This is a genomic window from Pseudomonas sp. GW821-FHT02C04, assembly GCF_059421845.1.
This window is the reverse complement of sequence record NZ_JBWKVT010000008.1, coordinates 1-115,343: the sequence shown is the minus strand read 5'-3', so window position 1 is coordinate 115,343 and position 115,343 is coordinate 1. Positions and strand designations below refer to the sequence as shown.

The following is a 115,343-nucleotide window of genomic DNA, read 5'->3' as shown; positions in this document are numbered from 1 at the left end:
GTGCGATGGCCACGCCTTTCGGTTTTCCGGTGGAGCCCGAGGTGTAGATCACGTAGGCGAGGTTGTCCGGCGTCACCGCCGTGACGGGCGCACTGGACGGATACGCCGCCAGTTCTGCGGCGATCCGGTCCAGCAACAGCACCTGGGTGTCGGCGCTGACGGAGAGCGTCTCGGCCACGGCGTGCTCGGTCAGCAGCACCAGCGCGCGGCTGTCTTCAAGCATGTAGGCAACACGATCCGCCGGATAATCCGGGTCCAGCGGCACATAAGCGCCACCGGCCTTGAGCACCGCCAGCAACGCCACCAGCAAACTGTCGGAACGCTGCATGGCAACGCCGACCCGGACTTCCGGGCCGACGCCGCATTCGATCAGTTTGTGCGCCAGCGCATTGGCCCGCGCATCGATCTCGGCGTAGGTGAAGGCTTGCTCGCCAAAGGTCACGGCCAGCGCGTCCGGCTGGGCAGCAACCTGTTGTTCGATCAAGCGATGGATGCTCGACACCTCGGCAGTGCCGGCCTCCACGCTGTTCCAGTCGAACACCATGCGTTGGTATTCGGCCGCTTCCAGCAGCGGCAGATCGCTGATGCGCTGGTTGCTGTTCTGCACCATGCCGCGCAACAGATTCAGCCAGTGCTGCGCCATGCGCGTGATGGTCTGCGGGTCGAACAGATCATTGGCGTAGGTCAGCGCGGCGTGCAGCCTGCCGCCCTTCTCGTAGGTGTCCAGGGTCAGATCGAACTGGGTGGTGCGACCCTGCCATTCGATGACGCCCAGCTCCAGCCCGGAAGCGGTGCTCACCGTGCTGATGTCGGCGACTTGCGGCTGATGGTTGTACATCACCTGAAACAGCGGCGTGTGGCTGAGGCTGCGTTCCAGTTTCAGCGCTTCGACCAGCCGTTCGAATGGCAAGTCCTGATGAGCCTGGGCACCGAGCGCGGTCTCTTTGACGGCGCGCAACAGATCGCCGACGCGGGTCTGTCCGTCCAGTTCGGTACGCAAAACCTGGGTGTTGACGAAGAAGCCGATCAGGCCTTCGATTTCACCCCGGTTGCGGTTGGCGATCGGCACGCCGACGCGGATGTCCGACTGCCCGGTGTAGCGATGCAGCAACGCGTTGAAAGCGCCGAGCAGCAACATGAACAAGGTGATGTTGTGCTGCTGGGCGCTGCTGCGCAGTTGTTCCGCCAGCGCGCCATCAATGGTGAATTCGTAGCGCGTGCCGCGATAGCTCGGCATCGCCGGGCGCGGGTGATCGGTTGGCAGTTCCAGCACCGGGTGCTCATTGCCCAGTTGCGCCTGCCAGTATTCCAGCTGCCGCGCCTGCTCGCCCGCTTCCAGCCAGCGGCGCTGCCACAGTGCGTAGTCGCTGTACTGGATCGGCAACGGCGCCAGTTGCGGCGACTGCCCGGCCTCATGGGCGTCATAGCAACGGATGAATTCGTCGATCAGCACGTTCATCGACCAGCCATCGGAAACGATGTGGTGCAGGGTCAGCAGCAGCACATGTTCCTGCTCATCAAGCTTGAGCAACTTGACCCGCAGCAGCGGGCCGACAGCCAGATCGAACGGCTGCAAGGATTGTTGCTGAGCGGCGTCGGCTACCGCGGCTTCGCGCTCGGGCGCGGCGAGACCGCTGAAATCTACGTGTTCGATCACCAGCGGCGCTTCGGCCGGCACTTGCAGCAGACTGTCGTCGGCCTGTCGCTGGAACACCGTGCGCAGGGTTTCGTGACGCGCCACCAGGCTGGCGAACGCCGCCTCGAGCGCAGCCAGGCTCAAGCGCCCCGTCAGGCGCACCGCGCCCGGCAAGTTGTAGGCGCCGCTGTGCGGGTCCAACTGCCAGAGAAACCACATGCGCTGCTGCGCGTAGGACAGCGCCTGCCGATCATCGGCCTCGACCCCTTGGGGAATCGGAAAACGGGCGAAATCCACGCCCTCCTTGTGCAGGGCCGCGAGGAACATCTGGCGCTTTTCCAGGGGCAACCCGATAAACCGGCGAGCAAGTTTCAAGGAGTCTTCAGCATTCATTTCTTGGTATCCGAATCAGTAGGCTGGCAGCACAAAGGCACGTCGTCCCTATAAAACGAATGCAAAGCGGAAAAATTAGCGATTGAGAAGAACTATCAGAAGGGAGGTGCAGCGGGGATTTGCGGGCGATAAAAAACCCTGCGGGAGCAAGCCTGCTCGCTCCTCACAGGGTTCCGGACAGCAATGAATTCGGGTTAAACGGCAGCCATCAAGCCGTGCCGACGATGATGCACGTCGAGCTGATCCTTGATCACCCGCAGCACCTTGGCTTCGTGTTCATGAATGAAGAAGTGCCCACCGGCCAGCATGTCCACCGAGAAGCTGCCACGGGTTTCCTTGCTCCAGCCGATCAACTGCTCGGTGGTCGCCTTGTCGGCCTTGCCGCCGAGCACATGCACCGGGCAGTTGAGCAGCGGCCGCTGCAATGGCTGGAACTTGCCGCAGAGCAGGAAATCGGCGCGCAGGATCGGCAGCGTCAGGCTCATCAACTCTGCATTGGCCAGCACTTCCTCGCTGGTACCGTTGAGCGTGCGCAGCTGATCGATCAGCTCGGCGTCGGTCTTCGGCTCGGCAAAGCCGCGGTCGTAGTCGGCGCGCAACGTCGGCGCCGCGGTGCCCGAGGCGAACAGCGCCACCGGTTCCGGGCAGCCCAGTGCGCGCAAGGCGTGGGCGATCTCGCAGGCCAGCAAGGCGCCCAGGCTATGGCCGAACAGTGCGTAAGGGGCCTTGAGTGTCGGGCGCAGTTCCCTCGCCAGTTGCATGGCCAGCGCCCGCATGTCGGTGTGCAGCGGTTCGCCGAACCGGGCGCCGCGCCCCGGCAATTCCACCGGTTGCAATTGCAGCCACTGCGGCAACTTCGGCCGCCAGCGGCTGTAGACCATGGCACTGGCGCCGGAATACGGCAGGCACAGCAGGGTCAACTTGGTCACCACGCATCCCTCGGAAAAATGTCTCTTCAAAGGGTACGGATCACCGGCCGGGCAAATTAGTCGGTGGCGTTAAATTTCCCCACCCGGCTCACGCCCACGGGCACATTTCATTTCAGGTGGCGGAAGCTCTGCACCGCCGAACACAGCACCACCGCACCCGCTGCAATCGCCAGCCAGAAGCCGCTACGGGCGCCGAACGCATCCACCAATGCACCGGAACCGGCGGCGCCGATGGCCACGCCGATGCTCAGGCCGGTCACCAGCCAGGTCAGGCCTTCGGTGAGTTTGGCCGGCGGCACGATGCGTTCGATCAACGCCATCGCCACAATCAAGGTTGGCGAGAAGAACAGCCCCGCAATGAACACCGCCACGGACAACCCGAAAATATTGGTCGCGAGTAACAGCGGCAGCGTGGTCACCGCGGTCGCCAATCCGCCGTAGAGAAACAGGCGCGGCAACGGCAGTTTCGAGCGCATCGCACCAAACGCAATACCCGCCAGACAGGAACCGATGGCGTACACCGACAACACGATGCTCGCCGCTGCCGGTTGCCCTTGCTGCTGGGCGAACGCGACGCTGACCACATCGACCACGCCGACGATCATGCCCATGGCGACCATCAACAGCAGCAGCCATTGCACATCGGTCGAACGAATGATCGAGCCTTGATGCTCTGATTCGTGGGGATGCACTGGCGGCTCGGTGCTGCGCTGGGCAACAAACGCCGTCACGCCGATCGCCAGCATCAACAGCGCCGCCAGCGGCCCGGCCTCGGGAAACACGCCGACGCACAGCCCCACCGACAGCGGCGGGCCAACGATAAAGCAGACCTCATCGAGCACTGACTCCAGCGCGTAAGCGGTCTGCAATTGCGGCTGGCCGCGATAGATTTCCGTCCAGCGCGCCCGCACCATCGCCGACATGCTCGGCATGCAACCGGCCAGCGCGGCGCAGATGAACAGCGTCCAGGTCGGCGCCTGCAAACGGGTGCACAGCAGCAACATCAGCAACGCCCCGCCACCGATCAGCGCCGACACCGGCAAGATCCGCCCCTGACCGTAACGGTCCACCAGCCGCGAGACCTGCGGCGCGCAGAACGCCGTAGCCAAAGCAAACGTTGCCGCCACCCCGCCCGCCAGCGCATAGCCGCCAGTCAATTGCGAAAGCATGGTGATCACGCCGATGCCGGTCATGGAAATCGGCATTCGCGCGATCATCCCGGCCATCACAAAGGCCCGGGCGCCGGGGGCGTTGAACAGTTCGCGGTAAGGGTTTGCCATCGGATACAGCCTCATCAGGGGCGGCCAACTTGCCACAAAGCCTGACGGGCGGGAAAGCGAGGAATTGTTGGTGGAATGTGAAGTCCCTGTGGCGTGCAAGGCCAATCGCTGCCGCGTGATGATCGCTCCCACGCCGAGGCGTTGATCGTTCCCACGCTCTGCGTGGGAATGCAGCCCGGGACGCTCCGCGTCCCATACGGATGTCGGAGCCCAACAAGAGAAACCTGTCGATCTTTTCATGAACCCCGATGAACTCTCGCCGCCGCCCATCAGTCAGCTAAATAAGCCCTCAACCCAAGGCGCGACCCTGCATGCAGATTTCCCTCGCCCGTCAGGTGGCACTGGTCACCGGCGCCAGTTCCGGCATCGGCCACGGCGCCGCCAAAGCCCTGGCCGCTGCCGGCGCGGCTGTGGTCATCAATTACAACCGTCAGGCCGAGCCGGCCGAAGCACTGGCCCGGCAGATCGTCGCCGATGGCGGCCAGGCCATCGCCATCGGTGCGGATGTCTCGAAGGAAGAAGACGTGGAGCGGCTGTTCCAACAGACCCTGGACGCCTTCGGAACGCTGGACATTCTGGTGGCCAATTCCGGCCTGCAAAAAGACGCGGCGGCTGTGGATATGTCGTTGGCCGACTGGAACGCGGTGATCGGCGTCAACCTCACCGGCCAGTTCCTCTGCGCCCGCGCCGCGTTGCGAATCTTCAATCGCCAGGGCGTGCGCGAAGGCGTGTCGCGAGCCGCCGGCAAGATCATCCATATGAGCTCGGTGCACCAGCGCATTCCCTGGGCCGGGCACGTGAACTACGCGGCGTCCAAGGGCGGCGTTGATCAGTTGATGCAGACCCTGGCCCAGGAAGTCAGCCATCAGCGCATCCGCATCAACGGCATCGCACCGGGGGCGATCCGCACGGCCATCAATAAGGACGCCACCGAAGGCGAGGCCGGGAAAGCCCTGCTCAAGCTCATCCCTTACGGGCGCATCGGCGATGTCGAGGATGTGGCCAACGCCGTGGTGTTCCTCGCCTCCGATGCCTCCGACTACATCGTCGGCACCACCCTGTTCATCGACGGCGGCATGAGCCTCTATCCGGAGTTCCGTGGCAATGGCTGAGCATCCTTCCGAACGACAAAGCCCCATCGACGCCCACGGCATCATTGGCGACATGCGCAGCGCGGCGCTGGTCAATGACAAGGGCAGCGTGGATTTTTTCTGCTGGCCGGAGTTCGACAGTCCGTCGATCTTCTGTTCGCTGCTGGACACCCCCGACGCCGGAATTTTCCAGTTGGCCCCGGACCTGCCCGATGCCCGGCGCGAGCAGATTTACCTGCCGGACACCAACGTCCTGCAAACCCGCTGGCTCAGCGACCATGCTGTGGTGGAAATCACCGACCTGCTGCCCATTGGCGACAACGATGAGGCGTTGCCGTTGTTGATCCGCCGGGTGCGAGTGGTCAGCGGGCAGGCAACGTTTCATCTGCGCTGCGCCGTTCGGCATGATTACGCTCGTGCTGAAACTCGCGCCGCCGTCGACAAGAAGGATGTGCTGTTCAGCGCCAGCGGGCAGCCGACACTGCGGCTGGCCTCGGATCAAACCTTGAGCGTCGATAACGATGCAGCGGTCGGGCAATTCACCCTCAAGCAGGATCAGACCGCCGCGTTCATGCTCGGCGCCAGCGACGATCCGCGCTTCGTCGAAGGGGCCGCCAAGCTGTGCATCGAGCGCACGCTGAAGTTCTGGCGCGACTGGATCGGCCAGTCCAACTATCGCGGTCGCTGGCGGGAAATGGTCAACCGCTCGGCCCTGGCCCTGAAGCTACTCACCTCACGCCAGCACGGCGCAATCCTCGCCGCTGCCACGTTCGGCCTGCCGGAAACACCCGGCGGCGAACGCAACTGGGACTATCGCTACACCTGGATCCGCGACGCCTCCTTCACCGTCTACGCCTTCATGCGCCTGGGCTTTGTCGACGAAGCCAACGGCTACATGCGCTGGCTGCGCGGGCGGGTCAGCGATTGCAGCGGCCAGTCGATGAAACTCAACATCCTCTACGCCATCGACGGCCGTCAGGAACTGCCGGAAACCGAACTCACGCATTTGTCCGGTCATGGCGGCGCAAAACCGGTGCGCATCGGCAATGGCGCGTACGACCAGATTCAACTGGATATCTTCGGCGAACTGATGGACGCCGTTTATCTGGTCAACAAATACGGCGACGCGATTTCCCACGAAGGCTGGAAACATGTGATGGAAGTGGTCGATCAGGTCTGTGAGACCTGGCAGACCAAGGACGTAGGCATCTGGGAAATGCGCGGTGAGCAACATCACTTTCTGCATTCACGACTGATGTGCTGGGTGGCGCTGGACCGGGCGATCCGCCTGGCTTCGAAACGCTCGCTGCCGGCGCCCTTCGCTCGTTGGGACCAGACCCGTCAGGCGATTCATGCCGACATCTGGGACAACTTCTGGAACGAAGAGCGCGGGCATTTCGTGCAATACCAGGGCGGCACCGCGCTGGACGGTTCGATGCTGCTGATGCCGCTGGTGCGTTTCGTCAGTGCCAAGGATCCGAAATGGCTGGAAACGCTGGAAGCTATCGAGAAGCATCTGGTACGTGACGGCATGGTTTATCGCTATCGCAATGACGATGCGGGGATCGATGGGTTATCCGGCACTGAAGGCGCTTTCGCTGCATGCTCGTTCTGGTACGTCGAATGCCTCGCCCGGGCCGGGCAAGTGGAAAAGGCCCATCTGGAATTCGAGCAACTGCTGCGTTATGCCAATCCGTTGGGGTTGTACGCGGAGGAATTCGACAACCGTGGCCGGCATCTGGGCAACACGCCCCAGGCGTTGACCCATCTGGCACTGATCAGCGCGGCGAGTTTTCTGGATCGCAAGTTGAGTGGGGAGAAGAGTGAATGGCAGCCGTAAAGCCATCAGAGTTTGTAGGAAATATGCCCCGCTCTCGCTCTGATCGGGGCTAATCCCTACACGTAAATAAACAGAATCACAGCGCCCGTGGCGAGGGAGCTTGCTCCCGCAGGGTCGTGCAACGGCCCCAGGCCCTGCCCCTACATTTCTCCTGAGAGACTTCATAGCCCGGCTTTGCGACTGCTACGCAGCCGAGCGGGAGCAAGCTCCCTCGCCACAACTCGCAAAACCTGACGCCTACATCCACTAAACAAATCCCAAACATCTCTCCCCCGTAACTCGCACTTACACCCCGAAATACCTTGTTGCCAGCTGTTACATCCCCCCCTACCATCCACCGCAACGGGCACAGCGGAGCTGTCCAATAAAAACCCGATTCAAGGAACCAGAATGAGCCAACGCATCCACCGCCCCATCGATTCCCCTCTGCGCACGGGCCTGACCCGCGACGAACTGTGGGAAGCCGCCGACAAGGGCCTGATCAAATGCTGGGAAATCGGCCGCCAGCGCGCCACCCGCTTCCCCGACCTCGCTCAACGCTGCAGTGCCGATGAACTGCCGGTACTGGGCTGGAAAGGCGGGGTCAGTCGCAGCCTGAAGAAGAATGAAAAATACGGATCGCTGAAATACCTGGCTCAGTGGCAGGGTTTGCGTGGGGAGGATCTGGATATTGATCTGGGTTCCGAACGAGTCATGACCTGCTCGCGGACGAAAATGGTGGTGACGTTTACGCCGGATCGCAGCAAGTATTTCAATCAGGTGGCGGAAGCCGAGGCTTAAAACCTGATAAACCAGACGGTTTTCCTCAGTAGCAAACTCACCTACCCGTACCCTCTGAAAATCGAGAATCAAATTGAACAACGTATTGGCAAATGTCTGTGCCGTAATGGATTTCTACAAAAAGTATCGGCTTTTGGTTTTATGGGTGTGCTCTGTCGCAGGAGGTGTCGTCGGCTACATTTTGATTGGGCCCTTTATCGTATCCGACGCTTATCAATGGATTGCCGAGCTCGTCAATACCAACAAGCTTGTAGCAGACCTTATCGATATCAATGGCATGGTGCGCGACAAGTTGCTTGCCAGTACTTTGCCGTTCTTTATCGTGTGGTCTTGCATGCTCGCCATCTACGTGTTTGATAAAGGCTCCGTGGACACCATCAATCGGGTTTCGAAAAACTTGACGTTTCTTACCGGTGGGACCGCTTTTTTTACGATAGTACTGGGGTTCACTTTATTCGGTACGTTCAGCTCCGCCCTACAAAAGGTCGCGTTCTCGGAATACACCATCCCCCTGATCGTGCTTCCGATTCTCATCATAATATTGGGGTTCTTCCTTCGGCACGTCATGAAGCCCACCATCGACCCTGCCTCTCTTATTAACCGATTTGCCCCTTGTTTACTGGCAGTGTGCATGACGATCAGCCTCGTTCTATACGTCTACGGAATCCTTAACGATCCGATCAAGTTGTATGGAACCATTCTGAAACATCATGCCCTTCTCAAACCCATTTAATGACCATGCAGCAAACGCTTAAAGCATGGCTGGATCTGTTGCAGCACTAACCGAAAACCGCTCCCGATAAGCCTGCGGCGTCACCCCCATGGCCCGCAGGAAACTGCGCCTTAAGGTTTCCTCGCTACCGAAGCCGCAGTTGGCAGCAACCCGTTTGATCGGCAACCCGGTATCGCTCAACAACCGGCGGGCGGTTTCGACGCGGATCAGTTCGATGGCGCGGGCCGGGGTCTGGCCGGTGTCGGCGCGGTAGTGGCGCACGAAACTGCGTTCGCTCATGCCGGCCTGTTCGGCGAGAGTGGGGATGCCCAGGTCGCAGGTCAGGTGTTCGGCAATCCACGCGTGTAAATCATCGAAGCGGTTGCCCTGTTTTTGCAGTGACAGCGTCACGCTGAATTGCGACTGCCCGCCCGGGCGCTTGAGGAACACCACCAGTTGCCGGGCGACGTCCAGGGCCATGTCGCGCCCCAGGTCGTCTTCGACCATGGCCAGCGCCAGGTCGATGCCGGCGGTGACGCCCGCCGAGGTCCAGACCGGGCCGTCGTTGATGAAAATGGGATTGGGCTCAACCTGCAAGCGCGGGTGTTGCTGCGCCAGTTGCTCGCAGCGGGTCCAGTGGGTGACAACCCGGCGACCGTCGAGCCAGCCGCTGGCGGCCAGCAGAAAGGCGCCCGTGCAGACCGAAGCCACGCGCCGGCAGCCGCTCGCATGTTCACGCACCCAACTCACCAGCCCGGCGTTTTCGGCAGCGGCGTAGACGCCCCAGCCGCCGGCGATGATCAGCGTATCGCTGGGTTGCTCCGGCAGCGATTCGGCCAGCATCGCCAACCCGGCAGAAGAGTTCACCGCCCCACCGCCGCTGGCGATAACCGTTGGTGCGTACGGCGCAGGCAGACCCTGCTGGCGGGCAATGTCGTTGGCCGAGGCGAAGACCTGCAACGGCCCGGTGACGTCGAGCAATTGCACATTGGCGAACGCAAGTACGTGGATGGTTTTCGGCATTTGGCGTAATTCGTGGGCTGATTGGCGTATGCGCCAAAACCTACGCGCCTACAGTGAAGCCGTCCACCCCTTTTCACGGAGAAGAATCATGGCGTTGCAGATCGGTTTTCTGTTGTTTCCCCAGGTGCAGCAACTCGACCTGACCGGCCCGTATGACGTACTGGCCTCGTTGCCGGACGTGCAGGTGCACCTGATCTGGAAGGATCTGGTGCCGGTCACCGCCAGCACCGGGCTGGTGCTGAAACCGACCACCACGTTCGAGGACTGCCCGGATCTGGACGTGATCTGCGTTCCCGGCGGCGCGGGCGTTGGGCCGTTGATGGAGGATGAGCAGACGCTGGCCTTCATCAAATCGCAAGCGGCGCAGGCGCGTTATGTGACGTCGGTGTGCACCGGTTCGCTGGTACTTGGGGCGGCGGGTCTGTTGCAGGGCAAACGGGCGACCACGCACTGGGCTTATCACGATCTGCTGCCGACACTGGGCGCAATTGCGGTAAAGGATCGGGTGGTGCGTGACGGCAATCTGTTTACCGGGGGCGGCATCACGGCCGGGATCGATTTTGCCCTGACCCTGGCGCAGGAACTGGTCGGCGTCGACACTGCGCAACTGGTGCAGTTGCAGCTGGAATATGCGCCGGCGCCGCCGTTTGATTCGGGTAGCCCGGAGACGGCGCCGAGCGGGATTGTCGATGAGGCGCGCAAGCGTGCGGCGCCGTCGTTGAAGCTGCGCAGGGAAATCACCGAACGCGCGGCGGCGAAGCTCAACCTGCGCTGATTCGTGCGCAGCACAGGCCCTGTGGGGACCAACCTACAGGGCTTGCGTCCCGTTTTTCCCCTACACCTTCACTTGTCCCCTCGCCCCCACCCGTGTAGAAAGCCTGTCCACAAATCGTGCACAAGGACTTTCCATGACAGCTCTGCCATGGCTCTATCTCGGGCTTCTCAGCCTTGGTTACGGATTGGCGCTGAGCTTCGGCCAGCTCGGCTGGCTGGCGCTGATCTCCATAGCACTGTTGCTGTTCGCCGGTTACGCCGTGCGCCAGCAAACCGTGCCTGTCGGGCGTTTTCTCGGCCATGGCCTGTTTGTCGTGCTGGCCTTGGCGCTGGCCATGCACTGGCTGCCGGGCTTCTACAATGGCCGGGCCATTCCGGCGCAGCGCTTCACCGACAACGCCGTGCCGTTCTCGATGTTCGTGAATCTCGACAAACCGCTGATTGGTTTCTGGTTGCTACTGGCCTGCCCATGGATCGTCGCGCGGCGCTCGTTGCGCCTGACGGTGTATGCCACCGCGCTGGCACTGACGTTGAGCGTGATTCTGGCGCTCGGCGGCGCGGTGTTGCTGGGCATGATCACCTGGGCGCCGAAATGGCCGGATCAGGCGTGGCTGTGGGTGCTGAACAACCTGCTGCTGGTGACACTGGTCGAAGAAGCGCTGTTTCGCGGCTATATACAGGGCGGACTCAGCCGGTATTTCAAACACCTGCCCTACGGTGAAAACCTTGCGCTGCTGCTCGCGTCCCTGCTGTTCGGCCTGGTGCATGTGGGCGCCGGCTGGCAATGGGTGTTGCTGGCGGGCCTGGCGGGTGTCGGCTATGGTCTGGCCTACCGTTTTGGCGGGCTCGGCGCGGCGATCATGACGCACTTTGGTCTGAACCTGCTGCACTTCGGCCTGTTCACCTATCCGATGCTCGCGGGTTGAAGCAAGCCCCGTTTTGCGACGCCGTACTTATAAATGAAAAAAAACTTCAACAAATCGCCGACCCCGCCGACAACCTTTCAAAGCCTTGCGGATTGAAAAACCATGCGTAATAACCAGCCCATTACACAACGCGAACGGACTTTCCCGGCTCAGCAACGGTTGATTTCCACAACCGACGCCAAAGGCGTGATCACCTACTGCAACGACGCTTTCGTCGAAATCAGCGGGTTTTCGCGTGAGGAACTGATCCGTGCGCCGCACAACCTGGTTCGTCACCCCGACGTCCCGGCCGCGGTGTTTTCGCACATGTGGGGCACACTGAAACAAGGCTTGCCATGGATGGGCATTGTCAAGAATCGCTGCAAGACCGGTGATCATTACTGGGTGAACGCCTATGTAACGCCGGTGTTCGATGGCAGTCAGGTGGTCGGTTACGAGTCGGTGCGGGTCAAACCGTCCGCCGAACAGATCCGCCGTGCCGAAGCGCTCTACCAACGCATCAACCAGGGCAAGTCGGCGATTCCTTCGAGCGACAAATGGCTGCCGATCGTGCAGGACTGGCTGCCGTTCATTCTGGTCAGCCAGTTGAGCTTCATGATCGGCGCCACCCTGAACTCGCAGTGGGGCTTCGCCCTCGCCGCCGGTCTGTCGGTGCCGCTGGGCCTGCTGGGCCTGCAATGGCAACAACGCGGGCTCAAGCGTCTGCTGCGCCTGGCCGAGCAGACCACCTCCGACCCGTTGATCGCGCAGATGTACACCGACAGCCGTGGCGCCCAGGCGCGTCTGGAGATGTCGATCCTCAGCCAGGAAGCGCGCCTGAAAACCTGCCTGACCCGTCTGCAGGACACCGCCGAGCACCTGACCGATCAGGCCAAACAGTCCGACAGTCTGGCGCACAACAGCTCCATCGGCCTGGAACGCCAGCGCGTGGAAACCGAACAGGTCGCCACCGCCGTCAACCAGATGGCCGCCACCACGCAAGAAGTGGCGAGCCACGTCCAGCGCACTGCCGACGCCACCCAGGAAGCCAATCGCCTGACCGGCCGCGGCCGCGACATCGCCGGCGAAACCCGCGAAGCCATCCAGCGTCTGTCCGTAGTCGTGGGTGAAACCGGCCTGACCGTCACCCAACTGGCCAAGGACAGCGACGAAATCGGCGGCGTGGTCGACGTGATCAAAGGCATCGCCGACCAGACCAACCTGCTCGCGCTCAACGCTGCGATTGAAGCAGCGCGTGCCGGCGAGATGGGCCGTGGTTTTGCCGTAGTCGCTGACGAAGTTCGCCAACTGGCGCAACGCACCAGCGAATCCACCGGCCAGATCCACGCCCTGATCGCCAAGCTGCAACAGACTGCGTCCAGCGCCGTACAAACCATGGAAGCCGGCCATCGCCAGGCGGAAGAAGGTGTGGCACGGGTTCTGGAAGCAGACCAGGCACTGGTCGGCATCAGCGAAGCGGTGGCCAACATCACCGACATGACCACCCAGATCGCCGCCGCGACCGAAGAGCAAAGTGCCGTGGCTGAAGAAATCAGCCGCAACATCAGCAACATCTCGGAACTGGCAGACCAGACCTCGGAACAGGCGCATAACTCGGCGTTGCTGAGTGAAGAGCTGACCAAGACTGCCAACACGCAATACTCGTTGGTGGAGCGGTTTAACCGCTGATTGTTCTGCAATACAAAAAACCCGGATAGCGAGAGCTTCCGGGTTTTTTATTGTGTCAGTGCCCCCCCCCCTCACCCCAGCCCTCTCCCCCAAGGGGGCGAGGGGGAAAGGGAGCTGATCTCTATGTTGTTCAAGATTAGAGTTCAGCTCGCTATCACAGGTAAGTGTCACTCGTTCATTCACTACTGAGGCAAACGAAGCCTGTCCAGCAGCCGATTTACCAGCAGCTCGTTCAACATGATCAGCTGTTGCAGCGCCAGCAGCGGTTTGCGCTCAGGACCTTTTACCGAGTTGGCGATATTGCCGGCCATGGCGTTGGCTGATGACAGCGATTCGCAGGCTTCGACGAGGAGCGTTTCGTCATCAAGCGTGGGATCGACCATGTAGATGGGGCGGGCCTTGGGTGGGAAGTACTTCGGGATTTCAGGGCCGAGGTAAAAGTCGAGTGCGCGGTCGGCGGCTTCTTTTGTCTTTTGGGATTCGAGCGCGGGGTCGTTGGAGGTTGGATCGGTTTCTGGCGGGTTTGGTGTGGCTTTGAACATATATGAAGCTCCGTATCGAAAAATAGGAGCCATCACCCACGCTACCAAACGATGGGTGGCGGCCATGCGCGGGTTGGTAGACCGGTCGAGTACGGAACCCGGCGCTCACGAATGAGCCCCACGCATGTCCACCATATAAAACTGAGCCGCAAAAAAGAGGCTGCATAGGGTGATGCCATACGACCGTAAACGAAGCGGGCTACCAAACCCGATCACTGTTTTTCAGTGACAGAGAAACGATATATCCCATCCCATAGCCGCGTAAGCCGGCGGATTCTGGCGTACGCGTAGGCAACGACGCAAGGTGTTGTAGCCCTTATGGCGTAACGGTTCGTGTACTTTATACGTGGTCACGCGATCGTGTTTATGTGCTGGAAATGCTGGGATTGGGGGAGCTTTCAGTTTTTGTGGTGTGGCAGTGAAACCTTCCCCCTCACCCTAGCGCTCTCCCCGAGGGAGAGGGAACTGACGGAGGTGTTTGGGCGAGGTACGCCGACGTGGGGTACCGAGTTGAACTTGCGCTTGAAAGCTCCCCATTCAGCCCTCTCCTTCGGGCGGTCCGACGTTTCGGGAGGGCTGGGGTGAGGGCTCGACACTGAAACCAAACCGTCCGCCAAACCACTCAAAACGATGAGCGTTAGCTCGAGTAGCGCTTTTGATCTTCGAGCGGCGTCGGAAGGCTGAGAGGAAGGAATCATCCGGGAACGGGTGAACTGTACCTATTACAGCCGACCGGGGAGTACCTCATTCGCCCACGCCAATGAACCGTAAGGGTGCTTACTCGGCGGCGGCGGTTCGTTTGTTACGACTGGCGCGCTAATTTGCCACACATCTTCCGTAGGTCTGCTTAGGACTATCTCAATCTGGGCAATCAGCTCGGCTATTTCGTCCTTGCGCCTCGAGGTTGATGTACTTCTCGACAACGGCCCGGCTATATACACTTCCTCTCTTACGAGCCCTTCCGCAATCTTGATTAGCAAGTCTGCGTCCGTCTGCTCATTTCTGTACGAAGCACCGCCCCCGTCGTCAAGTTCGCATCTAATTACCTCGTACTCTCCCTCCCTAGAAATGCTCATTCCAATACACGCTAATCCCTGCGCGTTCAATCCGTGGAAGATTTTTTCACCGGACACTTCGTCCCTGAGAACGCTTAGCTCTATATAGGACATTTGGACCTCTCCTGATTTGTCTAATGAACGTGCGTCAGTAACGAGGGGTACAAGTCCCAGTAATCCGACTGAGCACGCAGAGCCAATAGAACACTGGCCCGCGTCACTTCTGCCGTCAGTAAGCTTGTGTCTTAATCCGCCGTCGCTAATACACTCGTCCGTTTTCCTGTATCTGCTGGCCTTATACGAGCAGAACTGCCTGTGAAGCTTATTATTCTTCCATGCTGAACTTCGAGACCACTGTCAGAAGTAACAGTCTTTTAGATCATTAAGCTATCGAAATCAGAAGAAAAAGTTCAAGCCTATCACCGTCGCCATATAGGTAAACAAAGTAAATTTCAAATTTTTCACGGCGAAGAACTTTCAAGAAAACCCATTACATACAATGGAATATCCCTCTCTTATACACCCCATAACTTTATTCGCCCTCACGACCTGCGCTTTACTGCTTCTACCACTCAACAGGATGAGCGTTAGCTCGGCTGCAGCTTTTGATCTTGATCCACAGGCGACGTCGGAAGGCTGAGTGGAGGGATTTATCCGGAGGTGGGAGCGCAGCGACCGTTTGGCGCAGCCAAACACATCGAGAGGAGGTGCAGCGAAGCAAACCGTAGGCGATGCCCCCCCGGATGAATCCCGGAGCGAAGGAACCCCGAGCCTTAGCGAGCGGGCCGAACGTAGGAGCAAGCCTTTTTTTGCTTACTTTTTTGAGGCGTTTGTCAAAAAAGTGAGTCGCCGTAAGGGCGAAACCCTAGGTGGCCGTTACCGCAGCAACGGATATGCATACAGATCGAAAAATGTGCAACGTTCAAGATCTACCCCCTCACCCCAGCCCTCTCCCCCAAGGGGGCGAGGGGGAAAGGGAGCCGATCTTCATGAGTTTCAAAATTTCGGCTCGGCTCAATCAACACTAAAGAAACTCGGCTACCTTCTGCGCGGCGCTAGCCAAATGCTGCTCATGCGTAAACCCGGAAACCTTGAGCGGCTTCAAATCATGATCCCCAGAGGCCAGCCAAAACACCTCAATACTCGGCGATAGATCGTAAGCCCCGACAGCGTCCCGATTGCCAAGCGCATCCCGCTCACCCTGAACAATCAACGTCCGAGTCTTCAACCCAGCCAGATGTTCGACCCGTGGTTTCTCCGGTTTCCCCACCGCATAAAACGGATACCCCAGACAAACCAACGCATCAGCCCCCAACTCATCGGCCAAGAGACTAGCCATCCGCCCCCCCATCGACTTCCCGCCAACCGCCAAAACTCCAGCGACATGAAGTCGCACCAAGCCATAAACCTCACGCCAGCACTCCTGCAATTTCCCCGCAGGATTCGGCGGTCGCTTGACCCCATCAACCCGCCGCTGCGCCATATAAGGAAACTCAAACCGCAACACGTTGATACCAAGCCCAGCAAGGCGCCCAGCCACATCCGTCATCCAATCACTGTCCATCGGCGCCCCCGCACCATGCGCGAGAATGAGCGTCGCCGAAGCCTCCCCAACAGCCGCATCCCAAAGCCACCCGTGATCCCGCAGGCACTGCGCCCATTGATCCCCGTCAATACTGGCCTTGTGCTGTTTGTCCATGCTTGCCTCGCTTTTAGTCTGCCTATAACTCCAGGCGAAGGATTCGCGGCGTTTTCTGCGCGCGCTCACTTCGGCTGAACCGTGGATGGGGAACCATGAACACTTCTATCAGTACCGCCTACAACTACAAGGTGGTCCGCCAATTCGCCATTATGACGGTGGTGTGGGGCATCGTCGGCATGGGGCTCGGGGTTTTTCTCGCGGCTCAATTGGTCTGGCCCGAACTCAACTTCAACCTGCCGTGGACCAGCTTCGGACGCCTGCGCCCGCTGCACACCAACGCGGTGATCTTCGCGTTCGGCGGCTGTGCCTTGTTCGCCAGTTCGTTCTACTCGGTGCAGCGCACCTGCCAGACCCAACTGTTCGCGCCGAAAATCGCCGCCTTCTGCTTCTGGGGCTGGCAACTGGTGATCCTGCTGGCGGCCATCAGCCTGCCGCTGGGTTACACCAGCTCCAAGGAATACGCCGAGCTGGAATGGCCGATCGACATCCTGATCACCATCGTCTGGGTCGCCTACGCCATCGTGTTCTTCGGCACGATCATGCAGCGCAAGACCAAGCACATTTATGTGGGCAACTGGTTCTTCGGCGCGTTCATCATCACCGTGGCGATCCTGCACATCGTCAACAACCTTGAGTTGCCGGTGAGCTTCACCAAGTCCTACTCGGTGTACGCCGGTGCGACCGACGCGATGGTGCAATGGTGGTACGGCCACAACGCCGTAGGCTTTTTCCTCACCGCCGGTTTCCTCGGGATGATGTACTACTTCGTGCCGAAACAGGCTGAACGCCCGGTGTATTCGTATCGCCTGTCGATCGTGCACTTCTGGGCGCTGATCACCCTGTACATCTGGGCCGGCCCGCACCACTTGCACTACACCGCGCTGCCGGACTGGGCGCAGTCGCTGGGCATGGTGATGTCGCTGGTACTGCTGGCACCGAGCTGGGGCGGCATGATCAACGGCATGATGACGCTCTCGGGCGCCTGGCATAAGTTGCGCAGCGACCCGATCCTGCGCTTCCTCGTGGTCTCGCTGGCGTTCTACGGCATGTCGACCTTCGAAGGTCCGATGATGGCGATCAAGACAGTGAACGCCCTCTCCCACTACACCGACTGGACCATCGGCCACGTACACGCCGGCGCGCTCGGCTGGGTGGCGATGATTTCCATCGGCGCGCTGTACCACATGATCCCGAAAATCTTCGGCAAAGAGCAGATGCACAGCATCGGCCTGATCAACGCGCACTTCTGGCTCGCGACCATCGGCACCGTGCTCTACATCGCTTCGATGTGGGTCAACGGCATCGCCCAGGGCCTGATGTGGCGTGCGGTGAATGAGGACGGCACGCTGACCTACTCCTTCGTCGAAACCCTGGTGGCCAGCCACCCGGGCTTTGTCGTGCGGCTGATTGGCGGGGCGATCTTCCTCAGCGGCATGTTCCTGATGGCTTACAACACCTGGCGCACCGTGCGGGCCTCGCAGCCTGCTGACGTCGTTGCTGCCGCGCAGATGGCCTGAGGAGTCCGCCATGAAACACGAAACGATTGAAAAGAACGTCGGCCTGTTGATGCTGCTGATGGTGTTCGCCGTGAGCATCGGCGGCCTGACCCAGATCGTCCCGCTGTTCTTCCAGGACGTGACCAACAAACCGGTGGAAGGCATGAAGCCCTACACCGCGCTGCAACTGGAAGGCCGTGACATCTACATCCGCGAAGGCTGCGTCGGCTGCCACTCGCAGATGATCCGTCCGTTCCGCGCCGAAACCGAACGCTACGGGCACTACTCGGTGGCCGGTGAGAGCGTGTGGGATCACCCGTTCCTGTGGGGCTCGAAGCGTACCGGCCCGGATCTGGCCCGGGTCGGCGCGCGCTACTCGGATGACTGGCACCGTGCGCACTTGTACAACCCGCGCAACGTCGTACCGGAATCGAAAATGCCGGCCTATCCATGGCTGGTCACCCAACCGGTCGACAGCAGCCACACCGAAACCAAGCTCAAGGTCATGCGCACCCTCGGTGTGCCGTACACCGACGACGACATCAGCGGCGCGGTGGCCAGCCTCAAGGGCAAGACCGAAATGGACGCCCTCGTCTCCTACCTGCAAGTGCTTGGCACTGCGATCAAGAGCAAGAGGTGAGCCATGGTCTTTGAAATGAGCGCGGGCCTCATACGAGGCCTCGGCACGGTCGTGGTGTTCGTGGCTTTCGTCGGCCTGACCCTCTGGGTGTTCAACCGCAAGCGCACGCCGGAATTCGCCGAAGCGCGCCTGCTGCCGTTTGCCGACGAGCCGCAACCCGACACTACCCAAGCTAATGAGACAAGGAGTACCCGGCCATGACCACCTTCTGGAGTACGTGGATCTGCGTACTGACCATCGGCAGCCTGATCGGCCTGACCTGGCTGCTGGTCGGCACCCGTCGGGGCGAAACCAAGGGCAGCGTCGACCAGACCATGGGCCACAGCTTCGACGGCATCGAGGAGTACGACAACCCGCTGCCGCAGTGGTGGTTCATGCTGTTCGCCGGCACGCTGGTGTTTTCCGTGGGCTATCTGATCCTTTACCCGGGCCTGGGCAACTGGAAAGGCATCCTGCCCGGCTACGAGGACGGCTGGACCGGCGTCCACGAGTGGGAAAAGGAAATGAGCAAGGCTGACGCCAAGTTCGGGCCGATCTTCGCCAAGTTCGCCGCGATGCCGGTGGAAGAAGTGGCGAAGGATCCGCAGGCGCTGAAAATGGGCGGCCGTCTGTTCGCGTCCAACTGCTCGGTGTGCCACGGCTCGGATGCCAAGGGCGCCTTCGGCTTCCCTAACCTCGCCGACCAGGACTGGCGTTGGGGCGGCAGTGCCGAGACGATCAAGACCACCATCATGGGTGGCCGGATCGCGGCGATGCCGGCCTGGGGCGAGTCGCTCGGTGAGGCGGGTGTGAAAAACGTCGCGGCGTACGTGCGTCACGAGCTGGCCGGGCTGCCACTGCCGGCGGACAACAAAGCCGACCTGCAAGCAGGACAGCAAACGTTCAGCACCATGTGCGTAGCCTGTCATGGGGCAACCGGCCAGGGCACTGAAGCCATGGGTGCGCCGAACCTGACGCACCCGGCCGGATTCATCTATGGCACCAGCCTGACCCAGCTTGAACAGACCATTCGCCATGGTCGTCAGGGCCACATGCCGGCTCAGAACGAGCTGCTGGGCAACGATAAAGTGCAATTGCTGGCCGCTTATGTGTACAGCCTGAGCCATGGATTGAATACAGAAAAACTGATTACTGAAGACAACAAACAGTAATCATTGAGTACAACACTGCCGCACGTTTCCAGTGCGGCAGTTTCCAGTCCCTTTGCGACGCATTGTCGCACCCCTTCACACCCTCTCCTTTCGGTTACCCGGATTCGGGTCTACGCTTGCTCGATGCGGACTGGCCCGTGCCGGTTCCAGGTCGACCCTGAGCGAGGCGTTGAACGAATCGGCTGACTGACATGGCCGCAAAGGCCGGTAGATACCGGCTGTCGTGCCGATTACCGTCCGTCACCCGAACCGAGCGTTCGAACACACCCCGTTACATCCGACCGGGACCCCTCGCTTTTTTCGTCCGCTGCGACATTTTGCCCGAGGGCAATTTTGTCCTTACGCGGCGCATGGAAAGGCCGCAGAATCAGCGTTGGAAAGCATTGACCCAGGTCATGGCGCGTTGCATTGACCCCCTGCTTTCTACATACTTGCGGCCGATTTTAATCCTAATAAAACACCCAAACCGTGGAACCTTAGAATGAGCACAGCAATCAGTCCGACTGCTTATAACTATAAGGTAGTCCGCCAGTTCGCCATCATGACGGTGGTCTGGGGGATCCTTGGCATGGGGCTCGGTGTCTTCATTGCCTCGCAACTGGTCTGGCCGGAGTTGAACTTCGGTCTGCCGTGGACGAGCTTTGGACGCCTGCGCCCGTTGCACACAAACCTGGTGATTTTCGCCTTCGGTGGTTGTGCACTGTTTGCCACTTCCTACTATGTCGTGCAGCGAACCTGCCAGACGCGACTGATTTCCGACAGCCTCGCAGCCTTCACCTTCTGGGGATGGCAAGCGGTCATCGTCGGCGCGATCATTACCTTGCCGCTGGGTTACACCACCACCAAGGAATACGCGGAACTGGAATGGCCCCTCGCCATTTTGCTGGCCATTGTCTGGGTCACCTACGGTCTGGTGTTCTTCGGCACCATCACCAAGCGCAAGACCAAGCACATCTACGTGGGTAACTGGTTCTACGGCGCGTTCATCGTCGTGACGGCGATGCTGCACATCGTCAACCACGCCTCGCTGCCGGTCAGCTTCTTCAAGTCCTACTCGGCCTACGCCGGTGCGACCGACGCGATGATCCAGTGGTGGTACGGCCACAACGCCGTGGGTTTCTTCCTGACCACCGGCTTCCTGGGGATGATGTACTACTTCGTGCCGAAACAGGCCGAGCGTCCGATCTACTCCTATCGCCTGTCGATCGTGCACTTCTGGGCGCTGATCACCCTGTACATCTGGGCCGGTCCGCACCACCTGCACTACACCGCGCTGCCGGACTGGGCGCAATCGCTGGGCATGGCGATGTCGATCATCCTGCTGGCACCAAGCTGGGGCGGCATGATCAACGGCATGATGACCCTCTCGGGCGCCTGGCATAAGCTGCGCACCGACCCGATCCTGCGTTTCCTCGTGGTTTCGCTGGCGTTCTACGGCATGTCGACCTTCGAAGGTCCGATGATGGCGATCAAGACCGTCAACTCGCTCTCGCACTACACCGACTGGACCATCGGCCACGTACACGCCGGCGCTCTGGGCTGGGTGGCGATGATCTCGATCGGCGCGATCTACCACATGATCCCGAAACTGTTCGGCCGCGCGCAGATGCACAGCGTCGGTCTGATCAACGCGCACTTCTGGCTCGCGACCATCGGTACCGTGCTGTACATCGCTTCGATGTGGGTCAACGGCATCACTCAAGGCCTGATGTGGCGTGCAATCAACGACGACGGCACCCTCACCTACTCGTTCGTTGAAGCGCTGCAGGCCAGCCACCCTGGCTACATCGTTCGTGCCCTGGGCGGTGCGTTCTTCGCCAGCGGCATGTTCCTGATGGCCTACAACGTGTGGCGCACCGTTCGCGCCTCGGACCCGGCTGAAGCTGAAGCCGCCGCCAAGATCGCCGTAGTTGGAGCTCACTGATGAAGCATGAAGCTGTCGAGAAGAATATTGGCCTGCTGGCCTTCTTCATGGTCATCGCCGTCAGCGTCGGTGGCCTGACCCAAATCGTTCCGCTGTTCTTCCAGGACGTCACCAACAAGCCGGTCGAAGGCATGAAGCCGCGCACCGCCCTTGAACTGGAAGGCCGCGACGTTTACATCGCCAACGGCTGTGTCGGCTGCCACTCGCAGATGATCCGTCCGTTCCGTGCCGAAACCGAACGCTACGGGCACTACTCAGTCGCCGGTGAAAGCGTCTGGGATCACCCGTTCCTGTGGGGTTCCAAGCGTACCGGCCCGGACCTGGCCCGTGTCGGCGGTCGTTACTCCGATGACTGGCAGCGTGCGCACTTGTACAACCCGCGCAACGTCGTGCCTGAGTCGAAAATGCCGGCTTACCCGTTCCTCGTGGAAAACAAGCTCGACGGCAAAGACACAGCCAAGAAAATGGAAGTGTTGCGCACGCTCGGCGTCCCTTACACCGACGAAGACATTGCCGGTGCAAAAGACGCTGTGAAGGGTAAAACCGAAATGGACGCGCTGGTGGCCTATCTGCAAGGCCTGGGCACCATCATCAAAAGCAAACGGTGATCTGGATGGATATCGGGATGATTCGAGGCCTGGGCACCGTTGTCGTGATGGTTGCCTTCATCGGTCTGGCGTTGTGGGTGTTCAGCCCCAAGCGCAAGTCGGAGTTTGAAGACGCGACCTTGCTGCCCTTCGCGGATGATCCCGAAGCCATCAAGCACGTCGAGCAAGCTTCTAGGAGTAACAAAGAATGACTACATTCTGGAGTCTGTACGTCACAGTCCTCAGTCTCGGTACGATCTTTTCCCTGACCTGGCTGTTGCTGTCGACCCGCAAGGGTCAGCGCGCCGAGCAGACCGACGAGACGGTCGGCCACTCTTTCGACGGGATCGAGGAGTACGACAACCCGCTGCCGAAATGGTGGTTCATGCTGTTCGTGGGCACCATCGTCTTCGCTCTGGGTTATCTGGTGCTGTACCCGGGCCTGGGCAACTGGAAAGGTCTGCTGCCGGGCTACAACTACCTCGATAACGACAAGCAGACCGCGTTCGCCAACGGCCAGACCGGCTGGACCGGCGTTCACGAGTGGGAAAAGGAAATGGCTCGTTCGGACGCCAAGTTCGGTCCGATCTTCGCCAAGTTCGCCGCCATGCCGATCGAAGAAGTCGCGAAGGATCCACAAGCCCTGAAGATGGGTGGCCGTCTGTTCGCCTCCAACTGCTCGGTCTGCCACGGTTCCGACGCCAAGGGTGCTTATGGTTTCCCTAACCTGACCGACGCCGACTGGCGCTGGGGCGGCGAGCCGGAAACCATCAAGACCACCATCATGGGCGGTCGTCACGCCGTGATGCCGGCCTGGGCTGAAGTGATCGGTGAGCAAGGCGTAGCCGACGTGGCGGCATTCGTGCTGACCAACCTCGATGGCCGCAAGCTGCCGGAAGGCACCAAGGCTGACCCGGTTGCCGGCCAGAAACTGTTCGCGGCCAACTGCGTGGCCTGCCACGGTCCGGAAGGCAAAGGCACGCCAGCAATGGGCGCCCCTAACCTGACTCACCCGGCCGCATTCATCTACGGTTCGAGCTTCGCGCAACTGCAGCAGACCATCCGTTACGGCCGTCAGGGCCAGATGCCTGCCCAGGAACAACTGCAAGGCAACGACAAGGTTCACCTGTTGGCGGCTTATGTTTACAGCCTGTCCCACGGTGAAAAACCAGCGGAAGCCGAGGCGCAGTAAGGCCAACGCTTGAAGCAAAGAAAGGCCCCGCCAATGAGAATTGGCGGGGCCTTTTTGTTTCCAGCCCTTGATTGACCGACCAGTGGTTCTGCTCGACAGGCCTTCCAGGTTGTGGGGCATCGCACACGGTAGTAACGTTGCTACATATCTTCTTCAGGAGAGGTCGCAATGATGGCCATCACCACCATTTCCAGCCGCGAATTCAATCAGGACACAAGCAGTGCCAAAAAAGCCACGCGCAACGGGCCGGTCATCATCACCGACCGTGGCAGGCCCGCCCACGTACTGCTAAGCATTGAGGAGTACGAAAAACTCACCGGCCTCAACGCGAGCATCGTCGATCTGCTGGTCATGCCTGAAGCGGCAGACATCGAGTTCGAAACCGAGCGTGCCGTGATCACTCACCGCCCCGTGGATCTGTCCTGAATGTATTTGCTCGACACCAATGTGATTTCTGAACTGCGCAAACCCCAGGCCGACAAGAACGTTGTCGCCTGGGCCAGATCTGTCATTGCCCCTCGCATGTTTATCTCGGCCATTACCTTGAAGGAACTGGAGACCGGCGTCCTTCGCATGGAGCGACGCGACCCGGCTCAGGGCAAGGTTCTGCGCACCTGGCTCAAGCGGCACGTGATGCCGGCCTTCGATGCGCGAATCCTGCCGGTCGATGCTGCTGTCGCTCTACGCTGTGCCCGCCTTCATGTGCCGGATCAGGCCAATGAAAGCGATGCGCTGATCGCAGCGACGGCGTTGGTTTATGGGTTGACCGTAGTCACTCGCAATGTAGGTGACTTTGCATCGAGCGGTGTGGCGCTGATCAACCCATGGGACTGAAAGACCCGCATCGCAGCTTCACATCTCGCAACTGAAACTCGATAGGCACATTGGCTGGCAAGCGATAACGTCCTCCTGCAGCCGATGTGCTGCCTACTTCACGACTCATATTGCAAGGAAGCTATACGATGAACGAACAACATCAGAATCAGGATACTGATCAGCCGATTCAAACGGGTGAAAGGGCGCCACAAAATGATGCGGCCAACAGCGACATCCTGAAACGACAAACTCGATCCGTCGCGAGCGAAGTCGCTACCGACAGAAAACGCAGCACCGGCGGGATCGACAGCCTTGGCGGGGGCCGGTTGCCTTGACCGACTGATGAAAGCGGCGGCAATGCCTGCACTTTTGCAGCGGAGCCGTCGCAATGTCAGCAGCACCTATCGTCTATAGTCAATTGATCTGCATCATGCTTTGTTACATTCGCTACACCATTCAAGATTTTTCCCCAACGCGACCAAAGGTCGCACCCGTTCGTCGGCATGACAGGCGTATCATTGCGCCACCGCAACACCCCTTTTTGACCCCGGCCGGCACGTATCGACCGAGGCATTTTTCCACTGCCGTGGGATGCAATGATGAGTAATCAGATTCCGGTACACGACGTCACGCCCCCCAACAAGAACGCGAACAACAGCGTCGACCTTTACGCCTCTCGAGAAAAAATCTACACCCGTGCTTTCACCGGCCTGTTCCGCAATCTGCGGATGATGGGCGGCGCTGCCTTGTTCCTGTTGTATTTCGGAACGGTCTGGCTGAACTGGGGCGGCCATCAGGCCGTGTGGTGGAACCTGCCGGAACGCAAGTTCTTCATCTTCGGTGCGACCTTCTGGCCGCAGGACTTCATTCTGCTCTCGGGCCTGCTGATCATTGCCGCGTTCGGCCTGTTCTTCATCACGGTGTATGCCGGCCGGGTCTGGTGTGGCTATACCTGTCCGCAAAGCGTGTGGACATGGATTTTCATGTGGTGCGAAAAGGTCACCGAAGGCGACCGCAACCAGCGCATCAAGCTCGACAAGGCGCCGATGAGCGCCAACAAGTTCCTGCGTAAATGCTCCAAGCACGCGCTGTGGCTGTTGATAGGTTTCGTCACCGGCATGACCTTCGTCGGCTACTTTTCGCCGATCCGCGAGCTGGTGTTCGAGTTCTTCACCGGGCAGGCCGATGGCTGGTCGTATTTCTGGGTCGGTTTCTTCACCCTCGCCACCTACGGCAACGCCGGCTGGCTGCGTGAGCAGGTGTGCATCTACATGTGTCCGTATGCGCGCTTCCAGAGCGTGATGTTCGACAAGGACACCCTGATCGTCTCCTACGATCCGCGTCGCGGCGAAAGCCGTGGCCCGCGCAAGAAAGGTGTCGATTACAAGGCTCAGGGCCTGGGCGACTGCATCGACTGCACCATGTGCGTTCAGGTCTGCCCGACCGGCATCGACATCCGCGACGGCCTGCAGATCGAGTGCATCGGTTGCGCCGCGTGCATCGACGCCTGTGACAGCATCATGGACAAGATGGATTACCCGCGCGGGCTGATCAGCTACACCACCGAACACAACCTCTCCGGCCAGAAGACCCATAAACTGCGTCCACGCCTGATCGGTTATGCCGTGGTGCTGCTGGCGATGATCAGTCTGCTGGTGACGGCCTTCTTCATGCGCTCGCTGGTAGGTTTCGACGTCAGCAAGGACCGCGTGCTGTACCGTGAAAACGCGGAAGGCCGGATCGAAAACGTCTACAGCCTGAAGATCATGAACAAGGATCAGCGCGACCACACGTACCTGCTGGAAGCCGCCGGCCTGCCGGATCTGCGCCTGCAAGGCAAACGCGAGATCAAGGTGCCCGCCGGGGAAATCTTCAGCATGCCGGTCGAACTGTCGAGCGCACCCGAACAACTGCCGTCGAGTACCAACGAGGTGAAATTCATCCTCAAGGATGCCGATGACGACAGCGTCCACGTAGAAGCCAAGAGCCGGTTCATCGGCCCACAAAATCGTTGAGAGAACTGAACATGCCCGCAGCAAACGCCGCAAGCCCTTGGTACAAGCATCTCTGGCCATGGATCATCATCGGGATTCTGGCCTGTTCGGTGACCCTGACGCTGTCCATGGTGACCATTGCGGTAAACAACCCGGACAACCTGGTCAACGACAACTATTACGAGGCGGGCAAAGGCATCAACCGTTCGCTGGATCGTGAAATGCTCGCGCAGAACCTGAAGATGCGCGCCAACGTGCATCTGGATGACGTGACCGGCGAAGTTGATCTGCGCCTGAGCGGCAACAGCCAGCCGAAGACGCTGGAGCTGAACCTGATTTCACCGACCCAGCCGGACAAGGATCGCAAGATTGTCCTGACTCGCAGTGAGACCGAAACCGGCCGCTACATTGGCCAGTTGAGCGACAAGGTCGAAGGTCGTCGGTTTGTTGAACTGCTGGGCTCGCAGGACGATCACGTGTGGCGGATGTTTGAAGAAGAAGTGGTCAGCCATGACAAGGATTTGTTGTTGGGTGATGAACCGCTTCAGGGTGCTGAAGACCTGAAGAAATAAGCCTTACTCTGATCGGTCCCACGCTCTGCGTGGGCACGCAGCCAGGGACGCGCCGCGTCCCAGCCGAAGCGGACGCGGAGCGTCCAGGGAGGCATTCCCACGCGGAGCGTGGGAACGATCATCGGAACGCCTCATGACCATTCCAACCCCCTGCTACCACTGCGCCCTGCCCGTTCCGACGGGCAGCCGCTTCACCGCCGTCGTCCTTGGGGAGTCCCGCGAGTTCTGCTGCCCCGGCTGTCAGGCCGTGGCCGAAGCCATCGTCGCCGGTGGGCTGGAAAGCTATTACCAGCACCGCAGCGAAGCCTCGGCCAACCCCGAAGCACTGCCGGTGCAACTGGTGGATGAGCTGGCGCTGTACGACCGCGCCGACGTGCAACAACCCTTCGTCCGCCACGAAGGCGAACTGGCCGAAACCACGCTGTTGATGGAAGGCATCAGTTGCGCCGCGTGCGGCTGGCTGATCGAGAAACACCTGCGCACCCTGCCCGCCGTGGCCGAGGCGCGGCTGAATCTGTCCAACCATCGCCTTCATGTGCGCTGGGCTGACGCCCAATTGCCGCTGAGCCAGATCCTCGGCGAACTGCGCCACATCGGTTACGCCGCGCACCCGTATCAGGCCGACCGCGCCAGCGAACAACTGGCCAGCGAAAATCGACTCGCCCTGCGTCAGCTCGGCGTCGCCGGACTGCTGTGGTTCCAGGCCATGATGGCGACCATGGCGACCTGGCCGGAATTCAACATCGACCTCAGCCCCGAGCTGCACACCATCCTGCGCTGGGTCGCGCTGTTCCTCACCACGCCGATCGTGTTCTACAGCTGCGCACCGTTTTTCAAAGGTGCCATGCGCGACTTGCGCACCCGCCACCTGACCATGGACGTCTCGGTATCGCTGGCCATCGGTGCGGCATATGTCGCCGGGATCTGGACCTCGATCACCGGGGTCGGCGAGCTGTATTTCGACGCGGTGGGCATGTTCGCGCTGTTCCTGTTGGCCGGGCGCTACCTGGAACGCCGCGCCCGGGAACGCACCGCCGCCGCCACTGCGCAACTGGTCAATCTGTTGCCCGCCTCGTGCCTGCGTCTCGACAACGTCGGTCAGAGCGAACGCATCCTGCTCAGCGAACTGCGCCTCGGTGACCGGGTGCTGGTTCAGCCTGGCTCGGTGCTGCCGGCGGACGGCAAGATCCTCGACGGCCAGTCGAGTATTGATGAATCGCTGCTGACCGGCGAATACCTGCCACAGCCGCGCACATTGGGCGATGCAGTCACCGCCGGCACGCTGAATGTGGAAGGTGCGCTGACCGTCGAAGTGCAGGCGTTGGGTCAGGACACGCGGTTATCGGCCATCGTCCGCCTGCTGGATCGCGCCCAGGCGGAAAAACCTCGGCTGGCGGAAATCGCCGACCGCGCCGCGCAGTGGTTCCTGCTGCTGTCGCTGATTGCGGCCGCCGCCATCGGTCTACTGTGGTGGGAGCTGGATTCGTCGCGAGCGTTCTGGATCGTCCTCGCGATGCTGGTCGCCACTTGCCCATGCGCGCTGTCGCTGGCAACCCCGACCGCGCTCACCGCCGCCACCGGCACCCTGCACAAACTCGGCCTGCTGCTGACGCGCGGCCATGTATTGGAAGGCCTGAATCAGATCGACACAGTGATTTTCGACAAGACCGGCACCCTCACCGAAGGGCGTCTGGTATTGCGTTCGATCCGCCCGCTCGGCGCCCTCGACAGCGATCAGTGCCTGAGCCTGGCCGCCGCGCTGGAAAACCGCTCCGAACACCCGATTGCCCGGGCCTTTGGTCGGGCGCCGCTGGCAGCCGAAGAGGTGCACAGCACGCCGGGACTGGGGCTTGAGGGATTGGTCGGCGAACAGCGCTTGCGCATCGGTCAGGCTGATTTTGTCTGCGACCTCAGCCACGCGCCTGTGCCGAAGATGCCCGATGAACCGGGCCAATGGTTGTTGCTCGGCGACGCTCAGGGACCGCTGGCCTGGTTTGTCCTCGATGATCGCCTGCGCACCGACGCCCCGGCCCTGCTCGCTGCGTGCAAGTCCCGCGGCTGGCACACGCTGCTGTTGTCGGGCGACAGTTCGCCGATGGTCGCCAGTGTCGCCGCCGAACTGGGCATCGACGAGGCCCGGGGCGGTCTGCGTCCGGACGACAAGCTGCAAGTGCTGCAACAATTGCACAAGGACGGCCGCAAGGTGTTGATGCTTGGCGACGGGGTCAACGACGTGCCGGTATTGGCTGCCGCGGACATCAGCGTGGCGATGGGCTCGGCCACTGATCTTGCGAAAACCAGTGCCGACGCAGTGCTGCTGTCCAACCGTCTCGACGCCCTCGTACAAGCCTTTTCGCTCGCCCGCCGCACACGCCGGGTGATCATCGAGAACCTGTTGTGGGCCGCGCTGTACAATGGCCTCATGTTGCCGTTCGCCGCCCTCGGCTGGATCACTCCGGTGTGGGCCGCCGTCGGCATGTCGATCAGTTCGCTGACCGTGGTGCTCAACGCCCTGCGCCTGACTCGCCTTCCGAGTGCGCCGGCCGTCAACGCTTCGTCAGAAACCCGCCCGCTGCCGGCCTGAGCCGCGCGGGCATGGAGTACAGATGCCAGCTCTCTACGTGATGATTCCGGCCGCGCTGCTGATCGTGGCCATCGCCGTGTACATCTTTTTCTGGGCGGTGGACAGCGGCCAGTACGACGACCTCGACGGCCCCGCCCACAGCATCCTGTTCGACGATCAGGACCCGAATCACACCGCCGCGGTAGACGAAGCCAACCCGACCAAGCCGGACGACAAGGCGCCGCCCCATGCTTGAACTGGCGCCGCTGTTGGTGTCTGCGTTGATTCTCGGGCTGCTCGGCGGCGGGCATTGCCTGGGCATGTGCGGCGGCTTGATGGGCGCGCTGACCCTGGCGATTCCCAAGGAACAACGCAGCCGACGCTTTCGATTACTGCTGGCTTACAACCTTGGACGAATCCTCAGCTATGCCACGGCCGGATTGCTGATCGGACTGGCGGGATGGGCGGTGGCCAACAGTCCTGCTGCGCTGTTCATGCGGGTTCTGGCCGGGTTGCTGCTGATCGCCATGGGCTTGTACCTGGCCGGCTGGTGGAGCGGCCTGACCCGCATCGAAAGCCTCGGTCGCGGACTGTGGCGTTACATTCAGCCTGTCGCCAATCGCCTGCTGCCGGTGTCGAGCCTGCCCCGGGCCTTGCTGCTCGGCGCACTGTGGGGCTGGCTGCCGTGCGGGCTGGTTTACAGCACGCTGCTGTGGTCGGCCAGCCAGGGCAATGCGCTGGACAGCGCCTTGCTGATGCTCGCCTTCGGGCTCGGCACCTGGCCGGTGTTACTGGCGACCGGCCTCGCGGCCGAACGGGTCACGGCGCTGTTGCGCAAGCGCAGCGTGCGCATGGCCGGCGGTCTGCTGGTGATCCTGTTCGGTATCTGGACCCTGCCGGGGCCGCACCAGCACTGGCTGATGGGGCACTGATCCAGGCTTGATGCAAATCAAGATGCCCCGCCGCGCCCTCCCCTAGACTCGCCACACTGCCAGCCTATCCGGGGGAATGCCCGCATGCTCGACGCCATTCGTTGGGACACCGATTTGATCCGCCGCTACGACCTGGCGGGGCCGCGCTACACCTCGTACCCGACGGCCGTGCAATTCAACAGTCAGGTCGGCACCTTCGACCTGTTCCACGCCCTGCGCGACAGCCGCAAGGCCCTGCGCCCATTGTCGCTGTACGTGCACGTGCCGTTCTGCGCGAACATTTGCTACTACTGCGCCTGCAACAAAGTCATCACCAAGGATCGCGGCCGCGCCCTGCCTTATCTGCAACGGCTCGAGCAGGAAATCCAGCTGATCGCCTGCCACCTCGACCCGGCGCAGAAAGTCGAGCAACTGCACTTCGGCGGCGGCACCCCGACCTTTCTCAGCCACGACGAATTGCGGCAACTGATGGCGCACCTGCGCAAGCATTTCAATTTGCTGGACGATGACTCCGGCGATTACGGTATCGAGATCGACCCACGCGAAGCCGACTGGTCGACCATGGGCCTGCTGCGGGAACTGGGCTTCAACCGGGTCAGCATCGGTCTGCAGGACCTCGACCCGGCGGTGCAACGCGCAGTCAATCGCCTGCAAAGCCTGGAAGAAACCCGCGCCGTGATCGACGCGGCACGCACCCTGCAATTTCGCTCGATCAACGTCGACCTGATCTACGGCCTGCCCAAACAGACTCCGGACAACTTCGCCCGCACCGTCGAGGAAGTTATCAGCCTGCAACCGGACCGGCTGTCGGTGTTCAACTACGCGCACCTGCCGGAACGCTTCATGCCGCAACGGCGGATCAACGGCAACGAACTGCCGAGCCCGACGCAAAAACTGGAAATGCTGCAACGCACCATCGAACAACTGACTGCCGCCGGCTACCGCTACATCGGCATGGACCACTTCGCCCTGCCCGACGATGAGCTGGCGATTGCCCAAGAAGAGTCGACGCTACAACGCAACTTCCAGGGCTACACCACTCACGGGCACTGCGACCTGATCGGCCTGGGCGTATCGGCCATCAGCCAGATCGGCGATCTGTACTGCCAGAACAGCAGCGACCTCAATCAATACCAGAACACCCTGGCCGGCGCGCAACTGGCCACCAGCCGTGGCCTGGTGTGCAACGCTGACGATCGCCTGCGTCGCGCAGTGATTCAGCAACTGATCTGCAATTTCAGCCTGGATTTCGCCGAGATCGAGCGCAGTTTCAACATCGATTTCCAGGGCTACTTCGGCGCGCTCTGGCCGCAGTTGCAAGGCATGGCAAAGGACGGGTTGATCGAACTGGATCGCGAACGAATCAGCGTGCTGCCGGCCGGGCGCCTGCTGGTGCGTTCGGTGTGCATGGTGTTCGACGCGTATCTGGAACAGCAGAACCGCCAGCGTTTCTCGCGGGTGATCTAGCTTTTCATCAGCAAGGTATTGGTTTTCAGGTTCTGGTCCGCGGTCAGGCCCGATTGATCGATGACCTTGGCCAGGGACAGATTGGCGGTAATGAGACCGTTGTTGAGGGCAGAAATGGCGCCTTTGAGGGCAGCGATCTTGGCGAATCGCTCTTCGTTGGAGAGGGTCTTGTTGGCCATCAGCGCGTTGATCTGGGCGTTCTTTTCGGCGATCTGCTGGCGCAACTTGCGAATCATCTTCAGCAATTGCTGGACGTTTTCCGGCAAGCCGCTTTCATCGATATCGCTGTTTTTCCCGCCGACACCGGCGGATTTTGCAATGGCGGCACCGGACAGCGACACTTTGACGCCCTCGACCAAGGTCGGGGTTCCCAACAATGCCGCGTCTGTGCCGGACTCATCGTCAACGGAGGTTTCAGCACTTTCCAGCAACGACGCAACGCCACTGTTACCGGGGGTCAGCGTGCCAATAGCAGTCATCGAAGCGGTTCCTTGCATGCCGTCAGATACCTGTTTATCGGCCGTCATCCCTGCGGCTTTATGCCGTGGAGGCAATCTCGCCACAGACTGGCCTGAATGTCCTCCCCTGGGTTACCCTTACGCCTTATGTGTGTTTTCCCACAAGGATTTAAGAAATGTCCGAGCCAGTTAAACTGCGCGCTCACAACCAGGCTAATTGCAAGGATTGCAGCCTGGCCCCTCTCTGCCTGCCACTTTCGCTGAATCTGGAAGACATGGATGCGCTGGACGAAATCGTTAAACGTGGCCGCCCGTTGAAAAAGGGTGAGTTCCTGTTCCGCCAGGGCGACACCTTCGATTCCGTTTATGCAGTACGCTCCGGCGCCCTGAAGACCTTCAGCCTGAGCGACACCGGCGAAGAACAACTCACGGGTTTCCACCTGCCGAGCGAACTGGTCGGGCTGTCCGGCATGGACACCGAGAAACACCCGGTCTCCGCCCAGGCTCTGGAAACCACCTCGGTCTGCGAGATTCCGTTCGAGCGTCTCGACGAACTGGCCCTGCAACTGCCGCAGTTGCGTCGTCAGTTGATGCGCGTGATGAGCCGCGAAATTCGCGACGACCAGCAAATGATGTTGCTGCTGTCGAAGAAAACCGCCGACGAGCGCATCGCCACATTCCTGGTCAACCTGTCGGCCCGTTTCCGCGCGCGCGGGTTCTCGGCCAACCAGTTCCGCTTGAGCATGTCGCGCAATGAAATCGGCAACTACCTGGGGCTGGCGGTGGAAACCGTGTCCCGGGTCTTCACCCGCTTCCAGCAGAACGAGCTGATCGCCGCCGAAGGCAAGGAAATCCATATCCTCGACCCGATCCAGCTCTGTGCCCTGGCCGGCGGCTCGCTCGAAGTCTGATCTCGACCCGCGGCCGAGCGTATCGTTTCAGCCGCGGGTATACTGCGCCGTTTGCAGCCCTGCCAGGACACCTCGACGATGGTCTTCGACTCCTTCGACATCAAATCCCTGATCCGCCCCGTGATCGATTTCCCGAAACCGGGCGTGATCTTTCGCGACATCACCCCGCTGTTCCAGTCGCCCAAGGCCCTGCGCCTGGTGATGGACAGCTTCGCCCACCGCTATGTGGAAGCCGACTTCACCCACATCGGCGCGATGGATGCCCGGGGCTTTCTGATCGGTTCGGTGCTGGCCTATCAGCTGAACAAGCCACTGGTGCTGTTCCGCAAGCAAGGCAAACTGCCGGCGGACGTGCTGGCTGAAGGCTACGCGACCGAGTACGGCGAAGCGTTCCTCGAAGTGCACGCCGACAGCCTGTGTGAAGGCGATTCGGTGGTGATGTTCGATGACCTGATCGCCACCGGTGGCACGCTGATCGCAGCGGCCAACCTGATCCGCCGCATGGGCGCCCGCGTTCATGAAGCGGCGGCGATCATTGATCTGCCGGAGCTGGGTGGCTCGCAGCGTCTCGAGGACATGGGCATTCCTACGTTCTGCCTGACGCAGTTTGCGTTGACCGACAAGTAAGCAACCCCGCTCCGCGACTCCCGATCGTTCCCACGCTCCGCGTGGGAATGCCTCAACGGATGCTCCGCGTTCGGCTTTGGAAGGGACGCGGAGCGTCCCGGGCTGCATTCCCACGCAGAGCGTGGGAACGATCAGTCACAAAATCTAAAGCCCCATCTGTTTGCTGATGATCTCGTTCATCACTTCCCGCGTCCCGCCGCCAATCGACAAGATGCGGTTATCCCGATACAGCCGCTCCACCAGGCTTTCGCGCATATAACCCAGCCCGCCGAGAATCTGCACCGCTTCGTTGGTGATGCGGTCCGAGGTGTCCGTGGCAAAGTTCTTGGCCATGGAAATCTCCTTGATCACACTCTGCCCCGCCGCCATTTTCGCCGCCTGCCGGTAGGTGAACTCCCGTGAGACTTCCAGCGCCGTGGCCATTTCGGCGAAGCGATGCTTGATCACCTGGAACTTGCCGATGGGTTTGCCGAACGCCTGACGCTCCCGCGCCCACTTCAGACTCTCTTCCAGCGCCAGTTGCGCGGTCATGTTGGCCATTAACGCCAGAGCCAGCCGCTCGCTCTGGAAGTTGCCCATGATGCAGGCGAACCCCATATTCTCCGCACCGATCAGGTTTCCCACAGGCACCCGGCAATCATCGAAGAACAACTCAGCCGTGTCCGACGCCCACCAACCCATTTTCTTCAGCTGCCGGCCAACGGTAAAACCGGGCGTGCCCTTCTCGATCAACAGCAGGCTGATGCCGCCAAAACCCGGCGCACCGGTACGCACCGCAACGGTGTAGTAGTCGGCGCGTACGCCACTGGTGATAAAGGTTTTGCTGCCGCTGACCCGGTAATGATCGCCGTCGCGGATGGCGCGGGTCTGCAGGTTGGCGACATCGGAGCCACCGCCCGGCTCGGTGACGGCTAATGCGCTGATTTTCTCGCCGCTGAGCACTTGGGGGACGACGCGATCGCGCACTTCAGGCCTGGCCCATTTGACGATCGGCGGCAAACCGATATCGAGCGAACCGAGCCCGGCCACCAAACCGCCGGAGCCGCAGCGCATGAGTTCTTCACTGGCGGCGATCTTGGCGAACAGATCACCTTCGTGACTGCCGCCCAGCGCTTCGGGATAACCAATACCGAGGATGCCGGCCGCACCGGCCTTGAGGTACAGCTCACGAGGGAAGCTTTCGGCTTCTTCCCACGCATCGATGTCCGGCAGGATCTCGCGCTCGACGAAACGTCTGACGCTGTCGCGGACCATTTGGTGGCTGGGGTCGAAGTATTCCTGGAAGGCGGGCATCGGCGAACTCCATGGAAGGGTTCGCCGAACTTAACCGAGCGCTTGCTTGGTTTTCAACAGGATTGTGTGGCTCAGAGGGAAATCGGCTTGCGCCCGGCAAACGAGTGAGCCAGCGTGCCGCCGTCCACCAGTTCCAGTTCGCCGCCCAACGGCACGCCGTGAGCGATACGCGAGGCGATCAGGCCTTTGTTGCTCAGCAATTGCGCGATGTAGTGCGCCGTCGCTTCACCTTCCACCGTTGGGTTGGTGGCGAGGATAACCTCGGTGAAGGTGCCCGCCTCTTCGATCCGCGTCATCAACTGCGGAATGCCGATGGCTTCCGGGCCGAGCCCGTCCAGCGGCGAGAGATGCCCCTTGAGCACGAAATAGCGACCCCGGAATCCGGTCTGCTCGACCGCGTAGACATCCATCGGCCCTTCCACCACGCACAGCAATGTGTCGTCACGGCGCGTGTCGGCGCATTGCGGGCACAGGTCGTCTTCGGTCAGCGTGCGGCACTGACGGCAGTGTCCGACCCCTTCCATGGCCTGGCTCAAGGCCTGGGCCAGGCGCGTGCCGCCGCTGCGGTCACGTTCGAGCAACTGCAACGCCATACGCTGGGCAGTTTTCTGACCCACGCCCGGCAGAATTCGCAGGGCGTCGATCAGTTGGCGAATCAAAGGGCTGAAGCTCATGGGGAAAAAGTCCGACAAAACAACGAGACGCGGTTTATACCCGCGCCTCCGGCCAGCGTCAAATCCTCAGTCCTGGGCGACCCGCACCACCAGTTTGCCGAAGTTGCGCCCCTCCAGCAGCCCGATAAACGCTTGCGGCGCCTGCTCCAGGCCATCGACCACGTCTTCGCGGAATTTCACCTTGCCCTCGCGCACCCACGGCACCATGGCGCTGATGAATTCCGGCTGACGGTCGCCGTAGTCGTCGAACACGATGAAGCCCTGAATGCGTACGCGTTTGGTCAGCAGGGTACGCTGCAACATCGGCAAGCGATCCGGGCCTTTTGGTACTTCCGTTGCGTTGTAACCGGCAATCAGGCCACACAGCGGGATCCGTGCCTTGGGATTGAGCAGCGGGACGACCGCATCGAAGACATGGCCGCCGACGTTTTCGTAATAGACGTCGATGCCTTTCGGGCAGGCCTTGGCCAGTTGTTCGGCAAAGTCAGGCGCCTTGTGATCGATACAGGCGTCGAAGCCCAGCTCCTCGACCACGTACTTGCACTTGTCTACGCCGCCAGCCACACCGACGGCACGCAGGCCTTTGATCTTGGCGACCTGGCCCACCACCGACCCCACCGCGCCCGACGCAGCAGCGACGACAAGGGTCTCCCCTGCTTTCGGCTGGCCAATGTCCATCAGCCCCATGTATGCGGTCATGCCCGGCATGCCCAGCACACCAAGGGCCATCGACGGGCTCGGCAGCCCCGACGGGATCGGGATGATGTTGCGCCCGTCGCTGATGCTGTGGCTTTGCCAACCCGTGGCGCCGACCACCAGATCGCCGACCTGGAATTTCGGATGACGCGATTGCTCGACCCGGCTGACAGCCCCGCCGGTCATCACCTCGCCGATTTGTACCGGCGCAGCGTAGGACGGTGCGTCACTCATGCGGCCGCGCATGTAGGGATCGAGCGACAGGTAAAGGGTCTTGAGCAGCAACTGGCCGTCTTCAAGCGCCGGCAGCGCCTCGCGCTCCAGACGGAAATTCTCCGGTGTCGGCGCGCCCACCGGCCGTGAGGCCAGCACGATGCGTTGATTGAGAGTCAGGGGGTCGGACATGTCAGCGTCTCCTGTGAATGTTGAATTCGGCGGTATAGGGAGCAGACCTTGGTGGCTTTTGCGCGTTCGATGTTTCTTCAGCCGGAAACAAAAATGCCAGGCGCAATGCCTGGCATTTTTTGTAGCTCATCTGCCACCCGAAGGCGAATCAGAACGGCAGTTTCATACCGGCCGGCAGGTTCATGCCAGCGGTCATGCTGCCCATTTTCGACTGGCTGTTGGCTTCGATCTGACGCACGGCGGCGTTGACGGCAGCGGCCACCAGATCTTCGACCACTTCACGGTCGTCTTCGTCCAGGCCCGGCAGTACGCTAGGATCGATGCTGACTTTTTTCACGTCGTGACGACCGGTCATCACCACGGTGACCAGATCGCCGCCGGCCTTGCCGGTGACTTCTGCGTTGGCCAGCTCTTCCTGCATCTTGGCCATCTTTTCCTGCATCTGCTGTGCCTGCTTCATCAGGCCGGCCATGCCACCTTTCATCATGGTAATCACCTCAAAAGTACTTGGATCAATACAGCGTCCGGCGATTTGCACCGAACGCCTTCAGTTATTAGCCCTGACTGACCAGGGCGTCGACAGGTTCAATAGTATCGTGTCGCACGACCGCACCGAACTGCTGCACCATCTGCTGGATGAACGGATCGCCGTGGATCGACTCCTCCGCCTCGCGCTGACGGTTGGCACGGCGCCGGGACGCAGCCTGGGCCGGGGTTTCCTGCTCGGGCTTGATCAGCTCCATGCTCAGGTTCAGCGTGCGACCGTGGTACTGGTTCAACGCATCGTTCAGACGACGTTGCTGAGTGGCGTTGAACAAGGCGCTGTGGGCCGGGTCCAGGTGCATCAGCCAGTTGTCGCCGTCGACCGCGATCAGCGTGCAGTTGGCGGCGATGCTGCCGGTCATGCCGGAAATCGGCAGTTTCGGGAACAGCTCCAGCCATTGCAGGGCCAGACCGGTGGCCGGCGCGGCGGCGGGTTCCGGCTCGGGCTCCGGGACCGGATCGGCCGCGTGTTCGCTGGCCAGATCGTCGAGGTAACTGTAGGCCGAATCCATGTCCGGCTCGATGTAGTCTTCGTCGAGCGGCGGCTCGTCGTCCATGTCCATGTCCGGCGTGGCGGCATCGACGTCGGCCACTGACGGCTCGGGGATCGGTGCGGCGGCCCACTCCGGTGCGTCCGGCACGACGCTGTCCGGGGTCGGCAGTGGCATCGGCGGCAGGTCAGGCTGCTCGGCGGTGGTTTCCAGCACCGGCTCAACCGCTGGCTGCTGCACAGGAGCCGGTTCTACCGGGTCATTCCACGGCAGATCGACGACTTCCTCAACGGCGACCGGCTCTGGTTCCGGCTCAGGCACGGGTTCAGGCGCAACCACCGGGGCAACCGGTGCGGGCTCGGGGACCGGCGCTGGCGCAGGTGCAACCACCGGAGCCGGCGCAACAGCCGCAGCAACTACCGGCGCAGGTTTCGGCGCGGCAGCCACTGAGTTTGCGGAATCAACTGTGGCCTGGCTGATCCCCACTGGCTTTAGCGGTTGCCTCGGGGCGTCCGCCGTGTCTGCCGGTCGGAAGGCCAGCATCCGCAGCAGGACCATTTCGAAACCGCCTCGCGGGTCCGGCGCCAGCGGCAAGTCGCGGCGGCCGATCAGACCCATCTGGTAATAGAACTGCACGTCTTCGGCCGGCAAGGCCTGGGCCAACGCCAACACCCGGTCACGGTCGCCGTGGCCGTTGTCGACACCTTCCGGCAGCGCCTGAGCGATGGCGACGCGGTGCAGCACGTTGAGAATTTCCGAGAGCACGCCGTTCCAGTCCGGCCCTTGTTCGGCCAGATGACGCACGGCTTCAAGCAACGCCTTGGCGTCGCCCTCGATCAGCGCGTGCAACACGTCATAGACCTGGCCGTGATCCAGCGTGCCGAGCATCGCTCGCACATCGGCGGCCAACACCTTGCCCTCACCGAAGGCGATGGCCTGGTCGGTCAGGCTCATGGCGTCACGCATCGAACCGTCGGCCGCGCGACCGAGCAGCCACAGGGCGTCGTCTTCGAACGGCACGTTTTCCGCACCGAGAACGTGGGTCAAATGCTCGACCACCCGCTCGGGGGTCATGTTCTTCAGCGAGAACTGCAGGCATCGCGACAAAATCGTTGCCGGAAGTTTCTGCGGGTCGGTGGTCGCCAGGATGAACTTGACGTAGGGCGGCGGCTCTTCGAGGGTTTTCAGCAGCGCATTGAAGGAATGGCTGGAGAGCATGTGCACTTCGTCGATCAGGTAGACCTTGAAGCGCCCGCGGCTCGGGGCGTACTGCACGTTGTCGAGCAGCTCGCGGGTGTCCTCGACCTTGGTCCGGCTCGCGGCGTCGATCTCGATCAGGTCGACGAAACGGCCTTCATCGATCTCGCGGCACACCGAACACTCGCCGCACGGGCTTGAAGTGATACCTGTTTCACAGTTCAGGCATTTGGCGATGATCCGCGCAATCGTCGTCTTACCGACGCCCCGCGTACCGGTGAACAGGTAGGCGTGGTGCAGGCGCTGGCTGTCCAAGGCATTGATCAGAGCCTTGAGCACATGGGTCTGGCCGACCATTTCGCGGAACGAGCGCGGACGCCATTTACGTGCAAGAACCTGATAACTCATCGAAAACCGTCGCGGCAAAGGAAGCAGAAGCGGCTAATGCTAGCGGAGCAAGGGCAAAATTGCATCCGGCGCGCTCTTCTATTCTGGCTAAGCTGCATGAGCGGGGGCTTTTGTCGGCTCGGGATCAGGAATTACCGGAGCGTTTATGCGGTGGGCCTTGGGGGCAATACTGGGAATCAGCCTGAACGTGATGGCCGCGGAGCCGCCGCTACGCTTCGTCGTTGCCGACAGCTGGGCGATGCCGATGGTGCAGATCGAACGCGGCCGCCCGACCCAGGGCATCCTCTACGACGTGATGCTCAGCCTGGCGACCCAGGTCGGCGTGCCGGCACAATTTCACGTCCTGCCCCGCGCCCGGGTGCAGAACGCCATGGAACACGGCGAAGTCGACGTGCGCTGCTATGCCGCGCAATCGTGGCTGCCGAACCTGTCCGGTGATTACATCTGGAGCATCCCGCTGTTCTTCCAGCGCGACCTTCTGATCAGCCGTCAGGACCAACCGCCCAACGCCGATCCGGCCCACCTGCCCCGCCAGTCGATCGGCACCGTGCTCGGCTACAGCTACCCGACGCTGCAGCCAATATTTGACGCTGATCGACTATGGCGCGAAGACGCGCGCAACCAGGAACAAGTGCTGGAAAAGCTGCTGGCTGGCCGTTACCGCTATGCCGTGAGCAATCAATGGACCCTGGACTGGTTCAACCAGCGCCTGTTGCCGGGGCAGCAACTGCAAGCCGTGGCGGTGCTGCAGGAGCAGCAGGTCGGCTGCTACGTCCGCAACGACCCGAACGTGCCGGTGCAGCGGATATTGAGGACGTTGCTGCGGATGAAAATGTCGGGGGAGATTGATGACATTATTCGGTTGTATACCGGTGCCCCTGAAAACGCTCCATAACCCGTGAATCGCTGATCAATGTCCCGCCGTATCGCGAAACTTTTGATATTCGTGATACTCGACCCACGCGACCACATCGTACGGCACGTAAAGCTTCAGCCTGGCACGGGAGATGGCGATGTACACGGCGCAGATCCGCTGATCGAACGCGTAGGCATCCTTGAATTTTTCGTTGGTCAGCAGCCCGGGGGTCAGCAGCACCTTGTCGAACTCCATGCCCCCCGCCTCTTCCGCCAGCATCAGCATGCAGCAGTTGTCGGCGTTGTCGATCATTCGGTTGAGTCGTGTCAGATCGGCAATCATGAAGCCGTTTTCCAGTTTGGCCCTGACCCGCAAAAATGACTCGTCGAACTGATTGGCGTCGCACACGGCCTGCCAGTCGGCCAAGTCGCTGAAGTACGGATGCACGCCGTTTTCGCTGAATTCGGAACGGTAGAAGTCCGGCTTGAACAGTTCAATGGCGGTGGCCATGAAATGCTTGAGTTCATCCTGCGTTCGTTTGTCCGGGAATCTGAACTTGCAGTTGGAATCGTGCAGGTGGATGGCCCAGATCATGGTGTCCCACGGCGATGCCGTCAGCACCACGCAACCTTCGGACGGTACGAAACCTTCCGGGTACTCCTTGATGACGACGTCAGCATCGCTGGCGCCTTCGAACGGAATCTTGCCCTTCTGCGAGTGCCGGGCGATCAGCGGGTTGACCAGCCTTTCGACGTTGCGGCCCGAGCGCACGGAATAGCTGATATCACTTTGGCGAACCTCTCGGTGGCGCTTGACCGGCACGCCGCTGGCCTGTTGGTACTCGTCGCCGAGGGTGATCAACACCTGGCGGCCACGTTCGATGATCTGCAACAGCGAGCCGGGAATGTCCTGGCTCTCGTCGATCAGCACGTGGGTGTAGCGCGCCGGCACCACGCAACCGGCAATGCAGGCCCGCTTGATCATCAGTAGCGCTTCGAACCCAGTCTGGCTGCCCCACGCCGGATTGAGCTCAAGGTAGCCCCACACCCGGCTCGAATACTCCAGCAACACCTGAGCGTCCACGCTGGAGAGCGGATGGTTGAAGTGCGGCAGATGCTTCGCGGAAAAAGTGTGATCGCGGAAGCGACAGTAGCGCTCGATCACCTTGAGACAGAGCTCAAGGGTCGCCTGCCCGTCGTGGTGGCGAAAACCGAAGATATTCAGTTCCTGCGCCAGCGCCTGCCGGGTCGGGATTCGCCCTCCCTCCGCCTGAGGCCTGCGACCGAGCATCAGCGACTGTGCAAACGCCAGGAAGGTCTTGCCGGCTTTCTTCTCGCTCGGCCCCACCATGCGCTGACGAAGAACTTCGAGCTTGGCCGGGGTGCGCGCCAGCAACAGAGTCTTTTCCGGGCGTAGATGTTCCAGCAACGCCACCAGCAGATGGCTTTTGCCGATCCCCGCGTAACCTTGAACGTGCAGGTCTTCATCCAGGTTGGCGCGGAAGGTTCTGACCAGTTTGTCCTGTGCCGGGCTCAACCAGCGCTCGCGCTGCCGGGGCGTCACTATCGGTTGGCTGAACGGGTCATGGCTGCGATGGCGCCGAACCTTGTATTCGAAATCCCACTGACCATCGGGCAACAAATAGTCGCGTGCGGACACTTCTTCGGTCAGCAGAAAACGCAGGTTCAGTGGTTTGAGAACTTTCAGGCCGAAATACAGTTTGCGCGGATCGAACAGTCGCTGTGCTTCCGACAGCAGGCCCGCCGTTGTTGACTGCCGCTTTTCGGCAGCCCAAGACAAGAGCTTGGCCAGAATCTTCTCTGCTGCCACGGCGCCGAGATCCTGCTCTGTCGTTTGCACCAGATTCTGGATGACCAGCACTGCCGCCAACTCCGGATCGGTCAGGGCTTCGAGGGCTTTGGCGCCACTCGCCTGCAGCAGGTTCGCGCAGGTTTCATCCGTGACGGGCAAAAACACGGGGCTGGATAAATCGGAATGTTCCGGGAGCATAAAACCTCGCGGCCAGGGTGCAGACCTTACAAGGTCGATCCCGGCCAGACTCTTCATTTATTTCGGTGGCTGCGAGTATGCGGGATTGAAGAGCAAATGATTACCCCGTGTCGGCGCCCTCGCGAGCAGGGAGTTTGGGGACGAACCGCCAAATCGCAGGCATAAAAAAACCGCAGTGGGCGAAACCCATGCAGTTCGGTGTTGAATCGTTCGATGTTCGTTAAGGTGGTAACCCTACCAGCCACACCCCGGCACACAATGTTCCCGCTGTGGCTGCTGCCTTCCGGCTCTGACCAGGTTCACGGGTAATCGTTGCGGGGGGACCGATAGGGTCACCATAACGACGCTCACCTGTCGGCGAGCCGCGCCATTGTACCTATCTGAGACGAAGTTACAACCGCTGGTTGAAGATTAAAAATATGAAGGGCTTCAAGCACTTGCTATTGCGCTTGAAGCACCTCGTCCGCCCGGCCGCCCTCTTGCTGGATCACCAGATGAATGAAGTGCAGCTTGGCGATCGCCGCCGGCGGCAGTACGAAGGGATAGAAATCCGGCTGGCCCATGCTGCGCGACAGTTCGTTGAGCATGCCGGCCAGTTCGATCCACGCGTTGACGAACGACAGGAACGCTGCGCCGCCGGGATGTTCGGGGTCGTACAGCGTGCTTGACGGAAACGGCTGGTAATCGAGGTCCATTTCCCGGGCGCTCATGCCGAAACCCAGCGCGGTGTCCACCGCGTCCATCATGTGCAGGTAATGCGCCCAGGTTTCCGCCCAGTCTTCCCACGGGTGCATGGTGGCGTATGCGCTGACGTAATGTTGCGACCAGTCGGCCGGCGCGCCGTGTTGATAATGCCGCTCCAGCGCCTCGGCATAACTGGCGCGTTCATCGCCGAACAGGTTGCGGAACGAACCCAGCCAAGGGCCGTTGTCGATCAGTCGATCCCAGTAGTAATGCCCGACCTCATGGCGAAAATGCCCGAGCAATGTGCGATAGGGTTCGTGCATCTGCGCCCGCACCTGTTCGCGGTGGGCGTCGTCGGCTTCTGCGATGTCGAGGGTGATCAGGCCGTTGGCGTGGCCGGTCATGGGTGCATTGCCTTCCAGATCGACGCCGATGAAATCGAACGCCAGGCCGGTGTCTTCGTCGACGGTTTTCGGGATGACCGGCAAGCCGAGACTGATCAGTTGTGCGACCAGTCGGCGCTTGGCGATTTCCACCTTGCGCCAGCGCTCGGGGTTTTCCGGGACGGACAGATCGGGGATGGTGCGATTCAGATCGCAGGCAGCGCACAGGGTGTCGTGATCATTGGCGGGCAGCAGCCAGTTGCAGGCCGCCGGGGTATCGAGGTTGGCGCAGCGCTGGAACAGTCCGGCTTCGGGGTCGGCGTCCAGCGTCCAGGTGCCCTCTTGCGGCCCCGGTTGCAGCGAAGTCAGGCGACTGTGTTCCGGTTGATAACCCAGCGCCGCGTTGCAAGCCAGGCACTGACTGTTGCGAAAAAACAGCGACTGGCCGCAGCGGCACGGCCAGACTTTGCTGTTGCGCGAGGATTCGCCCATGAACGGCGCGACGATGCGGGAACTGAGCTGCTCGAAAAAACGGTACATGGCGATCTCTCCCTTGGGCTTGCCAAGACTAGATCATTCCCGCGAACAGATCGTTCCCACGCTCCGCGTGGTAACGCATACCGTGACGCTCTGCGTCACAGCGGACGCGGAGCGTCCGGGGCGGCATTCCCACGCGGAGCGTGGGAACGATCATCTGTCGATCAGTCAGGCGCTGATACCGTGTCCTTTCAGGAACGCGATAAACGCCTCTTCATCCATCACCTTCACGCCCAGTTCGTTGGCCTTGGTCAGTTTCGACCCGGCGCCAGGCCCCGCGACCACGCAATGAGTCTTGGCCGACACGGATCCGGCGACCTTGGCACCGAGGCTTTCCAGGTGTTCCTTGGCGACGTCGCGGCTCATCAGCTCGACCTTGCCGGTCAGCACCCAGGTCTCCCCGGCCAGCGGCAGGCCTTCGACGACTTTCTTTTCACTCTGCCAGTGCATGCCGAAATCGCGCAGTTGCTGCTCGGCGCTTTCCGCCAGTTGACGATGCTCGGGCAAGGCGAAAAACTCGCGAACCGAGTTGGCCTGCTTCTCCGGCAATGCCTGGCGCATATCCAGCCAGTCAGCGTTCATCACCCCTTCCAGCGATTCGAACTTGTCCGCCAGCTTCTGCGCCCCGCCCGGCCCGACCGAAGGAATGTGCAACTTGTCGAGGAAGCCACCCAACGTGGTGCTCGCGGCAAACTCGGCGCCCAACTCGCCCTGATCCTGAATCTGCAAGCCGTGGCCCAGCAACTCGGTAATCACCTGCTGGTTGTGCGCATCCTCAAAGAAGCTGTGAATCTCGTGCGCCACTTCCAGGCCGATATCCGGCAGATACGTCAGCACTTGCGGCAAGGCTTGCTGGACGCGCTCCAGTGATCCCAGCGAACGCGCCAGCACCTTGGCCGTCTCCTCGCCGACATCCGGGATACCCAGCGCATAGATGAACCGCGCGAGACCCGGCTTCTTGCTGTCTTCGATGGCGGCCAGCAACTTGTTGCTCGACACCTCGGCAAAGCCTTCGAGGTCGACGATGTCGTCGAACTTCAGCGCGTAAAGATCGGCCGGCGAACTGACCAGACCTTCGTCCACCAGTTGCTCGACGCTCTTGTCGCCGAGACCTTCAATGTCCATTGCGCGACGCGATACGAAGTGAATGATCGCCTGCTTGAGTTGCGCACCGCAGGCCAGTCGACCGACGCAGCGATACACCGCACCTTCGCTGATGGTTTCCTTGCCTTTGCTGCGTTTGACCAGTTGCGTGCGCTCGACGTGGGAGCCGCAGACCGGGCAGCTCTCAGGGATTTGCACGGGCCGCGCGTCTTCAGGGCGGCGCTCCATGACCACTTGCACCACTTGCGGAATCACATCGCCGGCGCGGCGAATGATCACCGTGTCACCGATCATCAGGCCCAGCCGTGCGACTTCGTCCATGTTGTGCAACGTAGCGTTGGCCACGGTGACGCCGGCAACCTTGACCGGTTTCAACCGCGCCACGGGCGTGACGGCGCCGGTGCGGCCGACCTGGAATTCCACGTCGAGCAGCTCGGTGAGTTCTTCCATCGCCGGGAATTTGTGGGCGATGGCCCAGCGCGGTTCACGGGCGCGGAAGCCCAGCTCGCGCTGGTCGGCAATGCTGTTGACCTTGAATACCACGCCGTCGATTTCATAGGCCAGCGAGTTACGGCGTTCGCCGATATCGCGGTAGTAATCCAGGCACTCGCCAATGCCTTTGGCCAGTTTCAATTCATGGCTGATCGGCATGCCCCAGGCTTGCAGTTGCTTGAGGTTGCCGATGTGGGTGTCGGCGATGTCGTTGGACACCTGACCTATGCCATAGCAGCAGAATTCCAGCGGACGATTGGCGGTGATCTTCGAATCCAGCTGGCGCAGGCTGCCGGCGGCGGCGTTGCGCGGGTTGGCGAAAGTCTTGCCGCCGACTTCCAGTTGCGAGGCGTTGAGGCGCTCGAAACCGGCCTTGGACATGAACACTTCGCCGCGCACTTCCAGCGTCGCCGGCCAGCCTTCGCCATGCAGCTTCAGCGGGATGTTGCGCACCGTGCGCACGTTGACGCTGATGTCTTCGCCGGTGGTGCCGTCGCCGCGTGTGGCGCCGCGCACCAGCACGCCGTCCTGATACAACAGGCTGACCGCCAGGCCATCGAGTTTCGGCTCGCAGCTGTATTCCACCGCCGCGCCACCACCGAACAGATCACCGGCCGGCAGGTCCAGACCTTCGGTGACCCGACGATCGAACTCACGCATGTCGGTTTCTTCGAAGGCGTTGCCGAGGCTGAGCATCGGCACTTCGTGACGCACCTGGGTGAACGCGGTCAGCGCCACGCTGCCGACGCGCTGGGTCGGCGAGTCGCTGGTGATCAGTTCCGGGTTGGCCGCTTCCAGCGCCTTGAGCTCATGGAACAACCGGTCGTACTCGGCATCCGGAATGCTCGGCTCATCGAGAACGTGGTAACGGTAGTTGTGCTGATCGAGTTCAGCACGCAGCTCTAGAATGCGGGTTTCGGCGGCAGTCATGGGTGTTCTCTCATAAAGCAAAAGAGCAGCCGAGGCTGCTCAATCTATTTGCCGATTGCCTCTTTATCGCGAGGCAACCTTTTCAATCAACGCTTCTGGGTCAGGGCGCGACGTTCGAATTCGACGATGCGCTGACGGTAGTGCTCGATGGTCTGCGCGGTCAGGACGCTGCGCTGGTCATCTTTCAATTCGCCGTTCAGTTCCTGGGACAGCTTGCGTGCTGCCGCGACCATCACGTCGAAGGCCTGCTTCGGATGACGCGGGCCTGGCAGGCCAAGGAAGAAGCTCACCGCCGGGGTGCTGAAATGGTCGATATCGTCCAGATCGAAAATGCCCGGCTTGACCGCGTTGGCCATGGAGAACAGCACTTCGCCATTGCCGGCCATGCTTTCGTGACGGTGGAAAATGTCCATCTCGCCGAAACGCAGACCGCTTTCCAGAATGTTCTGCAACAGTGCCGGGCCTTTGAAGCCGGCCGGATCGCGGCAGATCACGCTGATGACCAATACTTCTTCAGCTTGCGGCTGATCTTTATCGGCCACTGCCGGCGACGACTTGGCGACCGGCTCGATGAAATCATCGTCACGGCTGCTGAAGCTCGGACCGCCGTCCAGGTCCAGATCGAGGTTCAGGTCACCCTGGGCCGGGCCGTTGCTGCCACGCTTGCCGCGCTTGGAACCGGATTCGCGAGGCTCGCGTGCTTCGCGGGCCGGCATGCTCACCGATGGCAGATCGTGTTCGTCCAGTTGCGGCTCTTTATGGTTGTCCAGTACACGGGCCGGGCCCAAAAGCTCGGCGCTGGTGTCCTCGTCCGGCAGGTTGGACAGACTTCGGTCAAGACGGAATTTCAGTTTTCCCTTGCCGCCGCGCATACGGCGCCAGCCATCGAAAAGAATACCGGCTATCACAATGATGCCGATGACGATCAGCCACTCGCGCAGACCGATTTCCATGTAATCCCGTGCCTCTATAAAAAATGCTGAAAAATAAGGGGTTTACACTGTGCAAACCGCTTTAAAACGTGGCGCCAACTCTATGTTCTGACAGGCGTTTTGCCCACGTATACGAAAAATTGACATTAAACTAGCACGACCAAAGACAACTTTACACCGTCTGTCTCATTGGCTTGCGCGAATATGTCGATTGGCCAGCAAGTCGGAGCTGGTAAAAAAGTCCTACAACCTTCAAATACCCTTCCGACACTGCGCCGGCTCAGGCATCCACCATCGCCATCGCCTCCTCGACATCCACGGCTACCAGTCGCGAACAACCCGGCTCGTGCATCGTCACGCCCATCAACTGCTCGGCCATTTCCATGGCGATCTTGTTGTGGGTGATATAGATGAACTGCACGGTCTGCGACATCTCTTTGACCAATCGTGCGTAGCGTCCAACGTTAGCGTCATCCAGTGGCGCGTCAACCTCATCGAGCATGCAGAACGGCGCCGGGTTCAACTTGAAGATCGCAAAAACCAGTGCCAGTGCGGTCAGGGCTTTTTCGCCGCCGGAGAGCAAATGGATGGTGCTGTTCTTCTTTCCGGGCGGCTGCGCCATGATCGTCACCCCTGTATCGAGTAGATCTTCGCCCGTCAGTTCCAAATACGCGCGTCCGCCACCGAAAACTTTCGGGAAAAGCGCCTGTAAACCGCCATTGATCTGATCAAAGGTATCTTTGAAACGGTTACGGGTTTCCTTGTCGATCTTGCGGATGACGTTTTCCAGCGTCTCCAGCGCTTCGACCAGATCGGCGTCCTGGGCATCCAGATAACGTTTACGCTCGGATTGTTGCGTGTATTCGTCGATCGCCGCGAGGTTGATCGCGCCCAGGCGCTGAATGCGCGCGGCGATGCGTTCAAGTTCTTCTTCGGCCTCCTTCTCGCTGGCCTCGGCGGTCAGGGTATTGAGCACGCCGTGCAGATCGTAGCCGTCTTCCAGCAGTTGATCCTGCAGGGCCTTGCGGCGCACGGTCAGGGCTTGCCATTCCATGCGTTGCTGTTCGAGCTGGCCACGGATCAATTGCGATTGCTGCTCGGCCTGGGTCCGGCGTTTTTCCGCGTCGCGCAATTCGCGGTCGGCGTCTTCCAGGGCGATCTGGGCGGTCTTGAGCTCGTCGTCGACACTCATGCGCTTGTCGAGCAATTCTTCAAGCTTGAGGCGTAGCTCTTCCAGCGGCGCCTCGCCCTCCTCCAGGTTCAGGCTGAGTTGTTCACGTTTTTCGGTGAGGCGCTCGGCCTGCATTTCCAGACGCTCAAGGGCCTGGCGGGTCGAATCATGTTGTGCGCGTAGCGAGCCCAGGCGAACGGCCAATTGATGCGCGTGATCCTTGTGCTGACGGGCTTCCTGACGCACCCGATCGAGGCGTTCGCGCAGGCTGTCACGCTGGGCCAGCAGCAGTTCGCGCTGCTCGGTGTCGAGAGCCATGGCGTCGAGGGCGTCCTGCAACTGGATCCGCGCTTCGCCGATGTTTTCGTGTTCCAGCTCGCGCTGCTCGGCGAGCTCGACCAACTCGTCATCTAGACGGGTGCGACGCAGGGTCAACTGCTCGGCCTTGGCTTTGCCGGCGGACAGTTGAGCTTTCAATTCGCCCTGCTGGCGGGCTTCGTCCTGCAGCAAACGACGCAAATGTTCGCGGCCGTTTTCCTGCTGACGCTGTTGCGCACGCAGGGTCTGCAAACGGGTTTCCATGGCCTCGACCGTGGCTTCACGCTCTTCGCGTTCCGCATGCAACGATTCGATTTCCTGCCCGCGTGCGAGCATGCCGCTTTCGGCTTCGCTGGCGCGGCGTACCCGCAGAAAATGCCGGCCGACCCAGTAACCGTCGCGGCTGATAAGACTCTGCCCCGCAGCCAGCTGGCCGCGCAAGGCCAGCGCCTGTTCAAGGCTGTCGACCGGTTTGACCTGAGCGAGCCAGGGCGACAAATCCACCTGTGCCTCGACCTTGTCCAGCAGGCTGCCGGGCACGCGCACGCCGTCACTGCCGGGGCTGAGCAAACGCAGATCGCCCTGAGCAAAACCGGACAGATCGAAACCGTCGAAATCATCCACCAGCACCGCTTGCAGGTCGGCACCCAGCACGGTTTCCACCGCCAGTTCCCAACCGGCCTCAACCTTCAAGCCTTCGGCCAGACGCGGACGTTCGGCGAGGTTGTGTTCTTTCAGCCATTCGGCGGTGCCGGTGCCCGGATCGAGCGCGGCCTGCTGCAAGGCTTCGAGGGAGGCGAGGCGACCGTTGAGGCGCTGCAAATCGCCCTGCGCCTGTTGTTGCGCCGTCAGCGCCTGCTGCAATTCCTGGCGCAGTTGCTCGAGTTTTTCGACCTGGGCTTCTTCGCTGGTCTGCAAATCTTCAAGGGTGGCTTCGGACTCGGCGAGCTGTTCGCTGAGTTCCATGATCGCCGCGTCTTCCGGATCGGCCGACAGCAGCGCCCGTTCTTCGCCCAGACGCTTTTGCCGATCGGCCAAACGCTCCATGCTGGTTTCCAGCTGCTGGATGCGCGACTGTTGCACTTCGGCCTGACGACGCGGTTCGGCGGCGGTCAGGTTGAAGGTGTCCCACTGTTCCTGCCAGCCGTGCATCACGGTTTCGGAATCTTCCAGCGCAGCGGCGGCTTCTTCGGCGGCGGCGTTGGTGATTTCCTGCTCGGGAGTCAGTTGATCAAGTTCTTCGCCGAGGGTCAGCAGCAAGGTGCGGTCGTGGCCCAGGTGCGATTCGGTTTCGAGGCGCGCGCGCTCGGCTTCTTTCAGGTCGTCCTGCAACTGACGCAAGCGCTGTTGGCCGTGCTGGATACTCTGCTCGACCCGGGCGATGTCGCCGCCGACCGAATAGAAGCGCCCCTGCACCAGATTGAAGCGCTCGGACAGGTCATGGTGACCGTCGCGCAGGCGCTCAATCGCCGCATCGGCGTTGCGCTGTTCGGCGACCAGCGCTTCGAAGCTGATTTCCTGGTTGCCGATGATCGACTCGCGCTGGCCGACCTGATCGTTCAGATCCTGCCAGCGCAGGGCCGACAGTTGCGCCTTGAGCTGGCGTTCTTCGGCCTTGAATTCCTGATACTTCTTGGCGGCCTCGGCCTGGCGGTGCAAGCGTTCGAGCTGACGCTCGAGTTCTTCACGCAGGTCGGTCAGACGGGCAAGGTTTTCGTGGGTGCGACGGATACGGTTTTCGGTCTCGCGCCGGCGCTCTTTGTACTTGGAGATGCCGGCGGCTTCTTCGATGAAGTTACGCAGATCTTCCGGCTTGGACTCGATCAGCTTGGAGATCATCCCCTGCTCGATGATCGAGTAGCTGCGCGGGCCGAGGCCGGTGCCGAGGAAGATGTCGGTGATGTCACGACGACGGCATTTGGCGCCGTTGAGGTAATAAGTCGTCTGGCTGTCGCGGGTCACTTTACGGCGGATCGAAATTTCCGCGTACGCCGCCCACTCGCCCAGCAGCGTGCCGTCGGAGTTGTCGAACACCAGCTCGATGCTCGCCTGGCTCACCGGTTTGCGGCTGGTCGAGCCGTTGAAGATGACGTCGGTCATCGACTCGCCACGCAGGTTCTTCGCCGAGCTTTCGCCCATCACCCAGCGCACGGCGTCGATGATGTTCGACTTGCCGCAACCGTTCGGCCCGACGACCGCCGCCATGTTGCTGGGGAAGTTCACCGTGGTCGGGTCGACGAAGGATTTGAATCCCGCCAGTTTGATGCACTTGAGGCGCAAGGTCAGGCAACCGTCAGGGCGGACACCACCAGATCGCAGCTGCGCTGGGCGTAAGCCGTCAGCACGATGCGGATCTGCGGCAGGTCACGGGCGAGGACGGCGGCCAGCAAGCGTTCGAACAGTTCGAGGAACTCGCTCATCTCGGCCTTGCGCTGTTCCAGCGCGAGGAAGTACGCACGGCTCATGGCCGGTTGCAGGTTCTCGACGGTTTCCTGCAGGTACGGGTTGTTGGCGAATGGATACGCGGCGCGCATCACGTTGAAGCTGTCGTCGACGAAGGTGCGGATGTCCTGACGCTCGAAGCTGGCACTCAGGCGCTGCTGGATCTGCACGAACGGCGCCATGTCGGCCTGGACTTGCCAGCCGTTGGCCACTGCGTTGCCGAGCAGGATGTACAGCTCGCTCATCAGCGTGCACAGGCTCTGCACCTTGTGCGCCGTAAGCTCGGTGACGTGGGCGCCGCGACGCGGCAGGATCGCGATCAGATGACGGCGCTCGAGGATCAGCAAGGCTTCGCGGACCGAGCCGCGGCTGACGTTCAGCGCCAGCGTGACCTTCTGTTCCTGGATACGCTCTCCCGGCTTCATTTCGCCGCGAATGATCCGTTCGGCGAGGTGGTGAGCGATTTGCTCGGCGAGGCTGTCCGGCGCCTTGAACGTCATGGTTGTCCTTCAAACTCTTCGATCTGCACAAGCGGCGCAGTGTAGCGCAATGCGCGTTCATGGCGGAGTGCCCGCACAGCGGTTTTTGGCACGAATCCCGCAAAAAAGCGCTTGATCCAATGAGGGTCAATACTGAATAGACACGTTGTCGAGCGACAAAATGGCTTTTCCTGACCTTTAAGTCAGAAAACCATTGACCGAAAAGTCAGACCTGCTAAATTCGGCTCAAGTCGCTTAACAACAATAATGAGTCTGCGAGGCCTTCCGTGATCCAGTTTTTACTCAACCAGGAACTCCGTAGCGAGCACGCCCTGGACCCGAACCTGACTGTGCTCAACTACCTGCGTGAACACGTGGGCAAATCCGGCACCAAAGAAGGCTGCGCCAGCGGTGACTGCGGCGCCTGTACGGTGGTGGTCGGCGAGTTGCAGACGGATGACGATGGCCGCGAACACATTCGCTATCGCAGCCTCAACTCGTGCCTGACGTTCGTTTCGTCGCTGCACGGCAAGCAATTGATCAGCGTCGAAGACCTCAAGCACAAGGGCGAACTGCACAGCGTGCAGAAAGCCATGGTCGAGTGCCACGGTTCGCAGTGCGGTTTCTGCACCCCCGGTTTCGTGATGTCGCTGTTCGCCCTGCAAAAGAACAGCGATGCACCGGATCATGCCAAGGCCCACGAAGCGCTGGCCGGCAACCTCTGCCGCTGCACCGGTTACCGGCCGATCCTGGCCGCCGCCGAGCAATCCTGCTGCGGCAAGCAACCGGACCAGTTCGACGCCCGGGAAGCGGAAACCATCGCTCGCCTCAAAGCCATTGCCCCGACATCGATCGGCGAACTCAACAGCGGTGACAAACGCTGCCTGGTGCCGCTGACCGTAGCCGATCTGGCCGATCTCTACGACGCTTATCCACAGGCCCGGCTATTGGCCGGCGGCACCGATCTGGCGCTGGAAGTCACGCAGTTCCACCGCACCCTGCCGGTGATGATCTACGTCGGCAACGTCGCTGAAATGAAGCGCATCGAAACCTTCGAAGACCGCATCGAAATCGGCGCCGCCACTGCCCTCTCCGACTGCTACGAAGCGTTGAACGCCGAATACCCGGACTTCGGCGAACTGCTGCACCGTTTCGCCTCTCTGCAGATCCGTAATCAGGGCACCCTGGGCGGCAACATCGGCAACGCCTCGCCCATCGGTGACTCGCCACCGCTGCTGATCGCCCTCGGCGCGCAGATCGTGCTGTGCAAGGGCGAAACCCGGCGCACGCTGAACCTGGAAGATTACTTCATCGATTACCGGGTCACCGCGCGTCAGGAAAGCGAGTTCATCGAGAAAATCATCGTCCCTCGCGCCACGGCTGAACAACTGTTCCGCGCCTACAAAGTCTCCAAGCGCCTGGACGACGACATCTCTGCCGTCTGCGCCGCGTTCAACCTGCGCGTCGAAAACGGTGTGATCACCGACGCCCGCGTCGCCTTCGGCGGCATGGCCGCGATCCCGAAACGTGCCGCTCACTGTGAAGCTGTGCTGCTCGGCCAGCCGTTCAACAACGCCGTGGTCGAAAGCGCCTGCACCGCGCTGGGCGAGGATTTCACCCCGCTCTCGGACTTCCGCGCCAGCAAGGAATACCGCCTGCTCAGCGCGCAGAACCTGCTGCGCAAATACTTCATCGAACTGCAAACACCGCACATCGAGACTCGGGTGACCGCTTATGTCTAACCATCACGGCGTAGAGAAAACTCAAGCTGAACTGGCTGAATTGTTCGCCAAAGACCTGACCTCCGGTGTCGGCCGCAGCGTCAAGCACGACAGCGCCGCCAAGCATGTGTCCGGTGAAGCGCAGTACATCGATGACCGCCTGGAATTCCCGAACCAGCTGCACGTTTACGCACGGATGTCGGACCGCGCCCACGCGAAAATCATCAGCATCGATACCCAGCCCTGCTACGCCTTCGAGGGTGTGCGCATCGCCATCACCCACAAAGACGTGCCGGGCCTGAAAGACATCGGTCCGCTGCTGCCGGGCGATCCGCTGCTGGCCATCGATGACGTGCAGTTTGTCGGTCAACCGGTATTGGCCGTGGCCGCGAAAGATCTGGAAACCGCACGCAAAGCCGCCATGGCCGCGATCATCGAATACGAAGATCTGGAACCGGTGCTCGACGTCGTCGAAGCCCTGCGCAAACGCCACTTCGTGCTCGACAGCCACACCCATCAGCGCGGCGATTCGACCACCGCACTGGCCACGGCTGAACACCGGATTCAAGGCACGCTGCACATTGGCGGCCAGGAACACTTCTATCTGGAGACGCAAATCTCCTCGGTGATGCCGACCGAAGATGGCGGCATGATCGTCTACTGCTCGACCCAGAACCCCACCGAAGTGCAGAAACTGGTGGCCGAAGTCCTCGACGTGTCGATGAACAAAATCGTCGTCGACATGCGCCGCATGGGTGGTGGTTTCGGCGGTAAGGAAACCCAGGCCGCGAGCCCGGCGTGCCTGTGTGCGGTGATCGCGCACCTCACCGGACAGCCGACCAAGATGCGCCTGCCGCGCGTCGAAGACATGCTGATGACCGGCAAGCGTCACCCGTTCTACGTCGAGTACGACGTCGGCTTCGACAGCACCGGGCGCCTGCACGGGATCGCGATGGATCTGGCCGGCAACTGTGGCTGCTCGCCTGACCTGTCGGCCTCGATCGTCGACCGGGCGATGTTCCACTCGGACAACTCGTACTACCTCGGTGATGCGACCATCAACGGTCACCGCTGCAAGACCAACACCGCTTCGAACACCGCTTATCGCGGTTTCGGCGGCCCACAAGGGATGGTCGCGATCGAAGAAGTGATGGACGCCATCGCCCGTCACCTGAACCTCGATCCGCTGGCCGTGCGCAAGGCCAACTACTACGGCAAGACCGAACGCAACGTCACCCATTACTACCAGACCGTCGAGCACAACATGCTCGAGGAAATGACCGCCGAACTGGAAGAAAGCAGCCAGTACGCCGAGCGCCGCGAAGCGATCCGTCGCTACAACGCCAACAGTCCGATCCTGAAAAAAGGCTTGGCGCTGACCCCGGTGAAATTCGGCATTTCCTTCACCGCCAGTTTCCTCAACCAGGCCGGTGCGTTGGTGCACGTCTACACCGACGGCAGCATCCACCTGAACCACGGCGGCACGGAAATGGGCCAGGGCCTGAACACCAAAGTCGCGCAGGTCGTGGCCGAAGTGTTCCAGGTGGAAATGGACCGCGTGCAGATCACCGCGACCAACACCGACAAGGTGCCGAACACCTCGCCGACGGCGGCATCCAGCGGCGCTGACCTCAACGGTAAAGCCGCACAGAATGCAGCAGAAATCATCAAGCAACGCCTCGTCGAATTCGCGGCGCGGCACTACAAGGTCAGCGAAGAAGACGTGGAATTCCACAACGGCCACGTGCGCGTTCGTGACCACATCCTGACCTTCGAAGCGCTGATCCAGCTGGCGTATTTCAATCAGGTGTCGCTGTCGAGCACCGGGTTCTACAAGACCCCGAAAATCTACTACGACCGCAGCCAGGCCCGTGGTCGTCCGTTCTACTACTTCGCCTTCGGCGCGGCGTGTTGCGAGGTGATCGTCGACACCCTGACCGGCGAGTACAAGATGCTGCGTACCGACATCCTCCACGACGTCGGCGCCTCGCTGAACCCGGCCATCGACATTGGCCAGGTCGAGGGTGGCTTCGTCCAGGGCATGGGCTGGCTGACCATGGAAGAACTGGTGTGGAACAACAAGGGCAAGCTGATGACCAACGGCCCGGCCAGCTACAAGATCCCGGCCGTGGCGGACATGCCGCTGGACCTGCGGGTGAAGCTGGTGGAAAACCGCAAGAACCCGGAAGACACGGTGTTCCACTCCAAGGCTGTGGGTGAGCCGCCGTTCATGCTCGGCATCGCCGCGTGGTGTGCGATCAAGGATGCAGTGGCCAGCCTCGGCGACTACAGGCATCAGCCGAAGATCGACGCGCCGGCGACCCCGGAGCGGGTGTTGTGGGGTTGCGAGCAGATGCGTCAGCTCAAAGCGGTGAAAGCCGTCGAGGCTGAAACCGAGTTGGCTCCGCTGTAAGGACCGAGGCGCGGCCATCGCTGGCTTGCCAGCGATGAGGCCCGAACAGACAACGACAAATGTCGAGGTGAACATGTACAACTGGATCGACGCCCTCGCCGACCTGCAGAACCAGGGCGAACCCTGCGTTCTGGTGACGATCATCGAAGAGCTCGGCTCGACGCCGCGCAATGCCGGCTCGAAAATGGTCGTCAGCACCCGCCAGACGTTCGACACCATCGGTGGCGGGCACCTGGAATACAAAGCCATGCAGATCGCCCGCGAGATGCTCGCCAGCGGCAAGCAGGACACCCATCTGGAGCGCTTCAGCCTTGGCGCCAGCCTCGGCCAGTGCTGCGGCGGCGCCACGGTGCTGTTGTTCGAACCGATGGGCCAGGTGCAGGCGCAGATTGCGGTGTTCGGCGCCGGTCATGTCGGCCGCGCACTGGTACCCTTGCTCGCCAGCCTGCCGTGCCGGGTACGCTGGATCGATTCCCGAGAAGAGGAATTTCCCGAACAGATTCCTCACGGCGTGCGCAAAATCGTCGCCGAGGAGCCTGTGGATGAAATCGACGACCTGCCCGCCGGCAGCTATTGCATCGTCATGACCCACAATCATCAGCTGGATCTGGAGCTCACTGCCGCGATCCTCAAGCGCAACGATTTCACCTGGTTCGGCCTCATCGGCTCGAAGACCAAACGGGCCAAGTTCGAACACCGCTTGCGTGACCGTGGTTTCGACGCCAGTGTCGTGCAACGCATGCGCTGCCCGATGGGCATCAGCGAAGTCAAAGGCAAATTGCCTGTGGAAATCGCCATCTCCATCGCCGGCGAGATCATCGCCACCTATAACGCCAATTTCGGCCAGCACACCGCCAGTGCCGAACCGATTGCCAAACTGCTGCCGGTTTCGCGCCGCAGTCAGGCCGCCACACTCAAAGCCTCAAACTGATTAGAGAACCCTCATGCCTCTGACTCGCAAAGCCTACCGCGCCGCCATCCTGCACAGCATCGCCGACCCTGCCGAGGTCGGCATCGAAGCCTCCTACGAGTATTTCGAGGACGGCCTGCTGGTGGTCGATGACGGCAAGATCAGTGCCCTCGGCCACGCCAGCGAACTGCTGCCGACCCTGCCGGCGGACATCGAGATCACGCATCACAAGGATGCGCTGATCACCCCGGGCTTCATCGACACCCACATCCACCTGCCGCAGACCGGCATGGTCGGTGCCTACGGCGAGCAACTGCTGGACTGGCTGAACACCTACACCTTCCCGTGCGAAAGCCAGTTCGCCGACAAGGCCCACGCCGATGAAGTGGCGGACATTTTCATCAAGGAACTGCTGCGCAACGGCACCACCACCGCGCTGGTGTTCGGCAGCGTGCACCCGCAATCGGTGAACTCGTTCTTCGAAGCGGCCGAGAAGCTGGATCTGCGGATGATCGCCGGCAAGGTGATGATGGACCGCAACGCGCCGGACTACCTGACCGACACCCCGGAATCGAGCTACGTCGACAGCAAGGCGCTGATCGAACGCTGGCATGGCAAGGGTCGTCTGCACTACGCCGTGACACCGCGCTTCGCCCCGACCAGCACCCCGGAACAGCTGACCCTCGCCGGCCAGTTGCTCGGTGAATACCCGGATCTGTACATGCAGACCCACATCAGCGAAAACCTCAAGGAAGTCGAGTGGGTCAAGGAACTGTTCCCGGAGCGCAAGGGCTACCTGGACGTCTACGACCACTATCAATTGCTCGGCGAGCGCTCAGTGTTCGCCCACGGCGTGCACCTGTGCGACGACGAGTGCGCGCGCCTGGCGGAGACCGGTTCGGCGATCGCGTTCTGCCCGACCTCGAACTTCTTCCTCGGCAGTGGCCTGTTCAACCTGCCGATGGCCGAGAAGCACAAACTGAACGTCGGACTCGGTACTGACGTCGGCGGCGGCACCAGTTTCTCGCTGCTGCAAACCCTGAACGAAGCCTACAAGGTGATGCAGCTGCAAGGTGCGCGCCTGAGCCCGTTCAAGTCGCTGTACCTCGCCACCCTCGGCGGTGCGCGGGCACTGCATCTGGAAGACAAGATCGGCAACCTGCAACCGGGCTCCGACGCCGACTTCCTGGTGCTGGACTACAACGCCACGCCGCTGCTGAGCTACCGTTTGAAGCAGGCCAACAACATTGCCGAGACGCTGTTTGTGCTGATGACGCTGGGCGATGACCGCACCGTTGCCCAGACTTATGCAGCGGGTGCGCTGGTGCATCAGCGCTAGTTTTCTGCGGACAAAAAAATCCCCCGGTACTGTTCAGTCCGGGGGATTTTTATTGCCTGTCGATTCGCTTCAGAGCTTGGCCGCCGGCCGCCCCGGCTTCTTGGTCTGCAACAGGTGCGAGAACACCGCATGCAGATCGTCCGAAGCGCTTTCCTCGTCGAGGTTGAGTTTGCTGTCGATGTGATCCATGTGATGCATCATCAGGTCCACCGCCAGCTCACCGTTGCGCGCCTCGATGGCGTCGATCAACTGGGTGTGTTCGTCGTAGGAACAGTGCGAGCGGTTGCCACTTTCATATTGGGCGATGATCAGCGACGTCTGCGAAACCAGGCTGCGCTGGAAACTGATCAGCGGAGCGTTCTTCGCCGCTTCGGCCAGTTTCAGGTGGAATTCGCCCGAGAGACGGATGCCAGCACCGCGATCGCCACGGGAGAAGCTGTCGCGTTCGTCGTTGACCATCTGACGCAATTCGGCGATCTGCTCGGCCGTGGCGTGCTGCACCGCCAGTTCAGTGATCGCGCGCTCCACCAGACGCCGGGCGAGGAACACCTGACGCGCCTCTTCGACGCTCGGGCTCGCCACCACCGCGCCACGGTTCGGCCGCAACAGCACCACGCCTTCATGGGCCAGACGCGAGAGTGCGCGGCGAATGATGGTGCGGCTGACCCCGAAAATTTCCCCCAGCGCTTCTTCGCTCAACTTTGTACCGGGCGCCAGACGCTGTTCGAGGATGGCCTCGAAGATATGCGCATAGACAATATCGTCCTGGGTTCCGCTGCGGCCGGCTTTGCCTGCTCGCGGTTGTTTCTTGAGGGGTTGCAACTGTTCGTTCATGGGCACTCGAGTCGGGAAGAACTGCGGCGAATTGACCGTGACTGTAATACGGCACAGTGGGTCGCTGGCAAGTATCGCGTAAAAAACAGCGCGATTGTACACAATGGAAGGTGGCAACACGACTGTACGGCTGTTTGTGACTTCGGCTGTATTGCAACGCATCGTTACGTTTGAGTTTAGGCTTAAACCCGAAATCCGTGGCTTGAACAAGGAACGCCGCTGTCATGAACGAAATCACCCACACCCGACTGCGCCCCTTTGCGGACACATCGCCCTCCGCCATCGTCGCCGGATTCATCGCGATGATGACCGGCTACACCAGTTCGCTGGTGCTGATGTTCCAGGCCGGACAGGCCGCGGGCCTGACCAGCGGGCAGATTTCCTCGTGGATCTGGGCGATTTCCATCGGTATGGCGGTGTGTTCGATCGGGCTGTCCCTGCGCTATCGCACGCCGATCACCATTGCCTGGTCGACGCCCGGCGCAGCGCTGTTGATCACCAGTCTTGGCGGCGTTACCTACGGCGAAGCCATTGGCGCCTACATTACCTGCGCGGTACTGGTGACCATTTGTGGCCTGACCGGCAGCTTCGAACGACTGGTGAAAAAGATCCCGGCCTCCCTCGCCGCGGCTTTGCTGGCGGGGATTCTGTTCAAGATCGGCAGCGAAATCTTCGTCGCCGCACAACACCGTACCGGGCTGGTACTGGGGATGTTCTTCACTTATCTGCTGGTCAAACGCCTGACGCCGCGTTATGCGGTACTCGCCGCGCTGCTGATCGGCACCGCGTTGTCGGGCTTCATGGGGCTGCTGGACTTCAGCGGCTTCCATCTGGAAGTGGCGACACCGGTCTGGACCACGCCGCACTTCTCCCTCGCGGCGACCATCAGCATCGGCATTCCGCTGTTCGTGGTGGCGATGACCTCGCAAAACATGCCCGGCGTCGCCGTGCTGCGCGCCGACGGCTACAACGTCCCGGCCTCGCCGCTGATCACCACCACCGGCATCGCCTCGCTGCTGCTGGCGCCGTTCGGCTCCCACGGCATCAACCTGGCGGCGATCAGCGCCGCGATCTGCACCGGGCCCCATGCCCATGAGGATCGCAACAAACGCTACACGGCAGCGGTGTGGTGCGGGATTTTCTACGGGATTGCCGGGGTGTTCGGCGCCACGCTGGCGGCGCTGTTTGCCGCGCTGCCCAAGGAACTGGTGCTGTCGATTGCCGCGCTGGCGCTGTTCGGTTCGATCATCAATGGCTTGAGCATTGCCATGACCGAAGTGAAGGAGCGGGAAGCGGCACTTATCACCTTCATGGTCACGGCGTCGGGGCTGACGCTGTTTTCCATCGGTTCGGCCTTCTGGGGGATTGTCGCGGGGGTGCTGACCTTGCTGATCCTCAACTGGCGCAAGGCATGATTCGTTAAAAAGCAGGCATAAAAAAACGGCGACCCTCAGGTCGCCGTTTTTTTCAGTATCACTTAGCCGCGTTGATCGGCTTTTCCGGATACCAAACGTCCAGCAGCGGGCTGATTTCGGTGGTGGTCAGCTCGGAGCGGGTTTTCAGCCAGGCTTCAACAGCAGCGCGCTGCTCTTCGGAGACCGAGCCACGCTTCTGCAGGCAAACCAGACCGAAGTCGTCGCCGCCGACATAGCCCAGACCGTTGGCTTCCATGGCTTCTTTGATGAATGCTTCGAGGAAAGCGTCAATGGCTTCTTCGGACAGGTCTTCTTTGAAGCCCAGGTTCAGTTCGAAACCCAGCTCTTGAAATTCATCGACGCACAGTTTTTTGCGCAGACGCTGGGAACGGTTAGTCGCCATTGGAACAATCCTCTTAAGTAATAACGGCCGGCACTTTACCAGTTTAAGGCGGCGATTGCCCGCCTATCCGGGACGAGCGTGCGACCGCCCGTAAAAAAATAACGAATTGGCACCCTTGCGAAAGGCACAAGCTGTTACACCTTGGGGCATAATGCCGACACTTTCATGACCACTGAGGACCTTTTCATCCATGTCCTCGTCTTTTTCCCCTCGGCTGTAGGGTTTTATTTCATATGATCAAATCGTTGCGTCCCCTGCTCCTGGCCGGCCTTCTTCTGCCGCTGGCTCTGCCCGTCTCCGCTGCCACCATCAACACGTCCCTGACCCCCAACGTCGAAAAAGCCCTCAAGGCCAGCAAGCTGCAGCCCACTGCCCTGTCGCTGGTGATGGTGCCGCTGGATGGCCCGGGCACGCCGACCGTGTACAACGCCGACGTGTCGGTCAACCCGGCCTCGACCATGAAACTGGTCACCACTTACGCGGCGCTGGAAATGCTCGGCCCCAACCATCAGTGGAAAACCGAGTTCTACACCGACGGCGACCTGAACAGCGGCATTCTCAACGGCAACCTCTACCTCAAGGGTGGCGGCGATCCGAAGCTGAACATGGAAAAACTCTGGCTGCTGATGCGCGACCTGCGCGCCAACGGCGTGACTCAGATCACCGGCGACCTGGTGCTGGACCGCAGCTTCTTCGTGCAGCCGCAACTGCCGGAGTTCAACGATGACGGCAATGACGAGAACAAGCCGTTCCTGGTCAAGCCGGACTCGCTGCTGGTCAACCTCAAGGCCCTGCGTTTCGTGGCCCGCAATGACAATGGCCGGGTATTGATCTCGGTCGAACCGCCGATTGCCAGCATCAACATCGAAAACACCGTCAAAGCGGTGAACTCGAAACAGTGCACCGGCGGCGTGCGCTACAACCCCGTTCCACAGGCCGATGGCAGCGTGACCGTGACCGTTGCCGGCCAGTTGGGCGAAGGCTGCAGCTCGCAGACTTACCTGTCGCTGCTTGACCACGCGACCTACACCGCTGGCGCCGTGCGAGCGATCTGGAAGGAACTGGGTGGCAGCATCCAGGGCAAGGATCGTCTGGCCCCGACCCCGAGCAGCGCCAAGGTGCTGGCCCGTGCGTTCTCGCCGGATCTGGCGGAAATCATCCGCGACATCAACAAATACAGTAACAACACCATGGCTCAGCAGCTGTTCCTGAGCCTGGGCCAGAAATTCCGCAACGACGCCGACGGCGATGACGCCAAGGCGGCGCAGCGCGTGGTACGTCAGTGGCTGGCGAAGAAAGGCATCACCGCGCCGCACCTGGTGATGGAGAACGGCTCCGGCCTGTCCCGTGCCGAGCGGGTCAGCGCCCGGGAAATGGCCGCCATGCTGCAAGCCGCGTGGCACAGCCCGTACGCCGCCGAGTACATCAGCTCGCTGCCGATCGCCGGCACCGACGGCACCATGCGCAAACGCCTGAAGACCACCGCGATGCGCGGCGAAGCCCACGTCAAGACCGGCACCCTGAACACCGTGCGCGCCATCGCCGGCTTCAGCCGCGACGTCAACGGCAACACCTGGGCGGTGGTGGCGATTCTCAACGACAAGGCGCCGTTCGGTGCATCGTCGGTACTGGATCAGGTTCTACTGGATCTCTACAAACAGCCGCGAGCGCCGCAGACGGCTTCCGTTCTGTAACTCCCCTGCGCGATTGTTCCCACGTCGAGGCGTCGAACCGTCCGCGTGGGAACGATCACAATGAGAGACCGGATCAGCTCATCTGCCGCTCGACCCGATCCCGCCCGCCCTGCTTCGCCGCGTAAACCCCCGAATCAGCCCGCAGCAACAGCGCATCCGCGCCCTCTCCCGGCCGCCAGCTGGCAATACCGAAACTGGCCGTCACCACGCCCACCACATCCACCGGCGCACCGCGCAGGCCTTGCCATAGCTCCACGGCCAGCATGTACGCGTGGTCACCGTCGATGTCCGGGCACAGCACCATGAACTCTTCGCCGCCCAGGCGACAGAACACGTCGGTACGCCGCAGACGATGGCCGATGCGCTCACACACCGCCTGCAACACCCGGTCGCCGACCGCATGGCCGTACTGATCGTTGATCCGCTTGAAGTGGTCGATGTCGAGCATGATCACCGACAGTTCGCCGCCCCCGCGCTCGACCCGAGCCATCTCGGTGGTCAGGCGTTCCTGGAAATAACGCCGGTTGTGGATACCGGTCAACGAATCCGTCACCGACAACGCGCGCAACTCTTCTTCCACCCGTTTCAGGTCGGAAATGTCCGAGATGTAGCCATGCCACAGCACGCCGCCGCCCGGCAGTTCTTCGGGGGTCGCCTCACCGCGCACCCAGCGCAGACCGCGCCCGGGCAACTGCACGCGGTATTCCTCGCGCCATGGGCTGAGGTTGTCGGCCGAGGCGCGGATCGACTTGCGCACGCGGCTGACGTCCTGCGGATGAATGCGGGTGAAGATCGCTTCGGCGTTGAGCAGCAACACATCCGGTTCCAATTCGTAGATCTCGCGGATGCCGTCGCTGGCGTAGATCACGCTGAAGCGCCCGTCGAATTCCATCTTGAACTGATAGATCCCGCCCGGAACGTGAGCGCTGAGTTTCTTCAGCAGCACGTCCCGCGCTGCCAAGGCTTCGTGTACGCGCTTGCGTTCGGTGATGTCGATGCAGATCGCCAGGTGCCCGACCCACAGCCCCTGCTCATCGAGCACCGGGGTGGCGAGCATGTTTACCGGCAGATGACTGCCGTCCTTGCGCACCAGCGTCCACTCGCGCGCCTCATGTCCGCCAACTTCGCCGCCCTCCACCAGCATCGCCTGGCAGGTCGGGATGGCCTTGCCATAACGGGCGCTCAGTTCCGCCGCGCGGGTAATCAGCTCCCGGGGGAAATGCAGGTTTTCCAGGGTCATGTGGCCGACCACCTCGGCGCTGTGGTAACCGAGCATCTGCTCCGCGCCGGGGTTGAAGGTGTTGATCACGCCGCGCAGGTCAGTGGCGATGATCGCCACTTGTGTCGCCGCGTTGAGCACCCCGCGTAACTGACCGTGGGTGCCCCGCAGTTCCTGTTCACGCTCATGCAGTTCCTGGGTGCGCAGTTCGACCATGCGCAAGGCCCGCTGGCGCTGACTGACCAGCACGTACAGCAGCGCGCTGAGCAGCAGGCTGAGCAAACCGCCGAGGACCACCACGCTGCCAACCGACGAATGGTTGGCCTGCAGGAAGGCCTCGCTGGGCGAGATATCGACCTGATAGTCGTGGTCGGCCATGCGCACCAGCCGCGTGGCTGACAGATCACTCGGCGCCGGTTCATTGGTCGATTCGAACAACACCTCGTGCTGATCGTTGGTCGACAGATCGAGGATCCGTACCGACAGGTAATCATGCAGCGCGTCCGGCAATCCATCGGCCAACAACTGGCGCATGCTGATCACCGCCATCACATAGCCGAACGACTTCGGCTCGCCCTCGCGCAGCACCGGCGCCACCAGCAGCACGCCCCGCGCATAGGCCGGCTCGATACTGACCAGATGCATCGGCTGCGACACCGCCAGGCCGCCCAACTGATCGGCGCGCTCCAGCGTCGAGCGACGCAACGGCTGGGCCAGCAAGTCATAACCCAGCGGCGAACCGAGCCGGCTCTGGGTCTGGCTGTACACCACCACGACGTATTCATCCCGGGCCGCAGCCAGTTGCAGCTCACCGCGGGCATTGAGTTCGCGCACGCTGAAGGTACTCAGGCCTTCGTCACGCACCCGCTGCTCGAACGCAGCGCGCTCGGAACCGCTCACCCGCAAGGCGAACGAATAGGCCTGGGTGCGCAGTAATAAAGGTTGGGTGTAGCCGTCGAATTCGGCGCGGGATACCGATTCGGAGTTGGCGAAGAACCGGCGCAGGCCATCGAGGCGTTGCTCCTGATCCTGAAAACGTTCTTCGATGCGGCTGTAGCGCTCATTGGCCAGCAGTTGAAAACGCTGGCGCAACTGGCTGTGAAACTGATTGAGGGTGGCCCAGGCGAGCAGCCCCGTGAGAATCCCGCCGGCGAGCAATACCAGCAGCGCGACCAGCCAGGCCGAGACTTCTTCGCTGATAAAACCCAGGATCTTTGGGCGCACGGGGTGCAACGACATAAGGGCCACTCACTACGCCAGTACTTGCGGGATAACCCCATTGGCCGTGAGTGAGTTATAGCTATTAGCCACTAATTTGGCTAGCTCTGATCGGATCCAAGAGCCTTAAAAATCAAGGCTCTGTGGATCCAATTGATCAGGGTGTCAACGGGCCGTGATTTTCCAGGCGCGGTGGATCTTGCCGTTGCGGGCGAAGTCCGGATCGATGGTGCTGGCGGTGATTTCCTCGACCGTATAACGCTCGGCCAGGTTGTCTTCCAGCTGGAACTTGCGGAAGTTGTTGGAGAAGTACAACACTCCGCCGGTTGCCAGGCGGGCCATGGCCAGGTCGATCAACTGCACCTGATCACGCTGCACGTCGAAGATCCCTTCCATGCGTTTGGAGTTGGAGAAGGTCGGCGGGTCGATGAAGATCAGGTCGTACTCTTCCCGGCTGCTTTCCAGCCACGCCATCACATCGCCCTGCTCCAGACGGTTCTTGTCAGAGAAGCCGTTGAGCGACAGGTTGCGGCGCGCCCAGTCGAGGTAGGTTTTCGACAGGTCGACGCTGGTGGTGCTGCGCGCGCCGCCCTTGGCTGCGTGCACACTGGCGGTCGCGGTGTAGCAGAACAGGTTGAGGAAGCGCTTGCCGGCCGCCTCTTTCTGGATCCGCATGCGCATTGGCCGGTGATCGAGGAACAGCCCGGTGTCGAGGTAGTCGGTGAGGTTCACCAGCAGCTTCACGCCGCCTTCGGTGACTTCGTTGAACTTGCCCTGGGCCGCCTGACGTTCGTACTGCTTGGTGCCGCTCTGACGCTCGCGGCGCTTGACCACCACGCGGCTCTTGTCGATGTTCAGCGCCTGCGGGATGGCGGCCAGGGCGTCGAACATGCGGATCGAGGCCTTTTCCGGATCGATCGACTTCGGCGCGGCGTATTCCTGAACGTGCACCCAGTCGTGGTACAGGTCGATGGCCATCGCGTATTCCGGCATGTCCGCATCGTAGACACGGTAGCAGTCGATGCCTTCGCGCTTGACCCACTTGCCCATCGCCTTGAGGTTCTTCTGCAGGCGGTTGGCAAACATCTGCCCGCCTTCGCTCAGGCGCGGCTGCTCGATCACCGGAGCCGGGGCCGGCGTCGGTTTGATCGGGTTACCGTTCTTGTTGTACTTGCGCTCTTGCGGCTCGTTCGGCGCCTGATCGTATTCGGCTTGCTCGCGCTCGGCCTGGCGTTGCTCCGGGGTGCGACGCTCGCCGGTGACGAACTGATCCGGCAGCACTTTGATCAACAGCAGCTTGCACGGCAGCGCGCCGTTCCAGAACGAATACTGTTTGTGGCTACGGATGCCCATGCGCTTGCCCAGATCCGGCGCGCCGGTGAACACCGCCGCTTCCCAGTTCAGACAGGCCTGACGCAGACGCTCGCCGAGGTTCTGGTAGAGGTACAACAGGCTGGCTTCGTCACCCAGACGCTCGCCGTACGGCGGGTTGCAGATCACCAGACCTTTCTGGTTCTGGTCCGGGCGCGGTTCGAAGGTCGCCACTTCGCCCTGATAGATCTTGATCCATTCGCTCAGGCCGGCGCGTTCGACGTTGTTGCGGCCTGGCTGGATCAGCCGTGGGTCGGCTTCATAACCACGAATCCACAGCGGTGGCTTGGCCAGACCGGCAGCAGCACGCTCGGCAGCTTCTTCATGCAGCTTCTTCCACAGCGCCGGCACGTGACCGAGCCAGGCGGTGAAGCCCCACTGCTCGCGACGCAGGTTCGGCGCCATGTCGGCGGCGATCATGCCGGCTTCGACCAGGAACGTGCCGACACCGCACATCGGGTCAGCCAGCGCGCCACCTTCGGCGGCAATGCGCGGCCAGCCGGAGCGGATCAGGATCGCTGCCGCGAGGTTTTCCTTCAGCGGCGCCGCGCCCTGCTGCAAGCGGTAGCCGCGCTGGTGCAGGCTGTGGCCGGAGAGGTCGAGGGACAGAATCGCTTCGCCACGATCCAGGCGCAGGTGAATGCGCAGGTCCGGATTGAGCTTGTCGATGCTTGGACGGTCGCCCTGCGGGGTGCGCAGTTTGTCGACGATGGCGTCCTTGACCTTCAAGGCGCCGAAGTGGGTGTTGTCGATGCCCGAGCCGTGGCCGCTGAATTCAACAGCGAGAGTGCCGTCGGCGAGCATGTGGTCCTGCCATTCGACGTCGAGCACGCCGTGGTACAGGTCCTCGGCGTCTTTCATCGGGAAGCGCTTGAGCACCAGCAACACGCGGTTGGCCAGACGCGACCAGAGGCACAGACGATAAGCGGTTTCCATGGTCGCCATGCCACGCACGGCGGAGGTGTGCTCGCGGGCTTCTTCAAGGCCAAGCCCGACGGCTTCCTCGATGAGCAGGCCTTCAAGGCCTTTGGGGCAAGTGAGGAAGAGTTCGAAACGGTCGGACATGGTTTTTCCAGAGCCTTTGGCTAATGAACCGGCAACGCATTGCCGATCCGGTTTTCAATCAGGCGCTTTTCTACAAGAGCGCCCGCGTGGCACGAAGGTGTGCCGTTCCATCCCCGCTGCTCGGGTTAAAAGAGCTTAGATGCCGGGACAGATAAAAAAGTTGATGCAACAAAATGACTCAAAGCAACCCTTCGTCGAAAAGTACCCGACGGTAAACGTGGGTCATTCTCACTAAGGCATTAAACCTGTCATACAGCGCAGGGCCGATCATACCGGGGTTTGGTGAATAAACATTCATGAAACCTGGCGTTACTTATCGCCATAGCATCCTTTTCGTTACGTCCTTATGACAAAACGGTCATTCCCTCGATGTGACTCATTGGTTAGAACTGGACACAGGTTGACGTCGCAACGGCGTCAACACCTTGGCTCGCCACGCCGGCAGCGAGCCGCCAACGGCAGAGTTTTTCTGCCAGACCTCAATTGAGGTCGACGCGACAAAAACAGTCAACAAGTGAGGGAAACACCCTATGAGAAGACTTAAGCGTGATCCGTTGGAAAGAGCATTTTTGCGCGGATATCAATATGGCGTTGGTGGCAAATCCCGTGAGCTTTGCCCATTTACTCTACCGTCGGTACGTCAAGCCTGGATCAACGGCTGGCGAGAAGGACGCGGCGACAACTGGGACGGTATGACCGGCACTGCGGGAATCCACAGACTCAACGAACTTCACGCCGTCGGCTGACACAGGGCACTTATTCCGACACGACAATCTGATTTCGCAACACCCTGATCACCATGCACGTCCTTCCCGGACGGCGGGCTACGGCCCAGGGGCTCCTTCGAGGAGCCCTTTTTTATGCCTGCCTTTTTATGTCCGAAGATCAGCGCTTGGCCGCGATCGCGTCCACGGATTCACGGATCAGCGCCGGGCCCTTATAGATGAAGCCGGAGTAGATCTGCACCAGGCTCGCGCCGGCAGCGATCTTCTCGGCCGCATGTTTGCCTTCGGTGATACCGCCCGCCGCGATGATCGGCAGTTTGCCACCCAGCTCGGACGCCAGCACTTTGACCGTGTGGGTGCTCTTCTCGCGAACCGGCGCACCGGACAGACCGCCCGCCTCGTCACCGTGTTCCATGCCTTCGACGCCCACGCGGCTGAGGGTGGTGTTGGTGGCGATCACCGCGTCCATCCCGGTTTCGATCAGCGCTTGCGCGACCTGCGCGGTTTCTTCGTCGGTCATGTCCGGCGCGATCTTGATCGCCAGCGGTACATGTTTGCCGTGGCGCAGGGCCAGTTCGGCGCGGCGCGTGGCCAGGTCTGCCAGCAATTGCTTGAGCGAGTCGCCGAATTGCAGGCTGCGCAGGCCCGGGGTATTCGGCGAACTGACGTTGACCGTGATGTAGCTGGCGTGGGCGTAAACCTTGTCCAGGCAGATCAGGTAGTCATCGACCGCACGCTCGACCGGGGTGTCGAAGTTCTTGCCGATGTTGATCCCCAGCACGCCTTTGTATTTGGCCGCCGCGACCCGCGCCAGCAGGTTATCCACACCGAGGTTGTTGAAACCCATGCGATTGATGATCGCCTCGGCTTCCGGCAGGCGGAAAATCCGTGGTTTCGGGTTGCCCGGCTGCGGACGCGGGGTCACGGTGCCGATTTCGACAAAACCGAAACCCAGCTGCGCGAAGCCGTCGATGGCCGCGCCGTTCTTGTCCAGACCGGCCGCGAGACCCACAGGGTTCGGGAAGTCCAGGCCCATGACGTTCACCGGCAGCGACGCCGGGGCCTTGCACAGCAAGCCGTTGAGGCCCAAACGCCCGCCCGCGCCGATCAGATCCAGCGACAGATCGTGGGAGGTTTCCGGGGAAAGTTTGAACAACAGCTGACGGGCCAGGGTGTACATGGGCGGCTATGACTCGGGCGGCGAAAAGAGGCGGCGATTATAGCCGGGCATCGCCCTGCCGCGCGAGGCGCACACGCAAATCCCCTGCACTGGCATATGCCTTGCACCTTCCCCTGCATCAGCCCGCAGGCCAATGACGGCAGGCAGGCAAGGACAATGGCGTCGTCACCGGGTTTTGCCTCGACAAAGTCCGTGACGACGTTTTTTTTGAGGATGGCTTTTCATGACTCAAACCTCCGTCGGGCCACTGGCCTGGGTCAACGGCAGCGATGCCCCGGAAAAAAGCGCGATCAACCTCGGCTTCATGGCCCTGAGCGACTGCGCTTCAGTGGTGGTCGCCGCCACGCAGGGCTTTGCCCAGCCTTACGGCCTGACCCTGAACCTCAAGCGCCAGAGTTCCTGGGCCAACCTGCGCGACAATCTGGTCAGCGGCGAGCTCGATGCCGCCCACAGTCTGTACGGTCTGATCTACGCGGTGCACTTGGGCATCGGCGGCGTTGCGTCCACCGACATGGCGGTGCTGATGGGCCTGAACCAGAACGGTCAGAGCCTCAACCTGTCCCATGGTTTGCAGAGCCTGGGCGTGACCGGTCCTGAGGCGCTGTACCGTCATGTGCACCAAACCCGCGCAAGACTGACCTTTGCCCAGACTTTCCCCACCGGCACCCACGCCATGTGGCTTTATTACTGGCTCGCCAGTCAGGGCATCCATCCGTTGCAGAATGTCGACAGCGTGGTCGTACCGCCGCCGCAAATGGTCGCGCACCTGCAGGCCGGTCGCATCGACGGTTTCTGCGTGGGCGAGCCGTGGGCAGCCAGCGCGGTGCAGCTGAATCTCGGCTTCACAATGGCGACCAGCCAGACCATCTGGCCCGACCATCCGGAAAAAGTCCTCGGCTGCACCCGCGCCTTCGTCGAGCAATACCCCAACACCGCCCGCGCACTGGTGATGGCGATCCTCGAAGCCAGCCGTTTCATCGAAGAGAGCCCGGAAAACCGCCGCAGCACCGCGCAGTTGCTCAGCGCCGCCGAGTATCTGGACGCCCCGGTGTCCTGCATCGAACCGCGCTTTCTCGGCGACTACGACGATGGCCTCGGCAACCGCTGGCAGGATCCGCACGCCCTGCGCTTTCACGGCGATGGGGCGGTTAACCTGCCGTACCTGTCGGACGGCATGTGGTTCATGACCCAGTTCCGCCGCTGGGGTTTGCTGCGCGACGACCCGGACTACCTCGCCGTCGCCCGTCAGGTGCAGCAACTGGCGCTGTACCGCGACGCGGCCAGCGCTGTCGGTGTGCCGGTCGGTACCGAAGACATGCGCAGCAGCCAGTTGATCGACGGCAAGGTCTGGGACGGCAGCGACCCGGCCGCCTATGCGCAAGGCTTCAAGCTGCACGCGCTGAGCAATAACGCCCCCCTTCTCGCCCGCCGCTGACAGGAGACCGCGAACATGCTGCGCATTCTGCTGATCAACGACACCGCGAAAAAAGTCGGGCGCCTGAAAGCCGCGCTGACCGAGGCCGGTTTCGAGGTCATCGACGAGTCCGGCCTGACCATCGACCTGCCCGCACGCGTCGAAACGGTGCGCCCGGACGTGATCCTGATCGATACCGAGTCACCGAGCCGTGATGTGATGGAACAAGTGGTGCTGGTCAGCCGCGACCAGCCCCGGCCGATCGTGATGTTCACCGACGAGCATGACCCTGGCGTGATGCGTCAGGCGATCAAGTCCGGGGTCAGTGCCTACATCGTCGAAGGCATTCACGCACAACGCTTGCAGCCGATTCTCGACGTGGCCATGGCCCGCTTCGAAAGCGATCAGGCCCTGCGCGCCCAGCTTCAGGCCCGCGACCAGCAACTGGCCGAGCGCAAACGCATCGAACTGGCCAAGGGTCTGTTGATGAAAATGAAGGACTGCAACGAAGAAGAGGCCTACACCCTGATGCGCCGCCAGGCCATGAGCCGCCAGCAGAAACTGATTCAGGTGGCGGAGCAGATCATTGCCATGAGCGAGTTGCTCGGCTGAGCTGGCACAGATCTCGCTAAGCAATCCCTACAGGTAACCAACGGCGGTTGCCCCACCCACGACAAAGACGTCGCTCACCTTCTTCGCCCCATTCGGCGATCCGGGTAGCGGCGTTTTTGCGTTTTGGCCCCATTGACCGGGGCCGGTGGTGCGGCCGTGGCGGCGCCCCACTGTGCTGGTTCTGACTCCTTCTCGAGATTCTCTACCGCTGAGGTGCGCGATGAATAAAAGCTTCTGGAAATCCGGCCACACCCCGACCCTGTTCGCGGCCTTCCTGTATTTCGACCTGAGCTTCATGGTCTGGTACCTGCTCGGCCCGCTGGCGGTGCAGATCGCCGCCGACCTGCACCTGACCACCCAACAGCGCGGCCTCGTGGTGGCCACGCCGATCCTGGCCGGCGCCGTGCTGCGCTTTGCGATGGGCATGCTTGCCGATCGCCTGTCGCCGAAAACCGCCGGGCTGATCGGTCAGGTGATCGTGATCTGTGCGCTGTTCGGCGCCTGGAAACTCGGCATCCACAGCTACGAACAAGCCCTGTTGCTCGGCCTGTTCCTCGGCATGGCCGGCGCTTCGTTCGCCGTGGCGTTGCCGCTGGCCTCGCAGTGGTATCCACCCGAGCATCAGGGCAAGGCGATGGGGATTGCCGGCGCCGGCAACTCCGGCACCGTGTTCGCCGCGTTAATCGCCCCGGTGCTGGCCGCGTCGTTCGGCTGGAGCAATGTGTTCGGTTTCGCCCTGATTCCGTTGATCCTCACGCTGGTGCTGTTTGCGTGGCTGGCGAAAAACGCGCCGGAGCGACCAAAAGCCAAATCCATGGCCGACTACTTCAAGGCCCTGGGCGACCGCGACAGTTGGTGGTTCATGTTTTTCTACAGCGTCACCTTTGGCGGTTTCATCGGCCTGGCCAGCGCCCTGCCCGGCTACTTCAACGATCAATACGGTTTGAGTCCCGTCACCGCCGGTTACTACACCGCCGCCTGCGTGTTCGGCGGCAGCCTGATGCGCCCGCTGGGCGGCGCACTGGCCGACCGATTCGGCGGAATTCGCACATTGCTGGCGATGTACACCGTGGCGGCGGTCTGCATCGCGGCGGTCGGCTTCAACCTGCCGAGTTCCTACGCGGCGCTGGCCCTTTTCGTCTGCACCATGCTCGGTCTCGGTGCAGGGAATGGCGCGGTGTTCCAACTGGTGCCGCAGCGCTTTCGTCGCGAGATCGGCGTGATGACCGGGCTGATCGGCATGGCCGGCGGCATCGGCGGTTTTGCCCTCGCCGCCGGTATGGGCGCAATCAAACAGAGCACCGGCAGCTATCAACTGGCGCTGTGGTTGTTCGCCAGTCTTGGCGTATTGGCGTGGTTCGGTCTGCACGGGGTCAAGCGTCGCTGGAGAACCACCTGGGGCTCGGCGGCCGTGACCGCTGCCCGGGTCTGAGGCCCGCATGGCCCTGCAACTTAGCTTCGCTGAAGCCAGCGCCACCGGACCACGCGCGGAGAATCAGGACGCCCTGCGCCTGGTCACTCCAGCCCCGGCGCTGGCCGCCAGCAAAGGGTTTCTGTTCGCCATCGCCGACGGCGTCAGTCAGTGCGCCGATGGCGGTCTGGCTGCGCGCTCGACCTTGCAGGCGCTGGCGTTGGACTACTACGCCACCCCGCAGACCTGGAGCGTGGCTCAGGCGCTGGATCGCCTGTTGCTCGCGCAAAACCGCTGGTTGCAGGCCAATGGCGGCGGCCAGCCGTTACTCACCACCGTCAGCGCGCTGGTCCTGCGCGGCAGACGCTTCACGCTGGCGCATGTGGGGGATTGCCGGGTCTATCGCTGGCACGCCGACACCCTGCAGCGCATCACCGAGGATCACGTCTGGGAGCAACCGGGCATGCAGCACGTGCTCAAACGCGCACTAGGCCTGGACCAGCATCTGGTGCTGGATTTTCTCGACGGCGAACTGCGTGAGGGCGAAAGCTTCGTGCTGCTCAGCGACGGTGTCTGGGCCGCACTCGGCGACACGGCCATCGCCGGGATCCTGCGTGATCAACCGGATCTGCACAGTGCGGCACAAACCTTGGTCAACGCTGCGCATCTAGCCGGCAGCCAGGACAACGCCAGCGCCTTGCTGGTGCGGGTGGATGCCGTGGGGGAAGCGAGCATCGGCGATGCGCTGATCCAGTTGCAGCAATGGCCGCTGCCCCCGGTGCTCAAACCGGGCCAGACCTTCGAAGGCTGGCAGGTGCAAGGCATCGTCGGCCAGAGCCAGCAATCGTTGCTGTATCGCGTCCTCGATAGCCAAGGCCAGGCGTGGCTGTTGAAAACCTTGCCCACACGGCTGGCGGACGATGCCCACGCAGGTCAGGCCTTACTGGCGGAAGAATGGTTTCTCAAACGCGTGGCCGGGCGACACTTCCCTGAAGTCCATAGCGCCAGTCAGCGTCAGCATTTGTACTACGTGATGCGTGAATATTCGGGGATCACACTGGCGCGTCTGTTCGAGCAAAGCGGCCCGCTGCCCCTGCCTCAGTGGCAGGACGTGGCCGAACGCCTGTTGCGGGCCGTCGGCCTGCTGCATCGGCGGCAGATTCTGCACCGCGACATCAAGCCGGAGAACCTGCTGCTGGGGGATGACGGTGAATTGCGCCTGCTGGATTTCGGTCTGGCGTATTGCCCCGGTCTTTCGCAGGACACTCCGTCGACGCTGCCGGGAACCCCGAGCTACATCGCCCCGGAGTCCTTTCGGGGTGATACGCCCGAGGCTCGTCAGGATCTGTATGCGGTGGGCGTAACGTTGTATTTCCTGCTCACCGGGCATTTTCCCTACGGCGAGATTGAAGCCTTCCAGCGTCCGCGTTTCGGGGTGCCGGTGAGTGCGGCTCGCTATCGGCCAGATCTGCCGGAATGGCTGGCGCAGTGTCTGGAACGTGGCGTCTCGGCCGATCCGCTGCAACGCTATGAAACCGCCGAGGAATGGCTACTGACGCTGGAACAGGGTGAACGCCGCAGCCTGAATGTACGCCCTCGGCCCTTGCTCGAACGGGAGCCACTGAAAGTCTGGCGGACACTGGCGTTGCTGGCACTGCTGGGCAATCTGGTGCTGATGTTTCTGTTGTTTCATGGCTAATCCAGCGCTCCATTAACGGGCGTGCCGCTTCCATTCAGTGCAAAAGCCACAATGAACTTCTGGCCAATTCCAGCACTATCCCAGTGAATTCGGGGCTCACCGCGACTTGGCACAACCACTGCATTAACGTTTTCAACTGACATAAAGCCCGACCTTCAACGACGAAGGCCAGGCTTCCCGAGAGAACGGGACAAGGACAAAGGCGTCCTCGCTAGGTAACTGGCGGGACGCCTTTTTTGTTTGCGCCATTTTTGTCGAGCAAGGCCTGACTGCCCACAAGAGGCAAGCCCGAAGCTTGCGGAGAACCTGATGAAAAAACTCAAACTGGTGATGATCGGCAATGGCATGGCCGGGGTCCGTACCCTGGAAGAACTGCTCAAGCTGAGCAACGAGCTGTACGACATCACGGTCTTCGGCGCCGAACCGCACACCAACTACAACCGCATCCTGCTGTCACCAGTGCTGGCCGGCGAGCAGACCTTCGAAGAGATCGTGCTCAACGACCTCGACTGGTATCTGCAAAACAACATCAAACTGCTGCTCAACCGCAAAGTGGTGGAGATCGACCGGGTCAAGCGCCGGGTGATCGCCGAAGACGGCACCGAGGCCGAATACGATCGCCTGCTGATCGCCACCGGCTCGACCCCGTTCATCCTGCCGATCCCCGGCAACACCTTGCAGGGCGTGATCGGTTACCGCGACATCGCCGACACCCAGGCGATGATCGACACCGCCAAGACCCACAAGCACGCCGTGGTGATCGGCGGCGGCCTGCTCGGCCTCGAAGCGGCCAACGGCCTGATGTTGCGCGGCATGCACGTCACCGTGGTGCACCTCGGTGAATGGCTGCTGGAACGGCAACTGGACAAGACCAGCGGCCAGCTCCTGCAAACCGCCCTCGAATCCCGTGGCCTGCACTTTCGCCTGTGCGAACAGACCCAGGCCCTGCACGACGCCGGCAACGGCCGCGTCGGCTCGGTGCAATTCAAGAACGGCGACATCATTCCTGCCGATCTCGTCGTCATGGCCGCCGGCATTCGCCCTAATACCGAACTGGCGGAAAAGGCCGGAATCCCGTGCAATCGCGGCATCCTGGTCAACGACACCCTGCAAACCTACGACCCGCGCATCTATGCCATCGGCGAATGCGCCAGCCACCGTGGCATTGCCTACGGCCTGGTGGCGCCGCTGTTCGAACAGGCCAAGGTCTGCGCCAACCACCTGGCGCAACTGGGTTTCGCCCGCTATCAGGGCTCGGTGACTTCGACCAAATTGAAAGTCACCGGCATCGACCTGTTTTCCGCCGGTGATTTCATGGGCGGCGAAGGCACCGAGACCATCACCCTCTCCGACCCGATCGGCGGGGTGTACAAAAAACTGGTGATCAAGGATGACGTGCTGGTCGGCGCCTGTCTGTACGGCGATACGGCAGATGGCGGTTGGTATTTCCGGCAGATTCGTGAGAATCACGCCATCGGCGAGATCCGCGATCACCTGATGTTTGGAGAAAACGCTTTAGGCGACGTAGGACATCAAGGCCAGGACAAAGCCATGAGCATGGCCGACAACGCCGAAGTCTGCGGCTGCAACGGCGTGTGCAAGGGCACCATCGTCAAGGCAATTCAGGAACACGGGCTGTTCAGCGTCGACGAAGTGAAGAAACACACCAAGGCGGCCAGCTCCTGCGGCTCCTGCGCCGGGCTGGTCGAGCAGATCCTGATCAATACCGTTGGCGGCGCGGCGGACGTCAAACCGAAAAGCGAAAAAGCCATCTGCGGTTGCAGCGACCTCAACCACGGCCAGATCCGCCAGGCCATCCGCGAGCAGCACCTGCTGACCATCGCCGGCACCATGAGTTACCTCAACTGGCGCACCCCGAACGGCTGCGCCACCTGCCGCCCGGCCCTCAACTACTACCTGATTTCCACCTGGCCCGGTGAGGCCAAGGACGATCCGCAGTCGCGCCTGATCAACGAACGGGCCCACGCCAACATTCAAAAGGACGGCACCTATTCAGTGGTGCCACGGATGTGGGGCGGCGTGACCAACCCGTCGGAACTGCGGCGGATTGCCGACGTGGCGGACAAATACCAGGTGCCGATGGTCAAGGTCACCGGCGGCCAGCGCATCGACTTGCTGGGGATCAAGAAGCAGGACCTGCCCGGTGTGTGGAAAGACCTCGACATGCCGTCCGGCCATGCCTACGGCAAATCCATCCGCACCGTGAAAACCTGCGTCGGCAGCGAGTTCTGCCGCTTCGGCACGCAGAATTCGACCCAGTTGGGCATCGACCTCGAACATGACCTGTTCAACATGTGGTCGCCGCACAAAGTGAAGCTGGCGGTCTCTGGATGCCCACGCAACTGTTCGGAAGCGGGGATTAAAGACGTAGGAATCATCGGCGTCGATTCCGGCTGGGAGATGTACATCGGTGGCAACGGCGGGATCAAGACCGAAGTCGCCGAGTTCTTCGTCAAGCTCAAGACCGCCGAGGAAGTGCGCGAATACAACGGCGCGTTCCTGCAGCTGTACCGCGAAGAAGCCTTCTACCTCGAACGCACCGTGCACTACCTGCAACGGGTCGGCATGGAGCACATCAAGAAAGCCGTGCTGGAAGATCCCGAGCGCCGCAAGGCCCTGAACGAGCGCCTGCAATTCTCCCTGTCGTTCGAACAGGACCCGTGGAAAGAGCGCCTCGCGCAGCCGCAACTGAAAAAAGAGTTCGACGTGATCCCCGTGAAAAACCTGGAGGTGCCGGCATGAACTGGCTCGATATCTGTGCCCTGGAAGAGATCAACGCCCTCGGTTCGCGGATCATCGCCGGGCCCAAAGGTGACATCGCGATCTTTCGTACAAGCGACGATGAGGTTTTCGCACTCGACGACCGCTGCCCGCACAAGGGCGGCCCGCTGTCTCAAGGCCTGATCTACGGCAAGCGCGTGGCCTGCCCGCTGCACAACTGGCAGATCGACCTGCAATCCGGTGAAGCCCAGGCACCGGACGTCGGTTGCGTGCATCATCACCCGGCCCGGGTCGAAAACGGCCGCGTGCAACTGGCCTTGCGGGACGCCGTCTGATGAACCGCCAGACGACCGCTTCGACCTGCTGTTATTGCGGGGTCGGCTGCGGCGTGCTGATCGAGCATGACGGCGAGCGCATTCTCGGCGTCAGCGGTGATCCGGCGCACCCGGCCAACTTCGGCAAACTGTGCAGCAAAGGCTCGACCCTGCACCTGACCGGTGATCTGACAGCGCGCGCGCTGTATCCGGAATTGCGCTTGGGCAAAGGTTTGGCGCGCAGTCATTGCGACTGGGACACAGCGCTGGAGCACGCCGCCAACGTATTCGCCGAAACCATCGCCGAACATGGCCCGGACAGCGTGGCGTTCTACATCTCCGGGCAGTTGCTGACCGAGGATTACTACGCCTTCAACAAACTGGCGCGGGCGCTGGTCGGCACCAACAACATCGACAGTAATTCGCGGCTGTGCATGTCCTCGGCGGTGGTCGGTTACAAGCGCAGCCTCGGTGCCGACGCACCACCGTGCAGCTATGAAGACCTGGAGCTGAGCGACTGCGTGCTGATCGTCGGCAGCAACATGGCCTACGCCCACCCGGTACTGTTTCGTCGGCTCGAAGAAGCCAAATCCCGTCGCCCGCAGATGAAAGTCATCGTCATCGACCCCCGACGCACCGACACTTGCGACCTCGCCGACCTGCATCTGGCGATTCTGCCGGGCACCGACGTCGCTTTGTTCCATGGGATTTTGCATCTGTTGTTGTGGGAAGACTGGATCGACCGTGACTTCATCAAGGCTCACACCGAAGGCCTCGCCGAGCTGAAAAGCCTGGTGCGCGATTACACCCCGGCGATGGTTTCGCAGCTGTGCGGAATCAGCGTCGAGCAATTGCAGCAATGTGCCGAATGGGTCGGCACCGCGCCGAGTTTTCTGTCGCTGTGGTGCATGGGCCTGAACCAGTCCACCGCCGGCAGCGCGAAGAACAGCGCGCTGATCAATCTGCACCTGGCCACCGGGCAAATCGGCCGGCCGGGCGCAGGACCTTTCTCCCTGACCGGTCAGCCGAATGCCATGGGCGGGCGGGAAACCGGCAGCCTCTCGAATTTGCTGCCCGGTCATCGTGAGGCTGCCAACCCGGAGCACCGCGCAGAAGTGGCGGCGTATTGGGGGGTGGAGTCACTGCCGGAAAACACCGGTCTCAGCGCCATCGAACTGTTCGAGCAAGTGCGCAGCGGCAAGATCAAAGCGCTGTGGATTGCCTGCACCAACCCGGCGCAATCGATGCCGGACCAGAACGCTGTGCGGGCTGCGCTGGAGGCTTGTCCGTTCGTGGTGTTGCAAGAGGCGTTTCGCACCACCGAAACCGCAGCGTTTGCCGATCTGCTGCTGCCGGCGGCCAGTTGGGGCGAGAAGGAAGGTTCGGTGACCAACTCCGAACGGCGGATTTCCCACGTGCGCAAAGCCATAGTCGCACCCGGTGAAGCACGACCGGACTGGGCGATCACGGTGGATTTCGCACAACGCCTGGAGAAACGTCTGCGCCCGCAACAGCCGAGCCTGTTTGCGTTTGACCGCCCCGCGCAATTGTTCGATGAATTCAAAGCACTGACCCGTGGCCGCGATCTGGACGTGTGCGGCATCAGTCATGGGTTGCTTGATGAAATCGGCCCGCAGCAATGGCCGTTTCCTGAGGGCGCCCGACAAGGCACTCCGCGCCTGTACTGCGACGGCATATTTCCTACGGCCAGCGGTCGTGCGCAGTTTGTTGCCGATCCCTATCGCGCTGCAAAAGAGCAACGGGACGCACGTTTTCCACTGACCCTGATCACCGGTCGCCTGCGTGATCAATGGCACGGTATGAGCCGCACCGGCACGGCGGCGCAGTTGTTCGGGCATGTCAGCGAAGCGGTACTGAGCCTGCACCCGGACGAATTGCGTCGGCACCGTTTGCAGCCGGGGGATCTGGTGAGTCTGAAGAGCCGCCGGGGCGCGGTGATCGTGGCGGTCGAAAGCGATGACAGTGTGCGTCCGGGCCAGGCCTTTCTGCCGATGCACTGGGGCGATCGTTTTCTCAAGGGCGGCGTGAACTGCCTGACCCTGCCCGCCTTCGATCCCTTGTCGAAGCAACCGGAACTCAAGCACAGCGGGGTACGTCTGGAACCGGTGAATCTGCCCTGGCAGCTTTTCGCACTGATCGAGGGCGATGTTCAACGGCACTTTGAGGCGCTTCGACCGCTGTGTGAGGCGTTTTCCTACGTCAGCCTCAGCCTTGTCGGACGCGAGCGTCCAGCGCTGCTGATACGCGCTGCCAGCGCCGCCGCACCCGATCCGCAATTGCTGCGCGAAATCGACCAGTGCCTGGCCCTGATCGAAGGCCCGGTACTGGCCTATGACGATCCGCGCCGGGCCATCGGCAAACGGGTACGCATCGAGAACGGGCGAATCACGGCCATCCGCCTCGCTGGCGAAACCCTCGCCCAGCATTGGCTGCAAGGCTTGTGGCTGGAGGGCCGCGCAGACGAACAACTGCGGCGCTGGCTGCTGGCGCCGATGAGTGCGCCGCCGGGCAATGCCGGTGTGCAGAGCGTTGCCGACAAGACTCTGTGCAATTGCAAAAACGTCAGCCACAGCGCGGTCTGCGCCGGCATTCGAGAAGGTCTGGATTTACAGGGTTTGAAAAACACACTGGGCTGCGGCACGCAATGCGGTTCCTGCGTCCCGGAAATCAAGCGTTTACTGGTCGCCGAAGCGCGGCCGGTCGCCGTCATCTGAAGAGGAAAACACCATGAACGCAAAAGTCTGGCTGGTGGGCGCGGGTCCCGGCGATCCTGAATTGCTGACGCTCAAAGCCGTGCGTGCCTTGCGCGAAGCGGATGTGGTGCTGATCGACGATCTGGTCAACGACGCCGTGCTGGAGCACTGCCCGGCCGCACGGATCATTCCGGTCGGCAAACGTGGCGGCTGTCGCTCGACGCCACAGGCATTCATCCATCGGCTGATGCTGCGTTATGCGCGCCAGGGCAAATGCGTGGTTCGCCTCAAGGGCGGTGATCCCTGCATCTTCGGTCGTGGCGGCGAGGAAGCGCAGTGGTTACGTGAGCGCGGAGTTGAAGTGGAGCTGGTCAATGGCATCACCGCCGGACTGGCCGGGGCAACGCAGTGTGACATTCCGCTGACCTTACGCGGCGTGGCGCGGGGCGTAACGCTGGTCACCGCGCACACTCAGGACGACAGCCAATTGAACTGGCAGGCTCTGGCGCAAAGCGGCACGACACTGGTGATCTATATGGGAGTGGCCAAGCTCAGCGAGATACGTGAGCAATTGTTGGCAGGCGGAATGGCGATGGATACGCCGGTAGCGATGATCGAAAACGCCTCCCTGCCACAACAACGGGAATGCCGGAGCGATCTGACGGGGATGGAGGAAGACGCCTGCAGGTTTGAGCTCAAGAGCCCTGCCATTCTGGTGATTGGTGCGGTGGCAGCTTCTGCGGCCCGATCCGATTTGCTCGCCTGGCCAGCCGATCAGTCAGCCTGATCATCTGGTTTTCACCAAATCGCAGACAAAGAAAAGCCCGGCCTGAGCCGGGCTTTTCTCAAAGCGGCGAGCTAATTACTTAGCTTGAGCTTCAACCTGCGCTTCTACGCGACGGTTAACAGCACGACCAGCTTCGGTTTTGTTGTCAGCAACTGGGCGGGATTCGCCGTAGCCAACCGAACCAACGCGGGACGATTCAACACCGTACTGGTTAACCAGAACTTGTTTAACGGCGTTTGCACGACGCTCGGACAGTTTCTGGTTGTAAGCGTCAGGACCGACGTTGTCAGTGTGACCTTCAACAGTGGTGCGAGTCGATGGGTACTGCTTCATGAAGTCAGCCAGGTTTTTGATATCGCCGTAGCTGTTTGGCTTGACGACCGACTTGTCGAAGTCGAATTTCACGTCCAGCTCAACACGAACAACTTCAGCAACTGCCGGGCAGCCATCAGCGTCAACAGTTACGTTGGCTGGGGTGTCTGGGCACTTGTCAACGTTGTCGCAAACGCCATCGTTGTCGCTGTCGGAGCAGACTTCAGCTGGTGCTGGAACTGGAGCAGCAGCAGGCTTGTTGCCGCCACCGAAGTTCACACCCAGACCGATTACTGGAGCGTAGTTCCAGCGACCGTTGTCCAGTTTGTAGTCAGCGTCTACACCAGCACGGGCGTAGAAGTTTTCAGCGAAGTAGTACTTAACGCCAGCGCCAGCAGTCAGGTAGGTCGACTGATCGCGACCGGTGTGGCCGTCAGCAGCTACGTTGGTCAGGCTGCCGTGCTTCACACCGCCAGCAACGTAAGGACGCAGAGCGTCACCAGCGTTGTTGAAGTGGTACTGAGCGTTCAGACCGAAGTTGTCGCCACCCAGCTTCTGGCTGCCGGTGCCGTCGTTCGAACGGGTGTGGTTGTTCTTGTCGTAGGTCAAGTTCAACGATACGTCGTCGGTCAAGAAGTAACCGATAGAGGCGCCTGGGTTGAAGCCGTCTTCGACATGGTTAACGCTGTCGTTGTACTGCTTCTTGTAGAACAGTTCGCCTTCAACTGCGCCTTGGCCTTGTGCCAGTGCGCCGAACGAAGTAGCGGCAATCAAAGAACCAATGGCCAAGCCCAAGGTGTTTTTCAGTTTCATCCGTTAAATCCCCATCTGGTGATTGTGAAGCAGTCCCGCAAACCGGGGGACAACTCGGCGGCAAGTCTATCAGAACTTGCCTACACGTAAGAGATATTTGCGCTGAACTAAGTTTCAGCAATGCCTGCAAATTTCTCACGCAATTTATCTAGAGCACGTTTGTACCGCATTTTTGTAGCACTCAAACCCATGTGCATGATGTCTGCGATCTCCTGAAATTCCAGCTCTGCGACAAATCGAAGCACCAGAATTTCACGGTCAATCGGGTTCACATACACCAGCCAGCGATCGAGTCCGCCCTTCTCCTCGGGTTTCGGCGCCTTTTCTTCGGACGCTTCCTCGAGGGGGTCAAGACTCAGTGCGTCCATCAAGCGACGCTTTCGCCGTTCCTTCCGATACTGCGTGATGCATTCGTTGTAAGTGATGCTATATAGCCATGTCTTGAACTTCGATTTCCCCTCGAAGTTCTTCAGGCCGTACAGCACCTTCAACATCACTTCCTGACAGACATCGTCTGCGTCGCGATCGTTCCCAAGATACCGCGCACAAACGTTAAATAATGTTCGCTGGTAACGCCGCATCAGTTCTTCATAGGCGCGCGTCACGTGAAACAGCTCGGTATGCGAGCGCGCGACCAACTCCTCATCAGAGAGCTCGCGGGGGTCGTAGCGCGTGGATAGCGTTTGGGCTTTATTCAAAACAAGTCGTGCCGACAGTCAGGTCAATGTCCACCGCTGCCAGCATCAGCTGGCATTTTGCGGCGGCATACATTAGCAGGGTTTGCCGGGTTAGCGGCTACTCACATGCTGTTCCAGCAGGATCCGATTGGAGAGTGAGACTAGCTCACCCTCATCGGTCAGCAATGTAGTCTTAACCGTGCCGATCTCTTCGATCTGGCCTTCGACCTCGCCAACACGCACTTGTTGCCCAACCTGATACAACTCACGCACATAGATTCCCGCAAGAATCTGACCGGCAATTTCCCGGCTTCCCAACCCCATGGCCAGCGCAACCGCCAGACCAACGGTAATCAATACGATGACGATCACATGGTTCAGCAGGTCGGTCTTGACCTCGAGCTGACTGATCGCGACCGAGATACTGATGATGATCACCAGGCCCTGGGCAATTCGCCCAAGCCCTGAAGCGTAGTCCAGACCCACGCCTTCTGCCGCACCGCGCACCAGACCGTTCGCCAGTTGCGCCAGCAATACGCCGACCAGCAGCACCAGCGCGGCGCCGAAAACCTTCGGCACATACAGCGCCAGCATGTCCAGCGTAGCTGAAACCCGCTCAAGGCCAAGGGATTCTGCTGCAGAAACCAGGAAAATCAGCAGAACAAACCAATACACTATTTTTCCGATCAAGGTCGAGATCGGCACTTGCAGTCCCGCTCGGGACATCAATTTGGTCAGGCCGGTGCCGCCCATCAGGCGATCAAGACCGAGCTTGGCCAGCAGTTTGGACAACAGGGTGTCCAGCAGCTTGGCCACGACGAAGCCCAACAGCAGCACCACCAGTGCGCCGAACAGGTTCGGGATGAAATTAGCGACTTTGGTCCACAACGCAGTCATTGCCGTGACAAGGCTCTGAGTCCAGAGATCAAGTTCCATATTCAATCAGCCTTATCAGCAGTGCGAGCGGTAGGTTTACGGAGACGGGAAACCGGCGCGACATGAGCCGAGCCGTTGTTCAGGGCGATCATCAGCGCGGGCAGCCAGCGGCCCAGCAGGCTGAACAGATCGCCGGCGCCGACCTGGCGGTTGGCGGTTTTGAGTACGCGGCCCAGGCAGGCGTCGTCGTCGCGGCCGGACGGCGAGGCGTTGAGCATGTCGCGCAAAGACTGTTCAAACGGATCGTGCATACGCACCTCTCGTGATGTCTGTGAAAGACGCGGGCAAATTTGGTCGGGTCACATGGCGCATCGTCATACCCAGCGCAAACGGCGGAACAACCACCATTGTCCGAGCGCCACCGAGACCATCAGCAGGCACGCCACAAGGAATCCGTAGGGGCTCCCGGAAAGCGGAATTCCGCCGACATTGATCCCCAGCAGGCCGGTGAGAAAACTCATCGGCAAAAAGATCCCGGTGATGATTCCGAAGCGGTACATGGTGCGATTCATGCGCACGCTCAAACGCCGGTCTTCGGTGTCCAGCACAAGCCCCACGCGCTCTCGGGTCAATTCGAGCTCTTCGAGATAGCGGGTCAGGCTGTTGTTCAATTCGTTCCAGTAGTCGGCATCGTCATCGACGAACCAGGGCAGTTTTATCCGCGTCAGCTGTCCGAAAATGTCCCGCTGCGGCGCAAGAAAACGCTTCAGTCCGGCGGCCCGGCGACGGATGTGCAAAATGGCACCGTGCTCGGGAGTATACCGTTCGTCGGCATCCAGTTTTTCTTCCTCTTCATCGACCACTTCCGAGAGGCAAGTGACCAGATCCTGCACCTTGTTGGTGAGGTATTGGGCGAGATAGAGAATGAGTTCGGACGAGGTTTTCGGGCCTTTGCCCTCCCCCAACATCGCCAACAGCTCATCGGTGGCGCGCAACGGGCGCAAACGCAGGGAAATCACACGCTGGGCCGAAGCGAAAATCCGTACCGACACCATGTCCTCCGGTTCGGCACCCGGATTGAGGTTGACCCCGCGCAAAAACAGCAGCAATTCGGAATCGGGCAGCGGCAACAGCCGTGGACGGGTGTTCTCTTCCAGCAGCAGGTCGCAAGTGAACTCGTTGAGTCCACTGGATTTGCGCAACCAGGTCTGGGTCTGCGGGTGACTGCGATCCCAGTGCAGCCACAGGCTTTCGTGTGCCTGCAGCTGCAAACTGTCGAGATCAGTCCGGGCTATCGAACGCGCACCGCCTTTACCGTCCAGCACCAGGGCATGCACCAGCCCCCATTGCGCGTTTTCTTCCTCGAACATCCTCACCCCAGTGCTTACCGCGATTTTATTCAGGCATCTTCAGCGGGCTCGGCGAGATGATCACGCCGTTGTTGTCCGCATAGATGTATTGGCCCGGATGAAACGTGACACCCGCGAACGTCACCGGCACGTTGAGGTCGCCGAGACCGCGTTTGTCGGTCTTCTTCGGGTGGCTGGCCAGCGCCTGGACACCGAGATCGGTCTGGGCGATGACGTCCACATCGCGGATGCAACCGTAGATCACCAGCCCTTCCCAACCGTTTTTCGCGGCTTTCTCGGCGATCATGTCGCCCAGCAGCGCGCAGCGCAGGGAACCACCACCATCGACCACCAGCACCTTGCCGTTGCCCTTGAGTTCGGCTTGTTCCTTGACCAGCGAGTTGTCTTCGAAGCATTTGATGGTCACGATTTCGCCGCCGAAGGAATCACGGCCGCCGAAATTGCTGAACATCGGTTCCAGCACCTGCACCAGCTCCGGATAGGCGTCGCACAGGTCAGGCGTAAGGTAATGGTTCATCGAAAAACTCCTGTAACAAGGAAGACGATCAAGGATGTCGCACTCTTTTGAAACGAGTCCCGGCGGTCGCTGTTTACCTTAGTCCATGCAATGGTCGCTGACCGAACCTGAACAAAGGCTGAAACGTAATAGCGAAACAGTCACTAAATATGACCAGAACCGTCCAATGCGTCATATCTTAGCCGCAAGCCGACTCGAACGAAATGCCCTTTTCAGCGTGTTCCGATCACACCGCCGCGGCCAGATCGGGCTTTTCGCCCAGCAACGGCGTGTGCTGATCCGCCAGCCAGCGCGCAACCAATGGCCAGACTTCAGCCTGGGCGGCCTTACTCACCAACATCTCGACATGGCCGAAATTTTCGTTGAAGCCCTGCTCGCGTCCCAGATTGATGAATTGCTTGCGCTCGGAACCGATCTGATCGAACAGTTTGCGACAGGCCCACGCCGGATCCTGATGATCGCCGGCCGCCGTCACCGCCAAAACCGGCACCTGAACATCGGCGAGCCCCGCCCACCAATCCTTGTCCTTGTCGCCAAAACGCCCGAACAGGCCGTACCAGCGCATGCTTTCCAGCGCCAGGCCGATCGGCTCATCTTCGGGGCCACGCTTGAGCCGCGAGCCAGACAACTGGGCAAAACGCTTGAGAATGAAGCGTCCGCTCCACTCCACCGGCGGAATTTTCAGCGGCCAGTACGTGCGGCTGACCTGCGTGCCGAAAAACGCCGCCGACGCCACGGCCGGCTCACCCAGATACTCGCCGCCCAGCGCTGCCGCGAGGGTGATGCCACCCAGCGAATGGCCGATCCAGTGCGGTACCTGCCCGCTCTGCTCACGCACGAACGCGGCGATGGCCGGCAAATCGTAACGGGCGTAGTCGGCGACGCGGTTGCGGCGGTAGTCCTCGTTACGCTGGGACAGGCCGTGGCCGCGCATTTCCGGGATCCACACATCGAAGCCCAGACGCGTCAGGTAGGCGCCCAGCCCCAGCCCTTTCGGGGAGAACCAGAAGCGCCGATTGGAAAAGCTGCCATGCAGCAAAATTACCGGTACGCCGCGTGTCGCCGGTTCATCGGCCATGCCGAGACGGGTCACCGCGATTTCCACGGACCAGTCAGGGCTGTTGCCCGGTTTCAAGCGGTATACGTCTTCGCTCAGATCACCGCGTCGTTCGGCGCTGATCAGGGCGACAGGAAATAGGTCACTGCTGCTTTGCATAATGCTCTTGCACAAAAAAGGGCGGCATCCGGAGAGCTCGCCCTACTTGAATCCTAAAGAGGCCGGTCAGGGACCGACCTCTTCACTCACCGATCAGGCCTGCGCCTGACCCTCAGCCAGGAAGAACCAGGTTTCCAGCACGGAGTCCGGGTTCAGCGAAACGCTTTCGATGCCTTGTTCCATCAGCCACTTGGCCAGATCCGGGTGGTCCGAAGGACCCTGACCGCAGATGCCGATGTACTTGCCGGCCTTGTTGCACGCGGCAATCGCGTTGGCCAACAGCTTCTTGACCGCCGGATTACGCTCGTCGAACAGGTGCGCGATGATCCCGGAGTCACGGTCCAGGCCCAGTGTCAGCTGAGTCAGGTCGTTGGAGCCGATCGAGAAGCCGTCGAAGAATTCGAGGAATTCTTCAGCCAGGATCGCGTTGGATGGCAGTTCGCACATCATGATCACGCGCAGGCCATTGTCGCCACGGGCCAGGCCGTTCTCGGCGAGCAGATCGACCACCTGGCTCGCTTCGCCCAGGGTACGTACGAACGGCACCATGATTTCGACGTTGGTCAGGCCCATCTCGTTGCGCACGCGTTTCAGCGCACGGCACTCGAGTTCGAAGCAGTCACGGAACGATTCGCTGATGTAACGCGAAGCGCCACGGAAGCCCAGCATCGGGTTTTCTTCTTCCGGTTCGTACAGTTTGCCGCCGATCAGGTTGGCGTATTCGTTGGACTTGAAGTCCGACAGACGCACGATGACCTTCTTCGGTGCGAACGCCGCCGCCAGGGTGCTGATGCCTTCAACCAGTTTTTCGACATAGAAGCCGACCGGATCGTCGTAGCCGGAGATGCGCTTGTCGACGCTGTCCTTGATTTCCTGCGGCAGGCCGTCGTAGTTCAACAGCGCTTTCGGGTGGACGCCGATCATGCGGTTGATGATGAACTCCAGACGGGCCAGGCCCACACCGGCGTTCGGCAGCTGCGCGAAATCGAAGGCGCGGTCCGGGTTGCCGACGTTCATCATGATCTTGAACGGCAGCTCCGGCATGGCGTCCACGGAGTTCTTCTTGATGTCGAAACCCAGTTCGCCTTCGAAGATGTAACCGGTGTCGCCTTCGGCGCAGGACACGGTCACGCCCTGGCCATCTTTCAACAGCTGGGTGGCGTTGCCGCAACCTACAACGGCTGGAATCCCCAGTTCACGGGCGATGATCGCCGCGTGGCAGGTACGGCCGCCGCGGTTGGTAACGATGGCGCTGGCGCGCTTCATGACCGGTTCCCAGTCCGGGTCGGTCATGTCGGAGACCAGCACGTCGCCCGGCTGGACTTTGTCCATCTCGGACACGTCGCGGATGATCCGAACCTTGCCGGCGCCGATGCGCTGGCCGATCGCACGGCCTTCCACCAGCACAGTGCCGGTTTCTTTCAGCAGGTAACGTTCCATGACGTTGGCCTGGGTGCGGCTCTTCACGGTTTCCGGACGGGCCTGCACGATGTACAGCTTGCCGTCGTCACCGTCCTTGGCCCACTCGATGTCCATCGGGCAGCCGTAGTGCTTCTCGATGATCATCGCCTGCTTGGCCAGTTCGCTGACTTCAGCGTCGGTCAGGCAGAAACGCGCACGCTCGGCCTTGTCGACATCAACGGTTTTCACGGAACGACCGGCCTTGGCCTCGTCGCCGTAGATCATCTTGATGGCCTTGCTGCCCAGGTTGCGGCGCAGGATTGCCGGGCGACCGGCCTCCAGCGTGCCCTTGTGGACATAGAATTCGTCCGGGTTCACCGCGCCTTGTACGACGGTTTCGCCCAGGCCGTAGGCGCCGGTGATGAACACCACGTCACGGAAGCCGGATTCGGTATCGAGGGTGAACATCACGCCGGCGGTGCCGGTTTCCGAACGCACCATGCGCTGCACGCCGGCCGACAGGGCGACCAGTTTGTGGTCGAAGCCCTGGTGCACGCGGTAGGAGATGGCACGGTCGTTGAACAGGGAAGCGAACACTTCCTTGGCCGCGCGAATGACGTTTTCAACGCCACGGATGTTCAGGAAGGTTTCCTGCTGACCGGCGAACGATGCGTCCGGCAAGTCTTCGGCGGTGGCGGAGGAACGCACGGCCACGGCCACGTCAGGATTGCCGGCCGACAGCGCGGCGAACGCGGTGCGGATCTCGGCATTCAGTTTTTCAGGGAATTCGGCTTCCATGATCCATTGGCGGATCTGGGCGCCGGTCCTGGCCAGGGCATTGACGTCATCGACGTCCAGCGCATCGAGGGCCTTGTGGATCTGATCGTTCAGACCGCTCAGTTCCAGGAAGTCGCGATAGGCCTGCGCCGTGGTGGCGAAGCCGCCGGGGACCGAAACACCGGCGCCGGCCAGGTTACTGATCATCTCGCCCAGGGATGCGTTCTTGCCCCCCACATGCTCAACATCGTGTTTGCCGAGCTTATCGAGGGAAACTACGTACTCTACCAAGGTGATCTCTCCACTAACTGTGTTGGAAAAGCTCAGAAACCGGCGGCTCGGGGGAGCGTTGGCCGGCTGTATGGCCTGGACCTGGAAAATAAGTGAGAATGCGGGCCAATGGCGGCCGGCAAATCGCGCCTATCATATCCAGAAATCATCATTAGCTTAAGGCCCAAGGTGCAAATGAAACGATCTGCTTTCTTTATCTCCGATGGCACCGGCATCACCGCCGAAACCCTGGGTCAAAGCCTTCTGGCGCAGTTCGAAAACATTACCTTCAGCAAATTCACGCGGCCCTACATCGACAGCGTGGAAAAAGCGCGGGCCATGGTACAACAAATCGACAAAGCCGCTGAAACCGACGGTTTCCGGCCGATCATCTTCGACACCATCGTCAATCAGGACATTCGTGAGATTCTCGCAACCTCCAATGGTTTCATGATCGACATCTTCTCGACCTTCCTCGCCCCGCTCGAGCAGGAACTGACCGAGCATTCTTCCTACACCGTCGGCAAATCCCATTCGATCGGTCACAACTCCAATTACATGGAGCGGATCGAGGCGGTGAACTTCGCCCTCGACAACGACGACGGCGCCCGCACCCACTATTACGACAAGGCCGACCTGATACTAGTGGGCGTGTCGCGTTGTGGTAAGACGCCGACGTGTCTGTACATGGCGATGCAGTTCGGCATCCGCGCGGCCAACTATCCGCTGACCGAAGACGACATGGAACGCCTGCAACTGCCGGCCGCCCTGCGCGCCCACCAGCACAAACTGTTCGGCCTGACCATCGACCCGGACCGCCTCACCGCGATCCGCAACGAGCGCAAGCCCAACAGCCGCTATTCGAGCTACGCCCAGTGCGAATTCGAAGTACGCGAGGTGGAGAACCTGTTCCGCCGCGAGAACATCCCGCACATCAACTCCACGCATTTTTCGGTGGAAGAGATTTCGGCGAAGATCCTGGTGGAAAAAGGTGTAGAGCGGCGGTTCAAGTAACCCCCAGGTTCCTCAACCTGTCCGCACGCTGAATGAACTAACGCAAAGTCCTCGCGGGCGGTGTTTTTTACGCCCCTGTAACATTCCGAAATATACAATCCGCGCAAGTTGCGTATCCGGCCCGAAACCGGATGCGCCAACCCTCTCGACCCGGTGAATTCACCGGGTCCGCAGCATCCACTTCCTGCTTGAAGTCATGGAATGAGCGCCCGCTCGTTCCCGGGTGCGCAATGCAGACAGAAGCTACGCTCAGACAGCCGCGCCTCCATTCAGAACGCTGCAGGACTCACTGCTTATGAATAAAGTGTTCCGCCACTACATCCCGGCCTCGACACGGCGCCTGCTGCCCAATCGCTGGGACTTGATCGCCCTGCCGCTGGTGATCGGCTTTCTGCTGTTTTTCTCCATCGGTGCCCGGGAAACCTGGGCCCCGATCGGCTCTCTGCAAAGTGAAGTGGTGTCCCTGGACCCAAGCAACCTGCCCGAATATGCCATGCGCACCACCCTGCGCATGCTCGCGGCGATGGTCGCGGCACTGGTGTTCACCCTGCTCTACGGCACCTTGGCGGCGAAAAGCCGTCGGGCCGAAAAACTCTTGGTGCCGGTGCTGGACATCCTGCAATCGGTGCCCGTGCTGGGTTACATCTCCTTCACCGTGACCTTCTTTCTATTATTGTTTCCAGGCCGGGTGCTGGGGGCGGAACTCGCCGCGATCTTTGCCATTTTCACCAGCCAGGCATGGAACATGACCTTCAGCTTCTACCAGTCGCTGCGCATGCTGCCGCGGGATCTGGTGGAGGTATCGACCAACCTGCAACTGTCCGGCTGGCAGAAATTCTGGAAGCTCGACGTGCCCTTCGCCATGCCCGGACTGGTCTGGAACATGATGATGAGCATGTCCGGCGGCTGGTTCTTCGTGGTGGCGTCCGAAGCGATCACCGTCGGCGACCAGACCATCACCCTGCCGGGGATCGGTTCGTTCCTGGCCATGGCCATCGCGCAAAAAGACATGCACGCGGTGGGCTACGTCATCCTGACGATGGTCGTGGTCATCCTGATCTACGACCAGTTCCTGTTCCGCCCGCTGGTGGCGTGGGCCGACAAGTTCCGCATGGAAAACACCGCATCGCAGACCGCCGCGCCGGAGTCCTGGGTACTGAATCTGATCCAGCGCACCCGGTTGATCCAGCGCATTTTGCGCCCCGTCACCCGCGTCATCAGCCGGCTCGGCAACATGCGCCTGAGCTTGCCGCGTTCGGCGCGCAAGGTCATGGCCTCGGAAAGCCCCGCCACCACCAAGGCGATTGACTGGATCTGGGGCTCGTTTATCGGGTTGCTGACCGCCTATGCGCTCTACCACATCGCGCTGTACGTCGGCACCGAAGTGACGTTGGCCGAGGTCGGGCATGTGTTGTTGATGGGGTTGTTTACCCTGCTGCGAGTGGCCGGGTTGATCTTCATCGCCTCGCTGATATGGGTGCCGCTGGGCGTGATGATCGGTCTGCGTCCGGCCCTGGCGGAAAAGATCCAGCCGCTGGCGCAGTTCCTCGCGGCATTCCCGGCGAACCTGCTGTTCCCGGTATTCGTCATCGTGATCCTGCGTTACCAGTTGAACCCGGACATCTGGCTGAGCCCGCTGATCGTGCTGGGCACCCAGTGGTACATCCTGTTCAACGTGATCGCCGGGGCCAGCGCCTTCCCAAATGATTTCAAGGAAGCCGCCGCCAACTTCCGCATTCGCGGCTGGCTGTGGTGGCGCAAGGTCATGCTGCCGGGGATCTTCCCGTATTACGTGACCGGCGCCATCACCGCCTCGGGCGGTGCGTGGAACGCCAGCATCGTTTCCGAATTTGTTTCCTGGGGGCAGGACAAGGTCGTCGCCCATGGCCTGGGGGCCTACATCGCGCAAACCACGGCCGCCGGCGACTTCCCGAAAATCACCCTCGGCGTGGTGGTGATGTCGTTCTTTGTCGTGGCCTTCAATCGCGTGGTCTGGCGGCCGATGTACGCCATGGCCGAAAACAAACTTCGCCTGAACTGACGGGATTCGATGTGATGAATACCTTTACCGAACACGCTGGCGCCACACCCGAAATCTACTCGCTCACCAACGTCAACCGGGTGTTTGGCAAGGGCAAGGACGAGCTGCAAGTGCTCAGCGGGGTCGACCTGGCACTGCACGAAGGCGAGATCGTCGGCATGCTCGGCCGCTCCGGCTCGGGCAAATCGACCCTGCTGCGGATCATCGCGGGCCTGATCGAGCCTTCGTCCGGCGAAGTCCTGTATCACGGCAAACCGCTGGACGGCCCGGCCGAAGGCGTGGCCATGGTGTTCCAGACCTTTGCGCTGTTCCCGTGGCTGACCGTGCTGGAAAACGTCGAAGCCGGCCTGCAAGCCCTGCAAGTCGAACGCAAGGAAGCGCGCAAGCGTGCCTTGGCCGCCATCGACCTGATCGGCCTGGACGGTTTCGAAAACGCCTACCCTCGCGAACTGTCTGGCGGCATGCGCCAGCGCGTGGGTTTCGCTCGCGGGCTGGTGGTCAACCCGACGCTGCTGTTGATGGACGAACCCTTCTCGGCGCTGGACGTGCTGACCGCCGAAACCCTGAGAAACGATCTGCTGGACCTGTGGAGCGGCAAGCAACTGCCGATCAAATCGATCCTGATCGTCACCCACAACATCGAAGAAGCGGTGCTGATGTGCGACCGCATTATGGTGCTGTCGTCCAACCCCGGGCGGCTGGTGGCGGAAATCAAGGTGCCCTTCGCCCACCCGCGCAATCGCTTGGATCCGGCCTTCCGGCAGATGGTCGATGACATTTACGCGCAGATGACCGACCGCCGCAGCGCCGACGCCAGCACCGGCAAACCCGAGTTGAAGATCAGCAGCCCGTTGCAGGAAGTGTCCACCAACCTGATGGCCGGCCTGATCGAAACCCTGGCGGCCGAACCCTACAACGGCCACGCCGGCCTGCCCACCGTGGCCGAGCGGCGTTTGCTGGAAGTGGACGACCTGTTTCCCGTGGCCGAAATGCTCGAATACCTGGGTTTCGCCGAACTCAAGGGCGCCGACATCACCCTGACCGACGCCGGCAAACTGTTCGCCGACTACGGCACCCAGGAACGCAAGACCCTGTTTGCCGAACATCTGATCCGCTACATACCGCTGGCCGCACGCATCCGCCAGGTGTTGCTGGAACGCAACGGCCACCGGGCGCCACGGGTGCGTTTCGAGCAGGAACTGGAAGATTCGCTCACCGAAGCCTTCGTCGAGAAAAACCTGGAGATCGTGATTGCCTGGGGCCGTTACGCGGAGATTTTCTCTTACGACGACCATACGGAGACATTCAGCCTGGAGGACGTCGAGGGCAGCCTGTAGCCCTCGACAATCCCGGCGATTCAGATCACGAACAGGTCGACAAAACGGTTGACCGGCGTCGCCTCAAGCCGCACCTGATCCTTGCACAGCGCAAGGATCTCGGCGCTGCGCTGGCCGGTGAAACGCGTGGCCAGGTTCGCCCTGAACTTGTCCTCCAACAACGGAATGCCCTCGGCCCGGCGTCGGCGGTGACCGATCGGATACTCCACCACCACGTTTTCGGTGCTGGAACCGTCCTTGAAAAACACCTGCACCGCATTGGCAATCGAACGCTTGTCAGCTTCGAGATATTCACGGGTGAAACGCGGCTCTTCGACGATGACCATTTTCTCGCGCAGCACATCGATGACCGGATGGGCCGCGTGGAAATCATCTTCGTACTGCTCCGCCACCAGATTGCCGAACGCCAGCGGCACGGCGGTCATGTACTGGAGGCAGTGATCGCGGTCGGCGGCATTGGCCAGCGGCCCGACCTTGGAAATGATGCGGATCGCCGACTCGTGGGTGGTGATGACGATCCGATCGATTTCATGCAGACGATTGCGCACCTGCGGATGCAGGGTCACGGCGGCTTCGCAGGCAGTTTGCGCGTGGAATTCGGCGGGGAAGCTGATCTTGAACAGCACGTTTTCCATTACGTAACTGCCGAAGGGGCGCGAGAAGCTGAAGGCGCGTTTGTCTTCAGGCTTGAGCGCCAGGTCGTTATTGGTGTAGCTGAACAGCACGTCGTAGAAACCCCACTGTTTGGCCGTCAACACACCGGGAATGCCCATTTCGCCGCGCATCGCGATATCCGCCAGACGCACGCCACGACTGGACGCATCCCCCGCCGCCCAGGATTTTCGCGAGCCGGCATTCGGTGCATGCCGGTAAGTGCGCAACGCCTGGCCGTCAGCAAACGCATGGGACAATGCCGACAGCAACTGCTCGCGATGAGCGCCCATGAGTTTGGCGACAACCGCCGTCGAGGCAACTTTCACCAGGATCACGTGGTCGAGGCCGACGCGATTGAAGGGGTTTTCCAGCGCGATCACGCCCTGAATCTCGTGGGCCATGATCATCGCTTCGAGCACATCACGCACCGTCAGCGGCGCTTCGCCATTGGCCAGACGCTTTTGCGACAAGTGATCGGCCACCGCGAGAATCCCGCCGAGGTTATCCGACGGATGCCCCCATTCGGCGGCGAGCCAGGTGTCGTTGTAATCGAGCCAGCGCACGATGCAGCCGATGTCCCACGCGGCTTTTACCGGGTCGAGGCGATAGGACGTGCCGGGGACTCGCGCGCCGAATGGCACGACGGTGCCCTCGACGATGGGGCCAAGGTGCTTGGTGCACTCGGGGAAACGCAGGGCCAGCAGGCCGCAGCCCAATGTGTCCATCAGGCAGTTGCGGGCGGTGTCGAGGGCTTCGGCAGATTCGATCTTGTAGGTGAGGACGTAATCGGCGATGTCCTGCAGGACATGGTCGTAGTCGGGGCGGTTGTTCAGGTCGACGTTGGCGCTCATGTTCGATTCACTCTTGAAAGTGGTTCGTTGATGGGACCTCGGTTCAGGGCTAATTTTTCTTGTTATTGAAGTACGCAAAGCGCTGAGAGCGATCAGGTTCGCTCTCAGCGACTGTTCGTCAGAACGAATCTCCAGGCACGCGGACGAAGCCTTCCATGAGTACCCGCGCACTACGGCTCATGATCGCTTTCTTCACAACCCATTCGCCATTTTCAAGGCTGGCCTCAGCCCCCACACGCAACGTCCCGGACGGATGCCCGAACCGCACGGCATTGCGTTCAACGCCGCCGGCCGCCAGGTTTACCAAGGTGCCGGAGATGGCTGCGGCGGTGCCAATCGCCACTGCGGCAGTTCCCATCATCGCGTGGTGCAACTTGCCCATCGACAACGCACGCACCAACAAATCCACATCCCCGGCCGCAATCGCCTTGCCACTGGACGCCACGTAATCCGCAGGTTTGGCGACGAAGGCCACTTTCGGCGTGTGCTGACGCTTGGCGGCTTCATCGAGGTTGGAAATCAGGCCCATGCGCAACGCACCGTAGGCGCGGATGGTTTCGAACATTTGCAAGGCTTTCGGATCGCTGTTGATCGCGCTCTGCAGTTCGGTGCCGGTGTAGCCGATGTCTTCGGCGTTGACGAAGATCGTCGGGATACCCGCGTTGATCATGGTCGCCTTGAACGTGCCGACTCCCGGCACTTCCAGATCATCGATCAGGTTGCCGGTGGGAAACATCGAGCCACCGCCGCCCTCTTCTTCTGCCGCCGGGTCCATGAATTCGACCTGGACTTCGGCGGCCGGAAAGGTCACGCCGTCGAGTTCGAAATCACCGGTTTCCTGGACTTCGCCGTTGGTGATCGGCACGTGGGCAATGATCGTTTTGCCGATATTGGCCTGCCACACGCGAACCACCGCCACGCCGTTGTGCGGAATACGGCTGGCGTCCACCAGACCGTTGCTGATGGCGAACGAACCGACCGCTGCCGACAGGTTGCCGCAGTTGCCGCTCCAGTCCACGAACGGCTTGTCGATGGACACCTGACCGAACAGGTAATCGACGTCGTGATCGGCCTTGATGCTTTTCGACAGGATCACGGTTTTGCTGGTGCTCGACGTGGCGCCGCCCATGCCGTCGATCTGTTTGTCGTACGGGTCGGGGCTGCCGATTACCCGCAGCAATAACGCATCGCGGGTCGGGCCGGGAATCTGCGCCGCTTCGGGCAGATCCTTGAGACTGAAAAACACGCCTTTGCTGGTGCCGCCGCGCATGTAGGTGGCGGGGATCTTGATTTGCGGTACGTGAGCCATGGTGCTCCTTAATCAGCAAATGCGGGTCGTACGACCCGCATTCGCAAAGCGTCATTTAAACGGCAACCGCCGACTCTTCAAGGAAGTCCTGGGCGAAGCGTTGCAGCACGCCGCCGGCCTCGTAGATCGACACTTCTTCGGCGGTGTCGAGGCGGCAGGTCACCGGTACGTCGACGCGTTCGCCGTTCTTGCGATGGATCACCAGCGTCAGGTCGGCGCGTGGCTTGCGGTCGCCGATCACGTCGTAGGTTTCGCTGCCGTCGATGCCCAGGGTCTTGCGGTCGGTGCCCGGTTTGAACTCAAGCGGCAACACGCCCATGCCCACCAGGTTGGTGCGGTGAATACGCTCGAAACCTTCGGCGGCAATCGCTTCCACACCCGCCAGACGCACGCCTTTGGCCGCCCAGTCCCGGGACGAACCCTGGCCGTAGTCGGCGCCGGCGATGATGATCAGCGGCTGCTTGCGTTCCATGTAGGTTTCGATGGCTTCCCACATGCGCATCACTTTGCCTTCCGGTTCCACGCGCGCCAGCGAACCCTGCTTGACCTTGCCGTTTTCCACGACCATTTCGTTGAACAGTTTCGGGTTGGCAAACGTCGCGCGTTGCGCGGTCAAGTGGTCACCACGGTGGGTCGCGTAAGAGTTGAAGTCCTCTTCCGGCAGGCCCATTTTCGCCAGGTATTCACCGGCAGCGCTGTCGAGCATGATCGCGTTCGACGGCGACAGGTGATCGGTGGTGATGTTGTCCGGCAGCACCGCCAGCGGGCGCATGCCCTTGAGCGGACGTGCCCCGGCCAGCGCGCCTTCCCAGTACGGCGGACGGCGGATGTAGGTGCTCATTTCGCGCCAGTCGTACAGCGGCGTGACTTTCGGGCCGGTGTCCTCATGGATGGCGAACATCGGAATGTAGACCTGACGGAACTGCTCCGGCTTGACCGAGGATTTCACCACTGCATCGATTTCTTCGTCGCTCGGCCAGATGTCCTTCAGGCGGATTTCCTTGCCGTCGACCACGCCCAGTACGTCTTTTTCGATGTCGAAACGGATGGTGCCGGCAATCGCGTAAGCCACCACCAGCGGCGGCGAAGCGAGGAACGCCTGCTTGGCGTATGGGTGAATCCGGCCGTCGAAGTTGCGGTTGCCGGAAAGCACAGCGGTCGCGTACAGATCACGATCGATGATTTCTTGTTGAATCACCGGGTCCAGCGCGCCGGACATACCGTTGCAGGTGGTGCAGGCAAACGCGACGACGCCGAAACCGAGTTGCTCCAGCTCCGTGGTCAGCCCCGCTTCATCGAGGTACAGCGCCACGGTTTTCGAGCCCGGCGCCAGCGATGACTTGACCCAGGGTTTGCGAGTCAGGCCGAGCTGGTTGGCGTTGCGCGCCAGCAGGCCGGCAGCGATCACGTTGCGCGGGTTGCTGGTGTTGGTGCAGCTGGTGATGGCAGCGATGATCACCGCGCCGTCGGGCATTTGCCCCGGCACGTCTTCCCACTGACCGGCGATGCCTTTGGCTGCCAGATCCGACACCGCCACGCGGGCGTGCGGGTTGCTCGGGCCGGCCATGTTGCGCACTACCGAGGACAGGTCGAAGGTCAGGCCGCGCTCGTACTGCGCGCCTTTCAGGCTGTCGGCCCACAGACCGATCTGTTTGGCGTATTGCTCGACGAGCTGCACTTGCTGGTCTTCGCGACCGGTGAGTTTCAGGTAGTCGATGGTCTGCTGGTCGATGTAGAACATCGCCGCCGTGGCGCCGTATTCCGGGGCCATGTTGGAGATGGTCGCACGGTCGCCGAGGGTCAGCGCGGAAGCACCTTCGCCGAAGAATTCCAGCCACGCGCCGACCACTTTCTGTTTGCGCAGGTACTCGGTCAGCGCCAGCACCATGTCGGTGGCGGTGATGCCCGGTTGCAGCTTGCCGGTCAGTTCGACGCCGACGCTTTCCGGCAGGCGCATCCACGATGCACGGCCGAGCATCACGCTCTCGGCTTCAAGCCCACCGACACCGATGGCGATCACGCCCAGCGCATCGACGTGCGGGGTGTGGCTGTCGGTGCCGACGCAGGTATCAGGGAATGCAACGCCGTCACGCACCTGGATCACCGGAGACATTTTCTCCAGGTTGATCTGGTGCATGATGCCGTTGCCTGGCGGGATCACGTCGACGTTCTTGAACGCCTTTTTGGTCCAGTTGATGAAGTGGAAACGGTCTTCGTTGCGACGGTCTTCGATGGCGCGGTTCTTCTCGAAGGCCTGCTTGTCAAAGCCGCCCGCCTCCACCGCCAGCGAGTGGTCGACGATCAGTTGCGTCGGCACCACCGGGTTGACTTGCGCCGGGTCGCCGCCCTGCTGGGCAATCGCGTCGCGCAGGCCGGCGAGGTCCACCAGCGCGGTCTGGCCGAGAATGTCGTGGCACACCACGCGGGCCGGGAACCACGGGAAGTCGAGGTCGCGTTTGCGCTCGATCAGTTGTTTCAGGGAATCGGTGAGCGTGGCCGGGTCGCAGCGACGCACGAGGTTTTCCGCCAGCACGCGAGAGGTGTACGGCAGGGTGTCGTAGCTGCCGGGCTGGATCGCATCGACAGCCGCACGGACGTCGAAAAAGTCCAGCGGCGTGCCGGGCAGGTTCTTGCGAAATTCTGTGTTCATCGGTCAGGACTCGGTCACGGTAGTTTCAAAGAGGGGGCGCCTGTACCGGCGCCCTCCCCGGTCAGCGCTGTTCGATCGGCACGAACTTGCGCTGTTCGACGCCGACATACTCGGCGCTCGGACGGATGATGCGGTTGTTGGCGCGCTGTTCGAACACGTGCGCTGCCCAGCCGGTCAGGCGCGAGCAGACGAAGATCGGGGTGAACAGCTTGGTCGGGATACCCATGAAGTGGTACGCCGAGGCATGGTAGAAGTCGGCGTTGGGGAACAGTTTCTTCTGCTCCCACATGGTCTTGTCGATGGCTTCCGAGACCGCGAACAACACCTTGTCGCCCACTTCGTCGGCGAGTTTTTTCGACCAGCCCTTGATCACCTCGTTGCGCGGATCGCTGTCCTTATAGATCGCGTGGCCGAAGCCCATGATCTTGTCCTTGCGCTCCAGCATGCCGAGGGTGCCTTTGATCGCCTCTTCCGGCGACGAGAAGCGCTCGATCATTTCCATCGCTGCTTCGTTGGCGCCGCCGTGCAACGGACCGCGCAGCGAGCCGATGGCTGCCGTGACGCAGGAATACAGATCGGACAGGGTCGAAGCACAGACGCGAGCGGTGAAGGTCGACGCGTTGAACTCGTGCTCGGCGTAGAGGATCAGCGACACGTTCATCACCTTGACGTGCAGTTCGCTCGGCTTCTTGTCGTGCAGCAGGTGCAGGAAATGACCGCCGATGGACTGCTCGTCGGTCACGCAGTTGATGCGTTTGCCGTCGTGGCTGAAGCGATACCAGTAGCACATGATCGCCGGGAACGCGGCCAGCAGGCGGTCGGTCTTGTCGCGTTGCTCGGAGAAGTCTTTCTCCGGCTCGATGTTGCCCAGGAACGAGCAACCGGTGCGCATCACGTCCATCGGGTGGGCGTCGGCGGGGATGCGTTCCAGCACTTCTTTCAGCGCTTGCGGCAGGTCGCGCAGCTTGCTCAGTTTGCTCTGGTAGTCGGCGAGTTGTGCCTTGGTCGGCAGCTCTCCGTAAAGCAGCAGGTACGCCACTTCTTCAAATTGTGCGTCTGCCGCCAGTTCGCGCACGTCGTAGCCGCGATAGGTCAGCCCGGCACCGGCCTGGCCCACGGTGGACAGTGCGGTTTGCCCGGCAACCTGGCCCCGGAGCCCGGCGCCACTGAGTACTTTTGCTTCGGCCATTGTTGTCTCCAATCTTGAATTTGTTAGGGAGTACGGTTGCGGCTTACTTCTTCGCCGCAAACAACGCGTCGAGCTTCTGCTCGAAGGTGTGGTAATCGATGCGATCGTAGAGCTCCATGCGAGTCTGCATGGTGTCGATGACATTCTGCTGGGTGCCGTCGCGGCGGATCGCGGTGTAGACGTTTTCCGCGGCCTTGTTCATCGCGCGGAACGCCGATAGCGGGTACAGCACCAGCGACACGTCGGCGCCGGCCAGTTGTTCGGTGGTGTACAGCGGCGTCGAGCCGAACTCGGTGATGTTGGCCAGGATCGGCGCTTTCACGCGGCTGGCGAACAGCTTGTACATCTCCAGCTCCGTGATGGCTTCCGGGAAGATCATGTCGGCGCCGGCCTCGATGCACGCGGCGGCGCGATCCAGTGCCGATTCCAGACCTTCAACGGCCAGCGCGTCGGTGCGGGCCATGATCACGAAGCTGTCGTCGGTACGGGCATCGACGGCAGCCTTGATGCGGTCGACCATCTCCTGCTGGGTCACGATCTCTTTGTTCGGACGGTGGCCGCAGCGCTTGGCGCCGACCTGGTCTTCGATGTGGATCGCCGCGGCGCCGAACTTGATCATCGACTTGACGGTACGGGCCACGTTAAACGCCGAGGCGCCGAAACCGGTGTCCACATCCACCAGCAGCGGCAGGTCGCAGACGTCGGTGATGCGACGCACGTCGGTCAGCACGTCATCCAGGCCGGTGATGCCCAGGTCCGGCACGCCGAGGGAGCCGGCGGCTACCCCGCCACCCGAGAGGTAAATCGCCTTGAAACCGGCGCGTTTGGCCAGCAGCGCGTGGTTGGCGTTGATCGCGCCGACCACTTGCAACGGATGTTCGCTGGCGACCGCATCGCGGAAACGCTGGCCTGGAGTGCTCTTGTTGGAACTCATGACTCACCTCGTTCAGTGGCTGTCTTATTGTCGGCGCCGTCCTGGTAATGACGGGCGATGTTGCGTTTCGAGGCGCCGATGTGGCGGCGCATCAACAATTCCGCGAGTTCGCCGTCACGGTCGGCGATGGCATCGAGAATCCGGTGGTGTTCGGCAAAGGCCTGGCGCGGGCGGTTGGGCGTGGTGGAGAACTGGATGCGGTACATGCGCACCAGTTGATAGAGCTCGCCGCAGAGCATCTGGGTAAGGGTGCGGTTGCCGCTGCCCTGGATGATCCGGTAATGAAAGTCGAAATCGCCTTCCTGCTGGTAGTAGCCGACGCCGGCCTGAAACGCCGCATCGCGCTCATGGGTTTCCAGCACCCGACGCAGTTCGTCGATTTCTTCGACACTCATGCGTTCGGCCGCCAGACGGCACGCCATGCCTTCGAGGGATTCGCGAATTTCGTAGAGTTCGAGCAATTCGGCGTGGCTCAACGAGACCACCCGCGCGCCGACGTGCGGCACGCGCACCAACAGGCGCTGGCCTTCGAGCCGGTGAATCGCCTCGCGCAGCGGCCCGCGACTGATGCCATAGGTGCGCGCCAGTTCCGGCTCGGAGATCTTGCTGCCCGGGGCGATCTCGCCTTTGACGATGGCCGCCTGGATGCGCCGGAAGACGTTTTCGGACAGGGTTTCCGAATCGTCGCCGCTGATGACCGGGGGATCGAGTTGATCCAGCATATTGTCGACACCTTGAAGACCAATGCGGCAAAAACTAGCGAATCAGCCTTCATCAGTCAAAGGATAAATAGATATTGTCGACAATCGTCTAATAACCCCCAGCATCAACCCCAAGGGTTATAGACCCGCTCGGGCGCTGGCGCCATAAAACCACCGTGCTAGAATGCCGCCCGCATTTGCTGGTCACTTGCACGGCTTGTCATAAAAAGCTGATAGGCACACGAAGGCGCGCGCAGACAGGATCTCCTGACGCCGTGGCCCTGAACCGAGAACGGACCGCTGCTCGCCAGGATTTATGAGACTCAAGCCCTTCCCCACCTTTTTCTATCTGTTTTGCCTGCCCAGCCTGGCTGTGGCGGGGGAAAAGACTGTGTACGGCCTCAACGAATACGCCGCCCTCGACGGGATCAACCTGGAAGTGGCGGCCAAACTCGACACCGGGGCGAAAACCGCCTCCCTGAGCGCTCGCGACATCAAACGCTTCAAGCGCAACGGCGAGTCCTGGGTGCGTTTCTACCTGGCCATCGACGCCGCGCATTCGCACCCGATCGAACGGCCGCTGGCCCGGGTCAGCAAGATCAAGCGCCGCGCCGGCGACTACGACCCGGAAGAAGGCAAGAAGTACACCGCGCGCCCGGTGATCGAGCTGGATATCTGCATGGGCACGGCAATGCGCAGCATCGAAGTGAACCTGACCGACCGCAGTGCGTTCCAATACCCGCTTTTGATCGGCTCCGAGGCGCTGAAACGCTTCGATGCGCTGGTCGATCCCAGTCTTAAATACGCTGCCGGCAAACCCGCCTGCGCCATCGCCGCTCATACCGCCGAGTAATTTCCATGCGTTCTCTAACCTTCCACCTGAAAATCCTGATCACCATTCTGGTGCTCCTGGGCGTTTCGGTTACGGCCTATCAGATTTTCGTGCTCGGCATCCCGGTGACCGAAGACGCCACCGACGACTTGTGGAACATCGACGCCAAGGTCGAGTTCGTCGCCAGCACCAAGGATCCAGTGAAGATCCAGATGTTCGTGCCGCCCCTGAGCCGCGATTACGTCAGCCTCAATGAAAGCTTCATCTCCAATAACTACGGCGTGGCGGTCAACCGTGTCGACGGCAACCGCAAGGTCACGTGGTCGGCGCGCCGGGCCAAGGGCAACCAGACCCTGTATTACCGTCTGGTGTTGACCAAGCGCTACACCGCTGAAAAAACCAAGATCAAAGGCCCGACCTTCCGCGACAGCATGGCCATCGAAGGCCCGGAAAAAATCGCCGCCGAAGCCCTGCTCGCGCCGATCCGCCAACACTCGGCCGACGTCGAAACCTTTATTGGCGAGGCAATCAAACGCGTCAACAACGTCAACGACGACAACGTGAAACTGCTGCTGGCCGGCGATCCGTCGACGCCGCACAAGGCGAAAATCGTCGAACTGCTGCTGTCCATCGCCCACGTGCCGGTGGAAAAGGTCCACACCATCCGCCTCGTCGCCGATCAGCCGCAAACCCCTGAACTGTGGCTGCGCAGCTTCAATGGCACCGACTGGCTGTACTTCAACCCGGAAACCGGCGAACAAGGCCTGCCGACCGACCGTCTGCTGTGGTGGAGCGGCGATGAAAACCTGATCACCGTCGACGGCGGCAAGAAAGCCAACGTGACCTTCAGCCTGAACAACAGCGAGATGAACGCGATTCGTCTGGCCAAGCTGACCGACGAAAACACCGACGCCAACTTCCTCGAATACTCACTGTACGGCCTGCCGCTGCAAACCCAGCAGACGTTCATGATCATGGTGATGATCCCTATCGGCGTGCTGGTGATCCTGATCCTGCGCAACCTGATCGGCCTGCAGACCCTCGGCACATTCACCCCGGTGCTGATCGCCCTGGCCTTCCGCGAGACTCAGTTGGGCTTCGGCATCCTGTTGTTTACGGTGATCACGGCGCTGGGGCTGTCGCTGCGTTCATATCTGGAACACCTGAAGCTGCAAATGCTGCCGCGACTGTCGGTGGTGCTGACCTTCGTGGTGGTGCTGATCGCGGCGATCAGCCTGTTCAGTCATAAGCTCGGTCTGGAGCGCGGTCTGTCGGTGGCGCTGTTCCCGATGGTGATTCTGACCATGACCATCGAACGCCTGTCGATCACCTGGGAAGAGCGCGGCGCCAGCCATGCCTTGAAAGTGGCGATCGGCACACTGTTCGCGGCGTCCCTGGCGCACCTGATCATGACCGTTCCGGAGCTGGTGTACTTCGTGTTCACCTTCCCTGCGATTCTGCTGATCCTGGTGGGCTTCATGCTGGCCATGGGTCGCTATCGCGGTTACCGCCTGACCGAACTGGTGCGCTTCAAAGCCTTCCTGAAGAAGGCTGACGCCTGATGTTCGGTTTCTGGAAGACCTGGAAGGCCCTGGAAGCCCGGGGCATCATGGGCATCAATCGGCGTAACGCGGACTACGTGCTCAAGTACAACAAGCGCAGCCTGTACCCGATCGTCGATGACAAGATCATCACCAAGGAACGCGCGATCAAGGCCGGCATTCATGTGCCGGAACTGTATGGCGTGATTTCCACGGAGAAGGAAATCGACAATCTCAGCGAGATCATCGGCGGGCGCAGCGATTTCGTGATCAAGCCGGCCCAGGGCGCCGGCGGTGACGGCATCATCGTCATCGCCGACCGTTTCGAGGGTCGCTATCGCACGGTGTCGGGCAAGATCCTCACGCACGAAGAGCTCGAGCATCACATCTCCAGCATCCTCACCGGCCTGTATTCGCTGGGCGGCCACCGCGACCGGGCGCTGATCGAGTACCGGGTGACCCCGGACCAGATCTTCAAGAGCATCAGCTACGAAGGCGTGCCGGACATCCGCATCATCGTGCTGATGGGTTACCCGGTGATGGCCATGCTGCGCCTGCCGACCCGTCAGTCCGGCGGCAAGGCCAACCTGCACCAGGGCGCCATCGGCGTCGGTGTCGACCTGGCCACCGGCCTGACCTTGCGCGGCACCTGGCTGAACAACATCATCGCCAAACACCCGGACACCACCAACGCGGTGGACGGCGTGCAACTGCCCTACTGGGACGGTTTCATGAAGCTCGCGGCCGGTTGTTATGAGCTGTGTGGGCTGGGTTATATCGGTGTGGACATGGTGCTGGATCAGGAGAAAGGTCCGCTGATTCTCGAGCTGAATGCGCGGCCGGGGCTGAATATCCAGATTGCCAACGACTGCGGGCTGACGTTGCGCACCCATGCGGTGGAAGCGCATCTGGAAGACCTCAAGGCACGTGGTGTGACTGAGTCGGTTGAAGAGCGCGTGGCATTTGCTCAGGAACTGTTTGGGCATATTCCGGCGGTCGAGGGCTGAGTCGCGTTACCGGCCTCTGATCTGCCAATCCCCGACATCCCCTCTAGGAGCAATTCCCCGAGGGGACTACAATCCCCACCCCGCCTCGATGGCCGATCTGCCCCGCCCATGTTGACCTGTTCCGTACACCCGCTGCCCTACCGCGCCAACCCCGCCGACTATTTCGCGGCCGTCCGCCATGCGCCCGGCGCCGTGCTGCTCGACAGTGGCCGGCCGAGTGCCGACCGTGGCCGTTATGACTTGCTCAGTGCCTGGCCGCTGGAACAACTGGCGGTGTTGCCGGACGAGCGCGGCGAGAGTTTCCTGCAACGCCTGCGGGATAATCTGACGCGGTTGGGCGACGCGCAATTGCCTGACGCCTATGAACTGCCGTTCGCCGGTGGCCTGATCGGTTACCTGAGCTATGACTTCGGCCGGCATCTGGAAAACATGCCGAGTCAGGCGCTGGATGATCTGCTGCTGCCGGATGCGCGTTTTGGTCTGTACGACTGGGCTTTAATCAGTGATCACCACAAGGCCACCAGCCAGCTGGTGTTTCACCCGTCGGTCAGCGTTAGCGAAAAACAACGCCTGATCGATGTGTTCAGCCAACCGGCAGTCGGCAAGCTGACCCCGTTCAAGCTGAACAGCCCGATGGCAGCCGACCTCTCGGCCGATGAGTACCGCCAAGCACTCGGACGCATTCATCAATACATCCAGGCCGGGGACTGCTATCAGGTCAATTTCGCCCAGCGTTTCCGCGCGCCGTGCCAGGGCGATCCATGGCTGGCCTACTGCAAATTGCGCGAAGCCTGCCCGACACCGTTTTCCGGATTCCAGAGCCTGCCCGACGGCAATGCGGTGCTGAGCCTGTCACCCGAGCGCTTCGTCAAAGTCAGCCAGCGTCAGGTGGAAACCCGCCCGATCAAAGGCACTCGCCCCCGTGGCGCGACCCCGGCCGAAGACGCCGCCAACGCTGCCGAACTGCTGGCCAGCCCCAAGGATCGCGCGGAAAACCTGATGATCGTCGACCTGCTGCGCAACGACTTGGGCCGCACCTGCCGAATCGGCTCCGTGCGAGTGCCGGAGTTGTTCAGCCTGGAAAGCTATCCGAACGTGCATCACCTGGTCAGCAGCGTGACCGGCGAACTGGCGGATGATCGCGATGCCCTGGACCTGATTGCCGGCAGCTTCCCCGGCGGCTCGATCACCGGAGCGCCGAAGATTCGTGCGATGCAGATCATTGATGAACTGGAGCCGACTCGACGCGGTTTGTATTGCGGTTCGTTGCTGTACCTGGACGTGCGCGGCGAGATGGACAGCTCCATCGCCATTCGCAGCCTGCTGGTGAAGGATGGCCAGGTGTGTTGCTGGGGCGGTGGCGGGATCGTCGCCGATTCGGACTGGGAGGCGGAGTATCAGGAGTCGATCACAAAGGTCAGAGTCCTGCTCGAAACCTTGCAGAACCTCTGAAAACTTCGCGGACTTGATCGTTCCCATGCTCCGCGTGGGAATGCAGCCCGGGACGCTCTGCGTCCCAAAGCGGACGCAGAGCGTCCATTGAGGCATTCCCACGCAGAGCGTGGGAACGATCATGGGCAATGACTAAAGGGACAGGTCGCGATTCGAAGCCTTAAGGAATTCCTGCTTCAACTCGGCAAACGTGTGCACCGCCGGAAACTGCGGGAATTCCCGGATCACGTTATCCGGCGCATGGAACAGAATCCCCGCATCCGCTTCGCCCAGCATGCTGGTGTCGTTGTAGGAATCCCCCGCCGCAATCACCCGGTAATACAAGCTTTTGAAGGCCAGGACCGACTGACGTTTCGGATCTTTCTGACGCAACTGATAGCTCGTCACCCGCCCGCTTTCGTCAGTAATCAGACGGTGGCAGAGCAAGGTCGGGAAGCCCAGTTGACGCATCAGCGGCTGGGAAAACTCGTAGAAGGTATCCGACAGAATCACCACCTGAAACCGCTCGCGCAGCCAGTTGACGAACTCCACCGCACCGTCCAGCGGCTTGAGGGTGGCGATCACTTCCTGAATGTCCGAAAGCTTGAGGCCATGCTCGTCAAGGATGCGCAGGCGCTGCTTCATCAGCACGTCATAATCGGGGATGTCCCGAGTGGTGGCCTTGAGCGATTCGATTCCGGTTTTTTCGGCGAAGGCGATCCAGATTTCCGGTACCAGCACCCCTTCAAGATCAAGACAGGCAATTTCCACAGGACACTCCGTTTGTAATGTTTATTGAGTCGAGCGAGCCCGAACTCTAGCGGCTCGTTCCGGGCCACGCAACGCAGAGTGGCCCCCGGCCTGCGCCGCTTTTTGTTAACATCGCCGCCATATAGAGCGCCCAGCGCCACCGACCTGTAGGAAGCCGCCCTGATGAGCCCAACGTTCGACGTCGTGGAACTCGCCACGACCTATGCCAACAAATCCGCGCAAGACATCCTCAAGCTCGCGTTCGCCGAGTTCGGTGATGACCTGTGGATATCTTTCAGTGGCGCCGAGGATGTGGTGCTGGTGGACATGGCCTGGAAGCTGAACAAGAACGTCAAGGTGTTCAGTCTCGACACCGGCCGTCTGCACCCGGAAACCTATCGGTTCATCGATCAGGTGCGCGAGCACTACAAGATCGACATCGAACTGGTCTCGCCGGACTACACGAAACTCGAACCGTTCGTGAAGGAAAAAGGCCTGTTCAGCTTCTACAAGGACGGCCATGGCGAGTGCTGCGGCATCCGCAAGATCGAGCCGCTGCGCCGCAAACTGTCCGGCGTCAAAGCCTGGGCCACCGGCCAGCGCCGCGACCAGAGCCCCGGCACCCGTAGCGCGGTCGCGGTAATGGAAATCGACAGCGCGTTCTCCACCCCGGAGCGCACCCTGTACAAGTTCAACCCGCTGGCGCAGATGACCAGCGAGGAAATCTGGGGCTACATCCGCATGCTGGAGTTGCCGTACAACAGCCTGCACGAGCGCGGCTTCATCAGCATCGGCTGCGAACCGTGCACCCGCCCTGTGCTGCCAAACCAGCACGAGCGCGAAGGCCGCTGGTGGTGGGAAGAGGCGACCCAGAAAGAATGCGGGTTGCATGCGGGAAATATCATCAGCAAGGCGTAAACCGTTCGACCCACAGTTGTCTCTGCCAGACATGAAAAATGTGTACACACGAATGTCACCATCGGTGCCATTTATGTGTGCACTTTTCGTTTCTGCGCCCTGAAAAGTTACATCCCGCTCCCAAAGCGATCCCTTCCGGCGTCCGCCAAAATCCCTTCCGAAAAATAAATACCTGTTCGAACGGTCAATTTATATCGCCTGAATTTCAGCGACTTAGCGCACTTCAATAACTTTTCGAAATCAGCGGTCCTTTTCATAGATCGCTGGCTGGCACAGATCTGGCTTAAGTGCATACATGTTTTGTATACAAAACTGCGAAACATGAACCCACACTTTCGATCCGCAAGCCTGAAGCGCCCTATCCCGTACAGGCTGCAGATGCCCCGTAACCAGTGATGTTTCACCGCCGCGACGAAGATCTGCCGAGCCTGAGCGCTCATGCACAGTCATCGCGGCCCGAACATCAGGAGCCTGCCGGAATGCGTACGAGTCTCTCGAACAACAACATCGCGCTGAATCTGCCCTCCTCCTCAACCCTCGATCACACCGTGCCCGCTGACGGCATCGTCGAACCGCTGCAATTGAGCCCGCGTCTGCACAACAGTGACCTCGCACCGACCAAGGTCGAAGGACGGCGCTGGGGCAAATACAGCATTTTTGCCCTGTGGACCAACGATGTGCACAACATCGCCAACTATTCGTTTGCCATCGGTCTGTACGCCCTGGGTCTGGGCGGCTGGCAGATTCTGCTGTCGCTGGGGATCGGCGCGGCGCTGGTGTACTTCTTCATGAACCTGTCCGGTTACATGGGGCAGAAAACCGGGGTGCCGTTTCCGGTCATCAGCCGGATCAGTTTTGGCATTCACGGGGCGCAGATTCCTGCGTTGATCCGGGCAATTATCGCCATCGCCTGGTTCGGGATTCAGACGTACCTGGCGTCGGTGGTGTTTCGCGTGTTGCTCACAGCGGTTCACCCCGGTTTCGCCGACTACGACCACAACTCGATCCTCGGTCTGTCGAGCCTGGGCTGGGTGTGTTTCGTGGCAATCTGGTTCGTGCAGTTGGGGATTCTGGCCTACGGCATGGAGATGGTTCGTCGCTACGAAGCCTTCGCCGGGCCGGTGATTCTGCTGACCGTCGCCTGCCTCGCCGCGTGGATGTACACCCAGGCCAACGCGACCATTGCCTGGTCGATCCGCGAACCGCTGACCGGCGGCGAGATGTGGCGCAACATTTTTGCCGGCGGCGCCTTGTGGCTGGCGATCTACGGCACGCTGATCCTCAACTTCTGCGACTTCGCCCGTTCTTCGCCGTGCCGCAAAACCATCAAGGTCGGAAACTTCTGGGGCCTGCCGGTGAATATTCTGGTGTTCGCCGGGATCACCGTCCTGCTGTGCGGAGCGCAATTTCAGATCAACGGCCGGATCATCGAAAGCCCGACCGAGATCATCGCCTCGATCCCCAACACGTTCTTTCTGGTGCTCGGCTGCCTGGCGTTCCTGATTGTCACCGTGGCGGTGAACATCATGGCCAACTTCGTCGCCCCGGCCTTTGTACTCAGCAACCTGGCGCCGAAGTACCTGACCTTCCGCCGCGCCGGGCTGATCAGCGCAACGATTGCGGTGCTGATCCTGCCGTGGAATCTCTACAACAGCCCGCTGGTGATCGTGTACTTCCTGTCCGGCCTCGGCGCCCTGCTCGGCCCGTTGTACGGCGTGATCATGGTCGACTACTGGCTGATCCGCAAAGGCCGGATCCATGTGCCGCAGTTGTACAGCGAAGACCCGAACGGCGCGTACTTCTACAGCCGCGGGGTCAACCTGCGGGCAGTGGCGGCGTTCATTCCGGCGGCGCTGATCGCCATCGTCCTGGCGCTGGTGCCGGGCTTCCACAGCGTTTCGCCCTTCTCCTGGCTGATCGGTGCCGGCATTGCCGGAATGCTCTACCTGATCATCGCCAAACGCCAACCGCACTACGCCGATGTGGACGGTGAAGCCATCGCCGTCGACAACGTCAGCCACTGAAACTTTTGGCGGCCCTTCGCGGGGCCGCAGAACCAACCGTAATAAGGACTTCCCATGCGAATTCTCGTGGTCAACGTCAACACCACCGAATCCATCACCCAGGCCATCGCCCGCTCGGCACAGGCTGTGGCTTCCCCCGGCACCGAGATCGTCGGCCTGACGCCGTACTTCGGCGCCGATTCAGTCGAGGGCAATTTCGAAAGTTATCTGGCGGCCATCGCCGTAATGGACCGGGTGATGTCCTACGACCAGCCGTTCGACGCGGTGATCCAGGCCGGCTACGGTGAGCACGGCCGTGAAGGTTTGCAGGAGTTGCTCAATGTGCCGGTGGTAGACATCACCGATGCGGCGGCCAGCACCGCGATGTTCCTCGGCCATGCTTATTCGGTGGTCACCACGCTGGATCGCACAGTGCCGTTGATTGAGGATCGCCTGAAACTGTCCGGTCTGTGGGATCGTTGCGCCTCGGTGCGTGCCAGTGGTCTTGCCGTTCTGGAGCTGGAACACGAACCGCAACGAGCGCTGGAAGCGATCGTGCATCAGGCGGAACTGGCGGTGACTCAGGACAAAGCTGAAGTGATCTGCCTCGGTTGCGGCGGCATGGCCGGGCTCGATGAGAAAATCCGTCAGCGTACCGGGGTGCCGGTGATCGATGGCGTCACTGCTGCCGTCACCATCGCCGAATCGCTGGTGCGCCTGGGTCTGTCGACGTCCAAGGTACGGACCTATGCGACGCCACGTCCGAAAACCATCATCGGCTGGCCAGCACGTTTTGCGCGTTGAACCGCTCTGCGAGACCCCGGGTTGAAAACTGCTCGATGATGAAGTCGACAAACGCCCGGGTCTTGCCCGGCAACAGTTTGTGTTCGGCGTAATAAATGGAGATGTTGCCGTCATCGACGTACCAGTCGGGCAAGACGCGCTGCAACGTTCCCGCCTCAAGATAACTGACGGCAAACGGCATGCTGACCAGTGCAATCCCCAGCCCCTGCGCCGCCGTGGCGCAGGCGGCTTCGGAATCGCTCATGGTCATTCGCGCCTTGAGGGTCAGCGGGCTGTGCTGCTGGGTGCGATGAGTCAATTGCCAGGAGCGCACGCGACCGGTCTGCGGTGAGCGGATCAGGATGCCCTCGTGCAGCTTGAGGTCGTCCGGTTCGCTGATCGGCGCGTGCCGATCCAGATAATCCGCAGAAGCCACCAACACCCGATGCGCCGGCGTCAGCCTGCGCGCCACCACGCCTTGAGGCAGCTCGAAGCCACCGCCAATCGCCGCATCGAAACCCTGGCCGATCAGATCGACCTGTCGGTTATCGAAGTGCCAGTCAGGGTTGATCGCCGGAAACCTTGTCAGGAACTCCCCCAGCAACGGCACGATGTACAAGCGGCCGAACACCGTGCCCATGCTGACTTTCAGCGTGCCGGCCGGTTGACCACCGGCACTGGCCAGATTGTTCACCGCGTTCTGGATGGTGGTCAGGCTGCCGCTGACCTCACTCAGAAACAGTTGCCCCGCTTCCGTCAGGGTCAACCGACGGGTGCTACGCTGGAACAGCCTCACGCCGAGGCGCGCTTCCAGTTTCGCCACACTTTTACCCACGGCGGCCGGTGTCAGGCTCAGGCGGCGCGCGGCCTCGGCAAAGCTGCCGACTTCGGCACTGCGTACGAAGCATTCGATACTGCTGAAGGTTTCCATGGCCGCCACTATAAACTTTTGGTTTACACAGACTATAGCAACCACGGTCTACTCGCCTGGTGGCGAGGGGCAGATACTCGACACCACAACAAGGCAGCCTGCCTTGAAATTTCTGGAGATCGAACATGACCACTCAACACCTCAGCGGTAAAGTCGCTCTGATTCAAGGCGGCTCTCGCGGCATCGGTGCCGCTATCGTCAAACGCCTGGCCGCTGAAGGCGCCGCGGTTGCCTTTACCTACGTCAGCTCGGCCGCCAAGGCTGAAGAACTGCAAAACAGCATCACCGCGACCGGCGGCAAAGCCCTGGCGATCAAGGCCGACAGTGCCGACGCCAGTGCTATCCGCAACGCCGTGAACGCGACAGTCGAAACCTTTGGCCGCCTCGACATTCTGGTCAACAACGCCGGTGTGCTGGCCGTCGCCCCGCTGGAAGACTTCAAACTGGAAGACTTCGACCAGACCCTGGCGATCAACGTGCGCAGCGTGTTCATCGCCAGTCAGGAAGCCGCCAAACACATGGGCGAAGGCTCACGCATCATCAACATCGGCAGCACCAACGCCGACCGCATGCCCTTCGCTGGTGGCGGCGTGTATGCGATGAGCAAATCCGCGCTGGTCGGCCTGACCAAAGGCCTGGCCCGCGACCTCGGCCCACGGGGCATCACCATCAACAACGTGCAGCCCGGCCCGGTGGACACTGACATGAACCCGGCCCACGGTGACTTCGCCGAAAGCCTGATTCCGCTGATGGCGGTCGGTCGTTACGGCAAAGCCGAGGAAATCGCCAGCTTCGTCGCCTACCTCGCAGGCCCGGAAGCCGGTTACATCACCGGTGCCAGCCTGAGCATCGACGGTGGTTTCGGCGCCTGATTGATCAGATTGTCGATAACGAAAAACGCCGCCCCTCCTTTGACAGAGGGGCGGCGTTTTTTTGTCTGCGGTTTGATCAGGCCCAATCCAGCGCCGGCAACCCGCATGCACTCGGTGTGAACGCTTTCAACGTACGAAGAATCCCGTCGGCGTGTGCGTATTTTTCATCGGCCATGGCGGCATCAGGGATCGCGATGGCGGTCATGCCGGCGGCTTTCGCTGCCGTCACGCCGAATGGCGAATCTTCGAACACCAGGCAATCTTCCGGCGCCACACCCAGGCGGCGAGCGGCGGTGAGGAAAATGTCCGGTGCTGGTTTGGCCGCGCCAACTTCCGGGTCATCCGCTGTGACGATGAAGTCGAACAACGCGAACCAGTCTCGGTGCAAGGTGGTTTTCTGACCGAACGACTGGCGCGATGAACTGGTACCGACGGCAATCGGAATGTTGTGCGCTTTGAGGTGACGAATCAGCTCCTCGGCCCCCGGCATGGCTTGTGCAGTCGGAAAACGCTCACGCATCAGCGGCTCGCGAATCACCAGAAACTCTTCGGCGGTGATTGGCAGGTCCAGCGCTTCGACCACGTAGCGCGCCAGATCGCCTGCACCGCGACCGATGATGTTCTGCTTGATACTCCAGTCGAAAGTCCGCCCGTAACGCTCGGCAATCAGCGAGGTGACCTCGGTGTAGATGCCCTCGGTGTCCAGCAGCAAACCGTCCATATCGAAAATCACGGCCTTGATCGGGCCGAACGCCTTCAGCGGTGCATTCATCATCGGATCCGTTATCAAAAACATCCCAGGCGGCATCGGGTACCGCTGCTCGGATCTGATTAAAGGGTTCAGCAGCATAACGAGCGCCGCCGAGGTTGAGCAACGGGCAATGTCGGTTGTCCGCCGAACGTTGCCAGGCACATTTAGAGAATTGCCCTACAGACATCGCCTACTTGCCTGACTTCTTTCCTGTTTGATCCCCCGCAAAGTTTCGCGCCATTCCCTTGATGCGCGCGAGTGACTGCGAATGCTTCCATCCGATCGGCTCCTGTACCTGAACAACAGCATTGGTTTGCTGGTAGTCGCTGCGCTGAACCCTGACCAGCCCGACGTCGAAACGCTGTTTCAGGAGTTCCGTCTCTGCCTCAATGACTATGAAAGCTGGGCCGAGCAGTTCTGGACAGGAACAGCGCTGGATGTCGACCAGGTGTTCGAGGTCGGCAACGATGTTCGGCTCAGTGCGCCGGTTGGCAGTCGAAAACCCGTCAGTACTTCCGTGGTCATGTGCCCCGCCACCGGCCCCCTGACTCTGGTGCACATGTTCGAAGCCGCACGCTTCGTGCCGATCGGCGATACGCCGGTGACCCTGGAACCGGTCATTTCCGACGTCGACGGTGTCCTGGAATTCGGTGAACCACAGCATTACACCATCGGCCCCAGCGGCATTCTCGAGGTCGAGAACTGCGACCGGGGCCAGCGTTATCGCATCACCTTCTTTCCCGATGTTTCCACCGCACATATCCAGACGTTGTATGCCTCGTATCAGGGGCTCATTGATGGTCTGGAAAAATGGTTGCGTGAGGAGTGGGTCGGGTTTCAACCGCAATGGGCCGAGTTTTCCAGCGCGGGTTTTCTGGAGCGTTACGGTCAGTTGCAGCAGGCCGACTGGCGCGGTTTCGAAACTGCGCTGAATGGCGTCTGGGATGACGTGAAACAGCTGTTCGCCCTGCTCGCCGATTGGCAGGCCAACAGCGAAAAGCTTCTGCAGTACCTGTCCGGCGTCGAGCTGGAAGCCTTGCTGGAGGCGTCCTCCGAGGCCATCGCCAATGGCTTGCTGATGCTCAGCGACGAACCGTTGCTGTTCATTCATCTGGCGGCCTTCACCAGTTGGCTGAAGATGCTGCCGCCGCAGTACCTGGCCGAGGTGGTGGCAGAAGTTCGCGCCGAACTGCTGATCAGTTTTTTGCTGATGTGTGTGTCGGGTGGCATGGGCGTTCCGCTGCGGTTGAGCACCAAAGTACTGGGCAAGATCAAGTCGCCGCGCGCCCGAGAGTGGCTGGCAGCGTCGGCGTTGCGGTTGGCGGAGCTGACTTCGGCGCCCGATCTGACCCGGCATGCGAGCGCTTTGAAACCGCTGATGATCAATGCACGTCCGGCGCCGCTGCGGCCGACACCTGCCATTCCGCTGGAGATTCGCACGGCGGATGCACTGGTACTGACGGTGCCCAATCCGGCGCCCATTGCGCGCAACAAGTCCCACGGCATGACGCGAATGGAGCGGCATGAGCCTCGCGACGACAAGCCTGATCAGGCGAAAAATCCCAACGGCGACAGTGCCGACTGTGTACCCCGGACTTGCACCAATGGCTGTCCGGTGTCGATGGTCACTGGCGAAGAGCTGCTGACGCTGACCGATGGCGTGCTAGACGGGTTGCTGCCGTTCGAGTT

At 61.1% G+C, this 115,343-nt stretch carries 94 protein-coding genes, 1 other RNA gene and 1 pseudogene (1 of these 96 running past the window's edge); 54 read left to right on the top strand and 42 right to left on the bottom strand.

What is annotated here, in order from left to right; translation table 11 throughout:
- From AC07VV_RS24910 to AC07VV_RS24900, 3 genes are all read right to left on the bottom strand, one after another.
- A protein-coding gene (locus tag AC07VV_RS24910) for a non-ribosomal peptide synthase/polyketide synthase (RefSeq protein WP_495037749.1) crosses the window boundary here: on the bottom strand, positions 1-2,029 show its 5' end (the start). Its footprint begins 14,936 nt before the window's first position; only the first 2,029 of its 16,965 coding nucleotides appear in the window; the start codon lies at positions 2,027-2,029; its stop codon lies beyond the left edge, outside the window.
- 194 nt (positions 2,030-2,223) lie between these two features.
- On the bottom strand, positions 2,224-2,961 hold the full coding sequence (locus AC07VV_RS24905) for a thioesterase II family protein (RefSeq protein WP_495037748.1): 738 nt from the start codon (positions 2,959-2,961) through the stop codon (positions 2,224-2,226).
- A gap of 104 nt (positions 2,962-3,065) precedes the next feature.
- Positions 3,066-4,238, bottom strand: a complete 1,173-nt coding sequence (locus AC07VV_RS24900) for an MFS transporter (protein ID WP_102621948.1) — start codon at positions 4,236-4,238, stop codon at positions 3,066-3,068.
- Between the two features lie 311 nt (positions 4,239-4,549).
- Here AC07VV_RS24900 and AC07VV_RS24895 point away from each other — a divergent pair, with 311 nt between their 5' ends.
- The 4 genes from AC07VV_RS24895 to AC07VV_RS24880 all read left to right on the top strand — a co-directional run bounded on the left by AC07VV_RS24895 (position 4,550) and on the right by AC07VV_RS24880 (position 8,682).
- Positions 4,550-5,350, top strand: a complete 801-nt coding sequence (locus AC07VV_RS24895) for a glucose 1-dehydrogenase (RefSeq protein ID WP_495037747.1) — start codon at positions 4,550-4,552, stop codon at positions 5,348-5,350.
- Positions 5,343-7,169, top strand: a complete 1,827-nt coding sequence (locus AC07VV_RS24890; protein WP_495037746.1) for a glycoside hydrolase family 15 protein — start codon at positions 5,343-5,345, stop codon at positions 7,167-7,169. The genes AC07VV_RS24895 and AC07VV_RS24890 overlap by 8 nt, the downstream gene beginning before the upstream one ends.
- Positions 7,170-7,559: 390 nt before the next feature.
- Positions 7,560-7,949, top strand: a complete 390-nt coding sequence (locus AC07VV_RS24885) for a hypothetical protein (RefSeq protein ID WP_495037745.1) — start codon at positions 7,560-7,562, stop codon at positions 7,947-7,949.
- Positions 7,950-8,022: 73 nt separating this feature from the next.
- The gene (locus tag AC07VV_RS24880) at positions 8,023-8,682 is read left to right on the top strand and encodes a hypothetical protein (protein WP_495037744.1); all 660 of its coding nucleotides are present in this window, start codon (positions 8,023-8,025) and stop codon (positions 8,680-8,682) included.
- 18 nt (positions 8,683-8,700) lie between these two features.
- Here AC07VV_RS24880 and AC07VV_RS24875 read toward each other — a convergent pair whose 3' ends face one another.
- Positions 8,701-9,684 carry a GlxA family transcriptional regulator gene (locus AC07VV_RS24875; RefSeq protein WP_495037743.1) on the bottom strand — a complete coding sequence of 328 codons (984 nt, stop codon included), beginning with the start codon at positions 9,682-9,684 and terminating at the stop codon, positions 8,701-8,703.
- Between the two features lie 88 nt (positions 9,685-9,772).
- Here AC07VV_RS24875 and inhA point away from each other — a divergent pair, with 88 nt between their 5' ends.
- The 3 genes from inhA to AC07VV_RS24860 all read left to right on the top strand — a co-directional run bounded on the left by inhA (position 9,773) and on the right by AC07VV_RS24860 (position 13,052).
- Complete coding sequence (gene inhA, locus AC07VV_RS24870) at positions 9,773-10,459, top strand: isonitrile hydratase (protein ID WP_475274809.1); 687 nt, start codon at positions 9,773-9,775, stop codon at positions 10,457-10,459.
- 133 nt (positions 10,460-10,592) lie between these two features.
- Positions 10,593-11,384 (top strand): CPBP family intramembrane glutamic endopeptidase, encoded by a 792-nt coding sequence (locus AC07VV_RS24865; RefSeq protein WP_495037742.1) that lies wholly within the window; start codon positions 10,593-10,595, stop codon positions 11,382-11,384.
- 102 nt (positions 11,385-11,486) lie between these two features.
- A complete protein-coding gene (locus tag AC07VV_RS24860; protein WP_096822476.1) occupies positions 11,487-13,052 on the top strand; it encodes a methyl-accepting chemotaxis protein in 1,566 nt (521 codons plus the stop codon).
- A gap of 182 nt (positions 13,053-13,234) precedes the next feature.
- On the opposite strand, the gene AC07VV_RS24855 is transcribed toward AC07VV_RS24860, so the two are convergent.
- From AC07VV_RS24855 to AC07VV_RS24845, 3 genes are all read right to left on the bottom strand, one after another.
- Complete coding sequence (locus tag AC07VV_RS24855; RefSeq protein WP_400758580.1) at positions 13,235-13,594, bottom strand: DUF6124 family protein; 360 nt, start codon at positions 13,592-13,594, stop codon at positions 13,235-13,237.
- Between the two features lie 722 nt (positions 13,595-14,316).
- A complete protein-coding gene (locus AC07VV_RS24850; protein WP_495037741.1) occupies positions 14,317-14,763 on the bottom strand; it encodes a hypothetical protein in 447 nt (148 codons plus the stop codon).
- A gap of 910 nt (positions 14,764-15,673) precedes the next feature.
- On the bottom strand, positions 15,674-16,348 hold the full coding sequence (locus AC07VV_RS24845; protein WP_495037740.1) for an alpha/beta family hydrolase: 675 nt from the start codon (positions 16,346-16,348) through the stop codon (positions 15,674-15,676).
- A gap of 95 nt (positions 16,349-16,443) precedes the next feature.
- Here AC07VV_RS24845 and ccoN (AC07VV_RS24840) point away from each other — a divergent pair, with 95 nt between their 5' ends.
- From ccoN (AC07VV_RS24840) to hemN, 17 genes are all read left to right on the top strand, one after another.
- Positions 16,444-17,868 carry a cytochrome-c oxidase, cbb3-type subunit I gene (gene ccoN, locus AC07VV_RS24840; RefSeq protein WP_007960356.1) on the top strand — a complete coding sequence of 475 codons (1,425 nt, stop codon included), beginning with the start codon at positions 16,444-16,446 and terminating at the stop codon, positions 17,866-17,868.
- A gap of 10 nt (positions 17,869-17,878) precedes the next feature.
- Positions 17,879-18,487 (top strand): cytochrome-c oxidase, cbb3-type subunit II, encoded by a 609-nt coding sequence (ccoO, locus tag AC07VV_RS24835; protein WP_007960355.1) that lies wholly within the window; start codon positions 17,879-17,881, stop codon positions 18,485-18,487.
- A 3-nt stretch (positions 18,488-18,490) separates the two neighbouring features.
- Positions 18,491-18,688, top strand: coding sequence for a cbb3-type cytochrome oxidase subunit 3 (locus tag AC07VV_RS24830; protein ID WP_007960354.1), 198 nt, complete (start codon positions 18,491-18,493; stop codon positions 18,686-18,688).
- Complete coding sequence (gene ccoP / locus AC07VV_RS24825) at positions 18,685-19,638, top strand: cytochrome-c oxidase, cbb3-type subunit III (RefSeq protein ID WP_495037739.1); 954 nt, start codon at positions 18,685-18,687, stop codon at positions 19,636-19,638. The genes AC07VV_RS24830 and ccoP (AC07VV_RS24825) overlap by 4 nt, the downstream gene beginning before the upstream one ends.
- Before the next feature lie 481 nt (positions 19,639-20,119).
- Positions 20,120-21,562, top strand: a complete 1,443-nt coding sequence (ccoN, locus tag AC07VV_RS24820; RefSeq protein WP_085711942.1) for a cytochrome-c oxidase, cbb3-type subunit I — start codon at positions 20,120-20,122, stop codon at positions 21,560-21,562.
- A complete protein-coding gene (gene ccoO, locus AC07VV_RS24815) occupies positions 21,562-22,170 on the top strand; it encodes a cytochrome-c oxidase, cbb3-type subunit II (protein ID WP_007905434.1) in 609 nt (202 codons plus the stop codon). Before ccoN (AC07VV_RS24820) ends, ccoO (AC07VV_RS24815) begins: the two co-directional genes overlap by 1 nt.
- Positions 22,171-22,175: 5 nt before the next feature.
- On the top strand, positions 22,176-22,361 hold the full coding sequence (locus AC07VV_RS24810; RefSeq protein ID WP_003175465.1) for a CcoQ/FixQ family Cbb3-type cytochrome c oxidase assembly chaperone: 186 nt from the start codon (positions 22,176-22,178) through the stop codon (positions 22,359-22,361).
- Complete coding sequence (ccoP, locus tag AC07VV_RS24805; RefSeq protein WP_495037738.1) at positions 22,358-23,341, top strand: cytochrome-c oxidase, cbb3-type subunit III; 984 nt, start codon at positions 22,358-22,360, stop codon at positions 23,339-23,341. Before AC07VV_RS24810 ends, ccoP (AC07VV_RS24805) begins: the two co-directional genes overlap by 4 nt.
- A 171-nt stretch (positions 23,342-23,512) precedes the next feature.
- The gene (locus AC07VV_RS24800) at positions 23,513-23,767 is read left to right on the top strand and encodes a type II toxin-antitoxin system Phd/YefM family antitoxin (RefSeq protein ID WP_495037853.1); all 255 of its coding nucleotides are present in this window, start codon (positions 23,513-23,515) and stop codon (positions 23,765-23,767) included.
- Entirely contained in the window at positions 23,768-24,175 is a 408-nt protein-coding gene (locus tag AC07VV_RS24795; RefSeq protein ID WP_495037737.1) for a type II toxin-antitoxin system VapC family toxin, read from the top strand. It begins immediately after the preceding gene.
- Positions 24,176-24,303: 128 nt separating this feature from the next.
- The gene (locus AC07VV_RS24790) at positions 24,304-24,492 is read left to right on the top strand and encodes a hypothetical protein (RefSeq protein WP_495037736.1); all 189 of its coding nucleotides are present in this window, start codon (positions 24,304-24,306) and stop codon (positions 24,490-24,492) included.
- Positions 24,493-24,756: 264 nt separating this feature from the next.
- A complete protein-coding gene (ccoG, locus tag AC07VV_RS24785; RefSeq protein WP_495037735.1) occupies positions 24,757-26,172 on the top strand; it encodes a cytochrome c oxidase accessory protein CcoG in 1,416 nt (471 codons plus the stop codon).
- 11 nt (positions 26,173-26,183) lie between these two features.
- Positions 26,184-26,723 carry a FixH family protein gene (locus AC07VV_RS24780; protein ID WP_495037734.1) on the top strand — a complete coding sequence of 180 codons (540 nt, stop codon included), beginning with the start codon at positions 26,184-26,186 and terminating at the stop codon, positions 26,721-26,723.
- A 133-nt stretch (positions 26,724-26,856) separates the two neighbouring features.
- The gene (locus AC07VV_RS24775) at positions 26,857-29,307 is read left to right on the top strand and encodes a heavy metal translocating P-type ATPase (RefSeq protein WP_495037733.1); all 2,451 of its coding nucleotides are present in this window, start codon (positions 26,857-26,859) and stop codon (positions 29,305-29,307) included.
- A 22-nt stretch (positions 29,308-29,329) separates the two neighbouring features.
- Entirely contained in the window at positions 29,330-29,542 is a 213-nt protein-coding gene (gene ccoS / locus AC07VV_RS24770; RefSeq protein WP_102686960.1) for a cbb3-type cytochrome oxidase assembly protein CcoS, read from the top strand.
- Entirely contained in the window at positions 29,535-30,218 is a 684-nt protein-coding gene (locus AC07VV_RS24765; RefSeq protein ID WP_039770036.1) for a sulfite exporter TauE/SafE family protein, read from the top strand. The genes ccoS and AC07VV_RS24765 overlap by 8 nt, the downstream gene beginning before the upstream one ends.
- An 84-nt stretch (positions 30,219-30,302) precedes the next feature.
- Entirely contained in the window at positions 30,303-31,685 is a 1,383-nt protein-coding gene (gene hemN / locus AC07VV_RS24760; protein WP_495037732.1) for an oxygen-independent coproporphyrinogen III oxidase, read from the top strand.
- Here hemN and AC07VV_RS24755 read toward each other — a convergent pair.
- Positions 31,682-32,164 (bottom strand): hypothetical protein, encoded by a 483-nt coding sequence (locus AC07VV_RS24755; RefSeq protein ID WP_096822491.1) that lies wholly within the window; start codon positions 32,162-32,164, stop codon positions 31,682-31,684. The two genes, hemN and AC07VV_RS24755, sit on opposite strands and share 4 nt — an antisense overlap.
- A 155-nt stretch (positions 32,165-32,319) precedes the next feature.
- Here AC07VV_RS24755 and fnr point away from each other — a divergent pair, with 155 nt between their 5' ends.
- Together fnr and AC07VV_RS24745 are read left to right on the top strand one after the other, a co-directional pair.
- Positions 32,320-33,054: a fumarate/nitrate reduction transcriptional regulator Fnr gene (fnr, locus tag AC07VV_RS24750; protein ID WP_007951654.1), complete on the top strand. Its 735-nt coding sequence runs from the start codon at positions 32,320-32,322 to the stop codon at positions 33,052-33,054.
- A gap of 78 nt (positions 33,055-33,132) precedes the next feature.
- Positions 33,133-33,681 carry an adenine phosphoribosyltransferase gene (locus AC07VV_RS24745; RefSeq protein WP_003223345.1) on the top strand — a complete coding sequence of 183 codons (549 nt, stop codon included), beginning with the start codon at positions 33,133-33,135 and terminating at the stop codon, positions 33,679-33,681.
- Between the two features lie 144 nt (positions 33,682-33,825).
- Here the strand turns inward: AC07VV_RS24745 and AC07VV_RS24740 are convergent, their stop codons facing one another.
- From AC07VV_RS24740 to dnaX, 5 genes are all read right to left on the bottom strand, one after another.
- Positions 33,826-34,974 (bottom strand): acyl-CoA dehydrogenase family protein, encoded by a 1,149-nt coding sequence (locus AC07VV_RS24740; protein ID WP_495037731.1) that lies wholly within the window; start codon positions 34,972-34,974, stop codon positions 33,826-33,828.
- 71 nt (positions 34,975-35,045) lie between these two features.
- Positions 35,046-35,648, bottom strand: a complete 603-nt coding sequence (recR, locus tag AC07VV_RS24735; RefSeq protein WP_495037730.1) for a recombination mediator RecR — start codon at positions 35,646-35,648, stop codon at positions 35,046-35,048.
- Between the two features lie 66 nt (positions 35,649-35,714).
- Positions 35,715-36,749 (bottom strand): NADPH-dependent curcumin/dihydrocurcumin reductase, encoded by a 1,035-nt coding sequence (gene curA / locus AC07VV_RS24730; RefSeq protein ID WP_495037729.1) that lies wholly within the window; start codon positions 36,747-36,749, stop codon positions 35,715-35,717.
- A 148-nt stretch (positions 36,750-36,897) separates the two neighbouring features.
- Entirely contained in the window at positions 36,898-37,236 is a 339-nt protein-coding gene (locus tag AC07VV_RS24725) for a YbaB/EbfC family nucleoid-associated protein (protein WP_249484516.1), read from the bottom strand.
- Positions 37,237-37,303: 67 nt separating this feature from the next.
- A complete protein-coding gene (gene dnaX / locus AC07VV_RS24720; protein WP_495037728.1) occupies positions 37,304-39,388 on the bottom strand; it encodes a DNA polymerase III subunit gamma/tau in 2,085 nt (694 codons plus the stop codon).
- A 145-nt stretch (positions 39,389-39,533) separates the two neighbouring features.
- On the opposite strand from dnaX, the gene AC07VV_RS24715 reads away from it, so the two are divergent.
- Positions 39,534-40,283: a substrate-binding periplasmic protein gene (locus tag AC07VV_RS24715; RefSeq protein ID WP_495037727.1), complete on the top strand. Its 750-nt coding sequence runs from the start codon at positions 39,534-39,536 to the stop codon at positions 40,281-40,283.
- A gap of 15 nt (positions 40,284-40,298) precedes the next feature.
- Here AC07VV_RS24715 and AC07VV_RS24710 read toward each other — a convergent pair whose 3' ends face one another.
- The 7 genes from AC07VV_RS24710 to AC07VV_RS24680 form a co-directional block, all read right to left on the bottom strand.
- Positions 40,299-42,254 (bottom strand): hypothetical protein, encoded by a 1,956-nt coding sequence (locus AC07VV_RS24710; protein ID WP_495037726.1) that lies wholly within the window; start codon positions 42,252-42,254, stop codon positions 40,299-40,301.
- Positions 42,255-42,486: 232 nt separating this feature from the next.
- Positions 42,487-42,583, bottom strand: an RNA gene (gene ffs / locus AC07VV_RS24705) — signal recognition particle sRNA small type.
- A 111-nt stretch (positions 42,584-42,694) separates the two neighbouring features.
- Entirely contained in the window at positions 42,695-43,861 is a 1,167-nt protein-coding gene (locus tag AC07VV_RS24700; RefSeq protein ID WP_495037725.1) for a zinc-binding metallopeptidase family protein, read from the bottom strand.
- A gap of 165 nt (positions 43,862-44,026) precedes the next feature.
- Complete coding sequence (gene ligA / locus AC07VV_RS24695; RefSeq protein WP_495037724.1) at positions 44,027-46,384, bottom strand: NAD-dependent DNA ligase LigA; 2,358 nt, start codon at positions 46,382-46,384, stop codon at positions 44,027-44,029.
- Positions 46,385-46,470: 86 nt separating this feature from the next.
- The gene (zipA, locus tag AC07VV_RS24690) at positions 46,471-47,337 is read right to left on the bottom strand and encodes a cell division protein ZipA (protein ID WP_249484526.1); all 867 of its coding nucleotides are present in this window, start codon (positions 47,335-47,337) and stop codon (positions 46,471-46,473) included.
- A gap of 259 nt (positions 47,338-47,596) precedes the next feature.
- Positions 47,597-51,085, bottom strand: coding sequence for a chromosome segregation protein SMC (gene smc, locus AC07VV_RS24685; protein ID WP_493072884.1), 3,489 nt, complete (start codon positions 51,083-51,085; stop codon positions 47,597-47,599).
- Between the two features lie 2 nt (positions 51,086-51,087).
- Positions 51,088-51,747: a GntR family transcriptional regulator gene (locus AC07VV_RS24680; protein WP_495037723.1), complete on the bottom strand. Its 660-nt coding sequence runs from the start codon at positions 51,745-51,747 to the stop codon at positions 51,088-51,090.
- Between the two features lie 266 nt (positions 51,748-52,013).
- Between AC07VV_RS24680 and xdhA the strand changes: the two genes are divergently transcribed.
- The 4 genes from xdhA (at position 52,014) to guaD (ending at position 58,109) form a co-directional block, all read left to right on the top strand.
- On the top strand, positions 52,014-53,468 hold the full coding sequence (xdhA, locus tag AC07VV_RS24675; RefSeq protein ID WP_495037722.1) for a xanthine dehydrogenase small subunit: 1,455 nt from the start codon (positions 52,014-52,016) through the stop codon (positions 53,466-53,468).
- Entirely contained in the window at positions 53,461-55,860 is a 2,400-nt protein-coding gene (xdhB, locus tag AC07VV_RS24670) for a xanthine dehydrogenase molybdopterin binding subunit (RefSeq protein ID WP_495037721.1), read from the top strand. Before xdhA ends, xdhB begins: the two co-directional genes overlap by 8 nt.
- A 73-nt stretch (positions 55,861-55,933) precedes the next feature.
- Positions 55,934-56,791, top strand: coding sequence for a xanthine dehydrogenase accessory protein XdhC (xdhC, locus tag AC07VV_RS24665; RefSeq protein ID WP_495037720.1), 858 nt, complete (start codon positions 55,934-55,936; stop codon positions 56,789-56,791).
- 13 nt (positions 56,792-56,804) lie between these two features.
- Entirely contained in the window at positions 56,805-58,109 is a 1,305-nt protein-coding gene (gene guaD, locus AC07VV_RS24660; protein ID WP_495037719.1) for a guanine deaminase, read from the top strand.
- A 69-nt stretch (positions 58,110-58,178) separates the two neighbouring features.
- On the opposite strand, the gene AC07VV_RS24655 is transcribed toward guaD, so the two are convergent.
- Positions 58,179-58,943, bottom strand: a complete 765-nt coding sequence (locus AC07VV_RS24655; protein ID WP_064378756.1) for a GntR family transcriptional regulator — start codon at positions 58,941-58,943, stop codon at positions 58,179-58,181.
- Between the two features lie 224 nt (positions 58,944-59,167).
- Between AC07VV_RS24655 and AC07VV_RS24650 the strand changes: the two genes are divergently transcribed.
- Positions 59,168-60,358 (top strand): benzoate/H(+) symporter BenE family transporter, encoded by a 1,191-nt coding sequence (locus AC07VV_RS24650; RefSeq protein ID WP_085711917.1) that lies wholly within the window; start codon positions 59,168-59,170, stop codon positions 60,356-60,358.
- A 58-nt stretch (positions 60,359-60,416) separates the two neighbouring features.
- Here AC07VV_RS24650 and AC07VV_RS24645 read toward each other — a convergent pair whose 3' ends face one another.
- A complete protein-coding gene (locus tag AC07VV_RS24645; RefSeq protein WP_011333263.1) occupies positions 60,417-60,761 on the bottom strand; it encodes a YggL family protein in 345 nt (114 codons plus the stop codon).
- 233 nt (positions 60,762-60,994) lie between these two features.
- Between AC07VV_RS24645 and dacB the strand changes: the two genes are divergently transcribed.
- On the top strand, positions 60,995-62,455 hold the full coding sequence (gene dacB / locus AC07VV_RS24640; protein WP_495037718.1) for a D-alanyl-D-alanine carboxypeptidase/D-alanyl-D-alanine endopeptidase: 1,461 nt from the start codon (positions 60,995-60,997) through the stop codon (positions 62,453-62,455).
- 73 nt (positions 62,456-62,528) lie between these two features.
- Here dacB and AC07VV_RS24635 read toward each other — a convergent pair whose 3' ends face one another.
- Together AC07VV_RS24635 and rlmKL are read right to left on the bottom strand one after the other, a co-directional pair.
- Positions 62,529-64,913: a sensor domain-containing diguanylate cyclase gene (locus tag AC07VV_RS24635; protein ID WP_495037717.1), complete on the bottom strand. Its 2,385-nt coding sequence runs from the start codon at positions 64,911-64,913 to the stop codon at positions 62,529-62,531.
- A gap of 144 nt (positions 64,914-65,057) precedes the next feature.
- Positions 65,058-67,328: a bifunctional 23S rRNA (guanine(2069)-N(7))-methyltransferase RlmK/23S rRNA (guanine(2445)-N(2))-methyltransferase RlmL gene (rlmKL, locus tag AC07VV_RS24630; RefSeq protein WP_495037716.1), complete on the bottom strand. Its 2,271-nt coding sequence runs from the start codon at positions 67,326-67,328 to the stop codon at positions 65,058-65,060.
- Positions 67,329-67,858: 530 nt separating this feature from the next.
- Between rlmKL and rmf the strand changes: the two genes are divergently transcribed.
- Complete coding sequence (gene rmf, locus AC07VV_RS24625) at positions 67,859-68,074, top strand: ribosome modulation factor (protein ID WP_003223300.1); 216 nt, start codon at positions 67,859-67,861, stop codon at positions 68,072-68,074.
- 139 nt (positions 68,075-68,213) lie between these two features.
- Here rmf and AC07VV_RS24620 read toward each other — a convergent pair whose 3' ends face one another.
- Complete coding sequence (locus AC07VV_RS24620; RefSeq protein ID WP_192560172.1) at positions 68,214-69,233, bottom strand: quinone-dependent dihydroorotate dehydrogenase; 1,020 nt, start codon at positions 69,231-69,233, stop codon at positions 68,214-68,216.
- A 223-nt stretch (positions 69,234-69,456) separates the two neighbouring features.
- On the opposite strand from AC07VV_RS24620, the gene AC07VV_RS24615 reads away from it, so the two are divergent.
- The 8 genes from AC07VV_RS24615 (at position 69,457) to cobA (ending at position 80,926) form a co-directional block, all read left to right on the top strand.
- Complete coding sequence (locus AC07VV_RS24615; protein ID WP_495037715.1) at positions 69,457-70,668, top strand: CmpA/NrtA family ABC transporter substrate-binding protein; 1,212 nt, start codon at positions 69,457-69,459, stop codon at positions 70,666-70,668.
- A 15-nt stretch (positions 70,669-70,683) separates the two neighbouring features.
- Positions 70,684-71,259 carry an ANTAR domain-containing response regulator gene (locus AC07VV_RS24610; RefSeq protein ID WP_007916390.1) on the top strand — a complete coding sequence of 192 codons (576 nt, stop codon included), beginning with the start codon at positions 70,684-70,686 and terminating at the stop codon, positions 71,257-71,259.
- A 220-nt stretch (positions 71,260-71,479) separates the two neighbouring features.
- Positions 71,480-72,691, top strand: coding sequence for a nitrate/nitrite transporter (locus AC07VV_RS24605; protein WP_102686943.1), 1,212 nt, complete (start codon positions 71,480-71,482; stop codon positions 72,689-72,691).
- Positions 72,692-72,698: 7 nt separating this feature from the next.
- Positions 72,699-74,369 (top strand): bifunctional protein-serine/threonine kinase/phosphatase, encoded by a 1,671-nt coding sequence (locus AC07VV_RS24600; RefSeq protein ID WP_495037714.1) that lies wholly within the window; start codon positions 72,699-72,701, stop codon positions 74,367-74,369.
- Positions 74,370-74,678: 309 nt separating this feature from the next.
- Positions 74,679-77,132 (top strand): nitrite reductase large subunit NirB, encoded by a 2,454-nt coding sequence (gene nirB, locus AC07VV_RS24595; RefSeq protein WP_085732400.1) that lies wholly within the window; start codon positions 74,679-74,681, stop codon positions 77,130-77,132.
- The gene (nirD, locus tag AC07VV_RS24590) at positions 77,129-77,446 is read left to right on the top strand and encodes a nitrite reductase small subunit NirD (RefSeq protein ID WP_495037713.1); all 318 of its coding nucleotides are present in this window, start codon (positions 77,129-77,131) and stop codon (positions 77,444-77,446) included. The genes nirB and nirD overlap by 4 nt, the downstream gene beginning before the upstream one ends.
- Complete coding sequence (locus AC07VV_RS24585) at positions 77,446-80,160, top strand: nitrate reductase (protein ID WP_495037712.1); 2,715 nt, start codon at positions 77,446-77,448, stop codon at positions 80,158-80,160. Before nirD ends, AC07VV_RS24585 begins: the two co-directional genes overlap by 1 nt.
- A 13-nt stretch (positions 80,161-80,173) precedes the next feature.
- Positions 80,174-80,926 (top strand): uroporphyrinogen-III C-methyltransferase, encoded by a 753-nt coding sequence (gene cobA / locus AC07VV_RS24580; protein WP_495037711.1) that lies wholly within the window; start codon positions 80,174-80,176, stop codon positions 80,924-80,926.
- A gap of 75 nt (positions 80,927-81,001) precedes the next feature.
- Here cobA and AC07VV_RS24575 read toward each other — a convergent pair whose 3' ends face one another.
- The 8 genes from AC07VV_RS24575 to ppsA form a co-directional block, all read right to left on the bottom strand.
- Positions 81,002-82,051 carry an OmpA family protein gene (locus AC07VV_RS24575; protein WP_096822517.1) on the bottom strand — a complete coding sequence of 350 codons (1,050 nt, stop codon included), beginning with the start codon at positions 82,049-82,051 and terminating at the stop codon, positions 81,002-81,004.
- A 107-nt stretch (positions 82,052-82,158) separates the two neighbouring features.
- The gene (sigX, locus tag AC07VV_RS24570; protein ID WP_011333251.1) at positions 82,159-82,749 is read right to left on the bottom strand and encodes an RNA polymerase sigma factor SigX; all 591 of its coding nucleotides are present in this window, start codon (positions 82,747-82,749) and stop codon (positions 82,159-82,161) included.
- Between the two features lie 90 nt (positions 82,750-82,839).
- Entirely contained in the window at positions 82,840-83,664 is an 825-nt protein-coding gene (locus tag AC07VV_RS24565; protein ID WP_065259736.1) for a mechanosensitive ion channel family protein, read from the bottom strand.
- A 2-nt stretch (positions 83,665-83,666) separates the two neighbouring features.
- Complete coding sequence (locus tag AC07VV_RS24560; RefSeq protein WP_085700244.1) at positions 83,667-83,915, bottom strand: CrfX protein; 249 nt, start codon at positions 83,913-83,915, stop codon at positions 83,667-83,669.
- Positions 83,916-83,978: 63 nt separating this feature from the next.
- On the bottom strand, positions 83,979-84,974 hold the full coding sequence (locus tag AC07VV_RS24555) for a zinc transporter ZntB (RefSeq protein WP_085732397.1): 996 nt from the start codon (positions 84,972-84,974) through the stop codon (positions 83,979-83,981).
- A 25-nt stretch (positions 84,975-84,999) separates the two neighbouring features.
- Entirely contained in the window at positions 85,000-85,491 is a 492-nt protein-coding gene (gene rraA, locus AC07VV_RS24550) for a ribonuclease E activity regulator RraA (RefSeq protein WP_096822518.1), read from the bottom strand.
- 226 nt (positions 85,492-85,717) lie between these two features.
- Positions 85,718-86,707, bottom strand: a complete 990-nt coding sequence (locus AC07VV_RS24545) for an alpha/beta fold hydrolase (protein ID WP_495037710.1) — start codon at positions 86,705-86,707, stop codon at positions 85,718-85,720.
- Between the two features lie 93 nt (positions 86,708-86,800).
- Complete coding sequence (gene ppsA, locus AC07VV_RS24540; RefSeq protein WP_495037709.1) at positions 86,801-89,176, bottom strand: phosphoenolpyruvate synthase; 2,376 nt, start codon at positions 89,174-89,176, stop codon at positions 86,801-86,803.
- Between the two features lie 174 nt (positions 89,177-89,350).
- Between ppsA and ppsR the strand changes: the two genes are divergently transcribed.
- From ppsR to AC07VV_RS24525, 3 genes are all read left to right on the top strand, one after another.
- The gene (ppsR, locus tag AC07VV_RS24535; protein WP_096822521.1) at positions 89,351-90,169 is read left to right on the top strand and encodes a posphoenolpyruvate synthetase regulatory kinase/phosphorylase PpsR; all 819 of its coding nucleotides are present in this window, start codon (positions 89,351-89,353) and stop codon (positions 90,167-90,169) included.
- Between the two features lie 295 nt (positions 90,170-90,464).
- On the top strand, positions 90,465-92,210 hold the full coding sequence (locus tag AC07VV_RS24530) for an ABC transporter permease (protein WP_495037708.1): 1,746 nt from the start codon (positions 90,465-90,467) through the stop codon (positions 92,208-92,210).
- A gap of 14 nt (positions 92,211-92,224) precedes the next feature.
- Complete coding sequence (locus AC07VV_RS24525; protein WP_495037707.1) at positions 92,225-93,547, top strand: ABC transporter ATP-binding protein; 1,323 nt, start codon at positions 92,225-92,227, stop codon at positions 93,545-93,547.
- 20 nt (positions 93,548-93,567) lie between these two features.
- Here the strand turns inward: AC07VV_RS24525 and prpD are convergent, their stop codons facing one another.
- The 6 genes from prpD to AC07VV_RS24495 form a co-directional block, all read right to left on the bottom strand.
- Positions 93,568-95,052, bottom strand: a complete 1,485-nt coding sequence (prpD, locus tag AC07VV_RS24520) for a 2-methylcitrate dehydratase (protein ID WP_495037706.1) — start codon at positions 95,050-95,052, stop codon at positions 93,568-93,570.
- Between the two features lie 118 nt (positions 95,053-95,170).
- Positions 95,171-96,361 (bottom strand): 2-methylaconitate cis-trans isomerase PrpF, encoded by a 1,191-nt coding sequence (gene prpF / locus AC07VV_RS24515; protein WP_495037705.1) that lies wholly within the window; start codon positions 96,359-96,361, stop codon positions 95,171-95,173.
- Positions 96,362-96,416: 55 nt separating this feature from the next.
- On the bottom strand, positions 96,417-99,011 hold the full coding sequence (acnD, locus tag AC07VV_RS24510; protein ID WP_495037704.1) for a Fe/S-dependent 2-methylisocitrate dehydratase AcnD: 2,595 nt from the start codon (positions 99,009-99,011) through the stop codon (positions 96,417-96,419).
- A 61-nt stretch (positions 99,012-99,072) separates the two neighbouring features.
- Positions 99,073-100,200 (bottom strand): bifunctional 2-methylcitrate synthase/citrate synthase, encoded by a 1,128-nt coding sequence (prpC, locus tag AC07VV_RS24505; protein ID WP_495037703.1) that lies wholly within the window; start codon positions 100,198-100,200, stop codon positions 99,073-99,075.
- A 43-nt stretch (positions 100,201-100,243) separates the two neighbouring features.
- A complete protein-coding gene (gene prpB / locus AC07VV_RS24500; protein ID WP_007951973.1) occupies positions 100,244-101,134 on the bottom strand; it encodes a methylisocitrate lyase in 891 nt (296 codons plus the stop codon).
- A complete protein-coding gene (locus AC07VV_RS24495; RefSeq protein WP_169432611.1) occupies positions 101,131-101,853 on the bottom strand; it encodes a GntR family transcriptional regulator in 723 nt (240 codons plus the stop codon). Before AC07VV_RS24495 ends, prpB begins: the two co-directional genes overlap by 4 nt.
- Positions 101,854-102,151: 298 nt before the next feature.
- Here AC07VV_RS24495 and rloA point away from each other — a divergent pair, with 298 nt between their 5' ends.
- The 4 genes from rloA to pabB all read left to right on the top strand — a co-directional run bounded on the left by rloA (position 102,152) and on the right by pabB (position 106,667).
- Complete coding sequence (rloA, locus tag AC07VV_RS24490) at positions 102,152-102,688, top strand: retropepsin-like aspartic peptidase RloA (RefSeq protein WP_096822528.1); 537 nt, start codon at positions 102,152-102,154, stop codon at positions 102,686-102,688.
- Between the two features lie 5 nt (positions 102,689-102,693).
- On the top strand, positions 102,694-104,229 hold the full coding sequence (gene rloB / locus AC07VV_RS24485; RefSeq protein WP_495037702.1) for an osmotic stress tolerance membrane protein RloB: 1,536 nt from the start codon (positions 102,694-102,696) through the stop codon (positions 104,227-104,229).
- Complete coding sequence (locus tag AC07VV_RS24480; protein ID WP_495037701.1) at positions 104,229-105,215, top strand: alpha-L-glutamate ligase-like protein; 987 nt, start codon at positions 104,229-104,231, stop codon at positions 105,213-105,215. Before rloB ends, AC07VV_RS24480 begins: the two co-directional genes overlap by 1 nt.
- Positions 105,216-105,323: 108 nt before the next feature.
- Positions 105,324-106,667, top strand: a complete 1,344-nt coding sequence (pabB, locus tag AC07VV_RS24475; RefSeq protein WP_495037700.1) for an aminodeoxychorismate synthase component I — start codon at positions 105,324-105,326, stop codon at positions 106,665-106,667.
- Positions 106,668-106,799: 132 nt separating this feature from the next.
- On the opposite strand, the gene thrH is transcribed toward pabB, so the two are convergent.
- Positions 106,800-107,417 (bottom strand): bifunctional phosphoserine phosphatase/homoserine phosphotransferase ThrH, encoded by a 618-nt coding sequence (thrH, locus tag AC07VV_RS24470; protein ID WP_495037699.1) that lies wholly within the window; start codon positions 107,415-107,417, stop codon positions 106,800-106,802.
- A gap of 162 nt (positions 107,418-107,579) precedes the next feature.
- Here thrH and AC07VV_RS24465 point away from each other — a divergent pair, with 162 nt between their 5' ends.
- From AC07VV_RS24465 to AC07VV_RS24455, 3 genes are all read left to right on the top strand, one after another.
- Entirely contained in the window at positions 107,580-108,314 is a 735-nt protein-coding gene (locus AC07VV_RS24465; RefSeq protein WP_085711886.1) for a phosphoadenylyl-sulfate reductase, read from the top strand.
- A 479-nt stretch (positions 108,315-108,793) separates the two neighbouring features.
- Positions 108,794-110,338, top strand: a complete 1,545-nt coding sequence (locus tag AC07VV_RS24460; protein WP_495037698.1) for an NCS1 family nucleobase:cation symporter-1 — start codon at positions 108,794-108,796, stop codon at positions 110,336-110,338.
- Positions 110,339-110,392: 54 nt separating this feature from the next.
- Positions 110,393-111,121: an aspartate/glutamate racemase family protein gene (locus tag AC07VV_RS24455; RefSeq protein ID WP_085711883.1), complete on the top strand. Its 729-nt coding sequence runs from the start codon at positions 110,393-110,395 to the stop codon at positions 111,119-111,121.
- Here AC07VV_RS24455 and AC07VV_RS24450 read toward each other — a convergent pair.
- Complete coding sequence (locus AC07VV_RS24450; RefSeq protein ID WP_495037697.1) at positions 111,090-112,031, bottom strand: LysR family transcriptional regulator; 942 nt, start codon at positions 112,029-112,031, stop codon at positions 111,090-111,092. The genes AC07VV_RS24455 and AC07VV_RS24450 overlap by 32 nt on opposite strands.
- 125 nt (positions 112,032-112,156) lie before the next feature.
- Between AC07VV_RS24450 and AC07VV_RS24445 the strand changes: the two genes are divergently transcribed.
- Positions 112,157-112,903: a 3-oxoacyl-ACP reductase family protein gene (locus tag AC07VV_RS24445; RefSeq protein WP_096822535.1), complete on the top strand. Its 747-nt coding sequence runs from the start codon at positions 112,157-112,159 to the stop codon at positions 112,901-112,903.
- Positions 112,904-112,979: 76 nt separating this feature from the next.
- Here the strand turns inward: AC07VV_RS24445 and AC07VV_RS24440 are convergent, their stop codons facing one another.
- Positions 112,980-113,675, bottom strand: a complete 696-nt coding sequence (locus AC07VV_RS24440; protein ID WP_007960113.1) for an HAD-IA family hydrolase — start codon at positions 113,673-113,675, stop codon at positions 112,980-112,982.
- 247 nt (positions 113,676-113,922) lie between these two features.
- Here AC07VV_RS24440 and AC07VV_RS24435 point away from each other — a divergent pair.
- Positions 113,923-115,343, top strand: a pseudogene (locus AC07VV_RS24435) (type IV secretion protein Rhs); the annotation flags it as partial.

Coding starts and splice junctions, on each gene's coding strand:
- nirB (WP_085732400.1), top strand. CDS start 74,679: ATGAAAAAACTCAAACTGGTGATGATCGGCAATGGCATGGCCGGGGTC.
- AC07VV_RS24635 (WP_495037717.1), bottom strand. CDS start 64,913: ATGTCGTTGCACCCCGTGCGCCCAAAGATCCTGGGTTTTATCAGCGAA.
- AC07VV_RS24710 (WP_495037726.1), bottom strand. CDS start 42,254: ATGCTCCCGGAACATTCCGATTTATCCAGCCCCGTGTTTTTGCCCGTC.
- AC07VV_RS24700 (WP_495037725.1), bottom strand. CDS start 43,861: ATGTACCGTTTTTTCGAGCAGCTCAGTTCCCGCATCGTCGCGCCGTTC.
- AC07VV_RS24800 (WP_495037853.1), top strand. CDS start 23,513: ATGGCCATCACCACCATTTCCAGCCGCGAATTCAATCAGGACACAAGC.
- prpF (WP_495037705.1), bottom strand. CDS start 96,361: ATGGCTCACGTACCGCAAATCAAGATCCCCGCCACCTACATGCGCGGC.
- AC07VV_RS24895 (WP_495037747.1), top strand. CDS start 4,550: ATGCAGATTTCCCTCGCCCGTCAGGTGGCACTGGTCACCGGCGCCAGT.
- ccoP (WP_495037738.1), top strand. CDS start 22,358: ATGACTACATTCTGGAGTCTGTACGTCACAGTCCTCAGTCTCGGTACG.
- rraA (WP_096822518.1), bottom strand. CDS start 85,491: ATGAACCATTACCTTACGCCTGACCTGTGCGACGCCTATCCGGAGCTG.
- AC07VV_RS24875 (WP_495037743.1), bottom strand. CDS start 9,684: ATGCCGAAAACCATCCACGTACTTGCGTTCGCCAATGTGCAATTGCTC.
- ppsR (WP_096822521.1), top strand. CDS start 89,351: ATGAAACGATCTGCTTTCTTTATCTCCGATGGCACCGGCATCACCGCC.
- pabB (WP_495037700.1), top strand. CDS start 105,324: ATGTTGACCTGTTCCGTACACCCGCTGCCCTACCGCGCCAACCCCGCC.
- AC07VV_RS24445 (WP_096822535.1), top strand. CDS start 112,157: ATGACCACTCAACACCTCAGCGGTAAAGTCGCTCTGATTCAAGGCGGC.
- AC07VV_RS24600 (WP_495037714.1), top strand. CDS start 72,699: ATGGCCCTGCAACTTAGCTTCGCTGAAGCCAGCGCCACCGGACCACGC.
- AC07VV_RS24755 (WP_096822491.1), bottom strand. CDS start 32,164: ATGACTGCTATTGGCACGCTGACCCCCGGTAACAGTGGCGTTGCGTCG.
- cobA (WP_495037711.1), top strand. CDS start 80,174: ATGAACGCAAAAGTCTGGCTGGTGGGCGCGGGTCCCGGCGATCCTGAA.
- rloA (WP_096822528.1), top strand. CDS start 102,152: ATGAGACTCAAGCCCTTCCCCACCTTTTTCTATCTGTTTTGCCTGCCC.
- xdhB (WP_495037721.1), top strand. CDS start 53,461: ATGTCTAACCATCACGGCGTAGAGAAAACTCAAGCTGAACTGGCTGAA.
- acnD (WP_495037704.1), bottom strand. CDS start 99,011: ATGAACACAGAATTTCGCAAGAACCTGCCCGGCACGCCGCTGGACTTT.
- AC07VV_RS24585 (WP_495037712.1), top strand. CDS start 77,446: ATGAACCGCCAGACGACCGCTTCGACCTGCTGTTATTGCGGGGTCGGC.
- curA (WP_495037729.1), bottom strand. CDS start 36,749: ATGTCCGACCCCCTGACTCTCAATCAACGCATCGTGCTGGCCTCACGG.
- AC07VV_RS24795 (WP_495037737.1), top strand. CDS start 23,768: ATGTATTTGCTCGACACCAATGTGATTTCTGAACTGCGCAAACCCCAG.
- ccoG (WP_495037735.1), top strand. CDS start 24,757: ATGAGTAATCAGATTCCGGTACACGACGTCACGCCCCCCAACAAGAAC.
- rmf (WP_003223300.1), top strand. CDS start 67,859: ATGAGAAGACTTAAGCGTGATCCGTTGGAAAGAGCATTTTTGCGCGGA.
- AC07VV_RS24810 (WP_003175465.1), top strand. CDS start 22,176: ATGGATATCGGGATGATTCGAGGCCTGGGCACCGTTGTCGTGATGGTT.
- AC07VV_RS24775 (WP_495037733.1), top strand. CDS start 26,857: ATGACCATTCCAACCCCCTGCTACCACTGCGCCCTGCCCGTTCCGACG.
- AC07VV_RS24605 (WP_102686943.1), top strand. CDS start 71,480: ATGAATAAAAGCTTCTGGAAATCCGGCCACACCCCGACCCTGTTCGCG.
- AC07VV_RS24645 (WP_011333263.1), bottom strand. CDS start 60,761: ATGGCGACTAACCGTTCCCAGCGTCTGCGCAAAAAACTGTGCGTCGAT.
- ccoO (WP_007905434.1), top strand. CDS start 21,562: ATGAAGCATGAAGCTGTCGAGAAGAATATTGGCCTGCTGGCCTTCTTC.
- AC07VV_RS24455 (WP_085711883.1), top strand. CDS start 110,393: ATGCGAATTCTCGTGGTCAACGTCAACACCACCGAATCCATCACCCAG.
- hemN (WP_495037732.1), top strand. CDS start 30,303: ATGCTCGACGCCATTCGTTGGGACACCGATTTGATCCGCCGCTACGAC.
- AC07VV_RS24530 (WP_495037708.1), top strand. CDS start 90,465: ATGAATAAAGTGTTCCGCCACTACATCCCGGCCTCGACACGGCGCCTG.
- AC07VV_RS24610 (WP_007916390.1), top strand. CDS start 70,684: ATGCTGCGCATTCTGCTGATCAACGACACCGCGAAAAAAGTCGGGCGC.
- AC07VV_RS24740 (WP_495037731.1), bottom strand. CDS start 34,974: ATGCCCGCCTTCCAGGAATACTTCGACCCCAGCCACCAAATGGTCCGC.
- AC07VV_RS24850 (WP_495037741.1), bottom strand. CDS start 14,763: ATGTCCTATATAGAGCTAAGCGTTCTCAGGGACGAAGTGTCCGGTGAA.
- AC07VV_RS24565 (WP_065259736.1), bottom strand. CDS start 83,664: ATGGAACTTGATCTCTGGACTCAGAGCCTTGTCACGGCAATGACTGCG.
- ccoN (WP_085711942.1), top strand. CDS start 20,120: ATGAGCACAGCAATCAGTCCGACTGCTTATAACTATAAGGTAGTCCGC.
- AC07VV_RS24745 (WP_003223345.1), top strand. CDS start 33,133: ATGGTCTTCGACTCCTTCGACATCAAATCCCTGATCCGCCCCGTGATC.
- AC07VV_RS24575 (WP_096822517.1), bottom strand. CDS start 82,051: ATGAAACTGAAAAACACCTTGGGCTTGGCCATTGGTTCTTTGATTGCC.
- AC07VV_RS24790 (WP_495037736.1), top strand. CDS start 24,304: ATGAACGAACAACATCAGAATCAGGATACTGATCAGCCGATTCAAACG.
- AC07VV_RS24440 (WP_007960113.1), bottom strand. CDS start 113,675: ATGAATGCACCGCTGAAGGCGTTCGGCCCGATCAAGGCCGTGATTTTC.
- ccoP (WP_495037739.1), top strand. CDS start 18,685: ATGACCACCTTCTGGAGTACGTGGATCTGCGTACTGACCATCGGCAGC.
- AC07VV_RS24465 (WP_085711886.1), top strand. CDS start 107,580: ATGAGCCCAACGTTCGACGTCGTGGAACTCGCCACGACCTATGCCAAC.
- AC07VV_RS24890 (WP_495037746.1), top strand. CDS start 5,343: ATGGCTGAGCATCCTTCCGAACGACAAAGCCCCATCGACGCCCACGGC.
- AC07VV_RS24865 (WP_495037742.1), top strand. CDS start 10,593: ATGACAGCTCTGCCATGGCTCTATCTCGGGCTTCTCAGCCTTGGTTAC.
- prpD (WP_495037706.1), bottom strand. CDS start 95,052: ATGAGCGCCAACGTCGACCTGAACAACCGCCCCGACTACGACCATGTC.
- AC07VV_RS24460 (WP_495037698.1), top strand. CDS start 108,794: ATGCGTACGAGTCTCTCGAACAACAACATCGCGCTGAATCTGCCCTCC.
- prpB (WP_007951973.1), bottom strand. CDS start 101,134: ATGAGTTCCAACAAGAGCACTCCAGGCCAGCGTTTCCGCGATGCGGTC.
- ccoS (WP_102686960.1), top strand. CDS start 29,330: ATGCCAGCTCTCTACGTGATGATTCCGGCCGCGCTGCTGATCGTGGCC.
- fnr (WP_007951654.1), top strand. CDS start 32,320: ATGTCCGAGCCAGTTAAACTGCGCGCTCACAACCAGGCTAATTGCAAG.
- zipA (WP_249484526.1), bottom strand. CDS start 47,337: ATGGAAATCGGTCTGCGCGAGTGGCTGATCGTCATCGGCATCATTGTG.
- AC07VV_RS24855 (WP_400758580.1), bottom strand. CDS start 13,594: ATGTTCAAAGCCACACCAAACCCGCCAGAAACCGATCCAACCTCCAAC.
- xdhC (WP_495037720.1), top strand. CDS start 55,934: ATGTACAACTGGATCGACGCCCTCGCCGACCTGCAGAACCAGGGCGAA.
- AC07VV_RS24450 (WP_495037697.1), bottom strand. CDS start 112,031: ATGGAAACCTTCAGCAGTATCGAATGCTTCGTACGCAGTGCCGAAGTC.
- AC07VV_RS24545 (WP_495037710.1), bottom strand. CDS start 86,707: ATGCAAAGCAGCAGTGACCTATTTCCTGTCGCCCTGATCAGCGCCGAA.
- AC07VV_RS24615 (WP_495037715.1), top strand. CDS start 69,457: ATGACTCAAACCTCCGTCGGGCCACTGGCCTGGGTCAACGGCAGCGAT.
- AC07VV_RS24725 (WP_249484516.1), bottom strand. CDS start 37,236: ATGATGAAAGGTGGCATGGCCGGCCTGATGAAGCAGGCACAGCAGATG.
- dacB (WP_495037718.1), top strand. CDS start 60,995: ATGATCAAATCGTTGCGTCCCCTGCTCCTGGCCGGCCTTCTTCTGCCG.
- ccoN (WP_007960356.1), top strand. CDS start 16,444: ATGAACACTTCTATCAGTACCGCCTACAACTACAAGGTGGTCCGCCAA.
- AC07VV_RS24620 (WP_192560172.1), bottom strand. CDS start 69,233: ATGTACACCCTGGCCCGTCAGCTGTTGTTCAAACTTTCCCCGGAAACC.
- AC07VV_RS24555 (WP_085732397.1), bottom strand. CDS start 84,974: ATGTTCGAGGAAGAAAACGCGCAATGGGGGCTGGTGCATGCCCTGGTG.
- AC07VV_RS24715 (WP_495037727.1), top strand. CDS start 39,534: ATGCGGTGGGCCTTGGGGGCAATACTGGGAATCAGCCTGAACGTGATG.
- AC07VV_RS24860 (WP_096822476.1), top strand. CDS start 11,487: ATGCGTAATAACCAGCCCATTACACAACGCGAACGGACTTTCCCGGCT.
- AC07VV_RS24655 (WP_064378756.1), bottom strand. CDS start 58,943: ATGAACGAACAGTTGCAACCCCTCAAGAAACAACCGCGAGCAGGCAAA.
- AC07VV_RS24560 (WP_085700244.1), bottom strand. CDS start 83,915: ATGCACGATCCGTTTGAACAGTCTTTGCGCGACATGCTCAACGCCTCG.
- nirD (WP_495037713.1), top strand. CDS start 77,129: ATGAACTGGCTCGATATCTGTGCCCTGGAAGAGATCAACGCCCTCGGT.
- AC07VV_RS24780 (WP_495037734.1), top strand. CDS start 26,184: ATGCCCGCAGCAAACGCCGCAAGCCCTTGGTACAAGCATCTCTGGCCA.
- dnaX (WP_495037728.1), bottom strand. CDS start 39,388: ATGAGTTATCAGGTTCTTGCACGTAAATGGCGTCCGCGCTCGTTCCGC.
- prpC (WP_495037703.1), bottom strand. CDS start 100,200: ATGGCCGAAGCAAAAGTACTCAGTGGCGCCGGGCTCCGGGGCCAGGTT.
- rloB (WP_495037702.1), top strand. CDS start 102,694: ATGCGTTCTCTAACCTTCCACCTGAAAATCCTGATCACCATTCTGGTG.
- AC07VV_RS24650 (WP_085711917.1), top strand. CDS start 59,168: ATGAACGAAATCACCCACACCCGACTGCGCCCCTTTGCGGACACATCG.
- AC07VV_RS24480 (WP_495037701.1), top strand. CDS start 104,229: ATGTTCGGTTTCTGGAAGACCTGGAAGGCCCTGGAAGCCCGGGGCATC.
- AC07VV_RS24525 (WP_495037707.1), top strand. CDS start 92,225: ATGAATACCTTTACCGAACACGCTGGCGCCACACCCGAAATCTACTCG.
- ccoO (WP_007960355.1), top strand. CDS start 17,879: ATGAAACACGAAACGATTGAAAAGAACGTCGGCCTGTTGATGCTGCTG.
- recR (WP_495037730.1), bottom strand. CDS start 35,648: ATGAGCTTCAGCCCTTTGATTCGCCAACTGATCGACGCCCTGCGAATT.
- AC07VV_RS24900 (WP_102621948.1), bottom strand. CDS start 4,238: ATGGCAAACCCTTACCGCGAACTGTTCAACGCCCCCGGCGCCCGGGCC.
- AC07VV_RS24830 (WP_007960354.1), top strand. CDS start 18,491: ATGGTCTTTGAAATGAGCGCGGGCCTCATACGAGGCCTCGGCACGGTC.
- AC07VV_RS24885 (WP_495037745.1), top strand. CDS start 7,560: ATGAGCCAACGCATCCACCGCCCCATCGATTCCCCTCTGCGCACGGGC.
- AC07VV_RS24845 (WP_495037740.1), bottom strand. CDS start 16,348: ATGGACAAACAGCACAAGGCCAGTATTGACGGGGATCAATGGGCGCAG.
- guaD (WP_495037719.1), top strand. CDS start 56,805: ATGCCTCTGACTCGCAAAGCCTACCGCGCCGCCATCCTGCACAGCATC.
- ligA (WP_495037724.1), bottom strand. CDS start 46,384: ATGACTGCCGCCGAAACCCGCATTCTAGAGCTGCGTGCTGAACTCGAT.
- AC07VV_RS24680 (WP_495037723.1), bottom strand. CDS start 51,747: ATGACGTTCAAGGCGCCGGACAGCCTCGCCGAGCAAATCGCTCACCAC.
- AC07VV_RS24765 (WP_039770036.1), top strand. CDS start 29,535: ATGCTTGAACTGGCGCCGCTGTTGGTGTCTGCGTTGATTCTCGGGCTG.
- inhA (WP_475274809.1), top strand. CDS start 9,773: ATGGCGTTGCAGATCGGTTTTCTGTTGTTTCCCCAGGTGCAGCAACTC.
- rlmKL (WP_495037716.1), bottom strand. CDS start 67,328: ATGTCCGACCGTTTCGAACTCTTCCTCACTTGCCCCAAAGGCCTTGAA.